The sequence below is a fragment of the Enterobacter sichuanensis genome (genome assembly GCF_009036245.1).
GTDB classification, from domain to species: Bacteria; Pseudomonadota; Gammaproteobacteria; order Enterobacterales; family Enterobacteriaceae; genus Enterobacter; species Enterobacter sichuanensis.
In genome coordinates, this window is the sequence record NZ_CP027986.1 from 628,680 (window position 1) to 744,022 (window position 115,343).

A 115,343-nucleotide genomic window follows, 5' to 3' on the forward strand; every position below is an offset into this window, starting at 1 on the left:
ATTTCTAAAACTCTGCTGGCTGTAACACTGGGTAGCGTTCTGGCTAGCGGCTCCGCGCTGGCGGAAAGCAGCACCATGGATAAAGCACAGTCCACGGCGGATACCGCAGGGCAAAAAATCGATAGCTCTATGAATAAAGTCGGCAATTTCATGGATGACAGCTCAATCACAGCAAAAGTGAAAGCCGCACTGGTGGATGACGAAGCCATCAAGAGCACCGATATTTCCGTTAAGACCGACAAGAAAGTGGTCACGCTGAGCGGCTTTGTCGAAAGCCAGGCTCAGGCGGAACAGGCGGTGAAAGTGGCTAAGGGCGTCGAAGGTGTCGCCTCCGTTAGCGATAAACTGCACGTTCGTGACAGCAAAAACGCGTCGGTGAAAGGTTATGCCGGTGATGCTGCCACCACCAGCGAAATCAAAGCTAAACTTTTAGCAGATGACATCGTGCCGTCCCGTAAGGTGAAAGTGGAAACCACCGATGGTGTGGTACAGCTTTCCGGTACGGTTGATTCTCAGGCGCAAATTGAACGCGCCGAGTCTATTGCGAAAGCCATTGATGGTGTGAAAAGCGTTAAAAACGATCTGAAAGCGAAGTAAATCTGGACCATTCGCCCGTCTGGCTAAATCCGGGGGGCGAAATAAGAACGACTCTGGAAAAACGCCGGTGAGCGACCTGAGCGCTCACGTTTAGCGGCCGACATTAACTATGGTAAAGGAGAAGCTTATGTTTCGTTGGGGCATTATATTTCTGGTTATCGCGTTAATTGCCGCCGCATTGGGCTTTGGTGGTCTGGCAGGTACTGCAGCATGGGCAGCTAAAATTGTCTTCGTTGTCGGTATTATTCTGTTCCTGGTCAGCCTGTTTACGGGACGTCGACGTCCGTAGCAAACGCAATATTCTGTCAACAAAGAAAAGCCAGTCTCTGCGACTGGCTTTTTCTTATTTGCGTTGCCGGCCGGGTGCGTTACTGTGGTGTTATAAAATAATCAAAACAGGAAAGCAGAGGTGGGGCAACGAATTCCCGTTACGCTCGGCAATATTGCGCCGCTGACGTTAAAGCCGTTTCGCGCAGGCCAACTCGCGCTCGTTTGCGAGGGAGGCGGACAGCGAGGTATTTTCACCGCTGGCGTGCTGGATGAATTTATGCGCGCGCAATTCAACCCGTTTGACCTGTACTTCGGCACGTCTGCCGGGGCGCAAAACCTCTCTGCTTATGTCTGTAACCAGCCTGGCTACGCGCGCAAGGTCATCATGCGCTACACCACGGCAAAAGAATTTTTTAATCCGCTGCGCTTTGTGCGCGGCGGTAACCTAATCGACCTCGACTGGCTGCTGGAGTCGACCTCCAGCCAGATGCCGCTGGCCATGGACACCGCCGCCCGCCTGTTTGATAGCGGTAAAGAATTCTGGATGTGCGCCAGCCGGGGGGATGACTATTCGCCGGGCTATTTTTCTCCTCAGAAGGAGAACTGGCTGGATATCATTCGTGCCTCCAGCGCCATTCCCGGTTTTTATCGTACCGGTGCGCTACTGGATGGCATTAGCTATCTGGACGGGGGCATCAGTGACGCGGTACCGGTGCAGGAAGCTGCCCGGCGCGGGGCGAAAACCATTGTGGTGATCCGTACCGTGCCATCGCAAATGTACTACACCCCGCAGTGGTTTAAGCGGATGGAGCGCTGGCTGGGTGACAGCAGTCTGCAGCCGCTGGTGAATATCGCGAAGCAGCATGAAACCACCTACGGCGCGATGCAGCGTTTCATTGAAAAACCGCCGGGTAAACTGCGTATTTTTGAAATTTATCCCCCTAAGCCGCTGCTGAGCATGGCGCTGGGCAGCCGCATTCCTGCGCTGCGCATGGATTACAAAACGGGTCGGCTATGCGGACGCTACTTCCTGGCGACGGTGGGAAAAATGTTGGCGGAGCAACCGCCGCTTCACCGGCATAAACGCATTATTACGCCGCCTGCGATAGTCGCCAACGACGCCCTGACGATGCCGCTGGTGGATATCCCGCAGGCGAATGACGCTTTATTAGATAACGAGGATCTGGCGTGACGCACCGCTTTGTTGATACCCACTGCCACTTCGATTTTCCGCCGTTTACAGGGGATGAAGCGCAAAGCATTGCGAAAGCCGCCGAGGCAGGCGTTCAGGCCATTATTGTGCCTTCAGTTGAAGCGGCTTATTTTTCCCGCGTGCTGGCGCTTTCCGCACAACACCCCGCGCTCTTTGCCGCGCTTGGCCTGCATCCGATCGTGATTGAGCGTCATCTCGACGAGCATATTGAGAGGCTCGATGAGGTACTGATGACCGCAGGAGACAAACTTGTCGCCATCGGTGAGATCGGCCTCGATCTTTACCGTGAGGATCCGCAGTTTGAGCGCCAGCAGACGATCCTCGACGCGCAGCTCAGACTGGCGAAGCGTCACGATCTGCCGGTGATCCTCCACTCACGACGCACGCACGATAAGCTGGCAATGCACCTGAAACGCATCGATCTGCCGCGAAAAGGTGTTGTACACGGTTTCTCCGGCAGCCTGCAGCAGGCGCAGCGTTTTATTGAACTGGGCTATAAAATCGGCGTGGGCGGCACCATCACCTATCCACGGGCCAGTAAAACCCGCGACGTAATGGCCCAGCTGCCCTTGTCGGCCCTGCTGCTGGAAACCGACGCACCGGATATGCCGCTGAACGGTTTTCAGGGGCAGCCGAATCGCCCGGAACAGGCGGCGCGCGTGTTTACCTCCCTTTGTGAACTGCGAAAAGAGCCTGAAGAGGTGATTGCCGATGCGCTGCTGGAGAATACGCGGTCAGTATTTGGCATCACGCTATAGTTACAGCGCCGGACGGATCACCGTTATCTTCTGTTTTTCCAGCGCCTGCGCCAGCGGTTCAACGTCCTCTGGCGTGGCGCTGCGCCAGGACGCCGCCTCACCGTAAACGCCCTGCCCATGAAACGCGTTAATGCGCACTGGCACATTTCCAAGCCCATGGATAAACGTCGTCAGCGGCTTGAGCTGTTCCAGATAGTCACACTGCTCCGGAATGACCAGCAGACGGAGTTCCGTCAAACGATGACGTTCTGCCAGCCAGCGAATGCTTTGCTTGATCAGCGGGTTATCGCGCCCGGTCAGGAAGCGGTGGCGTTCGTTTCCCCACGCCTTGAGATCCAGCATCGCGCCATCCAGTACCGGCAGCAGCTTTTGCCAGCCGGTTTCACTTAACAGACCGTTGCTGTCGACCAGGCAGGTGAGATGGCGCAGGGCAGGATCGGCTTTGATCGCGGTGAACAGCGTGACTAAAAAGGGTAATTGCGTTGTGGCTTCACCGCCGCTCACGGTGATGCCTTCAATAAATGGCGCTGATTTGCGGATCTGCGCGAGGATCTCCTCCACGCTCAGGCGGTATGCCATGGGCGTCGCCTGCTGCTGGCACAGGTGCAGACAGGTATCGCACTGCTGACAGTGACTCTCCTGCCACCAGACGCGTCCGGCCTGAATGCTAAGGGCTTCATGAGGGCAGTGGGGAACGCAGTCTCCACAGTCGTTGCAGCGGCCGATCGTCCACGGATTGTGGCAGGTTTTGCAGCGCAGGTTGCAGCCCTGCAGGAACAGGGCCAGCCGGCTGCCCGGCCCGTCCACGCAGGAAAAAGGAATGACCTGACTAACTAAAGCGCATCTGCTGTTCATGGCTTATCACGCGTGGCTGACGTTCCAGAATACGGGTATTGCGCGCGGCCTCTTCACCCAGCCACGTGGTATTGGTTCTCGAACCTGCTTCCCGGTATTTCTCCAGATCCGATAATCGCACCATATAGCCGGTCACGCGGACCAGATCGTTACCCGCGACGTTGGCCGTAAATTCCCGCATGCCCGCGTTGAACGCGCCGAGACAGAGCTGAGCCACCGCCTGGGGATTCCGTTTTACCGTCTCATCCAATGTCAGTATGTCGCTTATCCCGGCATGATAGTGCTGGTGATGAGGGGCCACGGCCAGCAGGTGGCTGATGGGATCCGGCTCGTCGCCGTAGGGCAGACGCGCGCCCGGCGTGGTACCCGAATCAGAGCTGATCCCCGACTGCGCATGCAGCATCGCGCGCTGCTTCCAGCCATGTTTCACCGGCGTATGTTCAACAAACGCCGCCAGCTGTTCACTGATGCGATAGCCCAGCGCGTTGGCCTGCTCATCTTTGCCGTAACGCCCTTCGATACCGGCTTTTTCACAGAGCGCATTGACCGCTTCCGCGAGGCCGTACAGGCCAAACATGGGCACAAACCGATCGGCATCAATCAGCCCCTCTTTCACCAGGAAGCTATTCTCAAAGAAGCCGGACTGTTGATACAGAAAATCGCAGCGGGCATCGATGATGGCGATCTGCTGCTGGCAGTAGTGGGGAAGCGTACGGGTGAAAAAATCGTCGAGGGAGGTGCTGTGTTCGGCAATGGCTTTGAGGTTGAGGCGCACCAGGGTACTGCCGCCGCCAGCCAGCGGCAGGGAGTTGTAGCAACTCACGACACCGTAACGGCCTTTTGTGAAAATTTTATCATTCACCGGGCCATTAGAAATATGCGGTTTGCTGCATCCGCAAATGTTTTTAGCGACCGCATGCAGCAGATCGTCAGGCGTGATCGCCGGGTCATAAATAAACGTCAGATTCGGTGCGACCTGCTTCAGCTCGGCATCAGCGCGTAAAATGGCGCGCGTGACGGGCGTATCTGCCGGGCCGATATTGGCGTGCATAAAGGCGTCGGGCAAGGTGCGGTCGAGGTAACGCCAGAAACGTTTTATTCGAATATCGATTTCGTCTTGTGTTAGAATTCTAACATACGGTTGCAGAAGTGCATCGAGATGGCCGAGATAGACCGGCATCGATGTGACGGACGGAACATGATGGTAGAGGATGGTTAACAGCGAGAGGGCGTCATCAAGATCTTTCGCCCCCTCAAGCTCCAGCCACTCTGAACCGTTAGCCAGAAATGTTGCGTAATCCGGCAGAATGTAACGGGGTTTGTAGGGCGCGTGGCCTTCGAACATGTCGCAGATAAACCCCTCGTCCAGCGCGGCTCGGGCAGCCTCTGGTAGTGCCGGATAAGGCAGATTATTTTCCGCTTCCAGCGCCAGAAAATGCCGTTTTTGTTCGGGGGTTAGCACCGGACTGGTCACAATGTGCTGGCAACGTTGTTGCAGGGCGTCGGGGCTGGCGTGGGACATGTTCGCTTCCTTGAATGTTCTGCGGATGATGAACGGATTGTAGGAAGCCGGCCCGTCAGGGCTTTTGATCTGACAGGGGGAATCGCTGTTTTAGTCGACGATTTCCGAACTAAAGTTTGAAGAAGATCTCATTACAGTAATGCAAATTTGCACGCAGTTTTCATTAACTGTGATGAATGTCGAAGTGTGGATGCGGGTAGATGTTAGAATACTCACAGACCCGCAAGGTAAAATTGATACGGCACTGCCGTTGGAGAATGTTATGACCGATTTAACTGCAAGCAGCCTGCGCGCGTTGAAACTGATGGACCTGACCACCCTGAACGATGACGACACCAATGAAAAAGTCATCGCCCTGTGCCATCAGGCGAAAACGCCCGTCGGTAACACTGCAGCCATCTGTATCTACCCGCGCTTTATCCCGATTGCCCGTAAGACGCTGAAAGAGCAGGGTACTCCGGACGTGCGCATTGCAACCGTGACTAACTTCCCGCACGGCAACGACGATATTGAGATTGCGCTGGCAGAGACCCGTGCGGCGATTGCTTACGGCGCAGACGAAGTGGACGTCGTGTTCCCGTACCGTGCGCTGATCGCCGGCAACGAGCAGGTGGGCTTTGACCTGGTGAAAGCCTGTAAAGAGGCCTGCGCGGCGGCAAACGTGCTGCTTAAGGTGATCATCGAAACCGGCGAGCTGAAAGAAGAGGCGTTGATCCGTAAAGCTTCTGAAATCTCCATCAAAGCCGGTGCCGATTTCATCAAAACCTCAACCGGTAAAGTGCCGGTAAACGCGACCCCGGAAAGCGCACGCATCATGATGGAAGTGATCCGTGATATGGGCGTGGAAAAAACCGTGGGCTTCAAACCGGCGGGCGGTGTGCGTACCGCTGAAGATGCACAGACATTCCTCGCCATTGCAGATGAACTGTTCGGGGCTGACTGGGCTGATTCCCGTCACTACCGCTTCGGCGCGTCAAGCCTGCTGGCCAGCCTGCTGAAAGCGCTGGGACACGGCGACGGCAAGAGCGCAAGCAGCTACTGAGTTTGAATTGCCGGGTGGGGCTACGCTTACCCGGCCTACCCGGATCGTGGTCGGGTAAACCGTACCCGCCACCCTTCACCCGATTCCTCATGGGGGTTACCGTGTTTCTCGCACAAGAAATTATTCGTAAAAAACGTGATGGTCATGCATTAAGCGACGAAGAGATTCGCTTCTTTATCAACGGCATTCGTGATAACACCATCTCTGAAGGGCAGATTGCGGCTCTGGCGATGACCATCTTCTTCCACGATATGTCGATGCCCGAGCGTGTCTCGCTGACCATGGCGATGCGAGATTCAGGAACCGTTCTGGACTGGAAGAGCCTCAATCTTAACGGTCCGATTGTCGACAAACACTCTACCGGCGGCGTCGGCGATGTGACGTCGCTGATGCTCGGCCCCATGGTAGCCGCCTGCGGCGGTTACATTCCGATGATCTCCGGACGCGGCCTGGGCCACACCGGCGGTACGCTCGACAAACTGGAAGCCATTCCGGGCTTCGATATCTTCCCGGATGACAATCGCTTCCGTGACATTATTAAAGACGTTGGTGTGGCGATTATCGGCCAGACCAGCTCACTTGCTCCGGCAGACAAACGTTTCTACGCCACCCGCGATATTACCGCGACCGTTGACTCCATCCCGCTGATCACCGCCTCTATCCTGGCGAAGAAACTGGCGGAAGGTCTGGATGCGCTGGTGATGGACGTGAAGGTGGGCAGCGGTGCGTTTATGCCAACCTATGAACTCTCTGAAGCGCTGGCCGAAGCGATCGTTGGCGTCTCCAACGGCGCAGGCGTGCGCACCACCGCGCTCCTGACGGACATGAACCAGGTGCTGGCCTCCAGCGCCGGTAACGCAGTTGAAGTGCGTGAAGCGGTGCAGTTCCTGACGGGTGAATACCGTAACCCGCGCCTGTTCGACGTCACCATGGCGCTGTGCGTGGAGATGCTGATCTCCGGCAAGCTCGCCAAAGACGACGCCGAAGCGCGCGCGAAGCTGCAGGCGGTGCTGGACAACGGCAAAGCGGCGGAGATCTTCGGCCGCATGGTTGCCGCGCAGAAAGGCCCGACAGACTTCGTCGAAAACTATGCGAAGTATCTGCCAACCGCGACGCTCAGCAAAGCGGTGTATGCCGACAGTGAAGGATTTGTCTCCGCCATGGACACCCGTGCGCTGGGTATGGCGGTGGTCTCGATGGGCGGCGGTCGCCGTCAGGCCTCAGACACCATTGATTACAGCGTTGGCTTTACCGATATGGCCCGCCTGGGCGACAGCGTTGACGGCCAACGTCCGCTGGCGGTGATCCACGCGAAAGACGAAGCCAGCTGGCAGGAAGCGGCGAAAGCGGTGAAAGCGGCCATTGTGCTCGATGACAAAGCGCCAGAAACCACACCGACGGTCTATCGCCGTATTACCGAATAGCGGTATACTGATCTGATCGATAATTTTTGAAGCACTACGTACGGAGAACAATTATGAAACGTGCATTTATTATGGTGCTGGACTCATTCGGCATCGGCGCAACCGAAGATGCAGAACGTTTTGGTGACGTGGGTTCCGATACCATGGGTCACATCGCGGAAGCCTGTGCAAAAGGCGAAGCGGACAACGGTCGTAAAGGCCCTCTGACTCTACCCAACCTGACCCGCCTCGGCCTGGTCAAAGCGCATGAAGGTTCTACCGGTAAAATTGCCGCCGGTATGGACGGCAACGCGGAAGTGGTGGGTGCCTACGCCTGGGCGCACGAACTCTCTTCCGGTAAAGACACCCCGTCAGGGCACTGGGAAATCGCCGGTGTGCCGGTGCTGTTCGACTGGGGTTATTTCTCCGATCACGAGAACAGCTTCCCGCAGGAACTGCTGGATAAGCTGGTGAAGCGTGCCAATCTGCCGGGCTACCTCGGTAACTGCCACTCTTCCGGTACCGTGATTCTGGACGAGCTGGGCGAAGAGCACATGAAGACCGGCAAGCCGATTTTCTACACCTCTGCTGACTCCGTGTTCCAGATTGCCTGCCACGAAGAAACGTTTGGCCTGGATAAACTCTACGAGCTGTGCGAAATCGCCCGTGAAGAGCTGACCGAAGGCGGCTACAACATTGGCCGCGTTATCGCGCGTCCGTTTATCGGCGACAAAGCGGGTAATTTCCAGCGTACCGGTAACCGTCACGACCTGGCCGTTGAGCCACCGGCGCCTACCGTGCTGCAGAAGCTGGTTGATGAAAAAGGCGGTCACGTGGTTTCCGTGGGTAAAATCGCGGATATTTACGCCAACTGCGGTATCACGAAGAAAGTGAAAGCGACCGGTCTGGATGCGCTGTTTGATGCCACTATCAAAGAGATGAAAGATGCGGGCGACAACACCATCGTCTTTACCAACTTCGTGGACTTCGACTCCTCCTGGGGTCACCGTCGCGACGTAGCGGGTTATGCAGCCGGTCTCGAGCTGTTTGACCGCCGTCTGCCGGAGCTGATGGAGCTGGTCGGAGAAGATGACATTCTGATCCTGACCGCGGACCACGGCTGTGACCCAACCTGGACCGGTACCGACCACACCCGTGAGCACATTCCGGTGCTGGTGTACGGTCCGAAAGTGAAACCCGGTTCGCTCGGTCACCGTGAAACCTTCGCGGACATCGGCCAGACTATCGCGAAATACTTTGGTACGTCTGACATGGAATATGGCAAGGCCATGTTCTGAATGATGTTGGGTGCGGCCTGATGCCCTCACCCCAACCTTCTCCCACAGGGAGAGGGAGAACAGAATGTAGGCCGGGTAAGGCGTAGCCGCCACCCGGCAAAAACAACAATGTAAAAGGAACTGAAGATGGCAACTCCTCACATTAATGCAGAAATGGGTGATTTCGCTGACGTCGTATTGATGCCGGGCGACCCGCTGCGCGCCAAGCACATTGCAGAAACTTTCCTCGAAGACGTGCGTGAAGTGAACAACGTTCGCGGCATGCTGGGCTTCACCGGGACCTACAAAGGCCGCAAAATCTCTGTAATGGGCCACGGTATGGGTATCCCGTCCTGCTCTATCTACACCAAAGAGCTGATCACCGACTTCGGCGTGAAGAAAATCATCCGCGTCGGCTCCTGCGGTGCGGTGCGTATGGACGTTAAGCTGCGTGACGTGGTAATTGGTATGGGTGCCTGCACCGATTCCAAAGTTAACCGTATGCGTTTTAAGGATCATGACTTCGCGGCGATTGCCGACTTCGGCATGGTGCGTAACGCGGTTGACGCGGCAAAAGCGCTGGGCGTGGACGCGCGCGTGGGTAACCTGTTCTCCGCTGATCTGTTCTATGCACCAGACGGCGGCGAGATGTTCGACGTGATGGAAAAATACGGCATCCTGGGCGTGGAAATGGAAGCTGCGGGCATCTACGGCGTCGCGGCTGAGTTCGGTGCGAAAGCGCTGACCATCTGCACCGTGTCTGACCACATCCGTACCCACGAGCAGACCACCGCTGCCGAGCGTCAGACCACCTTCAACGACATGATCAAAATCGCGCTGGAATCTGTTCTGCTGGGCGATAAAGAGTAAGCGCTGTTGTGCCGGGTGGCGGCTTCGCCTGACCCGGCCTACGGTTTTCCAGGCCCGCTAAGCGTAGCGCCAGCGGGCTTTTTTACTAGCGCACGGCCTGTGCAATCCACGCTGATAACTCCCGCAGCTCATTTTCCTGCTCCGGAAAATCCCCAATCAACGCGTCACATTCCTGCTGCAGCATATCCGCCCGGTACAAACAGCCCTGTAAACGTGCTGCGAGTGCTTCCAGCGGCGCCGGATTCAGACTGTCCGTAAACACCTGTGTGCGGGTGATATGCCCTTTCTCGACGTCAAAGTGTAGTTCCACGCCCCCCCAGGTAAAACGCTCGTCCAGCAGGTGAGAGAAGGCCGGTGCCTGGCCGAAGTTCCACTCCCAACTGCTCTGGCGGGCAAACGTTTCTGCAAAATTTGGCAGGTCCGGCGTCTTATCCGGCGAAATGACTTCAGCTTCCACGCGCTCGCCGTAATGCGCGAAGAACGCCTCGCGCACGGCCTCACAGATTTGCTCATGGGTAATGCCCGGCAGCAGCTCGACCAGGTTCGCCACGCGGCCGCGCACGGAGGTAATTCCCTTCGCCTGCAGCTTTTTCTTGTCGGGATTCAGGTAGTTCGCCAGCCGACTGAGATCGGCGTTAAGAAGAAGGGTGCCGTGGTGGAACCCGCGATCCATCGTTTCGCGATAGGCAGAGCCGGATACTTTGCGATCCCCGTCGGGCGTTTTGACCACCAGATCGTTACGTCCGGAAGCTTCCGCCGTCACGCCGAGCGCATTGAGCGCGTTGAGCACAATCGAGGTGGAGATGGTTTTGTCGTATTCCGGTTTACCCGCCATAAAGGTAAAGCAGGTATTGCCCAGATCGTGAAACACCGCGCCACCGCCGCTGCTGCGGCGCGCCAGACGAACATTGTCCTCTTCCATACGCCGCGTGTTGCACTCTTTCCACGGGTTTTGTGCGCGGCCAATAACCACCGTATCGGCGTTGCGCCAGAGAAACAGGACGCGCTGGGTAGCGGGCATCTGGCGGAAGATGCACTCTTCAACCGCGAGATTAAACCAGGGATCGTAAGAGTCAGAGATAAGCAGGCGTAACGTCGTCATGGCAGAGTTCCTTTTCCGAATCATCCGCCTACTTTATCACTATTCTTTCTTCTCGCTCTCTTCGTCTTCGGGAACGGATTTGCTGGCGGTCAGCAGGAACGGGGATTGCTGCCAGCGCGAGCGTTTGCCCCGAAGCAGGGTGCGTGCGAGAACCACGCCAATGGCGAGCGAAAGCAGCAGCATCAGGCGCAGAATGTTGGTGGTGTTATCAACCTGCTTGGCTTCGGTTGGCAGAGTATGCGTATCAAGGGTCAGGCGCAGATAGCCCAGCGGACCATTCTTTCCCTGAATGGGCTCGACAATCTGCTGGTTGAAATAGCCGCCGGCTTTTTTACCGTCCAGCGCCAGCCTGTCGCGTACGTCGACATGTTCGCCCGCGCGGGCAATCAGGTCGCCTTGCTCGTCATAGACACCGGCATCCAGGATGCGGCTGTTTTCCGTCAGCAGACGTAAAACCTGGCCTATACGTTTTTCGTCCGGCGTTTCGGTACGCATGGACGGCGCAATATTAAACGTTACCTGGCGTGCCAGCGTGCGGGCCAGCTCTTCAAACTGCGGATTGCGTTGCCGTTGATGATTCTGGCTGAACCACGACGCCCCTTGCATCAGCACCACTAACAGTGCGAGACAGGAGAGGACAATCACGGCGCGATGGAGCCGGAATTTCAGTTTTGCGCGAGCCATATTCCACCTGCTGAAAATTTACGGCTTAATGTTGCCAGAAGTGATGGTTACAGGGTAGCCTCATGCGTTATTTTCCCTCTGCAACCTTCCGGCGCGAACGAAATTACAGGAGCTTTAATGCCGAACATTACCTGGTGTGACCTGCCAACGGATGTCTCTTTATGGCCAGGATTGCCGCTCTCTTTAAGTGGCGATGAGGTGATGCCTCTGGATTACCACGCCGGTCGTAGCGGCTGGCTCCTCTACGGACGCGGTCTGGATAAGCAACGCCTGACCCAGTATCAAAGCAAGCTGGGCGCTGCGATGGTTATCGTCGCCGCCTGGTGCGTTGAAGACTACCAGGTCATTCGCCTGGCCGGCTCCCTGACGCAGCGCGCAACGCGTCTGGCGCATGACGCCGGGCTGGATGTCGCCCCGCTGGGCAAAATACCGCACCTGAAGACGCCGGGTCTGCTGGTGATGGACATGGACTCGACGGCGATCCAGATCGAATGTATCGACGAGATCGCCAAACTGGCGGGCAGCGGCGAGCTGGTAGCGGAAGTGACCGAGCGTGCGATGCGCGGTGAACTGGACTTCACCGCCAGCCTGCGACAGCGCGTGGCGACCCTGAAAGGGGCCGATGCCAACATCCTGCGCCAGGTGCGCGATGTGCTGCCGCTGATGCCAGGGCTGACGCAGCTGGTGCTGAAGCTGCAGTCCCTTGGCTGGAAAGTGGCGATTGCGTCCGGGGGCTTCACCTTCTTCGCAGATTATCTGCGGGAAAAACTGCATCTGGCCACCGTGGTGGCTAATGAGCTGGAGATCATGGACGGTAAACTGACCGGCCAGGTGATCGGCGATATTGTGGATGCTCAGTACAAAGCCAACACCCTGACCCGTCTGGCGGAAAAATATGAGATTCCGGTCGTGCAGACCGTCGCCATCGGGGACGGCGCAAACGACCTGCCGATGATCAAAGCGGCCGGACTTGGCATTGCCTACCATGCCAAGCCAAAAGTGAATGAAAAGACGGAAGTGACTATCCGTCATGCTGACCTGATGGGGGTATTCTGCATTCTCTCTGGCAGCCTTAATCAGAAATAACGAGGTAAAACGTGGCGAAAGCTCCAAAACGCGCATTTGTCTGTAATGAATGTGGTGCGGATTATCCGCGCTGGCAGGGGCAATGCAGCGCCTGTCATGCCTGGAACACCATCACCGAAGTGCGTGGTGTGGCGGCTTCGCCGAGCGTGGCGCGCAACGAACGCCTGAGCGGCTATGCGGGTAATGCCGGTGTGGCGAAGGTACAAAAGCTTTCGGACATCAGTCTTGAAGCGTTGCCGCGCTTCTCCACCGGCTTCAAAGAGTTTGACCGCGTGCTCGGCGGCGGCGTGGTGCCGGGCAGCGCCATTCTTATCGGCGGTAACCCTGGCGCGGGTAAATCGACCCTGCTGCTGCAAACGCTCTGCAAGCTCGCCGAGCAGATGAAAACCCTGTACGTCACGGGCGAAGAGTCGCTGCAGCAGGTGGCGATGCGCGCGCACCGTCTGGGTCTGCCCACCGGCAACCTGAACATGCTGTCAGAAACCAGCATCGAGCAGATCTGTATGATCGCCGAAGAAGAGCAGCCGAAGCTGATGGTGATCGACTCCATCCAGGTGATGCATATGGCGGACATTCAGTCCTCACCGGGCAGCGTGGCGCAGGTGCGTGAAACGGCGGCCTACCTGACGCGCTTTGCCAAAACGCGCGGCGTGGCAATTGTGATGGTCGGCCACGTCACGAAAGACGGCTCGCTGGCGGGGCCAAAAGTGCTCGAACACTGTATCGACTGCTCCGTAATGCTCGACGGCGACGCGGACTCCCGTTTCCGTACCCTGCGCAGCCACAAAAACCGCTTTGGGGCGGTGAACGAACTGGGGGTGTTTGCCATGACCGAACAGGGGCTGCGTGAAGTCAGCAACCCGTCGGCCATCTTCCTGAGTCGTGGCGATGAAATCACCTCCGGCAGTTCGGTGATGGTGCTGTGGGAAGGGACACGACCGCTGCTCGTCGAAATTCAGGCGCTGGTCGATCACTCGATGATGGGCAACCCGCGGCGCGTGGCGGTCGGTCTGGAACAGAACCGTCTGGCGATCCTGCTGGCGGTGCTGCACCGTCATGGCGGGCTGCAGATGGCGGATCAGGACGTTTTCGTTAACGTGGTCGGCGGCGTCAAAGTCACTGAGACCAGCGCGGACCTGGCGCTGCTGCTGGCGATGGTCTCCAGCCTGCGCGATCGACCGCTGCCGCAGGATCTGGTCGTCTTCGGCGAAGTGGGCCTGGCCGGGGAAATCCGTCCGGTGCCCAGCGGGCAGGAGCGTATCTCCGAGGCGGCAAAACACGGTTTCCGCCGGGCGATCGTTCCGGCCGCCAACGTGCCGAAAAAAATCCCGGAAGGGATGCAGGTATTTGGCGTGAAAAAACTCGCAGATGCGTTAAATGTCTTTGACGACTTATAATTACGTATTCGATTTTGCAGGAGGCACCGTAATTTATGTCATCATTTGACTACATCAAAACCGCAATCCGTCAGAAGGGCTGCACGCTGCAGCAGGTGGCGGACGCCAGCGGTATGACCAAAGGCTACCTTAGCCAGCTGCTGAACGCCAAAATCAAAAGCCCCAGCGCGCAGAAGCTGGAAGCGCTGCACCGCTTTCTGGGGCTTGAATTTCCGCGTATGCAAAAGAACATCGGCGTGGTGTTTGGCAAGTTTTACCCGCTGCATACCGGGCATATCTATCTGATCCAGCGCGCCTGTAGTCAGGTGGATGAACTGCATATCATCATGGGGTACGACGAAACCCGCGATCGCCAGCTGTTTGAGGACAGCGCCATGTCGCAGCAGCCGACCGTGCCGGACCGCCTTCGCTGGCTGCTTCAGACCTTCAAGTATCAGAAAAATATTCGCATTCATGCTTTCAATGAAGAGGGCATGGAGCCCTATCCGCACGGCTGGGATGTGTGGAGCAACGGCATCAAGGCGTTTATGGAAGAGAAGGGCATTGCCCCGAACTGGATCTACACCTCTGAAGCGTCCGACGCGCCGCAGTTCCGCGAGCATCTGGGCATTGAAACGGTGCTTATCGATCCGAAGCGCACCTTTATGAACATCAGCGGGGCGCAGATCCGCGAAAACCCGTTCCGCTACTGGGATTACATCCCGACTGAGGTGAAGCCGTTTTTCGTGCGTACGGTGGCGATCCTGGGCGGCGAGTCGAGCGGGAAATCAACGCTGGTCAATAAGCTGGCGAATATCTTCAACACCACCAGTGCCTGGGAGTACGGACGCGATTATGTCTTCTCCCATCTGGGTGGGGATGAGATGGCCCTGCAGTATTCCGACTACGATAAAATCGCGCTTGGGCATGCCCAGTACATTGATTTCGCGGTGAAATACGCCAACAAGGTGGCGTTTATCGATACCGATTTCGTGACCACGCAGGCGTTCTGTAAAAAGTACGAAGGGCGCGAACACCCGTTCGTGCAGGCGCTGATTGATGAATACCGCTTTGACCTGGTGATCCTGCTGGAAAACAACACCCCGTGGGTGGCTGATGGCATGCGTAGCCTTGGCAGCTCCGTGGACAGGCGTGAGTTCCAGACCATGCTGGTGGATATGCTCAGGGAGAACAACGTTGAGTTTGTGCATGTGGAAGAGTCGGATTACGACTCCCGTTTCCTGCGCTGCGTCGAGCTGGTGAGGGAGATGATGGGGGAGCAGGGATAAGCGTTAACCGCCCTCTCCCTGTGGGAGAGGGCCGGGGTGAGTGCATCAAACCACTCAGAACTCAACCACCACTTTCCCGCGCATATGCCCGTCCAGCACTTTACGGTGCGCCTCGGTAATGCTTTCCACGCTCAGCCCGTGCAGCGTTTCACTCAGCGAACTTTCCACCACGCCGGTATCCACGAGCTTCGCCACCTCATTTAAGATTTCACCCTGACGCGCCATATCAGCGGTCTGGTACATGCTGCGGGTGTACATAAATTCCCAGTGCAGGGCGGCGGATTTCGATTTCAGCTTGTCCTGGTTCAGCGGATGCGCGTTCTCAACGATGGAACAGATATGCCCCTGAGGCGCAATCAGGTCACTGACCGCATCCCAGTGTCCGTCGGTGTCGTTGAGGATGAAAATATAATCCACAAAGGTGAGTCCCTGTTTCGCCAGCTCGCCTTTCAGGTCGTGGTAGTTCACCACCACATCTGCACCGCGATCGCGACACCACCGGGCGGAATCGTCTCGTGAAGCCGTGGCTATGATCTTCACCTTGCTGTTGTGCTTCGCAAAGGGGATCGCCAGCGATCCCACCCCACCCGCACCGCCGATGATCAGCAGCGTTTTGTCTGCGCCAGCATCCTGAATGTTCAGCCGTTCAAACAGGCCTTCCCACGCGGTGAGTGCGGTCAACGGGAGAGCAGCGGCAGCCGCCCAGCCGAGGCTTGAGGGTTTGTGCCCGACAATGCGCGCGTCAATCAACTGATGGGTGGTGTTGCTGCCTGGACGGGTGATGTCCCCTGCGTACCACACTTCATCCCCCGGTTTGAATCCGGTGACGCCCGCCCCAACGGCTTTGACGATCCCGCTGGCATCCCATCCGAGCACGCGCGGCGCTTTCAGCCCGTTTTGGGTCAGGCTTGCATGCACCTTGGTGTCCACCGGGTTAATGGAGACGGCTTTCACCTCCACCAGCAGATCGTGCTCGCCGGGCTGCGGCATTGGCGAAGTGATTTCAATGAAAGTGGAAGGATTTTCTGGGTTAACGGCAATGGCTTTGACTGACATGGTGTGCTCCTCAATGGAATACGTTTTGTTGAGACTAGTCTATTAAGTGGCCATGCGCGTGATAAGATGGACAATCAAGAACTCAGTGTTCGTACAGGATGAACAATCATGTTTAAACAGCTGCAGGATATGGCGCTGTTTGCGCTGGTGGCTGAGATGGGCAGCTTCACTGCCGCAGCGCAGAAAGCCGGCCTGCCGAAATCCAGCGTGAGCCAGCGCATCAGCCAGCTTGAACAGCAGGTGGGGATCCGCCTGCTTAACCGCACCACGCGCCGGCTGAATCTGACGTTTGCGGGTGAACACTATCTTGTCCACTGCCGGGAGATGCTGGCGGCCAGCGAGCGGGCGGAGTACGCCATTCAGCGCCTGCGCGAAAACCCAAGCGGGCGGCTTCGCATCACCTGCCCGGCAGGGATTGGTGCGACATTACTGGCGCATTTGAACGCCGAATTTCAGCTCCGCTATCCTGACGTTTCGCTCGATGTTTCCATTTCTGACGACGTGCTGGACCTGGTCGAGTCAGGCTTTGACGTGGCACTGCGAACCGGTAAGCCGCAGGACTCCTCTCTGATAGGTCGGATGATCGGCCACTGCCCGCGCTATATGATGGCCTCACCGGCGTATCTGGCGCGTCGGGAGCCGCTGACGCTTCCTCGCCAGCTGGTGGAGCACCGCTGTATTACCCACAAAGCCTGGTCTGAGTGGCTGCTGCAAAGCGCAGGCGAAGATTACCGCTACCTGCCGGATAACGCGCACATGACCGATAATCTGGTATACGCCCGCGAATGTGCGATTGCCGGTGCGGGGATCACGCTGCTTCCGGCATTTTTGCTGGAAGATAAGGTCGAGAAAGGGGCACTGGTGCAGGTGCTGCCGGAATGGCGCGTCGAAGGAAACGACCTGTGGCTGGCCTACCCGAGCCGTAAGCTCAACTCGCCTGCGTTGATGAGCTATATCGAGTTTGCGATGCAGTTTGACGAGGTGAAGCGGTATTACGTGGGCGGGTGATTATGTGCGGACTGATGCCCTCACCCTGACCCTCTCCCACGGGGAGAGGGAGCAACCATAAAAAACGGCAACCGAAGTTGCCGTTTTGCTTTTATTTCGCAATACGCTTGTACTTAATACGCTTCGGCTCCAGCGCGTCTGCGCCCAGCGTGCGTTTCTTGTACTCTTCGTATTCGGTGAAGTTACCTTCGAAGAACTCCACTTTACCTTCATCCTGGTAGTCCAGAATGTGGGTTGCGATACGGTCAAGGAACCAGCGGTCGTGCGAGATAACCATCGCGCAGCCCGGGAACTCCAGCAGGGCGTTTTCCAGCGCGCGCAGGGTTTCGATGTCCAGGTCGTTGGTTGGTTCATCGAGCAGCAGTACGTTACCGCCCACCTGCAGCAGCTTCGCCAGGTGCAGACGACCGCGCTCACCGCCGGACAGCTCGCCTACGCGTTTGCCCTGGTCGGTGCCTTTGAAGTTAAAGCGGCCAACGTAGGCGCGGCTTGGCATCTCGGTGTTGCCGATACGCATGATATCCAGACCGCCGGAAACTTCTTCCCACACGGTTTTGCTGTTATCCATCGCGTCACGGAACTGGTCAACGGACGCCAGCTTCACGGTTTCACCCAGGGTGATAGAACCGCTGTCAGGCTGTTCCTGACCGGACATCATGCGGAACAGGGTCGATTTACCCGCGCCGTTCGGACCGATGATCCCAACGATAGCCCCTTTCGGTACGGAGAAAGAGAGATCGTCGATCAGCACACGGTCGCCGTAGGACTTACGCAGGTTGGTCACTTCAACCACTTTATCCCCCAGACGTGCTCCAGGTGGAATAAACAGTTCGTTGGTTTCGTTACGTTTCTGGTATTCGGTATTGTTAAGCTCTTCAAAGCGTGCCAGACGGGCTTTGCCCTTGGACTGACGGCCTTTCGTGCCCTGACGTACCCACTCCAGTTCTTTCTCGATAGACTTACGACGCGCCGCTTCCTGAGACGCTTCCTGCGCCAGACGCTGATCTTTCTGCTCCAGCCAGGAAGAGTAGTTGCCTTCCCATGGAATACCTTCACCGCGGTCCAGCTCCAGGATCCAGCCGGCAACGTTGTCGAGGAAGTAACGGTCGTGGGTAATCGCCACCACGGTGCCTTCGAAGTCGTGCAGGAAGCGTTCCAGCCACGCTACGGATTCTGCATCCAGGTGGTTAGTTGGTTCGTCGAGGAGCAGCATGTCTGGTTTTTCCAGCAGCAGGCGGCACAGCGCCACGCGGCGGCGTTCACCACCGGAGAGGTTTGCAATTTTCGCATCCCAGTCCGGCAGACGCAGAGCGTCAGCGGCGCGCTCCAGTTGCACGTTCAGGTTGTGGCCGTCGTGCGCCTGGATGATCTCTTCAAACTTGCCTTGCTGTGCGGCCAGTTTATCGAAGTCCGCATCCGGCTCGGCGTATTTGGCATACACTTCATCCAGGCCTTTCAGGGCGTTGACGACTTCAGCAACGGCTTCTTCGACGGACTCACGGACGGTGTGTTCCGGGTTCAGCTGAGGTTCCTGCGGCAGGTAACCAATTTTGATGCCAGGCTGCGGACGGGCTTCACCTTCGATGTCTGTATCGATGCCGGCCATGATGCGCAGCAGGGTGGACTTACCGGCACCGTTGAGACCCAGAACACCAATTTTTGCGCCCGGGAAGAAGCTCAGCGAGATATTTTTAAGAATATGACGTTTCGGCGGAACCACTTTGCCGACACGATGCATGGTATAAACGAATTGAGCCACGTTGGACTTCGCCTCTTTTATCGTAATGAGAATGGAATTCAGCCTCGAAGTGTAGCCTTTTTCCCGTCCTAATCCCAGCCAGGAACGTCGGGAGTGTTAAAACGCGCAAGAAAGGTAAAAAAGTGTCCATGACGTGGCGCGTTGCAGGATGCCTGGTTAGCATAAGTTGATTAGACTTTGACGTGGCAAGACGCTGCAATTGACGAAAAAACAATGAGGAAGAGCTTGTGGAAAAAGCCAAACGGGTGGTCTGGCGTCTGCTGGCTGCCAGCGTATGCGTAATGGCGGTAAGCCAGGCGGTGCATGCCGATTCACTGGATGAACAACGTAACCGCTACGCCCAGATTAAACAGGCGTGGGACAACAAGCAGATGGAAACCGTGCAGGCGCTGATGCCGACGCTGAAGGATTATCCGCTGTATCCGTATCTGGAGTATCGTCAGATCACGGACGATCTCATGAATCAACCGACCGTCACCGTGAATAATTTCATTCAGGCGAACCCGACCCTGCCGCCGGCGCGGACCCTGCAGTCTCGCTTTGTGAACGAACTGGCGCGCCGTGAAGACTGGCGTGGCCTGCTGGCGTTCAGTCCTGATAAGCCGAATACCACCGAAGCCCAGTGTAACTACTACTATGCGAAATGGGCCACCGGTCAGCAGGAGGAGGCCTGGGCTGGGGCGAAAGAGCTGTGGCTGACCGGAAAAAGCCAGCCAAACGCCTGCGATTCGCTGTTTGGCGCATGGCGCGCCTCCGGCAAGCAGGACCCGCTGGCCTACCTTGAGCGCATCCGTCTGGCGATGAAAGCCGGAAACACGCGTCTGGTGACCGCGCTGGCGGGGCAGATGCCGTCTGATTACCAGACGATCTCCTCGGCAGTTATTGCACTGGCAAACGATCCCAACAGCGTACTGACCTTTGCGCGCAGTACGGGGGCGACTGATTTTACCCGCCAGATGGCGGCGGTAGCCTTCTCCAGCGTAGCGCGTGACGATGTGGAAAACGCGCGGCTGATGATCCCGCAACTGGTGCAGGCGCAGCAGCTTAATGAAGACCAAACCCAGGAGTTGCGCGACATCGTTGCATGGCGACTGATGGGCACGGATGTGACCGACGAACAGGCGCGCTGGCGAGACGATGCGATTATGCGCTCAAACTCCACCTCGCTGGTGGAACGTCGTGTGCGAATGGCGCTGGGGACGGGCGATCGCCGGGGGCTGAATACCTGGCTGGCGCGTTTGCCTATGGAAGCGAAAGAGAAGGACGAATGGCGCTACTGGCAGGCCGATCTGCTAATGGAGCGCGGTCGTGATGATGAAGCCAAAGAGATCCTCCATGCGTTGATGCAGCAGCGCGGGTTCTACCCGATGGCGGCCGCACAGCGTCTGGGCGAGGAGTACACCTTCCGCATTGATAAAGCGCCCGCGAATGCTAACCCGGCGCTGACGCAGGGGCCGGAAATGGCGCGCGTGCGCGAGCTGATGTACTGGAACATGGACAATACCGCGCGCAGCGAGTGGGCGAATCTGGTGACCAGCCGCACCACCGACGAAAAAGCCCAGCTTGCCCGCTATGCCTTTGATAATCACTGGTGGGATCTGAGCGTGCAGGCGACGATCGCCGGTAAGCTGTGGGATCATCTCGAAGAGCGTTTCCCGCTGGCTTATAACGATCTTTTCGAACGCTACACCCGCGGTAAAGATATCCCGCAAAGTTACGCGATGGCGATTGCCCGTCAGGAGAGCGCGTGGAACCCGAAAGTCCGTTCCCCGGTAGGTGCCAGTGGCCTGATGCAGATCATGCCGGGTACGGCGACGCATACGGTGAAGATGTTTAATATTCCAGGGTACAGCAGCCCGTCACAGCTGCTGGATCCGGATACCAACATTAACATCGGTACCAGCTATCTCCAGTACGTGTATCAGCAGTTCGGCAATAACCGCATCTTCTCTTCGGCGGCCTATAACGCGGGGCCGGGTCGCGTGCGTACCTGGCTCGGCAACAGCGCCGGACGCATCGACGCCGTGGCGTTTGTCGAGAGTATTCCGTTTTCGGAAACCCGCGGATACGTGAAAAACGTGCTGGCGTATGATGCCTACTATCGCTACTTCATGGGGCAGAAAGATACCCTGATGAGCGATGCCGAGTGGCAGAGACGTTACTGATCGGCGTGGGTTGTGTTATGCTGTACTCGCTAATGAGTACAAGAGGCAGCATAACATGACCCCGCATTCCCCGTATTCCTCGGCAATGGCCGAACAACGTCACCAGGAGTGGCTTCGTTTTGTGGAGTTGCTTCGCCAGTCATACGATCAGGATCTGCATCTACCCCTGATGCAGCTGATGCTCACGCCGGACGAGCGCGAGGCGCTGGGCACGCGCGTGCGGATCATTGAAGAGTTGTTGCGCGGTGAGATGAGCCAGCGCGAGCTCAAAAATGAACTGGGCGCGGGCATCGCAACGATTACCCGCGGCTCGAACAGCCTGAAGTCGGCCCCGGTAGAGCTGCGCCAGTGGCTGGAAGCGGTGTTGTTGAAAAATGCTTAACGATAAATCGCGTTATGGAACGGGCTTAACGCCAGGATCACCGCCTGGTGGTAAACGCCTGAACGCGTCAGCGCGCCGGCGGTAAAGACGCCAATCGCCCCTTCTTTACGGCCAATTTCGTCAATGCCGGTGTACTGCGACATCACCGGCCCGAGCGCTTCACCCGCAAGCACTTTTTCCAGAATGATCGCCGGCAGCGGCAGGGTGGCCGAACGTGCTTCACCGCGCTGTTCACGGCTTTCAATCACCACCCAGCTAAAGGTTGCGCCTTCATCGATACCGGCTTCAATGGCGACCCAAAAGTCAGCGTCCGGTGCTGCCGCTCTGGCATTTGCCACGCGATTTCGTGCGCCAGCGCGCGTTTCCTCGCTGCCAAACGGCTGTTCAGGAACGCCACTCTCGACGCCGATGGCTTCAATATGGCAGGATCCTGCGCCGAAGATCTCTTCAAATGCCCTTAGAATTGCCTGAATTTTGGCAGGATTAGTGGTAGCAGAGACAACATGGTGCATAATTAAGCTCGATTCAAAAAAAACTCATCGCAGTATAACGGAAAAAAAGCATGTTACAGGTATACCTTGTTCGCCACGGTGAAACGCAGTGGAACGCCGAGCGACGTATTCAAGGCCAGTCAGACAGTCCTCTCACTGAGAAGGGTGTGCAGCAAGCGTGGCAGGTGGCAGAGCGTGCCAGAACGCTGGGCATTACCCACGTCATCACCAGCGACTTAGGTCGCACACAGCAGACGGCGCGCATCATCGCGGACGCCTGCGGCTGTGATGTTATGCTTGAGCCGCGTCTGCGCGAACTGGATATGGGCGTGCTGGAAAAGCGTCATATCGATACGCTGACTGAAACGGAAGAGGGCTGGCGTCGCACGCTGGTGAACGGTACCGAAGATGGCCGTATCCCTGAAGGTGAATCCATGCAGGAGCTCAGCGTACGTATGCATGCCGCACTGGCGGAATGCCTGAAGCTGCCGGCGGGAAGCCGTCCGCTGCTGGTGAGTCACGGGATTGCGTTGGGTTGCCTGGTGAGCACGATCCTCGGATTACCCGCTTATGCTGAGCGCCGTTTGCGTCTGCGTAACTGCTCCATTTCCCGGATTGATTATCAGGAAAGCGCGTGGCTGGCGTCAGGCTGGGTGGTGGAGATGGCAGGGGACATTTCACATCTTGATGCCCCTGCGCTCGATGAACTGCAGCGTTAACGACGTATTGGAATCAGGAATTCCATACGCAGATTGATTGGGCCTTCTTCCGGTTTAGCGTCCTGCGCCGGGTAGTAGCGCTCAATGTCCTGACCCTTACGGCGATTCAGATTCAGCATTGGCATGCAGGTCCCGTAAACGGTCAGGATGAACTCCTGAACACCCGTTCCCAGCCCTTCATAGGCGAACATCACGTACTCGCCACCTTCCAGCACCACAGGCTTTGAACCCTGAATATAGCCATTAGCCATGTCTGGCGTTAGCGCGGTGGTGTAGAACACCTCCTGCTCATCATCCTTTTCCTGGCTTGGGTGCGTTTCGTTGAGGCCATACAGAATCGGCGGGATCGCCGGCGCGTGGCTCAGGAAGTCGCGCCAGAACTGGACGCGCATCTGATGACGGAACTCAGAAATCTGCTCAAGGGAGCACGAGTAACTCTGCGTTGTCCCGATCAGATGGGTTTCAGGCAGCGTGACGATTTCGTATTTCGGCATCGCGAACTCGCCCAGACGCAGCGGCGGACGCATACCAAACGAGCTCCAGTCAGGCGAGCGACGATAAAGCGCTGGCGTCAACGAGAACTGTTTTTTAAAGGCGCGGGTGAAGGTCTGCTGCGAATCGAAACGATACTGCAGAGCAATATCCAGGATCGGGCGCGCGGTCAGGCGCAATGCCACAGCAGATTTTGACAGACGACGTGCGCGTATATAGGCCCCGATAGCATGACCGGTGACATCCTTGAACATCCTTTGCAGATGCCACTTGGAATAGCCTGCTTTAGCCGCCACATTGTCCAGTGACAAAGGCTGGTCGAGGTGACCTTCCAGCCAGGTGAGCAGGTCGCGAATAATTCCAGCCTGATCCATATACTATCCTCATCCTTAAAACAGCAGGTGCCTGATAACAGGTTAGCGGATAATAGCATTTTTTGATGTTTTAGCATTCAGTGTTTTTTTTGCGCATTCATGCTTTTTGGCGCACATTATGGGCAAATATATTCTAATCCTGTGATCTTGCTACATTTTTGTCTAAAGTGTTGAATAATCGCTCAGCGTAATTTTTAAGAATGGTAACAATATGAAATACAAGACTTTGATCTTCACCGCATTGATGCTGATGGTCGGGCGCGCCGCGCAGGCTGAACAGATTGGCTCCGTCGATACCGTGTTTAAAATGTTTGGCCCGGACCACAAAATTGTGGTGGAGGCGTTTGACGATCCGGACGTGAAAAACGTCACCTGCTATGTCAGCCGTGCGAAAACGGGCGGGATTAAGGGCGGCCTGGGGCTGGCGGAAGATACCTCCGACGCGGCGATTTCCTGTCAGCAGGTAGGTCCGGTTGAACTGAGCGATAAAATTAAAAACGGCAAAGCGCAGGGCGACGTGGTGTTCCAGAAACGGACCTCGCTGGTGTTTAAAAAGCTGCAGGTTGTGCGCTTCTACGATGCCAAACGCAATACGCTGGCTTACCTGGCCTATTCTGACAAAGTGGTGGAGGGATCACCGAAAAACGCCATCAGCGCGGTACCGATTATGCCGTGGCGGGAATAAAAAAAACGGCGCCAATGCGCCGTTTTTTCATGCGTTAACTGCGGGATTACTCCTGCAGGTCACCACAGAAACGATACCCTTCGCCGTGGATCGTGGCGATGATTTCCGGCGTATCAGGCGTAGATTCGAAATGTTTACGAATACGACGGATGGTCACGTCTACGGTACGGTCGTGCGGTTTCAGCTCACGGCCGGTCATTTTCTTCAGCAGTTCTGCACGGGACTGAATTTTGCCCGGGTTTTCGCAGAAGTGCAGCATCGCGCGGAATTCACTGCGCGGCAGTTTATACTGCTCACCGTTCGGGCTAATCAGCGAACGGCTATTGATATCAAGTTCCCAGCCGTTGAATTTGTAGCTATCAACGCTACGACGCTCTTCGCTGACCGTACCCAGATTCATGGTGCGGGACAGCAGGTTGCGTGCACGAATGGTTAACTCGCGAGGATTAAACGGTTTGGTGATGTAGTCATCCGCACCGATTTCCAGGCCAAGAATTTTATCAACTTCGTTGTCACGGCCCGTCAGGAACATCAACGCGACGTTCGCCTGCTCACGCAGTTCGCGCGCCAGAAGAAGACCGTTTTTGCCCGGCAGGTTAATGTCCATGATCACCAGGTTGATATCATTTTCAGAAAGGATCTGATGCATCTCTGCGCCATCGGTCGCTTCAAAGACATCGTAGCCTTCTGCTTCGAAAATGCTCTTCAACGTGTTGCGTGTTACCAACTCGTCTTCAACGATAAGAATGTGCGGGGTCTGCATGTTTGCTACCTAAATTGCCAACTAAATCGAAACAGGAAGTACAAAAGTCCCTGACCTGCCTGATGCATGTCGCAAATTAACATGATCGGCTTAACGTGACTAAAGTACGTAATTGCGTTCTTGATGCACTTTCCATCAACGTCAACAACATCATTAGCTTGGTCTTGGGTACTTTCCCTTTGGACCCGACAGTGTCAAAAACGGCTGTCATCCTAACCATTTTAACAGCAACATAACAGGCTAAGTGACACCAGACACCCAATAAAACTACGCTTCGTTGACATATATCAAGTTCAATTGTAGCACGTTAACAGTTTGATGAAATCATCGTAGCGGAATGCTAGCCTTTGTCACAATTTTTCAATAAACCAACTAGTTGCGGTCATTGATTTATAAACGAAGCGAATCCAATCAGAATAGGGTATTTATACCGCTATTATCATTATAAAACATAGGGATAATAGTGTTCTGTTAACATTCTAACTGATTGTTCAGACAAGGAATAGTTTAGCGTTTTTAATTTGTTATGAAACGCTATTTCGGTGATTTGTGTTGCAATTTTGTAAATTCGCGCTGCGTAATATGTTGAAGCGCATCACATTTCTACCCGCTAACCGATTAAAAAGAGAGCATAAATGCATCTGTCGATTGTACTGGTCGCCCCAGCCAGAGCAGAAAATATTGGTGCTGCCGCGCGCGCCATGAAGACCATGGGTTTTACCGATTTACGTATTGTGGACAGCACCGCCCATCTGGAGCCTGCGGCACGTTGGGTGGCACATGGTTCAGGCGATATTCTCGATAATATAACCACTTACGACACGCTTGCCGCGGCGTTGCACGACATCTCCTTTACCGTTGCCACCACGGCGCGCAGCCGGGCGAAGTTCCACTATTACGCTACGCCCGCGGAGTTGGTGCCGATGCTGAGTGAGAAAAGCCAGTGGCTGGAGAGAGCGGCACTGGTATTTGGTCGTGAGGATTCCGGATTAACAAACGAAGAGCTGGAACTCGCTGACGTGCTAACGGGGGCACCCATGGTGGCCGATTACCCCTCCCTGAATTTAGGGCAGGCGGTCATGGTCTACTGCTATCAATTAGCCTCCCTAATACAAATACCCCAGCCTCAGGCGGAAGGGGCAAATGAAAACCAGCTGGCTGCGCTGCGCATACGCGTTGAGCATCTGTTATCCCGGTTAGGGGTGGCGGACGATCGCAAAATGGCGGACTGGCTGCAGCAGCGTCTTGGGCGTCTTGAGCAGCGGGACACCGCAATGTTGCATCGTTTGCTGCACGATATTGAAAAAAAATTGGCCGAGTAAAATGCTGCCATAAGTTTTTACTATGGCGGATAAGTCTGTTGCAAAGGGTTGCATCTGGGGGAATCGGATGAAAATAAATCTGCCTGCAGCGGGACGTGAGAGTCTTCTGAAATGTGATCAAATTAAAAATCCATTGACTTAAGGGTCCCGATCCTTTAACCCTAAAAGAATACAGCACAGACAGATAATAATGACAGAGTACACAACATCCATGAAACGCATCAGCATCACCACCATTACCACAACCATCATCATTACCACAGGTAACGATGCGGGCTGACGCGTACAGGAAAAACAGAAAAAAGCCCGCACCTGAACAGTGCGGGCTTTTTTTTCGGCTAAAGGAAACGAGGTAGAACCATGCGAGTGTTGAAGTTCGGCGGTACATCAGTGGCAAATGCAGAACGTTTTCTGCGTGTTGCCGATATCCTGGAGAGCAACGCCAGGCAGGGGCAGGTTGCGACCGTGCTCTCTGCCCCGGCAAAAATCACGAACCATCTGGTGGCAATGATTGAAAAGACCATCGGTGGCCAGGATGCACTCCCGAACATCAGCGACGCCGAGCGTATCTTCGCTGAGCTGCTGCAGGGGCTGGCTGAGGCACAACCGGGCTTCCCGCTGGCACAGCTTAAGTCTTTTGTTGAGCAGGAATTCGCGCAAATTAAGCACGTGCTGCACGGTATTAGCCTGCTGGGTCAGTGCCCGGACAGCATCAACGCGGCGCTGATCTGCCGCGGTGAAAAGCTGTCGATTGCCATCATGGCCGGCCTGCTGGAAGCGCGAGGCCACAACGTGACCGTGATCGATCCGGTTGAAAAACTGCTGGCGGTGGGCCACTACCTCGAATCCACCGTTGATATTGCAGAATCAACCCGCCGTATCGCCGCCAGCAAAATTCCGTCTGACCATATGATCCTGATGGCCGGTTTCACCGCCGGGAACGAGAAGGGCGAGCTGGTGGTGCTGGGCCGTAACGGCTCCGACTACTCCGCCGCCGTACTGGCCGCCTGTTTACGCGCGGACTGTTGTGAAATCTGGACTGACGTCGACGGCGTGTACACCTGCGACCCGCGTCAGGTACCGGACGCCAGGTTGCTGAAGTCGATGTCGTACCAGGAGGCGATGGAGCTCTCCTACTTCGGCGCTAAAGTGCTTCACCCTCGTACCATCTCCCCGATTGCCCAGTTCCAGATCCCTTGCCTGATTAAAAACACCGGTAACCCGCAAGCGCCGGGTACGCTGATTGGCGCCAGCACCGATGAAGACGGTCTGCCGGTGAAAGGTATCTCTAACCTGAACAACATGGCGATGTTCAGCGTCTCCGGTCCGGGGATGAAAGGGATGGTCGGCATGGCCGCCCGCGTGTTTGCGGCCATGTCCCGCAACGGTATCTCTGTGGTGCTGATCACCCAGTCCTCTTCCGAATACAGCATCAGCTTCTGCGTGCCGCAGGCTGACTGCCTGCGCGCCCGCCGCGCGCTGGAGGAAGAGTTCTATCTGGAGCTGAAAGAAGAGCTGCTGGAGCCGCTCGCGATTCAGGAGCGTCTGGCGATCATCTCCGTGGTGGGCGACGGCATGCGCACCCTGCGCGGTATCTCTGCCAAATTCTTTGCCGCGCTGGCGCGGGCTAATATCAATATCGTGGCGATCGCCCAGGGCTCGTCAGAGCGCTCTATTTCCGTGGTGGTGGATAACGACGATGCCACCACCGGCGTTCGCGTGGTTCATCAGATGCTGTTCAACACCGATCAGGTCATCGAGCTGTTCCTGATCGGCGTCGGAGGCGTGGGCGGTGCACTGCTGGAGCAGGTGAAGCGTCAGCAGGCGTGGCTGAAGAAGAAGCATATCGATCTGCGCGTCTGCGGGATTGCCAACTCAAAAGCGCTGCTGACCAACGTTCACGGTCTGAATCTGGAAAACTGGCAGGCCGAGATGAAGGAGGCAAAAGAGCCGTTTAATTTGGGCCGCTTGATCCGTCTGGTAAAAGAGTATCACCTGCTTAACCCGGTGATTGTTGACTGTACGTCAAACCAGGCCGTTGCCGACCAGTACGCGGACTTCCTGCGTGAAGGTTTCCACGTGGTCACGCCGAACAAAAAGGCCAACACCTCGTCGATGGATTACTACCACCAGCTGCGTCTGGCGGCGAGCAAGTCGCGCCGCAAGTTCCTCTACGACACGAACGTCGGGGCAGGCCTGCCGGTGATTGAGAACCTGCAGAACCTGCTGAACGCGGGTGACGAACTGCAGCGATTCTCCGGCATTCTCTCCGGCTCGCTGTCGTTTATCTTCGGCAAACTGGACGAAGGCATGAGCCTGTCGGAAGCGACCCGCGCCGCGCGTGAGCTGGGCTACACCGAGCCGGATCCGCGCGAGGATCTTTCCGGTATGGACGTGGCGCGCAAGCTGCTGATCCTTGCGCGTGAAACGGGCCGCGAGCTTGAGCTTTCAGATATCGTGATTGAACCGGTACTGCCGGCAGAATTTGACAGCAGCGGTGATGTCGGCGCCTTTATGGCCAGGCTGTCGCAGCTTGACGACGTTTTTGCCGCCCGCGTTGCGAAAGCCCGTGATGAAGGTAAGGTATTGCGCTATGTTGGCAACATTGAAGAAGATGGCGTGTGCCGGGTAAAGATTGCCGAAGTTGACGGCAACGATCCGCTGTACAAAGTCAAAAACGGCGAAAACGCCCTCGCGTTTTACAGCCACTATTATCAGCCATTGCCGCTGGTGCTTCGCGGCTATGGCGCAGGGAACGATGTTACAGCGGCGGGTGTGTTTGCCGATCTGCTGCGTACCCTGTCATGGAAGTTAGGAGTTTAACATGGTCAAAGTTTATGCCCCGGCTTCCAGCGCCAATATGAGCGTCGGATTTGATGTGCTGGGTGCGGCGGTTACGCCGGTAGACGGTTCGCTGTTGGGCGACACGGTGACGGTTGAAGCGGCAGAAAGCTTCAGCCTGAATAACGTAGGGCGTTTTGCCAGCAAGCTGCCGTCGGAGCCACGCGAGAATATCGTCTATCAGTGCTGGGAGCGCTTCTGTCAGGAGATCGGTAAAAACGTGCCGGTCGCCATGACGCTGGAAAAAAGTATGCCGATTGGCTCCGGGCTGGGCTCCAGCGCCTGTTCCGTGGTGGCTGCCCTGGTGGCGATGAACGAGCACTGCGGTAAGCCCCTCAACAATAGCCGTCTGCTAGGGCTAATGGGCGAGCTGGAAGGCCGTATCTCCGGCAGCATTCACTACGACAACGTTGCACCGTGCTTCCTCGGCGGCATGCAGCTGATGATCGAAGAAAATGGCATCATTAGCCAGCAGGTGCCAGGGTTTGATGAGTGGCTGTGGGTGCTGGCCTATCCGGGCATCAAAGTGTCTACGGCCGAAGCGCGTGCGATCCTGCCCGCGCAGTATCGACGTCAGGATTGTATCGCCCACGGGCGTCATCTGGCGGGCTTTATCCACGCCTGCTACACCCGTCAGCCACAGCTGGCGGCGAAACTGATGAAAGACGTTATTGCCGAGCCGTATCGCACCAAGCTGCTGCCTGGCTTTAACGAGGCGCGACAGGCATCAATGGATATTGGCGCGCAGGCATGCGGCATCTCCGGCTCCGGCCCGACGCTGTTTGCCTTATGCGATAAGCCAGACACTGCGCAGCGCGTGGCGGACTGGCTCTCTAAACACTACCTGCAAAATCAGGAAGGCTTTGTTCATATTTGCCGTCTGGACACGGCTGGCGCACGAGTACTGGGATAATTAATGAAACTCTACAATCTTAAAGATCACAACGAGCAGGTCAGCTTCGCGCAGGCTGTAACGCAGGGACTGGGCAAAAATCAGGGGCTGTTCTTTCCACATGACCTGCCGGAATTTCAGCTGACCGAGATTGATGAACTGCTGAAGCTGGACTTTGTCACCCGCAGCACCAAAATTCTGTCGGCGTTTATCGGCGACGAAATTCCGCAGGAACTGCTGGAAGAACGCTTGCGTACGGCGTTCGCATTCCCGGCACCGGTTCAGCAGGTTGAGCCTGACGTCGGTTGTCTGGAGCTGTTCCACGGCCCAACCCTGGCGTTTAAAGACTTCGGCGGCCGCTTCATGGCGCAGATGCTGACCCACATCAGCGGCGACAAACCGGTAACCATCCTGACGGCAACTTCCGGCGATACCGGCGCGGCGGTCGCCCATGCCTTCTACGGCCTGAAAAACGTCCGCGTGGTGATCCTCTATCCGAAAGGCAAAATCAGTCCGCTGCAGGAAAAACTGTTCTGTACCCTCGGCGGCAACATTGAAACCGTGGCGATCGACGGTGACTTCGATGCCTGCCAGGCGCTGGTTAAGCAGGCCTTCGACGACGAAGAGCTGAAGGTGGCGCTGGGTCTGAACTCTGCCAACTCCATCAACATCAGCCGTCTGCTGGCGCAGATCTGCTACTACTTCGAAGCGGTGGCGCAACTGCCGCAGGAAGCCCGCAACCAGTTGGTGATCTCTGTGCCGAGCGGTAACTTCGGCGATCTGACGGCAGGTCTGCTGGCGAAATCACTGGGGCTGCCGGTGAAACGCTTTATCGCTGCCACCAATGCCAACGATACCGTGCCGCGCTTCCTGAAAGACGGTAAATGGGCACCAAACGCGACGCAGGCGACCCTCTCCAACGCGATGGATGTTTCCCAGCCGAACAACTGGCCGCGCGTGGAAGAGCTGTTCCGCCGTAAGATCTGGCGTCTGGGTGACCTGGGCTACGCGGCGGTGACGGATGACACGACTAAATCCACCATGCGTGAGTTAAAAGCGGTTGGATACACTTCTGAACCGCACGCGGCGATTGCTTACCGTGCGCTGCGCGACCAGCTGAATCCGGGTGAATATGGCCTGTTCCTGGGCACCGCGCATCCGGCTAAGTTCAAAGAGAGCGTGGAAGCGATCCTCGGCGAAACGCTGCCGCTGCCGAAAGAGCTGGCCGAGCGTGCTGACCTGCCGCTGCTGTCCCATGAGCTGCCGGCGGATTTTGCCGCGCTGCGTAAGCTGATGATGGCTCGCGCGTGATTTTTGTCGGGTGGCGGCTACGCCTTACCCGACCTACAACAGCTCATAACGTAGGCCGGGTAAGCGCAGCGCCACCCGGCTTTTTTGTGAAGAAATTAAGGAGAAAAATAGCAGGGAAAAAGCAGAAATTCCCAATAAATGCGGTCACTTAGCGTTTAGGATTGCAGAGAATAACATCCCCCGTTCCCCTCGCGTAATCTCCTTACATCGGCCCATGTCGGGCATAGAGAATAAGGAGTCACCGATGTCAAAACTGAAACCTGCGCTGATTGCGCTTTCACTGATGCTGGTCGCTCCCATGGCGGTACAGGCATCCGAAATTACTCTGGTTCCGGCGGTCAAACTGCAGATTGGCGATCGGGATAATAACGGCCACTACTGGGATGGCGGTCGCTGGCGCGATCATGACTGGTGGAAGGCGCATTATGACTGGCGCGATAACCACTGGCGTCCCCACGATGAACATCGCGAGCGTGACCACCATCATGACGATCGTCGCCATGACGATCATCGTCCGGGCCCGGACTGGAAACACCATTAATGCAAAACCCCGCCAGCAGGCGGGGTTCTGTTTTACTGCTCGTGGCGCTTAAACACCAGTTCACCTTTCCCTGACGACGCCTCGTCAAAGAAATAGCCTTCGCTGTTGAAGGCGGTTAACTGCTCCGGCTTCGTCAGGCGGTTCTGGATGATGTAACGGCTCATCAGGCCGCGCGCTTTCTTGGCGTAGAAGCTGATCACTTTGAACTTACCGTTCTTCTCGTCGAGGAATACCGGCTTGATGATTTCCGCATCCAGTTTTTTCGGTTTCACCGACTTGTAGTATTCATCCGACGCCAGGTTAATCACCACGTTATCGCCCTGAGCGCGCAGCGCCGCATTTAGCTTGTCGGTGATGATATCGCCCCAGAAATGGTACAGGTCTTTGCCTTTGGCATTTTCCAGGCGAATGCCCATCTCCAGACGGTACGGCTGCATCAAATCCAGCGGACGCAGTACGCCATACAGACCCGACAGCATGCGCAGATGCTGCTGGGCAAAATCGAAATCAGCTTCGCTAAAATCTTCCGCCTGCAGGCCGGTATAGACATCGCCTTTAAATGCCAGAATGGCCTGGCGGGCGTTAGCGGGGGTGAAATCCGGGTGCCACTCGTGAAAACGGGTTGCGTTAAGATCTGCCAGCTTATCGCTGATGCTCATCAGCGAGGCGATTTGCGGTGCGGAGAGCTTGCGCGCTTCGTGAATCAGCTGTTGGGAATAGTCCAGCAATTCAGGCTGGGTATAGCGCTCGGTGGCGAGCGGGCTCTGGTAGTCGAGCGTTTTTGCAGGTGAAATCAGAATCAGCATATCCAGTCCTTGCAGGAAATTTAGAGCGACTTTAGCAAAAAATCGCCCTGAATTGATCGATAGCTGTTATTGCCGCGGCAAATCATCCCACGTGCCGGGGGCAAGTTGCGCTTTGATATCCGGATAACGCGCGGGATCAAAGACCGGTGGCACACCCAGTTTACGCTGACGAAGGTAGTCTTTCGCAATCAGGGTCACTACGGGCGAGAGCAGCAGGATCGCCGTGAGGTTAGTGATCGCCATCAGCGCCATGATGATATCAGCCAGTTGCCAGACCAGCGGCATGCTGAGCAGGGAGCCTGCTACCACCATCAGTATGACGCCCAGGCGAAGCGTGCCGATGGCGGCGCGGGAGTCAAACTTCAGGAAAATAAGATTGTTTTCGGCGTAGAGGTAATTTACCACGATCGAACTGAAGGCAAACAGCAGCAGGATGAGCGAGACAAACCCCGCTCCCCAGCCGCCGGTGAGGTTCACGAGCGCCTGCTGGAGAAGCTGTATTCCGGCCGTTCCCGACGAATGTGAGACAGGGCCTGCCAGCAGCAAAATCATGGCGCTGGCGGAACAGATAATGATGGTATCGGTAAAGACGCCGATCATCTGCACAATGCCTTGTGCGGCCGGGTGCGGCGGCCACGAAGCCGCGGCTGCGGCTGCATTGGGTGTTGACCCCATACCGGCTTCATTGGAAAACATGCCGCGCTGAAAACCCGCCATCAGCGCCTGACTGAAGGTGTAGCCCAGCGCGCCGGATGCGACCTCACGCCAGCCAAAGGCGCTTTTGACGATGGTCATTATGACGCCCGGCACCTGATCGAGATGCAGTGCCGCGACGAGCAGGCTCGCGGCGATCCAGATCAGCGCGATGAGAGGAACCAGCCATTGCATCAGGCGGGCGATACCTTTAAGACCGGCAGAAAGGGTGAGCAGAACGACGAGGGCTAAAACGCTACCGGCGAGCCACTCCGGACACGCGAAGGCATAGCGCAGGGCATGGGCGACCGAGTTAGCCTGAACGGTGTTAAAGATAAGACCGTAAGCGAGCAGTAAAAAAAGCGAGAACAGGACGCCCATCCAGCGCATCCCTAAGCCACGCGCCATGTACCAGGCAGGGCCGCCGCGGAACTGACCGTTTTTATCTTTCTCTTTGTAGAGTTGTGCGAGCGCGCTTTCGGCAAAAGCGGTGGCCATACCGAGCAGCGCCGTCACCCACATCCAGAACACTGCGCCTGGCCCGCCGGCGCTGATGGCCAGCGCCACCCCCGCCAGATTTCCGCTACCGAGGCGTGCCGCAAGGCTGGTGCAGAGTGCCTGGAACGAGGTTAATCCACCCGGCTGGGGCGTGACGCTGTTTTTCAGACTTCTGCCAAACTTGCGGATATAGCGAAACTGGATAAACCCGCTGCGTAGTGTAAACCAAATACCTGCTCCCAGAAGCAGGTAAATCATTATCGAACCCCACAGGACTTCGTTAATAAAGAAAAAGAAATCAGGCATTAACGTCCCTCTTGTTGATGCCAAAGTGAATATGTAAGCGCTACCACTGATTGAGCATGCTGTTGCTTAGCAGGCTGTTAATATTCCGAGTTTATCATACTCTGCCTAAGCGCACTGTCTGCGGTTGCGCTACCCCTCTGTCGTGTTATCATCAGGGCAGACCGGTTACATCCCCCTAACAAGTAAACCTGTCATTTTTCCGCTGCAGGCATGCTGTCGGTAGCGTGAATTATCCAGGGCACGTTAAAAGAGAAACACTATCATGACGGATAAATTGACCTCCCTTCGTCAGTTCACCACTGTCGTAGCTGACACCGGAGATATCGCGGCAATGAAGCTGTACCAGCCGCAGGATGCCACAACTAACCCTTCTCTGATCCTTAACGCCGCACAGATCCCTGAGTATCGCAAACTGATTGACGACGCTGTGACCTGGGCGAAAGCACAGAGCAACGACCGCGCGCAGCAGGTTGTGGATGCCACTGACAAACTGGCCGTGAACATCGGTCTGGAAATTCTGAAGCTGGTGCCTGGCCGTATCTCTACCGAAGTGGATGCGCGTCTGTCCTACGACACCGAAGCGTCTATCGCGAAAGCAAAACGCCTGATCAAAATGTACAACGATGCGGGCATCAGCAACGACCGTATCCTGATCAAACTGGCTTCGACCTGGCAGGGCATCCGTGCGGCAGAGCAGCTGGAAAAAGACGGTATCAACTGTAACCTGACTCTGCTCTTCTCCTTCGCGCAGGCGCGTGCGTGTGCCGAAGCCGGTGTGTACCTGATTTCTCCGTTCGTGGGCCGTATTCTGGACTGGTACAAAGCCAACACCGATAAGAAAGAGTACGCGGCGTCTGAAGATCCAGGCGTGATTTCCGTGACTGAAATCTACGAATACTACAAGCAGCACGGCTATGAGACTGTCGTTATGGGCGCAAGCTTCCGTAACGTCGGCGAAATCATTGAGCTGGCTGGCTGTGACCGCCTGACCATCGCGCCTGCACTGCTGAAAGAGCTGGCTGAAAGCGAAGGTACCCTGGAGCGTAAACTGTCTTACACCGGTGAAGTGAAAGCACGTCCGGAGCGCATCACTGAGTCTGAGTTCCTGTGGCAGCACAACCAGGATCCAATGGCGGTAGACAAACTGGCGGACGGTATCCGTAAGTTTGCTATCGACCAGGAAAAACTGGAAAAAATGATCGGCGACCTGCTGTAATCATTCCGCGTGGCTGGGTTCCCGGCCACGCGACTTCTTACGTACTCTGTCTGAAATTCCCCTCTGCGTGTATCATTCCCTTTAATCAGTACTTTTGAATGGAATGAATATGAATACCTTACGCATCGGCCTGGTGTCGATTTCTGACCGCGCCTCCAGCGGTGTATATCAGGATAAAGGCATCCCTGCGCTTGAAGAGTGGCTTGGCAACGCGCTGACCACGCCGTTTGAAATCCAGACCCGCCTGATCCCTGACGAACAGCCAATCATTGAGCAGACGCTTTGTGAGCTGGTGGATGAGATGAGCTGCCACCTCGTGCTGACCACCGGAGGAACCGGTCCTGCGCGTCGCGATGTGACGCCGGACGCGACGCTGGCCATCGCCGATCGTGAAATGCCGGGCTTTGGCGAACAGATGCGGCAGATCAGTCTACACTTTGTCCCGACGGCCATTCTCTCCCGTCAGGTGGGCGTAATCCGCAAACAGGCGTTGATTCTGAACCTGCCTGGCCAGCCGAAGTCGATCAAAGAGACGCTGGAAGGGCTGAAATCGGACGACGGTAACGTCATCGTGCAGGGCATTTTCGCCAGTGTACCGTATTGTATACAGCTGCTTGACGGTCCTTATGTGGAAACCGATGAGAAAGTGGTAGCAGCATTTCGTCCTAAAAGCGCGCGTCGCGAAACAATCTCCTGAAAATAATGATTATGTGACATTAGCTGAAGCGGCGATGGCGTGGTAAAGGTTTTACGGTATAGTAATTTTTTCTTTACGTTTGCTGTAAAAATAAATCCACAACTATGCTAAAGGGTTCGCTATGTCACATAACACCCGACCTCTGAATCGACAGGACTATAAAACCCTTACGCTTGCGGCCTTAGGCGGCGCGCTGGAGTTTTACGATTTTATCATCTTCGTCTTCTTCGCCGCCGTGGTGGGAGAACTCTTCTTCCCGGCGGATATCCCCGAGTGGCTGCGTCAGGTACAAACCTTCGGCATTTTTGCCGCCGGGTATCTGGCGCGTCCGCTGGGCGGCATTATCATGGCTCACTTTGGCGATCTGGTTGGCCGTAAGAAGATGTTTACCCTCAGCATTCTGCTGATGGCGGTACCCACGCTGGCCATTGGTCTGTTGCCCACCTATGCCTCGATGGGCATACTCGCGCCATTGCTGCTGTTACTGATGCGCGTGCTGCAGGGGGCAGCCATTGGTGGTGAGGTTCCGGGAGCCTGGGTGTTTGTGGCGGAGCATGTTCCGGCGCGGCGGATAGGTATCGCCTGTGGAACCTTAACGGCGGGTCTGACCGTCGGGATCTTGCTGGGGTCGGTGGTCGCGACCATTGTAAACACCAGCATGACGCAGCAGGCCGTTCTCGACTGGGGCTGGCGTGTGCCGTTCCTGCTGGGTGGGGCGTTTGGTCTAGTGGCGATGTATCTGCGTCGCTGGCTGCAGGAAACGCCAATATTCCTCGAGATGCAGCAGCGTAAGGCGCTGGCGCAGGAGCTGCCGGTGAAAGCCGTCGTGGTACGCCATAAAAAAGCGGTGGTGGTGTCGATGCTGCTCACCTGGCTGCTTTCAGCAGGGATTGTGGTGGTGATATTAATGTCGCCGGTCTGGCTGCAGAAACAGTATGGTTTCGCGCCAGCCGTGACGTTACAGGCGAACAGTATCGCAACCATTATGCTCTGTTTTGGCTGTCTGGCCGCCGGGCTGGCGGCGGATCGTTTCGGTGCCAGCATCACCTTTATCGTCGGTAGCCTGTTACTGGCTGCCTCCAGCTGGGCGTTTTACCACCTTGCAGGCAGTCATCCTGAACAGCTGTTCCTGCTGTACGGCGTGGTCGGGCTGTGTGTGGGCGTTGTCGGCGCGGTGCCCTATGTGATGGTGCGTGCGTTCCCGCCAGAGGTTCGCTTCACCGGGATCTCATTCTCTTACAACGTGTCGTATGCCATTTTTGGCGGACTGACGCCGATTGCGGTTACCGTGCTGATGGGCGTGTCACCGATGGCGCCCGCCTGGTATGTGCTCGCACTTTCGGTGATGGGACTGATACTGGGGATGTGGCTTCGTCAGGCGTGGGGATGTCGTGCCCGCGAGGCGGGCACGACAGAAGGATCAGTGTTTTTCACCAATCGGTAGAACGGTGCGATCAAACTGTTCGTTCAGCACTTCACCCATTGCCAGGTAGATAGCGCTTGCGCCGCAAACCAGACCAATCCAGCCGGCAACGTGAACGATGCCTTCGTTATCCACCAGGTGGCCAATCGCCAGCAGGGCGAACAGCACGGTCAGGCTCAGGAAAACGAACTGCAGCATGCGGTTGCCTTTCAGAGTACCGAAGAACATGAACAGGGTAAAAACGCCCCACAGTCCCAGGTAGACGCCCAGGAAGTGGGCGTTTGCCGCCTCTGCCATACCCATTTTAGGCAGCAGCAGAATGGCGACCAGGGTCAGCCAGAACGAACCGTAAGAGGTGAAGGCGGTTAAGCCGAAGGTATTACCTTTCTTATATTCCAGCAGGCCCGCGAAGATTTGCGCGATACCGCCGTAAAAAATGCCCATCGCCAGGATGATGCCATCCATCGGGAACATCCCGATATTGTGCAGGTTCAGCAGAATAGTGGTCATGCCAAAACCCATCAGGCCCAGCGGAGCCGGATTAGCCAACTTAGTGTTGCCCATAAGTCCTCAAAAAAATCATCATTAAAATGGTGAAATGGTTAAACCCGCGTCAGTTCTCCCTGACGGGGCGCGGCATCATAATGGGCGCAATCGATGGCGTCTATGATCTCATCAGGGTGAAATTAAAATTTTTTTTATCATTCCCCCTTGATGGATGTCGCAGCGACCCCATCTTGTAGTCAACCGCAGTGTGTGGACCTGAAAAAAATCAAATCTGGGCAGTTGAAAAAGCACGATCTGCCCTTATTACAGGTACACAACCACATGTTGACTGAATTTTTAGTGGAGACGTTTAGATGGGTAAAATTATTGGTATCGACCTGGGTACGACCAACTCTTGTGTAGCGATTATGGATGGCACTACTGCACGTGTGCTGGAGAACGCCGAGGGCGATCGCACCACGCCTTCTATCATTGCTTATACCCAGGATGGTGAAACTCTGGTTGGTCAGCCGGCTAAACGTCAGGCAGTGACAAACCCGCAAAACACCCTGTTTGCGATTAAACGCCTGATCGGCCGCCGCTTCCAGGACGAAGAAGTTCAGCGTGACGTTTCTATCATGCCTTACAAAATCATCGCGGCAGACAATGGCGATGCGTGGCTTGATGTGAAAGGCACCAAAACTGCACCACCGCAGATTTCTGCTGAAGTGCTGAAAAAAATGAAGAAAACGGCTGAAGATTACCTGGGTGAGCCGGTAACCGAAGCTGTTATCACCGTACCTGCTTACTTCAACGATGCTCAGCGTCAGGCAACCAAAGATGCTGGCCGTATCGCAGGTCTGGAAGTCAAACGTATCATCAACGAACCTACCGCGGCTGCACTGGCTTACGGTCTGGATAAAGAAGTCGGCAACCGTACTATCGCGGTTTACGACCTGGGTGGTGGTACCTTCGATATCTCTATTATCGAAATCGACGACGTTGACGGCGAAAAAACCTTCGAAGTTCTGGCAACCAACGGTGATACTCACCTGGGTGGTGAAGACTTCGATACCCGTCTGATCAACTACCTCGTTGACGAGTTTAAGAAAGATCAGGGCATTGACCTGCGTAATGACCCGCTGGCTATGCAGCGCCTGAAAGAAGCCGCTGAGAAAGCGAAGATCGAACTGTCTTCCGCTCAGCAGACCGACGTGAACCTGCCGTACATCACTGCAGACGCGACCGGTCCTAAACACATGAACATCAAAGTGACCCGTGCGAAACTGGAAAGCCTGGTAGAAGACCTGGTGAACCGTTCTATCGAGCCGCTGAAAGTAGCGCTGCAGGACGCTGGCCTGTCCGTGTCTGACATCAACGACGTTATCCTCGTTGGCGGCCAGACCCGTATGCCAATGGTTCAGAAGAAAGTGGCGGAGTTCTTTGGTAAAGAGCCACGTAAAGACGTTAACCCGGACGAAGCGGTTGCTATCGGTGCTGCGGTTCAGGGTGGCGTACTGACCGGTGAAGTGAAAGATGTACTGCTGCTGGACGTTACCCCGCTGTCTCTGGGTATCGAAACCATGGGCGGTGTGATGACTGCGCTCATCAACAAAAACACCACTATCCCAACCAAGCACAGCCAGGTATTCTCTACCGCCGAAGACAACCAGTCTGCGGTAACCATCCATGTGCTGCAGGGTGAACGTAAGCGCGCATCTGATAACAAGTCTCTGGGTCAGTTCAACCTGGACGGTATCAACCCGGCGCCGCGCGGTATGCCTCAGATCGAAGTCACCTTCGACATCGATGCTGACGGTATTCTGCACGTGTCTGCGAAAGACAAAAACAGCGGTAAAGAGCAGAAGATCACCATCAAGGCCTCTTCCGGTCTGAACGAGGAAGAGATCCAGAAAATGGTTCGTGAAGCGGAAGCTAACGCGGAATCTGACCGTAAGTTCGAAGAGCTGGTTCAGACCCGTAACCAGGGCGACCATCTGCTGCACAGCACCCGTAAGCAGGTTGAAGAAGCAGGCGATAAACTGCCAGCGGAAGACAAAACGGCTATCGACGCTGCACTGAGTGCGCTGGAATCCTCACTGAAAGGTGAAGATAAAGCGGACATCGAAGCGAAGATGCAGGAACTGGCTCAGGCTTCTCAGAAGCTGATGGAAATCGCTCAGCAGCAGCACGCGCAACAGCAGGCAGGTGCTGACGCTTCGGCGAACAACGCGAAAGACGACGACGTTGTCGACGCTGAGTTCGAAGAAGTTAAAGATAAAAAATAATCGCCCTGATGCAGGGTAATTAATCGGCACGGGCGTAGGAGAATTCTCCACGCCCGTGCTCGCATGTTAAGGGGCTTAAAAAAACCAATGGCAAAGCAAGACTATTACGAGATTTTAGGCGTTCCGAAAACTGCGGAAGAGCGTGAAATCAAAAAGGCGTATAAGCGCCTGGCCATGAAATTCCACCCGGACCGTAACCAGGGTGACAAAGAGGCTGAAGCCAAATTTAAAGAGATCAAAGAAGCCTACGAAGTCCTGACCGATGCACAAAAACGTGCAGCCTATGACCAGTACGGTCACGCAGCCTTTGAACAGGGCGGCATGGGCGGCGGTGGATTCGGCGGTGGCGGCTTTGGCGGCGGCGCTGACTTCAGCGACATCTTTGGCGATGTGTTTGGCGACATCTTCGGTGGTGGTCGTGGACGTCAGCGCGCGGCGCGTGGCGCGGACCTGCGCTACAACATGGAGCTGACGCTGGAAGAGGCCGTTCGCGGTGTCACCAAAGAGATCCGTATTCCAACGCTGGAAGAGTGTGACGTGTGCCACGGCAGCGGCGCGAAAGCGGGCACTCAGCCGCAGACCTGTCCAACCTGTCACGGTTCTGGCCAGGTACAGATGCGTCAGGGGTTCTTCGCGGTGCAGCAGGCCTGTCCGCACTGCCATGGTCGCGGTACGCTGATCAAAGATCCCTGCACCAAATGCCATGGTCACGGTCGCGTTGAGAAAACCAAAACCCTGTCCGTTAAAATCCCGGCTGGGGTCGATACGGGCGACCGCATCCGTCTGGCTGGCGAAGGCGAAGCCGGCGAACACGGCGCACCGGCGGGCGATCTGTACGTTCAGGTGCAGGTCAAGCAGCACGCTATCTTCGAGCGCGAAGGCAATAACCTGTACTGTGAAGTGCCGATCAACTTCGCGATGGCAGCCCTCGGTGGCGAAATTGAAGTCCCGACGCTGGATGGCCGCGTGAACCTGAAAATTCCTGGCGAAACCCAGACCGGTAAGCTGTTCCGCATGCGCGGTAAAGGCGTTAAATCCGTTCGCGGGGGCGCACAGGGCGACCTGCTGTGCCGCGTCGTTGTGGAAACACCGGTTGGCCTGAACGATAAGCAGAAACAGCTGCTGAAAGAGTTGCAGGAGAGCTTTGGTGGCCCGACGGGTGAGAAAAACAGCCCACGCTCCAAAAGCTTCTTCGATGGCGTCAAAAAATTCTTCGATGATTTGACCCGCTAATCTGTTTGTCGCAGGTATTCGCAAAAGCCCGGAAGAGATTCCGGGCTTTTTTGTTTATCGGTATTGTTCGGTTAAACTGAATCAATACTCAATATTAATCTGTTTTTGCCGAGCTATAAGGCTTGGTATTATGGTTTTATCGAGGTATTGCTGTATAAGAGAGAATTATAGTGAAATTATTACACCGTTTTTTTAGTAGCGAAGCATCCGGGGGCGTGATCCTGATTTTGGCTGCCGCCGCCGCGATGGTGCTGGCAAACGTCGGATTTACCCGCGATCTGTATCATGCTTTTCTGGAAACGCCCGTCGAGCTGAAGGTTGGGGCGCTGGAAATCCACAAGAACATGCTGCTGTGGATCAACGATGCGCTCATGGCGGTGTTCTTCCTGCTTGTCGGGCTTGAGGTTAAGCGGGAGCTGGTACTGGGTTCGCTTGCCAGTCGCCAGCGAGCGGCGTTCCCGGTCATTGCCGCGCTCGGTGGGATGGTGGTTCCTGCGCTGCTCTTCCTCGCGTTTACCTGGCAGGATCCGGTTGCACGTCACGGCTGGGCGATCCCGGCGGCAACGGATATCGCCTTTGCACTCGGGGTGCTGGCCTTGCTGGGAAGCCGCGTTCCGGTTGCCCTGAAAATCTTCCTGATGGCGCTGGCGATCATCGACGACCTGGGCGCAATTGTGATTATCGCGCTGTTTTACACAAGCGATCTGTCGATCCTCTCTTTGAGCGTGGCTGCAGGGGCGATTGCGGTTCTGGCGCTGCTGAACATCCTGAATGTTCGTCGCATCGGTATCTATATCCTCGTGGGGATGGTGCTGTGGACTGCGGTGCTGAAATCGGGCGTGCATGCCACGCTGGCAGGAGTGATCGTCGGCTTCTTCGTGCCGCTTAAACCGCAGGAGGGCAAATCACCTGCGAAGCAGCTGGAGCATGTGCTGCACCCCTGGGTCGCCTTTATGATCCTGCCTCTGTTTGCATTTGCTAACGCGGGTGTTTCCCTTGGCGGCGTGACGCTGGACGGGCTGACCTCCGTGCTGCCGCTGGGTATCATCGCCGGGTTGTTTATCGGCAAGCCGCTGGGCATTAGCCTGTTCTGCTGGCTGGCGACGAAGCTTAAGCTGGCGTCATTGCCGCACGGCACCACGTTTACGCAGATCATGGCCGTCGGCGTGCTGTGCGGGATAGGCTTTACGATGTCGATCTTTATCTCGACGCTGGCGTTTGGTGCGCATGCACCTGAGCTTATCGTCTGGGCGAAACTCGGCATTCTCATCGGGTCATTACTGGCCGCGGTGATCGGTTACACCTTGTTGAAGGTGAAGTTGTCCGGGCAGGCCGTCCAGGCATAACGGAAAACCGGGAGGAGGGTGACCTTCTCCCGACAGGCACTCAGGGAGAGAAGACGCGATGTCTCATTTGAATTACAACCATCTTTACTACTTCTGGCATGTCTACAAACAGGGCTCGGTGGTCGGGGCGGCAGAGGCGCTTTACCTGACGCCGCAAACCATCACCGGGCAGATCAAGGCGCTGGAAGAACGTCTGCAGGGCAAGCTGTTCAAGCGTAAGGGACGCGGAATTGAACCCAGCGAGCTGGGTGAGCTGGTTTTCCGCTACGCGGATAAAATGTTCACCCTGAGCCAGGAAATGCTGGATATCGTCAACTACCGCAAAGAGTCGAACCTGCTCTTTGATGTTGGCGTGGCGGACGCGCTGTCAAAACGACTGGTGAGCGGCGTGCTGGATGCGGCTGTGGTCGAAGATGAGCAAATCCATCTGCGCTGTTTTGAATCCACCCACGAGATGCTGCTGGAACAGCTGAGCCAGCACAAGCTGGACATGATCATCTCGGATTGTCCGATCGACTCCACGCAGCAGGAAGGGCTGTTTTCGGTGAAGATTGGTGAATGCGGCGTAAGCTTCTGGTGTATTAACCCGCCGCCGGAAAAACCCTTCCCGGCCTGCCTGGAAGAGCGTCGCTTGCTGGTGCCAGGAAGACGTTCCATGCTGGGACGTAAGCTGCTGAACTGGTTTAATTCTCAGGGGCTGAATGTCGAAATCCTCGGTGAGTTCGACGATGCGGCGCTGATGAAAGCCTTTGGCGAAGCGCACAATGCGATCTTCGTTGCACCGACACTCTACGCGCACGATCTCTATTCAGATAGCAAGATTACGGAGATTGGTCGGGTCGATAACGTAATGGAAGAGTATCACGCGATTTTTGCCGAAAGGATGATTCAGCACCCGGCGGTGCAGCGTATCTGTAACCGCGACTACTCGGCGCTGTTTACGCCACCGGCAATCTGAAGGCATAAAAAAACCCGCGTTAAGCGGGTTCTTTAAACAAGCAACAACAAGCGGCAATTAAGCCAGTTTGTTGATCTGCGCGGTCAGGTTTGCTTTATGACGCGCTGCTTTGTTTTTGTGGATCAGACCTTTAGCAGCCTGACGATCCACGATTGGTTGCATTTCGTTAAATGCGTTCTGCGCTGCAGCTTTGTCGCCAGCTTCGATTGCTGCGTATACTTTCTTGATGAAAGTACGCATCATAGAGCGACGGCTTGCGTTGTGCTTACGAGCCTTTTCAGACTGAACGGCACGTTTCTTAGCTGATTTGATATTAGCCAAGTCCAACTCCCAAATATGATCTATGTGGACAATTCAAAGGCCGAGGAATATGCCCTCTTTGCCTTCTTTTGTCAATGGATTTGTGCAAATAAGCGCCGTTAATTAGCGACGCTACGTTACGTAGTGATGGCGCAGGATTCTACCAGCTTGTCTTCCCTGAATACAGCCTTTCGGCATAAAAATCGCAGTTCAGGAGCAGATTTTTTCGCTGTGAAAGGTCAGCCTGATGAAATCATTACGGCTTTCTGTTTTGCGCGAACAATCGCCGGTTAACCTTGACCGCTGTACAAGGTATACTTTGGCGATTTTCACTGTTTTGAGCCAGACATGAAGCTGATACGCGGCATACATAATCTCAGCAGAGCACCGCACGGGTGCGTGCTGACCATTGGTAATTTCGACGGCGTGCATCGTGGTCATCAGGCGCTGTTGCAGGGATTGCGTAAAGAAGGGGAGGCCCGTGGCCTGCCCGTAGTAGTGATGATTTTCGAACCACAGCCGCTGGAGCTGTTTGCGGGCGATAAATCTCCCGCCCGTCTCACTCGCCTGCGCGAAAAGTTGCGCTATCTGGCCGAGTCCGGCGTGGACTACGTTTTGTGCGTACGTTTCGATCGTCGCTTTGCCGCGCTGACAGCACAAAATTTCGTCAGCGACCTGCTGGTTGAACGTCTTGGCGTGCAGTTTCTGGCCGTGGGGGATGATTTCCGCTTTGGCGCTGGTCGTCAGGGCGATTTCTTGCTATTACAGAAGGCTGGTCTGGAGTACGGTTTTGACGTCACCAGTGCGATGACCTTCTGTGAAGGCGGCGTTCGCGTCAGCAGCACGGCGGTACGTCAGGCGCTGGCCGATGATGAACTGGGGACGGCAGAAACCCTGCTTGGGCATCCGTTCACTATTTCCGGTCGCGTCGTCCATGGCGATGCTCTCGGCCGCACCATTGGTTTCCCGACGGCGAATATACCGCTACGCCGTCAGGTTTCCCCGGTCAAAGGGGTCTATGCGGTGGAAGTGGCAGGACTGGGCGATAAGCCGTTTTACGGTGTCGCCAACATTGGCACGCGTCCGACCGTCGCCGGTGTGCGTCAACAGCTAGAAGTGCACCTGCTGGACGTTGTAATGGACCTTTATGGTCGCCATATAGATGTGATACTGCGTAAAAAAATACGCAACGAGCAGCGATTTGGTTCGCTGGATGAACTCAAAGCGCAAATTGCGCGAGATGAATTGACGGCCCGCGAGTTTTTTGGGCTTTAGAACCGGCTTAACTGCCTACGTGATAAATACGGAACCGAGAATCTGATGAGTGACTATAAATCAACCCTGAATTTGCCGGAAACAGGGTTCCCGATGCGCGGCGATCTCGCCAAGCGTGAACCGGGAATGCTGGCGCGTTGGACTGATGATGACCTGTACGGCATCATTCGTGCAGCCAAAAAAGGCAAAAAAACCTTCATTCTGCATGATGGCCCTCCCTATGCGAATGGCAGCATTCATATTGGTCACTCGGTTAACAAGATTCTGAAAGACATTATCGTGAAGTCGAAAGGCCTCGCGGGATATGACTCGCCATACGTTCCGGGCTGGGACTGCCACGGTCTGCCAATCGAACTGAAAGTGGAGCAGGAATTCGGTAAGCCAGGTGAGAAATTCACCGCCGCTGAGTTCCGTGCAAAATGCCGCGAATACGCCGCTACGCAGGTTGAAGGTCAGCGCACGGATTTCATCCGTCTGGGCGTGCTGGGCGACTGGTCGCACCCCTACCTGACCATGGACTTCAAAACCGAAGCCAACATCATCCGTGCGCTGGGCAAAATCATCGGTAATGGCCACCTGCACAAAGGCGCTAAGCCTGTACACTGGTGTGTGGATTGCCGTTCTGCGCTGGCAGAAGCGGAAGTGGAGTATTACGACAAAACCTCTCCGTCTATCGACGTGGCGTTCCACGCCGTTGATCAGGATGCGGTGAAAGCCAAATTTGGCGTCTCCTCCGTTAATGGCCCGATCTCACTGGTGATCTGGACCACTACCCCGTGGACCCTGCCAGCAAACCGTGCGATCTCCCTGTCCGGTGAGTTTGACTACGCGCTGGTGCAGGTTGACGGTCAGGCGGTTATCCTGGCAAAAGATCTGGTCGAGAGCGTGCTGAAACGCGCGAATATCACCGACTACACCGTGCTGGGCACCGTGAAAGGCGACGCGCTTGAGCTGATGCGTTTTAAACACCCGTTCCTGGACTTTGATGTGCCAGCGATCCTGGGCGACCACGTCACGCTGGAAGCCGGTACCGGTGCGGTCCATACCGCCGGTGGCCACGGTCCTGACGACTACAACATCAGCCTGAAATACGGTCTGGAAATCGCTAACCCGGTGGGCCCGGATGGTTCTTACCTGCCTGGCACTTACCCGGCGCTGGACGGTATCAACGTCTTTAAAGCTAACGACATTATCGTTGATATGCTGCGCACCAGCGGCGCGCTGCTGCACGTTGAGAAAATGCAGCACAGCTATCCGTGCTGCTGGCGTCACAAGACGCCGATCATCTTCCGTGCGACCCCACAATGGTTCATCAGCATGGATCAGAAAGGCCTGCGCGCGCAGTCTCTGAAAGAGATCAAAGGCGTGCAGTGGATCCCAGACTGGGGCCAGGCGCGTATCGAATCCATGGTTGCTAACCGCCCTGACTGGTGTATCTCCCGTCAGCGTACCTGGGGCGTGCCGATGTCGCTGTTCGTGCATAAAGAGACGCAGGAACTGCATCCGAACACCCTGGAACTGATGGAAGAAGTGGCGAAGCGCGTCGAAGTTGACGGCATTCAGGCATGGTGGGACCTCGACGCCCGCGACATCCTGGGCGCTGACGCCGACAACTACGAGAAAGTGCCGGATACCCTGGATGTATGGTTCGACTCCGGATCCACTCACTCTTCCGTGGTTGACGTGCGTCCTGAGTTTGCCGGTCACGCCGCCGATATGTATCTGGAAGGTTCTGACCAACACCGTGGCTGGTTCATGTCATCCCTGATGATCTCCACCGCCATGAAAGGAAAAGCGCCTTACCGTCAGGTACTCACCCACGGCTTCACCGTGGATGGTCAGGGCCGTAAGATGTCCAAATCTATCGGCAACACCGTGTCTCCGCAGGATGTGATGAACAAGCTGGGCGCAGACATTCTGCGTCTGTGGGTGGCTTCCACCGACTACACCGGCGAAATGGCGGTGTCTGACGAGATCCTGAAACGTGCCGCAGACAGCTATCGTCGTATCCGTAACACCGCGCGCTTCCTGCTGGCGAACCTGAACGGGTTTGATCCGGCTAAAGACATGGTGAAACCGGAAGAGATGGTGGTGCTGGACCGCTGGGCGGTAGGCTGCGCGAAAGCGGCGCAGGACGATATCCTGAAAGCCTATGAATCTTACGACTTCCATGAAGTGGTGCAGCGTCTGATGCGCTTCTGCTCCATCGAGATGGGTTCGTTCTACCTCGACATCATCAAAGACCGTCAGTACACCGCGAAAGCGGACAGCGTGGCGCGTCGTAGCTGCCAGACCGCGTTGTTCCACATCGCAGAAGCGCTGGTGCGCTGGATGGCGCCGATCATGTCCTTCACCGCGGATGAAATCTGGGGTTATCTGCCAGGCGACCGTGAGAAGTATGTCTTCACCGGCGAGTGGTACGAAGGTCTGTTCGACCTCTCCAGCACCGAAGCGATGAACGATGCCTTCTGGGACGATCTGCTGAAAGTGCGTGGTGAAGTGAACAAGGTGATTGAGCAGGCGCGTGCTGACAAGAAAGTCGGTGGCTCTCTGGAAGCGGCAGTGACCCTGTACGCCGAACCTGAGCTGGCGGCGAAACTGACGGCGCTGGGCGATGAATTGCGATTTGTCCTGTTGACCTCAGGCGCGCAAGTTGCGGATTATGCCGAAGCTACTGCTGATGCTCAGCAGAGCGAACTGCTCAAGGGACTGAAAGTCGCGCTGAGCAAAGCCGACGGTGAGAAATGCCCGCGTTGCTGGCATTACACTACCGATGTTGGCCAGGTGGCGGAACACGCAGACATCTGCGGACGCTGTGTAAGCAACGTCGCCGGTGACGGCGAAAAACGTAAGTTTGCCTGATGAGTAAAACTCTCTGTTCAACAGGACTGCGCTGGCTGTGGCTGGTTGTGGTGGTGCTGATTATTGATCTGGGCAGCAAATTCCTGATCCTCCAGAATTTTGCTCTGGGGGATACGGTTTCGCTGTTCCCGTCGCTTAACCTGCACTACGCACGTAACTATGGTGCGGCGTTTAGTTTCCTTGCTGACAGCGGTGGCTGGCAGCGCTGGTTCTTTGCAGGTATTGCAATCGGTATCTGTGTGGTGCTAACGCTGCTGATGTACCGTTCGAAAGCGACGCAAAAGCTGAACAACATCGCCTACGCGCTGATTATTGGCGGCGCGTTAGGTAACCTGTTTGACCGCCTGTGGCACGGCTTTGTGGTCGATATGATCGACTTCTACGTCGGCGACTGGCACTTCGCGACCTTTAACCTCGCCGACAGCGCAATTTGTATCGGTGCGGCGTTAATCGTGCTGGAAGGTTTCTTACCGAAACCGACCGCGAAAGAGCAGGCGTAACAAAACCAGCCGGGTGACGCGTAGCGATCCCGGCCTACCGAATATGCCGACACTTGTAGGCCGGGTAAGCGAAGCGCCACCCGGCACACAGGTGAGACAACATAAAGAGCAATGTGCATGTCTAAATCCGTACAGAGCAACAGCGCGGTTCTCGTTCACTTCACGCTGAAACTGGATGACGGCTCCACGGCTGAATCCACCCGCAATAATGGCAAACCGGCCCTGTTTCGTCTTGGCGATACCTCCCTGTCTGAAGGACTTGAACAGCAGCTTCTGGGCCTTAAAGAGGGGGAGAAAAAAGCCTTTTCGCTTGAGCCGGATGCGGCGTTTGGCGTGCCAAGCCCGGATCTGATCCAGTACTTCTCCCGTCGTGAGTTTATGGACGCGGGGGAACCTGAAATCGGGGCGATTATGCTCTTTACCGCTATGGACGGCAGCGAAATGCCTGGCGTGATCCGCGAAATCAACGGCGACTCTGTTACCGTTGATTTCAACCATCCGCTTGCCGGGCGCACTGTCCATTTTGATATTGAAGTGCTGGAGATTGATCCGGTACTGGAGGCCTGAAATGCAGATCCTGTTGGCTAACCCGCGCGGCTTCTGCGCCGGTGTAGACCGCGCTATCAGCATTGTTGAAAACGCGCTGGAGATTTACGGCGCGCCGATTTACGTGCGTCACGAAGTGGTGCACAACCGCTACGTGGTCGATAGTCTGCGCGAGCGCGGTGCTATATTTATCGAGCAGATCAGCGAAGTGCCGGACGGTGCCATCCTGATTTTCTCTGCGCATGGTGTCTCTCAGGCGGTACGTAACGAAGCGAAAAGCCGCGATTTGACGGTGTTTGACGCCACCTGTCCGTTGGTTACGAAAGTGCATATGGAAGTGGCACGTGCCAGCCGTCGTGGTGAAGAGTCGATTCTGATTGGCCATGCGGGTCACCCGGAAGTCGAAGGCACCATGGGCCAGTACAGTAACCCGGAAGGGGGCATGTATCTGGTTGAATCGCCAGAAGATGTGCTTACGCTGAACGTGAAAAATGAAGCCCGTCTGTCGTTCATGACCCAGACAACACTCTCTGTAGACGATACCTCTGACGTGATTGACGCCCTGCGCCAGCGTTTCCCGAAGATCGTCGGTCCGCGTAAGGATGACATCTGCTACGCGACCACGAACCGTCAGGAAGCGGTGCGTGCCCTGGCTGAACAGGCGGATGTGGTGCTGGTGGTCGGCTCGAAAAACTCCTCTAACTCCAACCGCCTGGCCGAACTGGCGCAACGGATGGGGAAAACGGCTTTCCTGATTGATGACGCGACGGATATTCAGGAAGCGTGGGTTAAAAACGCGACCTGTGTCGGCGTGACGGCCGGCGCATCTGCGCCGGATATTCTGGTACAGAACGTCATTGCCCGTCTGCAGGAGCTGGGCGGTGGCGAAGCGGTGCCGCTGGAAGGACGTGAAGAGAACATTGTTTTTGAAGTCCCGAAAGAACTGAGAATCGATGCCCGGGAAGTCGAATAATCCCTTTTCTGATGAAAGGCCAGCACCTCCTGTGCTGGCCTTTTTTTTACCCGTTACTTTATCGTGACGACAAAATCATGTCTTTTACTGATATTTAAGTCGGTTTCACGTTAAATTCTAATTATTGGTGTTTTCAGTTGGCAGTGCTCAGAAAGGCTGGTTAATCTGAAAACGGTTTACATCATTTTAACGTAAGAGAATAACTATGCATGATGCACAGATCCGTGTCGCCATTGCGGGCGCGGGTGGACGTATGGGTCGTCAGTTGATTCAGGCGGCACTTCAGATGGAGGGTGTCGCCCTTGGCGCAGCGCTGGAGCGTGACGGTTCATCGCTTCTGGGGACCGATGCTGGCGAGCTGGCGGGCGCGGGCAGGACGGGCGTCACCGTACAGAGCAGTCTGGATGCGGTAAAAGAGGACTTCGATGTCTTTATCGATTTTACCCGCCCGGAAGGGACGCTCACGCATCTGGCGTTTTGCCGTCAGCACGGCAAAGGGATGGTGATCGGCACCACCGGTTTTGACGATGCGGGTAAGCAGGCTATCCAGGATGCATCAAAAGAGATTGCGATTGTCTTCGCCGCAAACTTTAGCGTGGGCGTTAATGTCATGCTTAAGCTGCTGGAGAAGGCTGCGAAAGTCATGGGTGACTACACCGACATTGAGATCGTTGAAGCTCACCACCGCTACAAAGTGGATGCGCCATCAGGCACGGCGCTGGCGATGGGTGAAGCGATTGCCCATGCACTCGATAAAGATTTAAAAGACTGCGCGGTCTATACCCGCGAAGGTCACACCGGTGAACGCGTGCCTGGCACGATTGGCTTCGCCACGGTCCGTGCGGGTGACATCGTCGGCGAACACACCGCGATGTTCGCCGATATTGGCGAACGTGTAGAAATCACGCATAAAGCTTCCAGCCGAATGACGTTCGCCAATGGTGCCGTACGCTCCGCTTTGTGGCTAAAAAACAAAGAGAAGGGACTTTTTGATATGAGAGATGTCCTGGATCTCAATAATTTGTAAATGTTATTACCCATCGTGATGTGGTTATTGCAGTCGTAATTCATTGATTGCATAGGGCAATATTTTATTGCCCTTTTATTTTTGCCTGTACATTACGTTTTCTTCCTTAAGGCTCTAAAAATCTGTCTATTCTTCTGATTTTTCGTTACTAAAATGTAAATTTTGACCATTTGGTCCACTTTATCATGTTCCATCTCGCGGTTTTTTATTAAACCAGCCGCGCAAGCGTTTTCTGCAGTGATTTACCTGATCTTTTTGTCGCTTAAGCTGCATTCCGCCTTTCAGGCCTGCAAAAGAGTAAACAAAATATCCGTTTTAAGTTGACTTTTACCGACCAAATCTCCAGAATGCCGCCGTTTGCCAAAAATCCGCTGGCAACACATTTGCATTGATCCATGACATGGTTATGAATTAATATGCAAATAAAGTGAGTGAATATTCTCTGGAGGGTGTTTTGATTAAGTCAGCGCTATTGGTTCTGGAAGACGGAACCCAGTTTATCGGTCGGGCCATAGGGGCAACGGGTTCGGCGGTTGGGGAAGTCGTTTTCAATACTTCAATGACCGGTTATCAAGAAATCCTCACTGATCCTTCCTATTCTCGCCAAATCGTTACTCTTACTTATCCTCATATCGGCAATGTCGGCACCAATGCGGCTGACGAAGAGTCCTCTCAGGTACATGCGCAAGGTCTGGTCATTCGTGACCTGCCGCTGATTGCCAGCAACTTCCGCAACACTGAAGACCTCTCTTCTTACCTGAAGCGCCATAACATCGTGGCGATTGCCGATATTGATACCCGTAAGTTAACGCGTCTGCTGCGCGAGAAGGGTGCACAAAACGGCTGCATCATCGCAGGGGATAACCTGGATGCGGCTCTGGCGCTGGAAAAAGCGAAAGCCTTCCCGGGCCTGAACGGCATGGACCTGGCAAAAGAAGTGACCACAGCTGAAGCCTACAGCTGGACGCAGGGGAGCTGGACGCTCGAAGGCGACCTGCCGGAAGCGAAAAAAGAGAGCGAGCTGCCGTTCCACGTGGTGGCTTACGATTTCGGCGCCAAGCGCAACATCCTGCGCATGCTGGTTGACCGCGGCTGCCGCCTGACGGTGGTGCCGGCGAAAACGTCCGCTGAAGAGGTGCTGAAAATGAATCCGGACGGCATCTTCCTCTCTAACGGCCCTGGCGACCCGGCACCTTGTGACTACGCCATCAATGCCATCAAGTCCTTCCTGGAGACAGACATCCCGGTATTCGGTATCTGCCTCGGCCATCAGCTGCTGGCGCTGGCGAGCGGTGCGAACACCATCAAGATGAAGTTCGGTCACCACGGTGGTAACCACCCGGTGAAAGACATTGATAACAACACGGTGATGATTACCGCTCAGAACCACGGTTTCGCCGTCGATGAAGCGTCGATGCCGGCTAACCTGCGCGTGACTCATAAGTCACTGTTCGATGGCACCCTGCAGGGTATCCATCGCACCGATAAGCCAGCGTTCAGCTTCCAGGGCCACCCGGAAGCCAGTCCGGGCCCACACGATGCCGCGCCGCTGTTCGATCACTTCATCGAACTTATCGAGCAATACCGTAAGACCGCTAAATAATCAGGAGCCGAGAAGACAATGCCAAAACGTACAGACATAAAAAGCATCCTGATCCTTGGCGCTGGCCCGATCGTCATCGGCCAGGCCTGTGAATTCGACTACTCCGGTGCGCAGGCGTGTAAAGCCCTGCGAGAAGAGGGTTACCGCGTTATCCTGGTGAACTCGAACCCGGCCACCATCATGACCGACCCGGAAATGGCGGATGCAACCTACATCGAGCCGATTCACTGGGAAGTGGTACGTAAAATTATTGAAAAAGAGCGCCCGGATGCGGTGCTGCCAACCATGGGTGGCCAGACGGCGCTGAACTGTGCGCTGGAGCTGGAGCGTCAGGGCGTGCTGGCCGAGTTCGGTGTAACCATGATTGGCGCGACCGCCGACGCGATTGATAAAGCCGAAGATCGTCGCCGTTTCGACGTGGCGATGAAGAAAATCGGCCTCGACACCGCGCGTTCCGGTATTGCTCACAATATGGAAGAGGCGCTGGCCGTCGCGGCTGAAGTGGGTTATCCGTGCATCATCCGTCCATCCTTCACCATGGGTGGCACCGGCGGCGGTATCGCCTACAACCGCGAAGAGTTCGAAGAGATTTGCGAACGCGGTCTGGATCTCTCTCCAACCAAAGAGCTGCTGATTGATGAATCGCTGATTGGCTGGAAAGAGTACGAGATGGAAGTGGTGCGTGATAAAAACGACAACTGCATCATCGTCTGCTCCATCGAAAACTTCGATGCGATGGGGATCCACACCGGTGACTCCATCACCGTTGCGCCAGCCCAGACGCTGACCGATAAAGAGTATCAGATCATGCGTAACGCCTCGATGGCGGTACTGCGTGAAATCGGCGTGGAAACCGGCGGCTCAAACGTGCAGTTCTCGGTGAACCCGAAAACCGGCCGTCTGATCGTTATCGAAATGAACCCGCGCGTGTCCCGTTCTTCCGCGCTGGCCTCCAAAGCGACCGGCTTCCCGATTGCCAAAGTAGCAGCGAAGCTGGCGGTGGGGTATACCCTTGACGAGCTGATGAACGACATCACCGGTGGCCGCACGCCTGCGTCCTTCGAACCGTCCATCGACTACGTTGTAACCAAAATTCCTCGCTTCAACTTCGAGAAATTCGCCGGCGCGAACGACCGTCTGACCACTCAGATGAAATCTGTCGGTGAAGTGATGGCGATTGGCCGCACGCAGCAGGAGTCCCTGCAGAAAGCGCTGCGCGGCCTGGAAGTGGGTGCGACCGGTTTCGATCCGAAAGTGAGCCTGGACGACCCGGAAGCACTGACCAAAATCCGCCGCGAGCTGAAAGACGCGGGCGCTGAGCGTATCTGGTACATCGCCGATGCCTTCCGTGCAGGCCTCTCCGTCGACGGCGTATTCAACCTGACCAACATTGACCGCTGGTTCCTGGTGCAGATTGAAGAGCTGGTACGTCTCGAAGAGAAAGTAGCAGAGCTGGGTATTAACGGTCTGGATGCGGACTTCCTGCGCATGCTGAAGCGTAAAGGCTTCGCCGATGCGCGCCTGGCGAAACTGGCGGGCGTACGTGAAGCGGAAATCCGCAAGCTGCGTGATCAGTATGACCTGCATCCGGTCTACAAGCGAGTGGATACCTGTGCGGCGGAATTCTCGACCGACACCGCGTACATGTACTCCACCTATGAAGACGAGTGCGAAGCGAACCCGTCCGTTGACCGTGACAAGATTATGGTGCTGGGCGGTGGTCCAAACCGTATCGGCCAGGGCATCGAGTTCGACTACTGCTGCGTGCACGCTTCGCTGGCGCTGCGCGAAGACGGTTATGAGACCATCATGGTCAACTGTAACCCGGAAACGGTCTCTACCGACTATGACACTTCTGATCGCCTCTACTTCGAGCCCGTTACCCTGGAAGACGTGCTGGAAATCGTGCGTATCGAGAAGCCAAAAGGCGTTATCGTGCAGTACGGTGGCCAGACCCCACTGAAGCTGGCGCGTGCCCTGGAAGCCGCTGGCGTACCGGTTATCGGTACCAGCCCGGACGCGATTGACCGTGCGGAAGACCGCGAGCGTTTCCAGCAGGCGGTTGATCGTCTGAAGCTGAAGCAGCCGGCGAACGCCACCGTAACGGCCATTGAACAGGCTGTTGAGAAGGCGAAAGAGATTGGCTATCCGCTGGTGGTACGTCCTTCCTACGTACTGGGCGGCCGCGCGATGGAAATCGTCTATGACGAAGCAGACCTGCGTCGCTACTTCCAGACGGCGGTGAGCGTCTCCAACGATGCTCCCGTCCTGCTCGACCGCTTCCTCGACGATGCGGTAGAAGTGGACGTTGACGCCATCTGCGATGGCGAAATGGTGCTGATTGGCGGCATCATGGAGCACATCGAGCAGGCGGGCGTACACTCCGGTGACTCTGCCTGTTCTCTGCCAGCGTACACCCTGAGTCAGGAAATTCAGGACGTGATGCGCCAGCAGGTACAGAAGCTGGCCTTCGAACTGCAGGTTCGTGGTCTGATGAACGTTCAGTTTGCGGTGAAAGACAACGAAGTTTACCTGATTGAAGTGAACCCGCGTGCGGCGCGTACCGTCCCGTTTGTCTCCAAAGCCACGGGTATTCCGCTGGCGAAAGTGGCGGCACGCGTGATGGCGGGCCAGACGCTGGCTCAGCAGGGCGTAACCAAAGAGATCATTCCGCCGTACTACTCGGTGAAAGAAGTGGTTCTGCCATTCAACAAATTCCCGGGCGTTGACCCGCTGTTAGGGCCAGAGATGCGCTCTACCGGGGAAGTGATGGGCGTGGGCCGCACCTTTGCTGAAGCATTCGCGAAGGCGCAGCTGGGCAGTAACTCCACCATGAAGAAATCTGGCCGTGCGCTGCTCTCCGTTCGCGAAGGCGATAAAGAGCGCGTGGTTGACCTGGCTGCCAAGCTGCTTAAGCAGGGCTTCGAGCTGGATGCCACTCACGGTACGGCGATTGTGCTGGGTGAAGCCGGTATTAACCCGCGTCTGGTGAACAAGGTGCATGAAGGTCGTCCGCACATTCAGGATCGCATCAAGAATGGCGAATATACCTACATCATCAACACCACTGCGGGCCGCCAGGCGATTGAAGACTCCAAGCTGATTCGCCGCAGCGCGCTGCAGTATAAAGTGCACTACGACACCACCCTGAACGGCGGTTTCGCGACGGCCATGGCGCTGAATGCGGATGCCACCGAGAAGGTGATTTCGGTTCAGGAAATGCACGCGCAGATTAACAAGTAAGTTCATATGCCCGGCGGCGTAGCGTTGCCGGGCACTCTCCCTCTCTTCAGAACCTTCTGGTTTTCCATCCGCATTCAGTCAGTTAGCCTAAAATTGTTAGGTCGATAACGAAATTCAACTGAGAGCAGGGGAAAACACCATGCAAAATAAATTACTGATCGCGTCTCTTCTGTCTGCCACAACATTGTTCACCGTTGCGGGCTGTTCATCCAACCAGGCTGTAAAAACGACCGATGGCAAAACCATTGTCACCGACGGCAAACCGCAGGTGGATGACGATACCGGTCTGGTGTCGTATAAAAACGCCGAAACCGGTCAAACCGAGCAGATTAACCGTGACCAGGTGAAATCCATGGGCGAGCTGGATAACTAATAAAAAAAGCCGTGGCATCTGCCACGGCTTTTAGCCTTTCAGGAACGCTTACCAGCGGTGGTTCAACAGGATATGACCGCCATAGGCAGCAAAGCTGTTTTCACCCCATTCGCCGCTGGCCCGCAGAGAAACGGTGGTAGTCTCGTTCAAATTCCCGGTAACGCCCAGCTCTAGCTGGCCACGGTCTTCCGGCGTGTCGTTGCTGACAGTTTCACCGTTAAACGCCAGATCGTTTTGACCCACGCCTTTCAGCCAGTTCACGGCAACGTACGGCTGCCAGGCTTTGACATCCTTCTGCTGGAAGTAGCTTGATTTGACGCCCAGACGACCAAACAGACCGTCGTTGTCCAGGGTTGTCACCCGGACGCCGTCACGGTCGGTATGGTTTTCCTGATCAAGGTAGCTGTAAACGATCTGCGCCTGAGGTTCGATTTTCCAGGTGCGCTCATTTTCTGAATTAATCACCCACGCATGACCCACTTCGACAGAGGCAGCGAAACCTTCACTGTTGTAATCTTCGTCATTACGGTTGCTGGTCACTTTATTGTTGTACCAGCTATAGGCGGCCCAGGTATCAATGTAGCTGCCAAGGCGTAAGTTCTGATCTTCCTGCCAGGTGGCGTATAAACCTGCATTGAAGCCGTCGACTTTACCCTGCGCATCACGCACATTGTGTCTGGCCTCCGAGTGGGTTTTTGCCTGACCCGCACCAAACATGCCGCCCGCTCGCAGGATACCGTTATCCAGTGGCTTGCTCATGAAATCGCTGCCTATCTGAAGCACGGTAGTGGTGGTGTCATAATTGACTCTGTCGCCACCTGCGTCGTTTTCATGATAGCGGCCCTTAACGTACATCCAGGTATTGAGGTTATCTTCATTGCGGAAGGTGATTTGATCGCGATCGTCGCGCTTGTGGAGGAACATGCTTTGAGCAGCAAGGTAGTTGCCTAAATATGCGCCGACTTCCGGAGCCATGACTTCAGGGTTATTGTTGCTGCCATTACCGCCGTTGTCTCCGTTACCGCCATTGTCACCATTGTCACCATTGCCGCCGTTGTCACCGTTGTCGCCGTTGTCGCCGTTGTCTCCGTTACCGCCGTTGTCACCGTTGTCGCCGTTGTCACCATTGCCACCGTTATCTCCGTTATCTCCGTTATCTCCGTTATCGGGATCGTCAGCCGGATCGTCGGAGGGTGAAGCCTTCGATTCCAGATACCAGTTGCCATTACTGTGTTGATAAAGATTATATTCCCACGCGCCGGCAACGACGGGTTTAGCAAGCGTCAGTTGAGCTTCAGAGCTTCCACTCACGCTGACAATTTCCATGCCATTGACCGTTTGAGCGCCTAACCCACCCATATTGGAGACAGTAACGCCTGACTGCCCAAAGCTGCTGCCCGTAATCGTAAGATGATCGGTAGGTGCATCATCCGCGCCCAGCGTGCTGTTCAATACGATTTGGCTCCCCGCAGTGCCGGTATAATCTCCATTGATGGTAAAGTCATTGCCGACTGAATTATCCGCTGCGCTCAGTAAAAGCGTACCGCTGTTGGTCACGTTGCCGTTGATGGTATCCGCGCCCGAGTTGCGCAATGTCGGGTTGCCCTGAATGGCATTCCATGCAGCCAGCGTGCCGCCGCTAAGAATAGTGATGTTATCGTATACCGTCCCGGCCGTGGCAAACCTGGCTCCGCTCTGCACGGTCACCGTGGCATGACTGTTTTCAACGCCCAGGGTCGCACCGGACGCGACCAGCGTGGTGCCGCTATACAGGGTAGTATCACCGCTATAGCTGTTGTTACCGGTCAACGTCAGCGTATGCGAATCCCTTTTTTCAACACTCCCGCTGCCGGTCATGTTAGTGGTGAAGGTGAAATTATCGCCCTGGTTGAAGATAACCGAGCCGTTATTCGTGAGCCCTCCACTCAGGTTTGCGACGCTTTCGCCATTACCCAACTGCAGAACCGCATTTTCAGCGACCAGCGTGTTCCCCGCATTTGCGACGGTTCCGGCCAGGGTCAGAGTGCCGCTATTGACCTGCAGTGAATCACCCGTGCCGATAATGTCGACATCACCAGTGAGCGTCCAGTCTTCCCCGTCCATAGCAAGAGAAGCGAAACCATCACCTTCGTTTAGCCCAATAAAATTGCTGTCCTCGGCGCCGGTTCCCACCAGCCTTAGGATGTTCCCTTTTGAAAGGGTAGAAATGACATCACCTGACAGTGACGATCCTGTGTTAAGCGTCAGTGTATTATTTTTGTTGCTGGCGAACAGGATTGCAGTACTACCGCCGCCAATTGAACCTGTATTAATGATCTCAATTTTGGATGAGCCCATGACGTTAATACCATTCTGATAACCATCAATAATACCACTATTGATAATTTTCGAGTTTCCGTCACTTAGGGCAATTCCATCATTTTGAGTGCCTTTGATAGAACCCTCGTTATTAATGGGCGTGCCGATGTTCACCAGCATACCCGTCTTGCCTTCAATAAGGCCTGTTGCGCTGTTTGAAATATTTACTGCTGAGGACTCTTCATCAATATAAATACCATTTTCAAAACCAATGATACTTCCTTTGTTATTGAGTTCGCCCTGCATGGATTGAATGTTTACTGCGTTTGCGGTTGTTGAGGAAATAGTTGCCCCCTCCTCGTTGTTAATCACAACACGCTGTGCGTTAGTATTAATATCAAGTCCGTCCGCTTTTGCGGTGATTTTTCCTTTATTGGTGACAGAGGTAACGTCCATACCAGAAACAGTTACTGCGGCAACATTATCAAGAGAGGAAATCGTGACGTTTTTATTAATGATATATTCAGATTCTGAGGAAAAATCTTGCGGGACAGAAGTCGACTGATCAATGGTTGCTGCATGGTTTATTATTGGCGTAAAAACTAACAGGACGGGAAATAACTTTCCCAGCAATTGGGTTGTCCTGTTTAATATGTGGTGTTTGTCACTCATATTCACATCCATTTAAAATGAAAGTTGAAGAACAAAGAAGTATCTTCTCTTTTAAAGAGAGTTGTTATTCGGAAAGGGGTTAAATTATTATATTTTCAATGGGTTATGTATACATCTATTTATTAAAATGCGATTTTAATTATTCTTAATATTTCATATGTGCAAATGAAAAAGAGTCATTTATTGGTGAGATTAATAAGATTAACGATGTTCAGATAAGTGCTGGCATAATCACGAGCATGGGGCACCGTGAGTAGCAATACTTGCGTTTTGCATCTGCGATGCCAATCAACACTTTCAGCAGGCTGGTTAACTGTCTACACTCACACCTACAAGAGAGATAAGCCAGTCAACGCAGGCCCATTGATGATTCTGATAATTTACGCCCATCCTTATCCGCAACACTCGCATGCGAATAAGCGGATGCTTGAGCAGGTAAGGACGCTTGATAACGTAGAGATACGCTCCCTGTATCAACTCTATCCCGATTTTAATATCGATATCGCCGCCGAGCAGGAGGCACTTTCCCGTGCCGATCTGATCGTCTGGCAGCATCCCATGCAGTGGTATAGCACGCCCCCGCTTCTGAAACTGTGGATTGATAAAGTGTTCTCCCACGGCTGGGCGTATGGCCACAATGGCCATGCGCTAAAAGGGAAAAGCCTGATGTGGGCGGTCACCACCGGCGGCGGGGAAAGTCATTTTGATATTGGCACCTTCCCGGGGTTTGACGTTCTGGCGCAGCCGCTGCAGGCGACGGCGCTCTACTGTGGTCTGAACTGGCTCCCGCCATTTGCGATGCACTGTACGTTTGTCTGCGATGATGAAACGCTGCAGGCGCAGGCTCGTCATTATAAACAACGCTTACTTGAATGGCAGGAGAAGCATCATGGATAGCCATACGCTAATACAGGCGCTGATTTACCTCGGCGCGGCGGCGCTGATTGTGCCCGTCGCGGTACGCCTGGGGCTGGGTTCTGTTCTTGGCTACCTGATTGCGGGCTGCGTTATTGGTCCGTGGGGCTTTCGTCTGGTGACGGATGCCGAGGCGATTCTCCACTTCGCTGAGATTGGCGTCGTGCTGATGCTCTTTGTGATTGGCCTGGAACTCGATCCGCAGCGCCTGTGGAAACTTCGCGCTTCGGTATTTGGTGGTGGGGCTTTACAGATGGTGGCCTGCGGCCTGCTGCTGGGTGGGTTCTGTATCCTGCTGGGAATGGACTGGAAAGTGGCAGAGCTTATCGGCATGACGCTGGCGCTCTCCTCGACGGCGATTGCCATGCAGGCGATGAACGAGCGTAATTTGACGGTTTCGCAGATGGGGCGCAGTGCGTTCTCAGTGCTGCTGTTCCAGGACATTGCCGCTATTCCGCTGGTGGCGATGATCCCGTTGCTGGCGGCCAGTGGGTCCTCGACGACGCTGGGCGCTTTCGCGCTGTCCGCACTGAAAGTGGTGGGGGCACTGGCGCTGGTGGTTCTGCTTGGACGCTATGTCACCCGTCCGCTGCTGCGGTTTGTTGCCCGCTCCGGTTTGCGCGAAGTGTTCAGCGCCGTGGCGCTGTTCCTGGTGTTTGGCTTTGGTCTGCTGCTGGAAGAGGCCGGGCTGTCGATGGCGATGGGGGCGTTCCTCGCCGGCGTTCTGCTGGCGAGTTCTGAATATCGTCACGCGCTGGAAAGCGATATCGAGCCGTTCAAAGGGTTGCTGCTGGGGCTGTTTTTCATCGGCGTGGGGATGTCCGTTGACTTCGGCACGCTGGTGACGCACCCGCTGCGGATTGTCATCCTGCTTGTCGGCTTCCTGGTCATTAAAATGGCGATGCTGTGGCTAATTGCGCGTCCGCTGAAGGTGCCGAATAAGCAGCGCAGCTGGTTTGCGGTTCTGCTGGGGCAGGGGAGCGAATTTGCGTTCGTGGTCTTCGGCGCAGCGCAGATGGCAAATGTTCTCGATCCGGAGTGGGCGAAAGCCCTGACGCTGGCGGTCGCCCTGTCGATGGCGGCGACGCCCGTTCTGCTGGTTGTACTGACGCGCCTGGAAAAATCGGGCAGCGAACAGGAGCGCGAAGCTGATGAGATCGACGAGGAGCAGCCGCGCGTGATCATCGCCGGATTTGGTCGCTATGGGCAGATCGTGGGCCGTTTACTGCTGTCGAGCGGCGTGAAAATGGTCATCCTCGATCACGACCCCGACCATGTCGATACCCTGCGTAAGTTCGACATGAAAGTCTTTTACGGCGACGCAACGCGCGTCGATCTGCTGGAATCTGCTGGCGCGGCAAAAGCCGAGGTACTGATTAACGCCATTGACGATCCGGAAACCAGCATGCAGATGGTGGAACTGGTCAAAGAGCACTTCCCGGCGCTGACCATTATCTCCCGCGCCCGCGATGTAGATCACTATATCCGGCTGCGGCAGGCGGGGGTAGAAGCACCGGAGCGTGAAACATTTGAAGGTGCGCTGAAATCTGGCCGTATGGCGCTGGAAAATCTGGGGCTCGGCGCGTATGAAGCGCGCGAGCGTGCAGACTTGTTCCGCCGCTTTAATACCGGGATGGTGGAAGAGATGGCGGCAATGGCTGGCAGCTCGGCCACGGAGCGCGCGGCCGTGTTCAAACGCACCAGTGCGATGCTGACGGATATCATTAATGAGGACCGCAATCATCTGTCGCTGATCCAGCGTCATGGCTGGCAGGGCACGGAAGAGGGCAAGCATACCGGCGATCCGGCTGATGAGCCTGAGAGTAAACCTTCCGCGTGAAGTGGAGTTGCCAGCAATAATAAAAAATTTCTTTATCTTTACCCTGCCGCCAGTCGACGAAAGATTAAGCTTTCCGTATAGTGGCGGCAATTTTTTGCATCCGGGAAATTTTCAATGATCAGTCTGATTGCAGCGCTGGCGGTGGACCGCGTTATCGGTATGGAAAATGCCATGCCGTGGAACCTGCCTGCCGATCTTGCATGGTTTAAACGTACTACGTTAAACAAGCCGGTAGTGATGGGCCGCCTGACCTGGGAGTCGATTGGTCGTCCATTGCCGGGCCGGAAGAATATCGTTATCAGTAGCCAGCCAGGCACTGACGATCGCGTCGAATGGGTAAAATCTGTCGACGAGGCGATTGCTGCGTGTGGCAATGCCGAAGAGATCATGGTGATTGGCGGTGGGCGTGTATACGAGCAGTTCCTGCCAAAAGCGCAGAAGCTGTATCTGACCCACATTGATGCGGAAGTGGAAGGGGATACCCATTTCCCGGACTACGATCCGGACGAGTGGGAATCCGTATTCAGCGAATTCCACGACGCGGATGCTCAGAACTCCCACAGCTACTGCTTCGAGATTCTGGAACGTCGTTAAGTGATTTTTCCCTCTCCCGGCCGGGAGAGGGAATGACGTATCAGGAGGCAACGGCCTCGTCTTCCCCTAAGTCCAGCTGTCGGTTGGATGGCTGAACAAAGTAAGCTTTATCTTCCCAGCGCAGACAGGTTAACTCTCCACCCCAGCAGCATCCGGTATCCAGACCGTAGATCCCCTCCGGTGTCCCTTTTCCTTCAAGTGCCGCCCAGTGACCAAATACCACGCTGTACTCGCTTGTCACCGGCCCCGGAATGGCAAACCACGGCTTGAGCGGGGCTGGCGCGCTTTCCGGCGTCTCTTTGGAATACATGTCCAGCTGCCCGTTCGGGAAGCAGAAACGCATACGTGTGAAGGCGTTGGTGATAAAGCGCAGACGAGCCAGGCCGCTGAGATCCTCGCTCCAGTGGTTCGGCATATCGCCGTACATGGCATCAAGGAAGAAAGGATAGGAGTCGCTCGCCAGTACCGCCTCCACGTCACGCGCACAGGTTTTCGCCGTCTCCAGATCCCATTGTGGCGTGATCCCGGCATGCGCCATGACCAGCTTTTTCTCTTCGTCGATCTGCAGCAAGGGCTGACGGCGCAGCCAGTTAATCAGATCGTCGGCGTCCGGCGCATCCAGCAGCGGAGTGAGGCGATCTTTAGGCTTGTTGCGACTGATCCCGGCGAAGACCGCCAGCAGATGCAGATCGTGATTGCCCAGCACCATGCGTACATTATCGCCGAGTGATTTTACGAAGCGCAGAACCTCCAGTGAGCCAGGGCCACGCGCGACCAGATCGCCCGTCAGCCAGAGCGTGTCCTGCCCTGGCGTAAAGTCGACCTGTTTTAATAATGCGATCAGTTCATCGTAGCAACCGTGAACGTCGCCAATCAGATATGTAGACATTAGATTAATGAATGAGTGTTGTAACGGCGAGACGGAACACAGGAATGGCAACGCGGAATCCATTGCCATCGACGTCGACCATTTCATAATGGCCTTGCATGGTACCCATCGGCGTTTCAATCACTGCACCGCTGGTGTACTGATACTCTTCACCAGGGGCGATGTGGGGTTGTTCACCGACCACACCTTCTCCCTGAACTTCGATTTCGCGGCCATTGCCGTTGGTAATAAGCCAGTAGCGCCCACGCAGCTGCACAGGCACCCGCCCCAGGTTACGAATGGTCACAGTGTAAGCAAAGACAAAACGTTCTTCATCCGGCGAGGATTGCGATTCAACATAGACGCTTTGTACATGGACACATACGCGGGGCGAATCAATCATGGCTTAACTCTCCTTCGGCGGCGCATTTTCGCTGATGTAATTAGCCAGCTTGCAGTACTGCTCTACGGAAATGTTTTCCGCTCGCATTGCCGGGTCGATCCCCAGTTCCGCTAACACCTCAACGGTGAACGAATTGCTCAGACTGTTGCGGATCGTTTTCCGGCGCTGATTAAAGGCTTCTGTGGTGATGCGGCTCAGTACACGCAGATCTTTTACCGGGTACGGTTTCGTTTTATGCGGCACCAGGCGTACAACCGCAGAATCCACTTTCGGTGGTGGCGTAAAGGCGGATGGCGGAACTTCGAGAACCGGGATCACGTTGCAGTAATATTGCGCCATCACGCTTAAACGACCATACGCTTTACTGTTCGGGCCTGCAACCAGACGGTTAACAACCTCTTTTTGCAACATGAAGTGCATGTCGGCAATGGCATCAGTATAGCTAAACAGGTGGAACATCAGCGGGGTGGAAATGTTGTACGGCAGGTTGCCGAACACGCGCAGCGGCTGACCCATTTTCTCTGACAGCTCGCCAAAGTTCATGGTCATGGCATCCTGCTGATAAATGGTCAGCTTCGGCCCAAGGAACGGGTGCGTTTGCAGGCGTGCGGCCAGATCGCGGTCCAGTTCGATGACGGTCAGTGCGTCAAGGCGTTCGCCGACCGGCTCGGTCAGCGCGGCAAGGCCCGGGCCGATTTCGACCATCGCCTGACCTTTTTGCGGGTTAATAGCCGAGACAATGCTTTCGATCACGAACTGATCGTTAAGGAAGTTTTGCCCGAAACGTTTACGGGCTAAGTGGCCCTGATGGACTCGATTAGTCATTGAGTATTAACAATCATTTTGATGGCGAGATTAAGCGCCGTAATAAAACTGCCGACATCCGCTTTCCCCTGGCCTGCCAGATCCAGCGCAGTACCGTGGTCAACGGACGTTCGAATAAAGGGTAAACCGAGAGTGATATTCACCCCGCGGCCAAAGCCCTGGTATTTTAGCACGGGCAGGCCCTGATCGTGGTACATCGCGAGCACGGCGTCGGCATTATCAAGGTATTTCGGCTGGAAAAGGGTATCAGCAGGCAGCGGCCCGCTTAAGTGCATCCCTTTTGCGCGCATTTCTTCAAGGACCGGAATAATGGTGTCGATCTCTTCGGTACCCATATGCCCGCCTTCACCGGCGTGCGGATTCAGGCCGCAAACCAGAACGTGCGGCTGCTTGATGCCGAATTTGGTTTGCAGATCATGATGCAGGATCCCGATGATCTCCCGCAGCAGTTCCGGGGTAATGGCATCCGGAATGGCCTTGATGGGCAGATGGGTTGTGACAAGCGCAACACGCATCGCCTCCGTTGCCAGCATCATGACGACTTTCGGGCTGTGCGAGCGCTCTTCAAAAAACTCTGTATGCCCGGTAAAGGGAATACCCGCTTCGTTAATGACGCCTTTGTGGACCGGGCCGGTAATCAGGGCAGCAAATTCACCCTTCAGACAACCGTCGCAGGCGCGCGCAAGAGTTTCAACGACATAGTGACCGTTTTCCGTGCTGAGCTGGCCCGGAATAACAGGCGTACGCAGGGGAACAGGAAGAAGCGTGAGCGTACCGGCTTGCTGTGGTGCAGGCTGTTGACCTTCAACGTAGGGGATGAGCGTTAAAGGCAGACCGAGCAGCGTTGCCCGGTCTTGTAACAGTGTTGCATCAGCGCAGACGACCAGCTCCACCGGCCAGCTGCGCTGGGCAAGCTGAACGACGAGGTCAGGCCCAATCCCGGCGGGTTCGCCGGGCGTGATCACAACACGATGCTGTTTCATTAGTTGCTCAGAATTTTTACGTAAGCGCTGGCGCGTTGTTCCTGCATCCAGGTTGCCGCTTCTTCAGAGAACTTACGGTTAAACAGCATACGGTAGGCTCTGTCTTTCTGCGCCGCATCGGTTTTATCCACGTTACGGGTGTCCATCAGCTCGATGAGGTGCCAGCCAAATGAAGAGTGTACTGGCGCACTGATCTGGCCTTTGTTCAGCTTCATCAGGGCATCACGGAACGCAGGATCGTAAATATCTGCAGCCGCCCAACCCAGATCGCCACCCTGGTTAGCAGAGCCGGGATCCTGAGAAAACTCTTTTGCCGCATTTGCAAACGAGGTTTTACCGCTCTTAATGTCAGCAGCAATCTGCTCAAGCTTTGCACGAGCCTGATCGTCAGTCATGATCGGTGACGGTTTCAGAAGAATGTGGCGAGCATGCACTTCGGTGACGGAAATACTCTGGCTCTGTCCACGCAGATCGTTCACTTTCAGAATATGGAAGCCCACACCTGAACGGATTGGGCCGACGATATCACCTTTCTTCGCGGTGCTCAGTGCCTGGGCGAAGATGGAAGGCAGCTCCTGAATACGACCCCAGCCCATCTGGCCGCCTTTCAGCGCCTGCTGGTCAGCGGAGTAGGTAATGGCCAGCTTGCCGAAGTCACCGCCATTACGCGCCTGCTCTACAATGGAACGCGCCTGGCTTTCGGCTTCCGCAGCCTGGTCGGAGGTTGGATTCTCAGGAAGCGGGATCAGAATGTGGCTCAGGTTCAGCTCTGTACTGGCGTCATTCTGGTTGCCCACCTGTTTTGCCAGCGCGTCCACTTCCTGCGGCAGGATCGTGACGCGGCGACGCACTTCATTGTTACGCACTTCCGAAATCAGCATCTCTTTACGGATCTGGTTACGGTAGGTGGCATAGCTGATTCCGTCATAGGCCAGACGGCTGCGCATCTGGTCTAAAGACATATTGTTCTGCTTCGCGATGTTAGCGATGGCCTGATCGAGTTGCTCGTCAGTGACCTTCACGCCCATTTTCTGACCCATCTGCAAAACGATCTGATCCATGATCAGACGCTCCAGGATCTGGTGGCGCAATGTGGCGTCATCCGGCAGCTGCTGACCTGCTTCGCCGGAATTGAGCTTCACCGACTTCATCAGACCGTCAACGTCACTTTCGAGTACAACGCCGTTGTTAACCACAGCGGCGACTTTATCAACAACCTGGGGGGCCGCGAAGCTGGTATTCGCAACCATAGCGACACCGAGCAGCAGCGTTTTCCAGTTCTTCATACTTTTTCCATTTCAATTAACCGCAAAGCGGATTACGTTGCAAATCAAGCACATTACAAGGAACTGCGGTAAGGCAGAATGTTCGAGCGCAGCATCTGCTGCGTGCCCAGGCCATAGTTGGAACTCAGGCCGCGCAGTTCGACATTGAAGCCAATCACGTTATCGTATTTGCTCTGATTGTTGTCAGTATTCCAGCCGTTAAGCTTACGTTCGTAACCGACGCGCAGCGCGTAACAGCAGGAGTTATATTGCAAACCAACCATCTGGTCGGCAGGCTTACTGGTGTTGGTGTCAAAGTAGTAAGCGCCTACAATTGACCAACGGTCGGCGATAGGCCAGCTTGCTGCGCCACCGACCTGCGAAATACCGTCTTTATACTGTTCTCTGTTCGCATAGTCTGGCAATGTCGCCTGGATATATTCCGGGCTGGCATAACGGTACGTCAGCTGCACCATACGGTCTTCATCACGACGGTACTCAATTGCCGCACTGCTGGTCGCAATGTTGTCGAGACGCGTATCGTACTGCAGCCCACCGCGTAAGCCCCAGCGGTCCGTCATGCGCCAGTAAGTATCACCCGCCCAGACCAGGGAACCGGTCTTGTTGTCTTTCTCCCAGTTAATGTTGTCATCACCGGTGCGAGACTCGGTGAAATAGTAGATTTGACCAACGGAAACGTTAAAACGTTCAACGGCAGCGTCATCATATACGCGCGTTGTGACACCGGTCGTTAACTGGTTAGCGGAGGCAATTCGGTCAAGACCGCCGTAGGTACGGTCACGGAACAGGCCGCTGTAGTCAGACTGCAGGAAGGACGAGTCGTAGTTCTGGATTTTGCTCTGGTCGCGATACGGCACGTAGAGATACTGCATCCGCGGTTCCAGCGTTTGCGTATAGCCATCAGCCAGTAACCCCATATCACGTTCAAAGATCAGCTTACCGTCCATTTTAAATTGCGGAAGGGTACGGTTAACCGATTCCTGAAGATCGGTGTTGTTACTGGCGTTGTAATCATCCACATTTTTCTGCTGATAGTGTGTCGCCATCAGCTTGGCTTCTGTGTTCAGGCTTGCCCAGTCGTTAGACCACGGCAGGTTGATGGTCGGCTCCAGGTGAATACGCGTGGCTTCCGGCATATCCGAGTTGGTATTCACGAAATGGACCGCCTGCGCGTAAACGCGGGTGTCAAATGGCCCAACATCGTTCTGATACCAGTTCACATCCAGCTGCGGCTCTGCGCCGTAAGTGCTTCGCGTCTGGGTACTAAAGACCTGGAACTGTTTCGTTGAGACCGTGGCGTTAAAGTTTTGAATAGCATAGCCAACGCTGAATTTCTGCGTCGCATAACCATCGGTACTTGAACCGTATTTGGAGTCAAAGTCGTTGAAGTAGTAAGGATCGCTGACCTTGGTGTAGTCGACGTTAAAACGCCAGACCTGATCCATCACACCCGCATGGCGCCAGTAGTACAACCAACGGTGTTTGTCCCCTTCGGTCGGATGCTCATCCTGGAAGACTTTATCTGACGGCAGATAATCGAGCTCCATCAGGCCTGCACCCGCCTGGGTCAGGTAGCGGAACTCGTTCTCCCACATGACGTTGCCGCGCTTATGGATATAGTGCGGCGTGATGGTCGCGTCCATGTTGGGCGCGATGTTCCAGTAATACGGCAGGTAGAACTCAAAATAGTTCGAGGTGCTGTATTTGGCATTCGGGATCAGGAAGCCTGAGCGACGTTTGTCACCGACAGGAAGCTGCAGATAAGGGCTGTAGAAAACGGGCACCGGACCCAGCTTGAAGCGGGCATTCCAGATCTCTGCGACCTGCTCTTCACGGTCGTGGATAACCTCGCTTCCGACCACGCTCCAGGTATTAGAACCCGGCAGACAGGAGGTAAAGGAGCCATTTTCCAGGATCGTATAACGGTTTTCACCGCGCTGTTTCATCAGGTCTGCATTACCACGCCCCTGACGACCCACCATCTGGTAATCACCTTCCCAGACGTTAGTGTCTTTGGTGTTCAGGTTTGACCAGGCTTTCGGACCTTTCAGGATGACCTGATTGTCGTCATAGTGCACATTACCCAGCGCATCCACCGTTCGTACCGGCTCGGCCGCACCTTCCGGCTGCTTCTGGTGCAACTGCACTTCATCTGCCTGCAGGCGGCTGTTGCCCTGGTTAATATCCACATTGCCCGTAAACGTGGCATTGTCAGGATAGGTACCTTTCGAACTGTCGGCAGTAATGGTTACCGGCAAGCTATTTGTATCGCCCTTCACCAGTGGACGATTATAGCTTGGGACGCCAAGCATACATTGCGAGGCGAGATCGGCCGCCAGCCCCTGTTGACTGTACAGGGCGGAGCCAATCATTGTGGCCAGGAGGGTGGGGATACGTTTTTTCATACGTTGTATTTTATTGTTCCGTCATCAGTGGCTACGGCTTACAAACGCTCAGAGACTATCTTACTCATCTGCGCAGTACCAGCGTTAATCCTGCCTGTTTGCGTGCCAGAGTGTTAGGCTCGCTATCGAATGACGAGTATGATAAAGCAAATTATAGGCGATGTCCTTCAATTGACCGTGACTTGAACACTGTGATGATGACGTTGCGTCGGCAAGGAATATGACTATCCGGGGAGTATATGCAGTATTGGGGTAAAATAATCGGCGTTGCGTTCGCCATCATCATGGGTGCCGGGTTCTGGGGAATCGTGCTTGGGCTGATTATCGGGCATATGTTTGATAAAGCGCGCAGCCGCAAAATGGCCTGGTTTGCCAATCAGCGCGAGCGTCAGTCGCTCTTTTTCTCCACCACCTTTGAGGTCATGGGGCACTTAACCAAATCCAAAGGACGTGTGACAGAAGCCGATATTCAGATTGCCAGCGTCTTTATGGATCGCATGAATCTGCATGGTGACTCCCGTCTGGCAGCGCAAAATGCGTTTCGCATCGGCAAATCGGACAACTATCCGCTGCGTGAAAAAATGCGTCAGTTCCGCAGCATCTGCTTCGGTCGCTTTGATTTAATTCGGATGTTTCTGGAAATCCAGATCCAGGCGGCCTTCGCCGACGGTTCCCTGCACCCCAATGAACGCGACGTGCTGTACGTCATTGCGGAAGAGCTGGGTATCTCCCGTATGCAGTTCGACCAGTTCCTGCGCATGATGCAGGGCGGGGCACAGTTTGGCGGCGGTTATCACCAGCAGTCGTCTGGCGGCACCTGGCAGCAGGCGCAGCGTGGCCCGACGCTGGAAGATGCCTGCAACGTACTAGGCGTGAAGCCCACCGACGATGTGACCACCATTAAACGTGCCTATCGCAAGCTGATGAGTGAACATCACCCGGACAAACTGGTCGCGAAAGGCTTACCGCCGGAAATGATGGAGATGGCGAAGCAAAAAGCGCAGGAAATCCAGAAGGCCTACGAGCTCATTAAAGAGAAGAAAGGTTTCAAATAAAAAAAGCCCGACGATGTCGGGCTTTTTTTTAGAAATCCACCGGGGCTTTAAACGTCATCGCGTTACCGAAGGCCGGATGGGTGATGGTGAGCGTCTGCGCATGGAGCTGAAGACGCGGCGCTAACGCCAGCGCCTCAGGCGGGGCGTAAAACCGGTCGCCCAGAATCGGATGCCCCAGGGCGAGCATATGCACGCGCAGCTGATGTGAACGTCCGGTAATCGGCTTAAGCAGGACGCGCGCGGTGTTATCCGTTGCGTACTCCAGCACTTCATACTCGGTCTGCGCGGCCTTGCCGGTTTCATAGCACACCTTCTGCTTTGGCCGGTTCGGCCAGTCGCAAATCAGGGGTAAATCCACCAGCCCTTCCGCCTGCGCAGGATGGCCCCAGACGCGGGCGACATACTGTTTCTTCGGCTCACGCTCGCGGAACTGGCGTTTTAACTCGCGTTCCGCGGCTTTATTCAGCGCCACCACAATCACACCACTGGTGGCCATGTCCAGGCGATGGACGGACTCCGCCTGAGGATAATCACGCTGAATACGCGTCATCACGCTGTCTTTGTGCTCATCCAGACGCCCCGGCACGGACAACAGGCCGCTGGGCTTGTTGACCACCATAATATGCTCATCCTGATACAGAATGACCAGCCAGGGATCCTGCGGTGGATTGTACGGCTCCATCACCATCTTGCGCTCCGTTTACTGATGCGTCACAACGATAAGACGCAGGGCGTCCAGACGCCAGCTCGCCTGATTCAGGCTTTCCAGCACCTGCTGACGGTTGCTTTCAATCGCCGTCAGTTCGTCGTCACGGATGTTGGGGTTAACCGCTTTTAACGCTTCCAGACGTGACAGCTCCGCAGACAGTTTCTCGTCGGCTTCATTGCGCGCGGTATCAATCAGCGCTCGGGCCGATTTTTCAATCTGGGTTTCACCCAGTTGCAGAATGGCATGCACATCCTGCTGAACTGCGTTAACCAGTTTGCTGCCCGTATGGCGATTCACCGCGCTCAGCTGGCGGTTGAAGCTCTCAAATTCAACCTGTCCTGCCAGGTTAGTGCCGTTTTTGTCCAGCAGCAGACGGACAGGCGTTGGCGGCAGGAAGCGGTTGAGCTGCAGCTGTTTCGGCGCCTGCGCTTCCACAACATAAATCAGCTCCAGCAGCAGGGTGCCGACAGGCAGCGCCTTGTTTTTCAACAGGGAGATGGTGCTGCTGCCGGTATCGCCGGACAGGATCAGGTCCAGGCCGTTGCGGATCAGCGGGTGTTCCCAGGTGATGAACTGGGCGTCTTCACGGGAGAGCGCCACATCACGCTCGAAGGTGATGGTGCAGCCATCTTCCGGCAGGCCCGGGAAATCCGGAACCAGCATGTGATCGGACGGGGTCAGGACAATCAGATTCTCGCCGCGATCGTCCTGGTTAATGCCCACGATGTCGAACAGATTCATGGAGAAGCTGATCAGACTGGTGTCATCATCCTGCTCTTCAATGCTCTCGGCAAGCGCCTGCGCTTTTTCACCGCCGTTGGAGTGGATCTCCAGCAAACGGTCGCGGCCCTGTTCCAGCTGCGCTTTCAGCGCCTCGTGTTTCTCACGGCAGGTGGCGATCAGCTCATCGAACCCGTCCACGTTTTCCGGTGCGGCAAGATAGCCGATCAGATCGCCATGCACCTGATCGTAAATCGTGCGGCCCGTCGGGCAGGTATGTTCAAACGCATCCAGACCTTCGTGGAACCAGCGTACCAGCACGGACTGGGCGGTTTTTTCCAGATAAGGGACATGGATCTGGATATCATGCGCCTGGCCGATACGATCGAGACGGCCGATACGCTGTTCCAGCAGATCCGGGTTGAACGGCAGATCGAACATGACCAGGTTGCTGGCGAACTGGAAGTTACGGCCTTCAGAACCGATTTCAGAGCACAGCATCACCTGAGCGCCGCTGTCCTCTTCGGCAAACCACGCCGCGGCGCGGTCGCGTTCAACGATGGACATGCCTTCATGGAACACGGCGGCGCGGATACCTTCGCGTTCACGCAGGACCTGTTCCAGCTGTAGCGCAGTCGCCGCTTTGGCACAGATCACCAGCACTTTCTGGGAACGGTGGGCGGTCAGGTAGCCCATCAACCACTCCACGCGCGGATCGAAGTTCCACCAGGTGCCGGTATCACCTTCGAATTCCTGGTAGATTTGTTCCGGATAGAGCATGTCACGAGCACGCTCTTCCTGAGTTTTGCGTGCGCCCATGATGCCGGAGACTTTTATCGCCGTCTGATACTGTGTCGGCAGCGGCAGCTTTATGGTATGCAGTTCGCGTTTCGGGAACCCTTTCACACCGTTACGGGTGTTACGGAACAGCACGCGGCTGGTGCCGTGGCGGTCCATCAACATGTCGATCAGCTCTTTACGCGCGGATTCTGCGTTATCGCTTTCACTGTTGGCAGCCTGCAGCAGCGGCTCAATGTCCTGCTCGCCAATCAGATCGCTCAGGGTATTAAGTTCGTCATTAGAGAGGCGCTTGCCCGCCAGCAGCAGGGCGACGGCATCCGCGACCGGACGGTAGTTATTTTGTTCTTCGACGAACTGCGCAAAATCGTGGAAACGGTTAGGGTCGAGCAGACGCAGACGGGCGAAGTGGCTTTCCAGACCCAGCTGTTCCGGCGTTGCGGTCAGCAGCAGGACGCCAGGCACGCGCTCGGCAAGCTGCTCAATAGCCAAATATTCGCGGCTCGGTGCCTCTTCGCTCCAGACCAGATGGTGCGCTTCATCGACCACCATCAGATCCCATTCGGCATCACACAGGTGCTCAAGGCGCTGCTTGCTGCGGCGCACAAAGTCCAGGGAGCAGATCACCAGTTGTTCCGTTTCGAACGGGTTATCCGCGTCGTGCTGGGCTTCGGCATAGCGCTCGTCATCAAACAGGGAGAAGCGCAGGTTAAAGCGACGCAGCATTTCGACCAGCCACTGGTGCTGCAGGGTTTCAGGAACCACTATCAGCACGCGCTCGGCGGCGCCGGAAAGCAGCTGCTGATGCAGGATCATACCTGCTTCAATGGTCTTACCCAGGCCCACTTCATCTGCCAGCAGCACGCGCGGGGCGTGACGACGGCCCACGTCATGAGCGATGTTCAGCTGGTGGGGTATCAGGCTGGTACGCTGGCCACGCAGGCCGCTCCACGGCATACGGTACTGTTCACTCTGGAACTTACGTGCGCGATAGCGCAGCGAGAAGCGGTCCATTCGATCGATTTGCCCGGCAAACAGGCGATCCTGCGGTTTGCTGAAAACCAGTTTGCTGTCGAGCAGCACTTCACGCAGGACGACATTGGTCTCGTCGGTATCCAGGCGAGTGCCAATGTAGGCGAGCAGTCCATTCTCTTCTTTTACGTCTTCAATCTTGAGCTGCCAGCCGTCATGGCTGGTCACGGTGTCACCCGGATTAAACATTACGCGGGTCACAGGGGAGTCATTGCGAGCGTACAGGCGGTTTTCACCGGTGGCGGGGAAGAGGAGGGTAACCATACGCGCATCGACAGCAACGACGGTTCCCAATCCAAGTTCGCTTTCTGTATCGCTGATCCAGCGTTGACCAAGTGTAAAAGGCATAGTTGTTCGGCTCTAATCTTTAATTGCAGGCAATAGTTCGACCCCGTCAAAAAAGACGGTCATCGAAAAATGGGTCCGGGAATGGAAAGGGCGCTATGGTACTGGATGGCAGCCATTTCGTCACGCGTCAAAATAGGCCAAGTTGCCCTGTAACCAGTGTAGCAAAATCGTCGTCGATGAAGGGCAAAATTCCGTCTGCGACGGGCTGAAGCTGACGCGTCAGATAGTGATCGTAATCCAGAGGAGAGTGTTGATAATCCACGGGTTCCGGGCCGTTAATCGTCCAGACATATTTAATGGTTCCCCGGTTCTGATACTGCGGCGCACGACCCCGGCGCACGTTTTCTTCATCCGCCAGCCGCGCGGCGCGAACGTGGGGAGGGACGTTACGCTGGTACTCTGCGAGCGGGCGGCGCAGGCGCTTGCGATAGACCAGCTGTGCGTCAAGCTCACCCGCCATCAGGCTGGCTATCGTCTCGCGCACGTAATCCTGATAGGGCTCATTGCGAAACACCCGCAGATAGAGTGTTTGCTGGAACTGCTGCGCCAGGGGCGTCCAGTCGGTACGCACAGTCTCCAGCCCTTTAAAGACCATCCGCTGCGCGTCGCCTTCCTGAATCAGTCCGGCGTAGCGTTTCTTGCTGCCCTGCTCGGTCCCGCGAATCGTGGGCATTAAAAAGCGGGCGAAATGGGTTTCAAATTCCAGCTCCAGCGCGCTGGTTAGCCGCGCTTTTTGCAAATGCTCCTGCCACCAGCCGTTCACGAATTCGACCAGCGTTTTGCCGATGCGCGCGGCATCCTCTTCTGAATGCACGCCCTTAAGCCACACGAAGGTGGAGTCCGTGTCGCCATAGATGACGTCATAGCCCTGAGATTCAATCAGCGCTTTTGTCTGGCGCATAATCTCGTGCCCGCGCATGGTGATCGAGGAGGCCAGCCGTGGGTCGAAGAAGCGACAGGCGCTGGTGCCCAGTACCCCGTAAAAGGCATTCATGATGATTTTCAGCGCCTGTGAGAGTGGCTTGTTGCCGTGGCGCTTTGCCTCGTCGCGGCCGTGCCAGATATTTCCCACAATGTCAGGCAGGCAGTGTTTTTCCCGCGAGAAGCGGGCGCCGAGGAAGCCTTCTGTGCTGTGTTCATCATCCGGCTGGGCCATGCCCTCAATCAACCCGACGGGATCGATCAGAAAGGTGCGGATAATCGACGGATAGAGGCTTTTGTAATCGAGGACCAGTACGGAGTCATACAGTCCTGGCCTGGAATCCATAACGTAACCGCCAGGGCTGGCCTGCGGCGGCACCTCGCCGAGGTTAGGGGCGACATAGCCTGCCCGGTGCATCCGGGGGAAGTAGAGGTGGCTAAAGGCCGCCACGGAGCCGCCGTGCCTGTCAGCCGCAAGACCGTTCACCGTCGCACGCTCCAGCAAAAACGGCATAATCTCGGTTTTGTGGAAAATCTGCGTGACCAGCTCGCAATCTTTCAGGTTATAGGTGGCGAGCGCCGGTTTATCTTCGTTAAAGCGCCGGTCAATCTCATCCATTCTGTCCCAGGGGTTGTCGATGGATTTGCCCTCGCCAAGCAGCTCCTGTGCGACCGCTTCAAGGGAGAAGGAAGAGAAATTCCAGAAGGCGGATTTCAGCGCCTCAATGCCGTCGATAATCAGGCGGCCTGTCGCCTGGGCGAAGAAGACGCCGTTTTTAAAACCGTGTTCGCGCCACTCCAGCTCGCTGTTGCCGCGCCCGAGCATCAGCGGGATGCGATACCGCTCGGCGTGTTTTTGCAGTACGCGCAGGTCGAACTGCACCACGTTCCAGCCGATCAGGACGTCGGGATCGTAGTCGGCAAACCACTGGTTGAGCTTCTCCAGCAGCTGTGGCCGGCTGTTAACATACTCAAGCCGGAAATCCAGCGCGGAGGCATCACCGTTCGGCGGCCCAAGCATATAGACAACGCGATCGCCGCAGCCTTCAAGACCGATGCAGTACAGTTCACCGTGGCGGGTGGTTTCAATATCCAGCGACACCCATTTTAGCGGCGGGCGGTAGTGCGGGTTCGGCTTCAGGCGCGCGTTGCTAATTTTACCGTTTTGCAATGAGCCATCGACCCAGACGGGAGCGGTAATAAACCGCTCCATCAGAAAGCGTTCAGGTGGGCGGATATCGGCTTCGTAGAGCGTCACGCCCGCTTCACGAAGCAGTTTTTCATAGCGCATCAGCTGGCGATGTGCGCGGCAGTAGAGGCCGAAAACCGGCTGACGGTGGAAGTCTTTCAGTTCAAGCGGCGTCAAACGCCAGCCGTTTTCGCCGCGCAGCAGCTGCTTTACTTTCCCGACATGCGCTTCAGGAATAAACGCGACGGACTCCTGCGGGGGCAGCGTGACCTGCAGCGGGCCGTTGTCCGTTGCCAGCCAGAATTCAACTTCAGTGCCCTGAGGGGTATCCCGCCAGTGTCGGGTCAGTAAAAAGCCTTCTTGCGCCTGCGCCACGCCGTTATCCCATAAAACAAAACCAGGCCTGATTATAGCCTGGTTGAATGTTTTATGCTGGGGATATATACAGCTTACTGCCCGTAGTAGGCCTTTGCACCGTGCTTGCGCAGATAATGCTTATCCAGCAGGGTTTGCTGCATGTCCGGCAGCTGTGGCGCCAGCTGGCGACAGAAGATCCCCATATAGGCCACTTCTTCAAGCACAATCGCGTTATGCACCGCATCTTCCGCGTTTTTACCCCAGGCAAAGGGGCCATGGGAGTGTACCAGCACGCCGGGCATTTGCGCCGCGTCGATTCCCTGTTTCTCGAAGGTTTCAACAATCACGTTGCCGGTTTCCCACTCGTACTCGCCGTTAATTTCAGCGTCGGTCATCAGGCGCGTGCAGGGGATGGTGCCGTAAAAGTAGTCTGCGTGGGTGGTGCCGGTCGCCGGGATGGACTGGCCCGCCTGCGCCCAGATGGTGGCATGGCGCGAATGGGTATGCACAATACCGCCGATGGTCGGAAATGAACGATACAGCAACCGGTGGGTTGGCGTATCGGAGGAGGGCTTTTTGTTCCCTTCCACCACTTCACCCGTTTCGATGCTGACAACGACCATATCGTCTGCGGTCATCACCGTGTAATCCACTCCGGAAGGCTTGATCACGAAGACGCCTTTTTCGCGGTCAACGGCGCTCACGTTGCCCCAGGTGAGGGTGACGAGATTGTGTTTCGGCAGCGCCAGGTTAGCTTCAAGAACCTGACGTTTGAGATCGTCTAACATTGTTGTCTCCTGCCGGATGGCGCTTCGCTTATCCGGCCTACAGAACCGTAGGCCCGGTCAACGCAGCGCCACCGGGCATTCAGGGCTTAGCGTTTTGAACCGTAATAAACTTCGTTCCAGCGCAGCGCGTCTTTGAAAGCCGGCAGGCGGGTATCGTTATCAATCACGGTCAGTTCAATGTCGTGCAGCTCGGCGAACTGACGCATGTCGTTCAGATCCAGCGCGTGGCTGAAGACGGTATGGTGCGCGCCGCCGGCCAGGATCCACGCTTCTGACGCGGTTGGCAGATCCGGCTGTGCTTTCCACAGGGCGTTAGCGACCGGCAGTTTTGGCAGAGAATGGGGCGTTTCAACGGCATCAACGCAGTTCACCAGCAGGCGGAAACGATCCCCCAGATCGATCAGGCTGGCGTTGATGGCCGGGCCGGTACGGGTGTTGAAGATCAGACGTGCCGGATCGGCTTTACCGCCAATGCCGAGGTACTGCACGTCGAGGATCGGCTTCTCTTCCACCGCGATAGAAGGGCACACTTCAAGCATGTGTGAGCCGAGCACCAGATCGTTGCCGTTCTCGAAGTGGTAGGTGTAGTCCTCCATGAAGGAGGTGCCGCCCTGCAGACCGGTCGACATCACCTTCATGATGCGAAGCAGAGCGGCAGTTTTCCAGTCGCCTTCCCCGGCAAAGCCGTAGCCCTGCTGCATCAGACGTTGTACCGCCAGGCCGGGCAGCTGTTTCAGGCCATGAAGATCTTCAAATGTCGTGGTAAAGGCATGGAAACCGCCCTGTTCCAGGAAGCGCTTCATGCCCAGCTCAATGCGCGCCGCATCCAGCACGTTCTGGCGCTTGTCGCCGTTGATTTGTGCCGCAGGCGTCAGGCGGTAGCGGCTTTCGTACTCATCCACCAGCGCGCTGACGTCGCCGTCGCTGATTTCATTCACCACCTGTACCAGGTCGCCCACGGCCCAGGTGTTGACGGAGAAGCCAAACTTGATCTGCGCGGCCACTTTGTCGCCGTCGGTCACCGCCACTTCACGCATGTTGTCGCCAAAACGCACCACTTTCAGATGGCGGGTGTCCTGTTTAGAGACCGCCTGGCGCATCCAGGAGCCGATACGTTGTTGTGCATGGCTGTCCTGCCAGTGGCCGGTCACCACCGCGTGCTGCTGACGCATACGCGCGCCGATGAAGCCGAACTCGCGGCCGCCGTGCGCGGTCTGGTTCAGGTTCATGAAGTCCATGTCAATGCTGTCCCACGGCAAGGAGGCGTTGAACTGGGTATGGAACTGCAGCAGCGGTTTGTTAAGGATGGAGAGACCGTTGATCCACATTTTGGCCGGTGAGAAGGTGTGCAGCCACACCACCAGACCGGCGCATTTATCGTCGTAGTTCGCGTCGCGGCAGATATGGGTGATCTCATCCGGCGTCGTGCCCAGCGGTTTCAGCACCAGTTTGCAGGGCAGTTTGGCTTCCGCATTCAGCGCGTTAACAACGTGCTCCGCGTGTTTCGTTACCTGCTGCAGCGCCTGTGGTCCGTACAGATGCTGGCTGCCAATCACAAACCACACTTCATAGTTATTAAAAATGGTCATCATCGTGTCCTTAATGGGTCAGGGTTGCCGTAGTGTCCGCGGTGCTTTTGGCCGGGGCGGCGACAGGGAGATAGTGAAGTTCGGCGCTTTTTGCCCATTGCTGGTAGCGCTGATAAAGCTGTTCGAAGCGTTGTGCCTGCTGGGTACGCGGCTGGAGCGTATTTTCAACGGCGCTTGCCATGTGCTGCTGCGCAGTCGGGATATCGGCATGAACACCGGCGGCCACTGCGGCAAAAATTGCCGCGCCCAGCGCGCAGCATTGATCGGACGCGACAATCTGCAGCGGACGGTTCAGCACGTCGCAGCAGGCCTGCATGATGACCGGGTTTTTACGGGCAATGCCCCCCAGCGCCATCACGTTATTCACGTCGATGCCTTGCTCGGTGAAGCACTCCATAATCGCGCGGGCACCGAAGGCGGTGGCGGCAATCAGGCCACCAAACAGCGCCGGTGCGTCGGTCGCGAGGTTGAGATCGGTAATGACCCCTTTCAGGCGCTGGTTGGCAAACGGCGTGCGGCGACCGTTAAACCAGTCCAGCACTACCGGCAGGTGATCGAGAGACGGATTTTTTGCCCAGGCGTCCGTGAGCTGCGGCAGAAGCTGTTTTTTACTCTCGGCAATGTGCGCTTTCAGTTCCGGATGCGCGGCCGCCAGCTGATCCAGCGGCCAGCCCAGCACGCGACCAAACCAGGCGTAGATATCGCCAAACGCGGACTGACCGGCTTCGAGGCCGATGAAGTCCGGCACCACGCTGCCGTCAACCTGGCCGCAAATACCTTTCACCGCACGCTCGCCGACGGTGGCTTTATCCGCCGTCAGGATGTCGCAGGTGGAGGTGCCAATCACTTTCACCAGCGTATTAGGCTGCGCGCCGGCACCGACGGCGCCCATATGGCAGTCAAATGCGCCGCCGGAGATCGCCACGTTCTGCGGCAGGCCGAGACGCGTCGCCCACTCTTCGCAAAGCGTGCCGACGGGAATATCGGCGGTGAAGGTGTCGGTAAACAGCGGGTATTTCAGGTTTTTGTTGATGATCGGGTCGAGTTCGTCGAAGAACGCCGCCGGAGGCAGGCCGCCCCAGCTTTCGTGCCAGAGGGATTTATGTCCGGCGCTGCAGCGGCCGCGGCGGATATCCTGTGGCCGCGTGGTGCCAGAGAGCAGGGCGGGAACCCAGTCGCACAGTTCAATCCAGGAGACGGCTGCCTGGGCAACCGATGCGTCCGCGCGGGTAACGTGCAGGATCTTGGCCCAGAACCATTCGCTGGAGTAAATCCCGCCAATGTAGCGCGAGTAGTCTGTTTTACCTGGCTGATGGCACAGGCGGGTGATAGCTTCGGCCTCTTCCACGGCGGTATGGTCTTTCCACAACACGAACATGGCGTTCGGGTTGTCGGCAAACTCCGGGCGCAGCGCGAGTACGCGCCCTTCGGCATCCACAGGGGCGGGCGTGGAGCCAGTGCTGTCGACGCCAATCCCGACAATCTCTGCCCGCTGGGCCTCAGTCAGGTCAGCAAGGACGGTTTTGATTGCCGCTTCCATCGACTCAATGTAGTCACGCGGGTGGTGACGGAACTGGTTGTTTGGCGCATCGCAGTAGCGCCCCTCTTGCCAGCGCGGGTACCACTCAACGCTGGTTGCTATCTCCTGGCCGGACGTACAGTCCACTGCCAGTGCGCGAACCGAATCGCTGCCAAAATCGAGGCCAATCGCAATTGCCATGGTGTTGCTCCATCGAAAAAACAGGTATGGAAGAACATTAGAGACTGGGGGCGAAAATCGTCAGGCAGGATCCGCTAATCTTATGGACTAAATTGCTGTTACAACGGAAAGTGTGACGCCGTGCAAATATTCAATGTGGACATTTCTGCCGCACTTATAGACACTTTTGTTACTGCTTATCTGCCTGCTCTGGCGGAGAAATCAGGGGGAAAGGCTGAAACATGGCGGACGTAAAAGAGGCATAACGCTTTTGAGATCTTTTCGCAGACCATTTTTGACCTGCTTTTAATGATATGGACAATTGGTTTCCTTCAGGACCCTTGGGAGAACTGAATCTATGGCCGAAACGCAAAACGATCCCCTGCTGCCGGGATACTCGTTTAACGCGCACCTTGTGGCGGGGCTGACCCCTATCGAGGCTGAGGGATATCTCGATTTTTACATTGACCGACCGCTCGGGATGAAAGGTTATATTCTCAACCTGACCGTGCGAGGGGAGGGGGTTATCAAGAATGGTGACCAGCAGTTCATCTGCCGCCCCGGTGACATCCTGCTGTTCCCCCCGGGAGAGATCCACCATTACGGCCGTCACCCGGATGCCAAAGAGTGGTATCACCAGTGGGTCTACTTCCGTCCGCGCGCCTACTGGCAGGAGTGGCTTTCATGGCCAGCCATTTTTGCGCACACCGGTTATTACCGCCCGGATGAGGCGCATCTGGCGCAGTTTCGCGAGCTTTTTGCGCAGATTATTGAGGCGGGGCAGGCGGGAGGCCGTTATGCCGAACTGCTGGCGATTAACCTGCTTGAACAACTGCTGCTGCGACGGATGGAGGCGATTAACGCGTCGCTGAATCCGCCGCTGGATAACCGCGTGCGCGATGCCTGCCAGTACATCAGTGACCATCTGGCCGATAGCCAGTTTGATATCGCCAGCGTTGCCCAGCATGTCTGTCTCTCACCGTCGCGGCTGTCGCATCTGTTTCGTCAGCAGCTTGGCGTCAGCGTGCTGAGCTGGCGTGAGGATCAGCGGATAAGCCAGGCGAAGCTTCTGCTCAGCACCACCCGGATGCCGATCGCCACCGTGGGGCGCAACGTAGGCTTTGAAGATCAGCTCTATTTTTCTCGCGTGTTTAAAAAGTGTACCGGCGCCAGCCCGAGCGAATTCCGCGCGGGTTGTGAATGAACGGTAAAAAAAGATAAACAAACAGGTGAATGCTCAAAGCGACCTGTAAACTATTCAGACAATTGTTGCCTTGACGCGGTGCGGGGCGCTAAGCAGAATCGCTGATTCGTTTTCTGACCGGAATAGTTATGCAGGCATTGCTGGAACACTTTATCACCCAGTCCGTTATGTATTCGCTCATCGCCGTGGCGCTGGTGGCCTTTCTGGAATCGCTGGCGCTCGTGGGGTTAATCCTGCCCGGCACCGTGATGATGGCAGGGCTTGGCGCGCTGATTGGCAGCGGTGAGGTCAATTTCTGGCAGGCGTGGCTGGCCGGGATCGTCGGCTGTCTGCTGGGCGACTGGATCTCCTTCTGGCTGGGCTGGCGCTTTAAGAAGCCGCTGCACCGCTGGTCGTTCATGAAAAAGAACAAAGCCTTGCTGGATAAAACCGAGCATGCGCTGCACCAGCACAGCATGTTTACCATTCTCGTCGGCCGCTTTGTCGGTCCCACGCGTCCGCTGGTTCCCATGGTCGCCGGGATGCTGGATCTGCCGGTCGCAAAATTCGTAGTGCCGAATATTATCGGCTGCGTCTTCTGGCCTCCGTTCTACTTCCTGCCGGGGATCCTCGCGGGTGCGGCCATCGATATTCCTGACGGTATGCAAAGCGGTGAGTTTAAGTGGCTGCTGCTGGGTACAGCGCTGCTGCTGTGGCTGGCGGCATGGCTGTGCTGGCGCTTGTGGCGCAGTGCGAAAGCGAATATCGATCGCCTGACGCGCTACCTTCCCCGCGCTCGCCTGTTGTGGCTGGCACCGCTGACGCTGGGCGTGGCGGTGGTGGCGCTGGTGGCGTTGATTCGTCACCCGCTGATGCCGGTGTATGGTGAGATCCTGTTGAAAGTCGTGAGCCGTTGATGTTGTTTTCCCTCTCCCCGGACTGTACATGGGAGAGGGGCAGGGTGAGGGCATCAGGCCGCAGGAATGCCCAACAATGAAGACGCCCCCGCTTTACCACTCAGCAGCGCTTCTGTTGCTCCATCCCACAAAATGCGTCCCTCCGCGATCACTACCGATCGCGGGGCAATCCGTGCGGCATCCTCGATGCTGTGCGACACCATCAGCATCGTCAGCTGCTGGCGCTGACAGACGTCCTGCACCAGCGCCAGCATCTCCTGACGCAGGGCGGGATCGAGCGCAGAGAACGGCTCATCCAGCAGCAGTACCGGCTGTTCGCGCACCAGACACCGCGCCAGCGCCACGCGCTGACGCTGGCCACCAGAGAGCTCGCCCGGCAGTCTGTCGATAAACCCGATGATCCCCATTTGTGTAGCAATGATCTCCAGCTTTTGACGTTGGGCTGCGTTCAGCTTGAGTCCCGGATCCATCCCGAGGGCAATGTTCTGCCGCACCGTCAGATGGGTAAACAGGTTATTTTCCTGGAACAGCATGGAGACAGGACGTTGTGCGGGGGGCGTGTGGGTATGGTCCCGGTTTTCAATGACTATAGATCCGCTCGCCGGCTGCAGAAAACCCGCAATCAAATTAAGCAGCGTGCTTTTGCCCGCTCCGCTTGGTCCGAGCACGGCAATCATCTCTCCCTGGCGCACGGAGAGCGTGAAGCGCATCGGCAGATGCTGATAGAGCCAGGTTACATCAGTCAGTTTTAACATTACGCCCCGGTAGTTTTTCGATTACGGTAAATAAAGCAAAGCACAGCAGCAGCAGTAACAGCGCGGTAACCGCGCCGTCCTGGCTGCGGTAAGAGCCGATTTGCTGATATAGCCAGTAGGGCAGCGTACGGAAATTGTCATTGCCAAACAGCGCCACGACCCCAAAGTCACCAATGGAGAGCACGCAGGCAAACGCCAGCGCCTGCGCCAGCGGGCGTTTTAGCGCTCGTAATTCGACCACCTTCAGCCGTTGCCAGCCCTGCATCCCCAGCGACTGACAGAGCAAACTGTAGCGGTTGTTGACGTCGCGCATCGGGTTTTCCAGTACCTTGAGCGCGTAAGGGATGGCCATTAACGCATTGGTAAAGATCACAATGCCGTCAGCGCTGTCCGGCAGGCCGAGGGTGCTGTTGAACAGCAGGAAGAAGCCCGTCGCCAGCACGATGCCTGGCATGGCCAGAATCAGCATGCCTGTCAGCTCCAGCGCGTGTCCGGCCTTTCGGGCGTGCCGGGCATAGAGTTCACGGCTGCTCCACAGCAGCATCATGGTCAGCATGACGCACAGCAGCCCGGCCGCCAGCGCAATGCGAAGCGAGGTCCCGGTGGCCTGCCAGAGGACAGGCTGTTGCAGAACGGACAGAAGATTGAGGTTCAGACCATCAATGATAACGGCCAGCAGCGGCGGCAGCAGCAGCGCCAGCGCCAGCGCAATCAGGAGAAAATCGGAGATGCGGCTGTGCAGGCTGTCCTGCGGATCGCGCCAGCCCGCTATCTGATTACTGCCCGGGGGAATGGCTTTACTCAGGCGCTGGCTGAGCATGACCAGAGCCAGACAGCACGTCATCTGGACTATCGCCAGCAGCGCGGCGCGCCCGGGATCGTAGTCGTAACTCAGCGCCTGGTAAATCGCCAGCTCAATGGTGGTGGCCTGCGGCCCACCGCCGAGTGAAAGCACGGTAGCAAAGCTGGCAAAGCAGAGCATGAAGATCAATGCCGCTACGGGCGGGAGCTGGCGGCGCAGCCAAGGCCATTCGACAAAGCGGAAGAATGAGATGCCGCGCATACCAAGCTGGGCGGCAATCTGACGCTGTTCGCCGGGAATGTTCTCCAGCGCCTGCAAAAAGAGGCGTGTCGCCATCGGCATATTGAAAAACACGTGCGCCAGCAAAATGCCTTTCAGCCCGTAAGGCGAGAAGGTCCATTCAAGACCAAGCAGGCCGCACAGAGAGGCCAGCCAGCCCTGGCGGCCGTAAACGCTCAGAATGCCAAAAACGGCCACCAGCACGGGCAGGATCAGGGTCATGGCGCACAGGCGCAGCAGGGCCTGCCTGCCGGGGAAACGCCTGCGATAGAGCGCGCGCGCAAGAAAAATGGCCGGAATGACCGACAGCAGGGCAGACAGAAACGCCTGCCAGAATGAAAAACGGATGACGTGCCAGAGATAGCTGTCGTGCCAGAGCGCGAGCAGGTCGCTCTCTGGCGCGTTAAACCACAACGCAAGAAAGGCACCCAGACTGACCGCCACCATGACTATGGCGGCGAGCAGCCCGGGCAGTAACCAGCCGGGAATTAACGGCTGACGGCGCGTTGCCATTCACTTACCCATGCTGCACGCTGCGCGGCGACCTGCTGCGGCGTAAATTCCAGCGAGGTTTTTGGTTTGGTCAGCTGCTCGAACCCTGCTGGTAGCGCAACATTCGTGACGGGATACATCCAGTTTCCTGCCGGAATGGCGTTCTGGAAGGCGGGTGATACCATAAATTTCAGGAATTTTTCTGCCAGCTCCGGCTGTTTGCTGGCGGCGGTACGTGCGGCCACTTCCACCTGCAGATAATGCCCTTCAGCAAAATCAGCAGCGGCATAGTTATCTTTCTTCTCGGCGATAATGTGGTAAGCCGGAGAGGTGGTGTAGCTCAACACCAGGTCGCTTTCGCCTTTCAGGAACAGGCCATAGGCTTCGCTCCAGCCTTTGGTCACCGTCACGGTTTTGGCGGCCAGCTTCTGCCACGCCTGGGGCGCTTTGTCCCCGTAGACTTTTTGCATCCACAGCAGCAGGCCCAGACCCGGCGTACTGGTGCGTGGGTCTTCATAAATTACACGCCATTTCTGGTCGCTTTCCACCAGCTCTTTCAGGCTCTTCGGCGGGTTTTTCAGCTTGTTTTTGTCATAGACAAAAGCAAAGTAGCCGTAGTCGAACGGCACAAAGGTGTCGTTTTTCCAGCCGCCAGGCACGTTAACGGCTTCTGCCGCTACGCCGCTTTTGGCAAAGAGTTTGGTTTGCGAGGCGGCCTCCAGCAGGTTGTTATCGAGCCCGAGTACCACATCCGCTTTGCTGTTTTTTCCTTCCATACGCAGACGGTTGAGCAGTGAGACGCCGTCCTCCAGCGCCACGAACTTCAGTTCGCAGTTACAGTCCGCTTCAAAGGCTTTTTTGACGACCGGGCCTGGGCCCCAGTCGGCAGAGAAAGAGTCGTAGGTGTAGACCGTCAGAACGGGCTTAGCTAAAGCAGGCAGCGCAAACAGCGCCAGCAGGGGAAGAACTTTTTTTAACACTTTGCACCTCAGGGTTGAGTGGCAAAGGATTTTGAGCGACAGCCTCAAATCCCTTCGCCGGCGTTATCCGGATCAGGTTCGACGGGTATTATCTCAGCGCACATCAGTGATGCAGCACCCCGTTGAGAACGGCGGTATTGTAATGATTTGGTGAATATTACGAAAGCGTTATGGTTCCGGCGGGGCAAACCAGGCCGATTTGAAATCGAACCAGCCCAGGGTATTCATCCGCAGGCCTCGCATACTGCGTTGTCCCTGGATCATCAGCCAGTGGTGGATCAAGGGAACGATCGCCTGTTCAGCCAGCAGCTGCTGGCACCATACGGCAAGATTCATCTCGCCCGCACGCCACCGGGCGGCATCCTGTTGCCAGTCACGGTCGATGCAGTGCTGGATCAGCGGGACTTCATAAAGGTGCGAGAATAATGAAAAATCGAGCGGCAGGGTGAAGTTGGCGCTGTTCAGCCAGATATCACTGGTTATCTCCCCCTGGTGCCATTCGTGATAATCCACTTCCCTGATCTCCAGCTTAACCCCTTCCGCTGCCAGTAGTCTGGTCATGATCCTGGCGATAAAACGATGCTCCACATGTTCGCGGTAGTAGGTCAGTGAGATGGACTCCAGCCCAGCAGGTTTGTCGGCGTGCGCCGGGCGGGCATGGTGCCAGCGCGGTAGCAGGCCGTACGCCGGGAACCAGTAGGTCTGATACTGCTCTTCCGCATGGTAGATCAGGTTGGAAGGGGACAGTATATGGCTGATCCACTTACGGACGGCCGGGTTGGCCCCGCGGTGGGTGCGGCTGTCGAACAGCAGATAGTAGCATCCCTCCTCCAGGCGACTCTCCACGGCCTTTTCTCCCGTGGTGGGACCTTCCAGCGTCAGGCCGGCGCTCAGCTCTTCATTCAGATCCGGCAATACCCACACATTCACTTCGTCGATCAGCGCCCGATAGCCAAAGTAGTCATCAAACGCGCGGATTTTCAGCTGGTTGTTATTATTACGGGAGACGGCGTAGGGCCCGGTACCTATCGGCAGGCTGGCAAAATTGTTCATCGATTCCCACTCGCCGGGCAAAATCATTGACGGCACATAGCCCAGCAGCCAGGGGAGCCACTGGTCCTGCTGTGAAAGCTCAATATCCAGCGTCCATGCCGTTGGCGAGTGGACGCGCGAAATATGCGAGTAGAGCGGCAGCGTACGGGCGCGTTCCAGAGAGGTGATGACGTCGTGCATTTCCAGCTCGCGGCCATGATGAAAGTGGATGCCAGGGCGTAAAAAAAAGCGCCAGTGAAGCGGGGAAAGTTGCTGCCAGTGGTGAGCGATATCTGCTTCCAGTTCCCCATTTTCCTCATTTATCCGCGTCAGGCCGCTGAAGATTTGTCGGGCCATGTGGGTTTCTGAGCGGCGCAAGGCCGTGCCGGGCAACAGGTTTTTCATCGGGCGATAGTAGAGGACCCGCAGGATGTGACGGCCCTGGCGGAAACTGCGTCCGAGATGGGAAACCAGCATCTGGCGCACCGCGGCTTTATCGCCCACCAACTGCACCAGCTGGTCAATTCGGTCCTGCTCCAGCAGGTCTTCGGCGCGCTGCTGCTGCAACGCCAGCCCGGTATAGAGGAAGGTCAGGCGCGATCGTTTGCCACGTCCCGCCTCCGCTTCCCAGCTTAACCAGCCCTGCTGCTGCATGGTATTGAGCAGCGTGCGCATATGGCGGCGGGAGCAGCTCAGCAGGTCGGCCAGCTCGTTCAGCGTGGTCTCCTGCGATTGCCCCTCGCAGCACTGCCAGAGGCGGATAAATTGTTGTTGCAGTCGACCAGAAGGCATAAAAGAGGAACTCCTGACAAAAAATCAGCAATTTATTAATCCCTATATTAAGCCAATAATCCTTACCGATGAAGTGAGGAGGTAAATTATGAAGAGGTCTACCGCACGTCAGTTTTATCAGCACTATTTTTCAGCGACAAAAGGAACGTCCTGGCTGGCCCGCCAGTGTGCAGAGCAACGGCTGAAAATACTGGAAGACCTGATGCAGTGGGATGTTACGAAACCGACCTCTTCTCGCTAACTCGCCTCGATCATGTGTGACTGAGTATTGGTGCTTATCACCCGCCAGCAAAATGTTTTTGCTGGCTTTTTTCGTTTATTCTTTCACCCGGTTTTGATCCGCTTTCACAAGGACTTGCGCATGCTCTGGTTGATGACGATGGGGCGACGCCTGAATGGCGTCTATGCCGCTTTTATGCTGGTGGCCTTTATGATGGGCGTGGCGGGAGCGCTGCAGGCACCGACGCTGAGCCTGTTTCTCAGCCGCGAGGTGGGCGCGCAGCCGTTTTGGGTGGGGCTGTTTTATACCGTCAACGCCGTTGCCGGGATCCTGGTCAGTCTCGCGCTGGCGAAACGTTCGGACAGCCAGGGCGATCGTCGTAAGCTGATCCTCTTTTGCTGCGCCATGGCCGTGGGTAACGCGCTGCTCTTTGCTTTCAATCGGCACTACCTGACGCTCATTACCTGTGGCGTGCTGCTGGCCTCGCTGGCGAACACCGCCATGCCGCAGCTGTTCGCCCTGGCCCGGGAATATGCCGATAACTCGGCGCGGGAAGTGGTGATGTTCAGCTCAGTGATGCGTGCGCAGCTCTCGCTGGCGTGGGTCATTGGCCCGCCGCTGGCCTTTATGCTGGCACTGAACTATGGCTTTACCGCCATGTTCTCTATCGCCGCAGGGATTTTTGCCATCAGTCTGCTCCTGATCGCCTTTGCCCTGCCGTCCGTGGCACGCGTTGAACAGATGACGGATAAACCCATCACCGAGGTGAGCGGCTGGCAGGATAAAAACGTCCGGATGCTGTTTATTGCCTCCACGCTGATGTGGACCTGCAACACCATGTACATCATCGATATGCCGCTGTGGATCAGCAGCGATCTGGGCTTGCCGGACAAGCTCGCCGGGATCTTAATGGGGACCGCGGCCGGGCTGGAAATTCCGGCAATGATTCTGGCGGGTTACTACGTTAAGCGTTTCGGAAAGCGTCGGATGATGAGCGTGGCGGTGGCGGCTGGGGTGCTGTTTTACGCGGGGCTGATTCTTTTCCATTCGCGCGAAGCGTTACTGGCGCTGCAGTTGTTCAACGCTGTGTTTATTGGCATTGTCGCCGGTATTGGCATGCTCTGGTTCCAGGACTTAATGCCTGGCCGCGCGGGCTCGGCAACGACGCTTTTTACCAACAGTATTTCGACCGGGGTGATCCTGGCGGGCGTGATTCAGGGGGCGCTGGCGCAAAGTTACGGACATGCCTCGGTCTACTGGATGATTGCGGCGATTTCGGTGGTTACGCTTGGGCTGACCTGCCGGGTCAAAGACGTTTGATTCTGGAAGACGGCTTCACGAAATGGAACGACTTTCTGACAGGTACGAAGAAGGGGAATAGAGTGCGTGGCGGGTGCTTGAGGCTGTTTGCCTCAGGCTTTCGCAAGAGGCAAACAGTGGAGAGTCCCACATCAATAAACTGATGGGGAGACCAACTTCACAACCAACATTGCGAGGTTAGTCTCTTCATTGCCGAAAAGCAATAAGGAGGCTGGAATGCCAAAACGTACTCTGCTGTTAGGTTTGTTTCTGATCTGTACGACGCTGTTGATCTTTACCTGGATGGTGCGCGACTCGCTGTGTGAGTTGCACTTCAGACAGGAGAAAACGGAGCTGGCGGCAGTGTTGGCTTACGAAGCAAGACGTTAGCGGTATTGGCGGGGAGTGTTTCCCCGCCACTCCAGAGTGGTTGAGCCTCAACGCACCCTTTGTAATGGCCCGCTCGTTGCGGGCCATTGCCTTTAGCCCATAAACGCTGGCTGTTTTTTCTCGTAGGCTGAAATGGCATCTTCATGCTGCAGGGTCAGACCAATGCTGTCCAGACCGTTCAGCATGCAGTGACGACGGAAAGCATCGATGCTAAAGCGGTAGGTTTTATCGCCCGCTTTAACCACTTCTGCTTCCAGATCCACCTCAAACGACATCCCCGGATTCGCCTTAACCTGCGCGAACAGTTCATCGACCTGTTCGTCGCTCAGCGTGACCGGCAGCAGCTGGTTGTTAAAGCTGTTGCCGTAAAAGATGTCCGCGAAGCTCGGTGCGATAACCACTTTAAAACCGTAGTCGGTCAGTGCCCAGGGTGCATGCTCACGGGATGAGCCGCAGCCGAAGTTTTCCCGCGCCAGCAAAATGGAGGCCCCTTTGTATTCCGGGAAATTCAGAACAAACTCGGGATTTGGCACTTCGCCTTTGTCGTCCAGGAAACGCCAGTCATTAAACAGGTGGGCACCAAAACCGGTACGCGTCACTTTCTGCAGAAACTGTTTCGGAATGATCGCGTCAGTATCGACGTTAGCGGCGTCCAGGGGGACAACCCGGCCGGTATGTTGGGTAAATTTCTCTGCCATGATTGTCTCCTTATTTCAGGCTGCGAATATCGGCGAAATGGCCGGTGACTGCCGCAGCGGCGGCCATTGCCGGGCTGACCAGGTGGGTACGCCCACCGCGGCCCTGACGGCCTTCAAAGTTACGGTTGCTGGTGGAAGCGCAACGTTCGCCCGGATTCAGGCGGTCATTGTTCATCGCCAGACACATGGAGCAGCCAGGCAGGCGCCACTCGAAACCGGCCTCGATGAAGATCTTATCCAGACCTTCGGCTTCCGCCTGAGCTTTCACCGGACCGGAGCCTGGAACGACCAGCGCCTGCACGCCCGGCGCCACTTTGCGGCCTTTGGCAATCTCTGCAGCCGCCCGTAAATCTTCAATACGGGAGTTGGTGCAGGAACCGATAAACACCTTATCAATGGCCACGTCGGTTAACGGTACACCGGGCTTCAGGCCCATATAGGCCAGCGCTTTTTCCGCACTGGCACGCTCCACCGGATCGGTAAAGGACGCCGGGTCAGGAATCGTGTCGTTAACGGAAATCACCTGGCCCGGGTTGGTGCCCCAGGTCACCTGAGGTGCAATCTCTTCTGCCTGCAGCGTGACGACGGTATCAAAGGTTGCGCCGTCGTCGGTTTTCAGGGTTTTCCAGTACGCCACCGCGTCGTCAAAATCCTGACCTTTCGGCGCGTGCAGACGGCCCTTCACATAGTTAAAGGTTGTTTCATCTGGCGCGACCAGACCGGCTTTGGCACCCATCTCAATGGCCATGTTGCAGAGGGTCATACGCCCCTCCATGCTCAGCGCCTGGATGGCCTCGCCGCAGAATTCCACCACGTGGCCGGTACCGCCCGCGCTGCCGGTTTTACCGATGATCGCCAGCACGATATCTTTTGCGGTAATGCCCGGCGCGGCTTTACCCTTCACTTCAATCTTCATGGTTTTGGCGCGGCCCTGTTTCAGGGTCTGCGTTGCCAGCACGTGTTCAACTTCAGAGGTACCAATCCCGAACGCCAGGGCGCCAAACGCACCGTGGGTCGCGGTATGGGAGTCACCGCAGACGATGGTCATGCCCGGCAGGGTAATCCCCTGTTCAGGTCCCATCACGTGAACGATGCCCTGATAAGGGTGGTTCAGATCGTAAAGCTCAACGCCAAACTCGTTACAGTTCTTAATCAACTCCTGCATCTGGATACGTGCCATCTCACCCGAGGCATTAATGTCTTTGGTCTGGGTGGAAACGTTGTGATCCATCGTGGCGAAGGTTTTTCCCGGCTGACGTACCGGACGCTTGTGCGCACGCAGGCCGTCAAATGCCTGAGGAGAGGTCACCTCGTGTACCAAATGTCGGTCGATATACAGCAGCGGGGTTTCGTTTGGTGCCTCGTAAACAACGTGCGCATCAAACAATTTTTCATATAAGGTTTTGGCCATGATTACACCCCTTGCGCGACATAGCGGGCAATAATGTCGCCCATTTCATCAGTACTGACTGCCGCCGTGCCGCGTGCTAAATCACCGGTACGGACGCCTTCTTCTAACGCCCGGTTAATGGCGTTTTCAATTGCGGTTGCCGCATCGCCTGCATCCAGGCTGTAGCGCAGCAGCAGGGCCAGAGAGAGGATCTGCGCAATCGGGTTCGCGATGTTTTTGCCCGCGATATCCGGGGCGGAACCGCCCGCCGGCTCGTACAGGCCAAACCCTTCTTCGTTCAGGCTTGCGGATGGCAGCATGCCCATCGAGCCGGTGATCATTGCGCACTCGTCCGAAAGAATGTCCCCGAACAGGTTGGAGCACAGCAGGACATCAAACTGCGAAGGATCCTTGATCAACTGCATGGTCGCGTTGTCGATGTACATGTGAGACAGCTCAACGTCCGGGTACTGCTTAGCGACTTCACTGACGATCTCGCGCCATAAAATGGAAGACTGCAACACGTTCGCTTTATCAATAGAGGTTACTTTATGGCGGCGCTTGCGCGCAGACTCAAACGCGATATGAGCGATACGTTCAATTTCGAAACGGTGATACACCTCGGTATCGAACGCTTTTTCATGCTGGCCGCTGCCTTCACGTCCTTTGGGCTGACCGAAATAGATCCCGCCGGTCAGTTCACGCACGCACAGAATATCGAACCCATTGGCGGCGATGTCCGCGCGCAGCGGGCAGAACTCTTCCAGCCCCTGATACAGCTTCGCCGGACGCAGGTTGCTGAACAGCTTGAAATGCTTACGCAGCGGCAGCAGCGCACCGCGCTCGGGCTGCTCTGCGGGCGGCAGGTGTTCCCATTTGGGGCCACCGACGGAACCAAACAACACGGCATCGGCATTTTCGCAGCCTTCAACGGTGGCTTTCGGCAATGGCGTGCCGTGGTTATCAATCGCAATACCGCCCACATCGTAGTGGCTGGTGGTGATTTTCATCGCAAAACGCGCGCGAACGGCTTCCAGTACTTTCAGCGCCTGTGCCATCACTTCCGGGCCAATACCGTCACCCGGCAACACAGCAATATGGTAATTCTTCGACATTACACGGTTTCCTTGTTGTTCTCTTTATTCTGAGCTTTGCGTTGCAACTCTTTCTCGACTTCGGCGGCGCGCCAGATGTTGTTCAGGACATGCACCATCGCTTTGGCGGAAGATTCCACGATGTCGGTCGCCAGACCTACGCCGTGGAAGCGACGGCCGTTGTAATTGACGACGATATCCACCTGACCCAGCGCATCTTTACCGTGGCCTTTGGCCGTCAGGTCATATTTCACCAGCTCAACGTCATATTCGGTGACGCGATTAATCGCCTGGTAGATGGCATCGACAGGGCCGTTACCGTTAGCCGCTTCTGCTTTAATCTCATCCCCGCAGGCCAGTTTGATGGACGCCGTGGCGATGTCGCTGGAGCCGGACTGAACGCTGAAGTAATCCAGACGGAAGTGCTCCGGCTCTTCCTGCTGCTTGTTAATAAAGGCCAGCGCTTCCAGGTCATAGTCGAACACCTGACCTTTTTTGTCGGCCAGTTTCAGGAACGCGTCGTACAGCTGATCCATGTTGTAATCGCTGTCCTTATAGCCCATCTCTTCCATACGGTGTTTCACCGCCGCACGCCCGGAACGCGAGGTCAGGTTCAACTGCACCTGATTCAGACCGATAGATTCCGGGGTCATGATTTCGTAGTTTTCGCGGTTTTTCAGCACGCCATCCTGGTGAATACCGGAGGAGTGCGCGAAGGCGCCAGTACCGACAATGGCTTTGTTGGCCGGAATTGGCATGTTGCAAATCTGGCTGACGGTCTGGCTGGTGCGCCAGATTTCGTTGTGATTAATGCGAGTGTGCACGTTCATGATGTCTTTGCGCACTTTGATCGCCATGATCACTTCTTCCAACGAGCAGTTGCCTGCGCGCTCACCGATGCCGTTCATCGCCCCTTCAACCTGACGTGCGCCGGCATGTACCGCGGCGATGGCGTTACCGACGGCCAGGCCTAAATCGTCATGGGTATGAACGGAGATAATGGCTTTATCAATATTCGGTACGCGCTCATACAGACCGGTAATGATGCTGGAGAACTCAAATGGCATGGTGTAGCCGACGGTGTCCGGGATATTGATGGTTTTTGCGCCCGCGTTGATGGCCGCTTCCACAACGCGCGCCAGGTCTTCAATTGGCGTACGGCCTGCATCTTCACAGGAGAATTCAACGTCATCGGTATAGTTGCGTGCACGCTTAACCATATACACGGCACGTTCAATCACCTCATCCAGCGTGCTGCGCAATTTGGTCGCGATATGCATTGGCGAGGTCGCAATAAAGGTATGGATACGGAACGCTTCGGCGACTTTCAGCGACTCGGCTGCGACGTCGATGTCTTTCTCTACACAGCGTGCCAGGCCACAGACGCGGCTGTTTTTGATGGTGCGGGCGATGGTCTGTACGGATTCGAAATCACCCGGAGACGAGACAGGGAAACCGACCTCCATCACGTCGACACCCATACGTTCGAGAGCCAGCGCGATCTGCAGTTTCTCTTTAACACTCAGGCTTGCCTGTAATGCCTGTTCACCGTCACGTAAAGTGGTATCGAAAATAATGACTTGCTGGCTCATGGGTTAGGTCCTTGTCAGTCTTAGGGCGCCTTGCTACGAGCATAAAAAAACCCGCGCAATGGCGCGGGTTTTAGTCTTACTGGTGACGATTCAACGCTGAATTTCGCCCGCCAGTCTACCGCGCACAGTGGATGCGTTTAGTAGTAGTAGACCGGTGAAACGAATGGTGCGAATCATGAATCGTGCTCCGTTAAATTCAATATGCTTTTAGTGGTACTGGATACGCCCGTTCATGTCAACCCCTGAGGATAAAAACGGCGCTGACAGCCTAAATGTGCAGTCTGTTTGCTTTAGCTTATTGTGCTGGTTTTGTGTTTTTTGACCTGTTTAATTGTCTATTTTTGGACTTGAAAAAAGGTTGCAGAAATAAATAAAAATAATTTGTTTAAACCGGAAAGGTGCCGTTGTTAAGTGTGTTGTAGGCGTAAAGGGTTTTAATATCATTAAGTTATAAGTTCTATGAATCAATCCGGGCCCTTCGGTAAAAGAGTGTGAATAACAGCTTGTTAACGTAATGAGGTGCAGCGGCAATAACAGTTTAATAATACTTAAGTCATCATTAACTCTCGGGGAATTGTATATTTGTTTGGTTTATGGTTTCATCTCAATCCTAAAGTTAAACATATCATTTGCACCTTTTATTGTCGTTCTTTTAGTGTCTTTATATATTCCGAATTTTAAACAATTCTCTTTCGCTGGTCATATTTGCATGATAAATCATATTTTTCGAGATTATTACAATACGTTGGCAAAGGGAGTGTAGCGTGACAGTGGAGTCTGAAGTGCCAGAAAATAATATTAAACAAGCTCAAACTGCTGATGGGATTAAACCGCAGTTACGTACCGTGGACCTGAATCTGTTGACGGTGTTTGATGCTGTCATGCAGGAACAGAATATCACCCGCGCGGCACAAACGTTGGGGATGTCACAGCCTGCGGTCAGTAATGCCGTCGCCAGGCTCAAGGTTATGTTTAACGATGAACTGTTCGTCCGCTATGGCAGGGGGATTCAGCCCACGGCGCGTGCATTTCAGCTATTCGGCTCAATCCGCCAGGCGCTGCAGTTGGTACAAAATGAATTGCCGGGCTCGGGGTTTGAACCCTTAAGCAGCGAACGCGTTTTTCATCTTTGTGTCTGTAGCCCATTAGATAATTATTTAACGTCGATAATATATAATAAGGTGGAAGAGATCGCACCGAATATCAATTTGGTCTTTAAATCCTCTCTTAATCAAAACACCGAACATCAGCTACGTTATCAGGAGATCGAATTTGTCCTGGGATATGAAGAGTTCCGTCGGCCTGAATTTTCCTGCGTACCGCTGTTTAAAGATGAAATGGTGTTGGTCGCCAGTAAAAAACATCCGCGCCTGACTTCTCCGCTACGAGAAAGTGATGTTTATAACGAGCAGCACGCCGTTGTTGCTCTCGACAGGTACGCTTCTTTTAGCCTGCCGTGGTATGACACGGCGGATAAACAGGCGTGTGTAGCCTATCAGGGCATGGCGATGGTCAGCGTATTAAATGTGGTCTCCCAGACACACCTGGTGGCCATTGCGCCACGCTGGCTGGCAGAAGAGTTTTCTGAGCCCTTAAATCTGCAAATTTTGCCACTGCCGCTTAAGCTTAATAGCCGAACCTGCTATCTCTCCTGGCATGAAGCGGCGGGGCGGGATAAAGGACATCAGTGGATGGAAGAGTTGCTTGTTAGCATTTGTCGCCGGTAAACGCATCAGGATAAATCGCATCAGGTTATGTGGTTTATCCTGTGTTTATTAAGCGTAGTGATATTTTATTCTGTTGTGCTTTTTCTCGGGCGGCTGTCTGGTTCGCAAAAATAGATGATTTCCTGCATTGTCGCGCTTTTCAGCGATGATTCGTCATCCCATCCTCCATTCTCAGATGAATTAACCATATCTTCCGTTAACGGCTGCTTTTTCTGCTTCAGGCACCGATTGTCTCCCCGGGTTTGCTAATTGCCTGCCTCAAAACGAGCGGTTAAGGTAAAGAACACTCTGCAAAAATATAAGATTGGTTTATCCCAATCGTAAGACGGTGCGGAAATGATTTCGGCAGTCCGTCTGTAACACAATGCCTGGAGGCAAAGCATGGAGATGTTGTCTGGCGCGGAAATGGTCGTCCGGTCGCTGATCGACCAGGGCGTGAAGCAAGTGTTCGGCTACCCTGGCGGCGCGGTCCTTGATATTTATGATGCGCTGCATACGGTTGGGGGCATTGACCATGTTTTGGTACGTCACGAGCAGGCGGCGGTCCACATGGCTGACGGCCTGGCGCGTGCGACGGGTGAAGTGGGCGTGGTCTTAGTCACGTCCGGTCCCGGCGCAACAAACGCCATTACCGGCATTGCAACGGCGTATATGGACTCTATTCCGCTGGTGATCCTCTCCGGGCAGGTGGCAACCTCACTGATTGGCTACGATGCGTTTCAGGAGTGCGACATGGTCGGGATTTCGCGTCCCGTGGTGAAGCACAGCTTCCTGGTTAAGCAAACCGAAGACATTCCAGGCGTACTGAAAAAAGCCTTCTGGCTGGCGGCAAGCGGGCGTCCGGGTCCGGTCGTGGTCGATCTGCCTAAAGATATCCTGAACCCGGCCAACAAACTGCCTTACGTCTGGCCGGAATCGGTGAGCATGCGTTCCTACAACCCAACCACGCAAGGCCATAAAGGTCAAATTAAGCGCGCGTTGCAAACGCTTCTGGCAGCTAAAAAACCGGTTGTCTATGTTGGTGGCGGCGCGATCAATGCTGCCTGCGAGGTCCAGCTGCGTGAACTCATTGAAAAGCTTAACCTTCCTGTTGCATCGTCGCTGATGGGACTGGGGGCATTTCCCGCTACCCACCGTCAGGCACTGGGTATGCTGGGTATGCACGGCACCTATGAAGCCAACATGACGATGCACCATTCCGATGTGATCTTTGCCGTAGGCGTGCGCTTTGACGATCGCACGACCAACAATCTGGCGAAGTATTGTCCGAACGCGACCGTCCTGCACATTGATATCGATCCGACGTCAATCTCAAAAACGGTGTCGGCTGACGTGCCGATCGTCGGAGATGCCCGACAGGTCCTGGAGCAAATGCTGGAGCTACTGGGGCAGGAAAGTGCTACCCAGCCGCTGGATGAGATCCGCGACTGGTGGCAGCAGATTGAACAGTGGCGTGCGCGTCAGTGTCTGAAATATGATACGCACAGTGAAAACATTAAGCCGCAGGCGGTTATCGAAGCGGTGTGGCGGCTGACCAAAGGTGAAGCGTATGTGACCTCCGATGTAGGGCAACACCAGATGTTTGCCGCCCTGTATTATCCATTTGATAAACCGCGACACTGGATCAACTCGGGTGGTTTAGGAACGATGGGATTTGGTCTGCCCGCCGCGCTGGGCGTTAAGCTGGCGCTGCCGAATGAAACCGTCGTCTGCGTGACCGGAGATGGCAGTATCCAGATGAACATTCAGGAGCTGTCGACTGCGCTGCAATATGAACTGCCGGTTCTCGTGCTGAACCTGAATAACGGCTACCTCGGCATGGTGAAGCAGTGGCAAGATATGATCTATTCTGGCCGTCACTCACAGTCATACATGAAATCGCTACCGGATTTTGTTCGCCTCGCAGAAGCATACGGCCATGTTGGCATGCGTGTGACTGAGCCGGCTGAGCTGGAAACGAAGCTCGCAGAAGCGCTTGAACACGTTAAAAACAACCGCCTCGTCTTTATGGATGTCATTGTTGATGGCACCGAGCACGTTTATCCGATGCATATTCGTGGTGGGGGTATGGATGAAATGTGGTTAAGCAAAACGGAGAGAACCTGATATGCGCCGGATATTGTCTGTTTTACTGGAAAACGAGTCTGGCGCCCTGTCGCGCGTCATTGGGCTTTTTGCACAGCGCGGCTATAACATTGAAAGCCTGACTGTCGCCCCGACGGATGACCCAACGCTGTCGCGCATGACGATCCAGACCGTCGGCGACGCGAAAGTCCTTGAGCAAATTGAAAAACAGCTGCATAAACTGGTCGACGTACTGCGCGTGAGCGAGCTGGGGCAGGGGGCCTACGTTGAACGTGAGGTCATGCTGGTGAAAATTCAGGCCAGTGGCTACGGGCGTGAAGAAGTCAAACGCAATGCGGATATTTTCCGCGGACAGATTATCGACGTCACGCCTTCTCTTTATACGGTGCAGTTGGTGGGGACGAGCGACAAGCTGGATGCTTTCCTGGCATCCGTGCGGGATGTAGCCAAAATTGTTGAGGTGGCGAGATCGGGTGTAGTGGGTCTGTCACGCGGCGAGAAAATCATGCGTTAGTTGTCAAAAAGGTTCGCCTCTTTCTGCCCGGTCACCAAAGCCGGGCTTTTTTTTGCGTAATCAGCCGACAACGCAGATAAAAGCGGTTGCCGCGAAGGCTTTTCTGCGTTTAGATGTTAAAAGATTTAACCATAACCTTGACAGGGCCATGGACTCTTTTCTTTTTTTAAGGGGCAATTGTGAAACTGGATGAAATCGCCCGGCTAGCCGGCGTGTCACGAACAACGGCCAGCTATGTGATTAACGGTAAAGCAAAACAGTACCGTGTCAGCGATAAGACCGTTGAAAAAGTTATGGCGGTGGTTCGTGAACATAACTACCATCCGAATGCTGTCGCAGCCGGCCTGCGTGCCGGGCGCACTCGCTCTATTGGTCTGGTGATCCCGGACCTGGAAAACACCAGCTATACCCGTATCGCCAACTATCTTGAGCGTCAGGCGCGCCAGCGCGGCTATCAACTGCTGATTGCCTGCTCGGAAGATCAGCCCGACAACGAGATGCGCTGTATTGAGCATCTGCTCCAGCGTCAGGTCGATGCCATTATCGTGTCGACTTCCTTACCCCCGGAGCATCCATTCTACCAGCGCTGGGCGAACGACCCGTTCCCGATCGTCGCGCTGGATCGTGCCCTGGACCGCGAGCATTTCACGAGCGTCGTGGGTGCCGATCAGGATGATGCAGAAATGCTGGCCGCTGAGCTAAGAACGTTCCCGGCAGAAACCGTGCTTTATCTTGGCGCGCTGCCTGAGCTTTCTGTGAGTTTTTTGCGTGAGCAGGGTTTCAGAACCGCCTGGAAAGACGATCCGCGCGAGGTACATTACCTCTATGCCAACAGCTACGAACGTGAAGCCGCTGCGCAGTTGTTCGAGAAATGGCTGGAGACGCACCCGATGCCTCAGGCGTTGTTCACTACCTCTTTTGCACTTCTGCAAGGGGTAATGGATGTGACCTTACGGCGTGAAGGCAAGCTCCCCTCCGACCTGGCCATTGCCACTTTCGGCGATAACGAGCTGCTGGACTTTCTCCAGTGCCCGGTGCTGGCGGTAGCACAGCGTCATCGTGATGTGGCTGAACGCGTGCTGGAGATTGTGCTGGCGAGTCTGGATGAGCCCCGTAAACCGAAGCCAGGCCTGACGCGTATCAAACGTAATCTCTACCATCGCGGAATTTTAAGCCGTCATAAATGAAATGTCCGGGGCGGAGAAATCTGCCCTATTTTGTTGTGATAATTCGGGAAGATAATTCCCGGAGAGAAATTAGGATAATTCTTGAGGGATCATAATCTCCTATTTTTCTTAATTCATTCTGACGCTTAAATTGTCCTTTTAAGAACGACTGAGCCCTTTTAATCGGCTATTTTTGTATTACTTTGTTACAAACCCTCTTCGGTCGATGAATATTCAGACGTTTTTTCTCTTCCTTTGACAGCTGACCTGCTAACCGCCGCGTTTACCGTGTGTCCTGGTGAATCTGGCACTGTTATCCCCTGAGAATCTGTCATAAAATGCTGCCCGCGTCGCAAACTGACACTTTATATTTATCTGCGATGATATTGAGTGGGCTTTAACGCTAGTGTGCATATTCGGTTTTTTTCTTACAAATATTCATAACGTTAATTTTGCCTCGCCAGTTGTGCAGTTATTAACCAGGAGTGTTTATCTCTGTAAATAGAGGGCTTTCGGGTCCTTACAGGGAGAGTCCTGGCTTGACAAGCTTTTCCCTCGCTCCGTAAACTCCTTTAGGTGGGAATTTGTGGGTTAAAGTGGTGAGGAGGGGTGAGACTGGCATGTTCCGTGGAGCAACGTTAGTCAATCTCGACAGCAAAGGGCGTTTATCGGTACCAACCCGATACCGCGACCAGCTGATTGAGAACGCTGCGGGTCAAATGGTTTGCACCATTGACATTAACTCCCCCTGCCTGCTGCTTTACCCCCTGCCTGAATGGGAAATTATTGAGCAAAAGCTGTCGCGACTGTCGAGCATGAACCCGCAGGAACGCCGCGTGCAGCGGTTGTTATTGGGACATGCCAGTGAATGTCAGATGGATAACGCAGGGCGATTACTGATTGCGCCTGTATTACGGCAACATGCCGGTCTGACCAAAGAAGTGATGCTGGTCGGGCAGTTCAACAAATTTGAACTGTGGGATGAAACGACCTGGTATCAACAGGTCAAGGAAGATATCGACGCTGAGCAGTCTGATTCCGCGACATTATCGGAACGGCTGCAGGACTTGTCTCTATAAATATGATGGAAAATTATAAACATAAAACGGTGTTACTGGACGAGGCTGTTAACGGCCTGAATATTCGTCCGGATGGCATCTACATTGATGGCACTTTTGGTCGCGGTGGCCACTCGCGTTTGATCCTCTCCCAGCTGGGTGAGGAAGGACGTCTGCTGGCAATCGATCGCGATCCGCAGGCGATTGCCGTTGCACAGACCATCAATGATCCACGTTTTTCCATCGTGCATGGACCTTTCTCTGCGCTCGCGGAATACGTTGCCGAGCGCGGCCTGACGGGCAAGATCGACGGGATTCTTCTCGATCTTGGCGTCTCTTCACCTCAGCTTGATGATGCTGAACGCGGCTTCTCTTTTATGCGCGATGGTCCGTTGGACATGCGGATGGACCCGACGCGTGGTCAGTCTGCCGCCGAGTGGTTACAGACCGCTGACGAAGCGGATATTGCATGGGTCATCAAAACCTTTGGCGAAGAGCGTTTTGGCAAACGTATTGCGCGCGCCATTGTTGAGCGCAACCGCATTGAGCCAATGACTCGCACCAAAGAGCTGGCCGAAGTGATCGCGGCGGCGACGCCGGTGAAGGATAAACACAAACATCCCGCGACCCGTACCTTCCAGGCGGTTCGCATCTGGGTAAACAGTGAACTGGAGGAAATAGAGCTGGCGCTAAAAAGCTCGCTCGACGTGCTGGCCCCGGGTGGGCGGTTATCCATCATCAGCTTCCATTCGCTGGAAGACCGTATTGTGAAACGCTTTATGCGTGAACAAAGTCGCGGTCCACAGGTGCCAGCGGGGCTGCCGATGACGGAAGAACAACTCAGGAAGCTGGGTGGCCGTCAGTTGCGAGCATTAGGCAAGTTGATGCCGGGCGAAGAAGAGGTGGCAGAGAATCCACGTGCCCGTAGTTCAGTGCTGCGTGTTGCAGAGAGGACGAACGCATGATCGGCAGAGTGACAGAGACCCTCAGCAAAGTTAAGGATTCGTTAGGAAGCAACGAGCGCCATGCCTTGCCTGGCGTGATCGGCGACGATCTTTTGCGGTTCGGGAAACTGCCACTCTGCCTGTTCATTTGCATCATTGTTACGGCAGTTACGGTGGTGACTACCGCACACCATACACGTTTATTGACTGCGCAACGCGAGCAGTTGGTACTGGAACGCGATGCGCTGGATATTGAATGGCGAAATCTGATCCTTGAAGAAAACGCGCTCGGCGATCACAGCCGGGTTGAACGGATCGCAACGGAAAAGCTGCAACTGCAGCATGTTGATCCTTCCCAGGAAAATATCGTAGTACAAAAATAAGGGAAAACGCGACGCATGAGAGCAGCGGCAAAAACGCTAAAACCAAAACGTCAGGAAGAACAGGCCAACTTTATCAGTTGGCGTTTTGCGTTGCTTTGCGGCTGCATTTTACTGGCGCTGGGTTTCCTGCTGGGACGCGTGGCCTGGTTACAAATCGTCGCGCCTGACATGCTGGTACGCCAGGGGGACATGCGTTCCCTCCGTGTCCAGGAAGTCGCCACTTCCCGCGGGATGATCACCGACCGTTCTGGCCGTCCTCTGGCGGTGAGCGTGCCGGTGAAGGCGATCTGGGCCGATCCGAAAGAGCTGCACGACGCGGGGGGGATCACGCTCGACAATCGCTGGAAAGCGCTGTCTGATGCGCTGAAAATGCCGCTCGATCAGCTGGCTTCCCGCGTTAATGCCAACCCGAAAGGGCGTTTTATCTATCTGGCGCGTCAGGTTAACCCTGACATGGCAGACTACATCCGCAAACTCAAGTTGCCGGGTATTCATCTGCGTGAAGAGTCACGCCGTTACTACCCGTCCGGCGAAGTAACCGCTCACCTCATTGGCTTTACCAACGTCGACAGCCAGGGGATTGAGGGCGTTGAAAAAAGCTTCGATAAGTGGCTCACCGGCCAGCCTGGCGAGCGAATCGTGCGTAAAGACCGCTATGGGCGCGTTATCGAAGATATCTCGTCTACGGACAGCCAGGCGGCACACAACCTGGCCCTGAGTATTGACGAGCGCCTGCAGGCGCTGGTCTACCGCGAGCTGAACAACGCTGTGGCATTCAACAAGGCGGAGTCAGGCAGCGCCGTGCTGGTAGATGTCAGCACCGGTGAAGTACTGGCGATGGCCAACAGCCCATCCTACAACCCGAACAATTTTACCGGTACCGCCAAAGATGCGATGCGTAACCGGGCCATTACCGACGTGTTCGAACCCGGCTCCACGGTAAAACCGATGGTCGTGATGACGGCGCTGCAACGCGGTATCGTCAATGAAAACACGGTTCTGAACACGATCCCATACCGTATTAACGGCCACGAGATTAAAGACGTGGCGCGCTACAGCGAATTGACCCTGACCGGGGTGTTACAGAAGTCGAGTAACGTCGGTGTTTCAAAGCTGGCGTTAGCGATGCCGTCCTCAGCGTTAGTAGAGACTTACTCACGTTTTGGACTTGGAAAGGCGACCAATTTGGGGTTGGTCGGAGAACGCAGTGGCTTATATCCTCAAAAACAACGGTGGTCTGACATAGAGAGGGCCACCTTCTCTTTCGGCTACGGGCTAATGGTAACCCCGTTACAGTTAGCGCGAGTCTACGCAACGATTGGCAGCTACGGCGTCTATCGCCCGCTGTCGATTACCAAAGTTGATCCACCGGTTCCGGGCGAGCGTATCTTCCCGGAATCTATCGTTCGCACTGTCGTGCATATGATGGAAAGCGTAGCGCTGCCTGGCGGTGGTGGCGTGAAGGCGGCGATTAAAGGCTATCGCATCGCCATCAAAACCGGTACAGCGAAAAAAGTGGGGCCAGACGGCCGCTACATCAACAAATACATTGCCTATACCGCAGGCGTTGCGCCTGCAAGCAATCCGCGTTTTGCGCTGGTGGTCGTGATAAACGATCCACAGGCGGGTAAATACTACGGCGGCGCCGTCTCTGCGCCTGTGTTTGGCGCCATCATGGGCGGCGTATTGCGCACCATGAACGTTGAACCGGATGCGCTGGCGACGGGCGAAAAAAGTGAATTTGTAATTAATCAAGGCGAGGGTACAGGTGGCAGATCGTAATTTGCGCGACCTTCTCGCTCCGTGGGTGCCAAATGCACCGGAGCGAGCACTGCGAGAGATGGTACTGGACAGCCGCGTAGCGGCTTCTGGCGATCTTTTTGTGGCGGTGGTCGGTCATCAGGCGGACGGGCGTCGTTATATCCCGCAGGCGATTGCGCAAGGTGTTGCTGCCATTATTGCTGAGGCCAAAGATGAGGCTACTGACGGCGAGATCCGTGAAATGCACGGTGTGCCGGTTATCTATCTCAGCCAGTTAAACGAGCGTCTTTCCGCGCTGGCGGGGCGTTTCTATCATGAGCCCTCTGACCAGCTGCGTCTGGTGGGCGTGACCGGGACAAACGGAAAAACCACCACCACGCAATTGATGGCGCAGTGGGCCCAGTTACTGGGTGAGACCGGCGCAGTCATGGGCACCGTAGGTAACGGCCTGCTGGGCAAAGTCATCCCGACAGAAAATACCACCGGCTCCGCGGTTGACGTACAGCATGTCCTTGCCGGTCTGGCAGAGCAGGGGGCCACCTTTGCGGCGATGGAAGTCTCTTCGCACGGTCTGGTACAGCATCGCGTAGCGGCACTGAAGTTTGCCGCCTCGGTGTTCACAAACCTGAGCCGCGATCATCTTGATTATCATGGTGATATGGAGCATTACGAAGCTGCAAAATGGCTGCTTTACTCCACGCACCATTACGGACAAGCCATCATCAACGCCGACGACGACGTCGGTCGCCGCTGGCTGGCAGCGCTGCCGGACGCGGTTGCGGTGTCGATGGAAGATCATATTAATCCGAACTGCCATGGTCGCTGGCTGAAAGCGGTTGAGGTTCACTATCACGACAGCGGGGCGACGATCCGCTTTGCCTCCTCCTGGGGGGAAGGCGAAATTGAAAGCCGCCTGATGGGGGCGTTTAACGTCAGCAACCTGCTGCTGGCGCTGGCGACGCTGCTGGCGCTGGGTTATCCGATGGCTGAACTGCTTAAAACTGCCGCGCGTTTGCAACCGGTTTGTGGCCGTATGGAAGTGTTTAGTGCCCCTGGCAAGCCTACCGTCGTGGTGGATTATGCCCACACGCCGGATGCGCTGGAAAAAGCGCTGGAAGCGGCGCGTCTGCACTGCACGGGTAAACTCTGGTGCGTGTTTGGCTGCGGCGGCGATCGCGATAAAGGCAAACGCCCGCTAATGGGGGCTATTGCGGAACAGTTCGCGGATATTCCGGTTGTCACCGATGACAACCCGCGTACGGAAGAGCCGCGCGCCATCATCAATGACATTCTGGCGGGCATGCTGGACGCGGGTCGTGCTCGCGTCGTGGAAGGCCGAGCGGAAGCCGTGACGAACACCATCATGCAGGCTCAGGAGAACGATGTTGTCCTGCTGGCGGGTAAAGGTCATGAAGATTATCAGATTGTTGGCAACCGCCGTCTGGACTACTCGGACCGCGTAACGGCAGCACGTCTGCTGGGAGTCGTGGCATGATTAGCCTTTCATTAAGCCAGGCGGCTCAAATCCTGCAGGGCGACCTGTATGGTCAGGATCGCACCATTGATGCTGTGACGACGGACACCCGCAAAGTCACTGCCGGCTGTCTGTTTGTGGCCCTGAAAGGGGAGCGTTTTGATGCGCACGATTTTGCGGATAACGCCAAAGAAAATGGCGCCGGTGCGCTGCTGGTTAGCCGCAAGCTGGATAGCGATCTGCCACAGATTGTGGTGAAAGATACGCGTCTCGCGTTCGGTGAACTGGCTGCCTGGGTTCGTCAGCAGGTGCCGACGCGCGTCGTCGCCCTGACCGGGTCATCCGGCAAAACGTCCGTGAAAGAAATGACGGCGGCAATCCTGAGTCAGTGCGGCAATACGCTTTACACCGCGGGCAACCTCAATAATGACATCGGCGTGCCGATGACATTACTTCGCCTGACCAAAGAGCATGAATTTGCCGTGATCGAGTTAGGAGCTAACCACCAGGGGGAAATCGCCTGGACCGTGAGCCTGACTCGCCCGGAAGCCGCGCTGGTCAATAACCTGGCGGCTGCGCATCTGGAAGGCTTTGGTTCACTGGAAGGTGTGGCGAAAGCGAAAGGTGAGATCTACACCGGTCTGCCGGCAAACGGCATTGCCATTATGAATGCCGATAACAATGACTGGCTGAACTGGCAGAGCATCATTGGCTCGCGTAAAACCTGGCGCTTCTCGCCAAATGCGGCCAACAGTGATTTTACCGCGACCAATATTCATGTGACGTCGCAGGGTACGGAATTCACGCTCATGACCCCAACGGGGGGCGTGGATGTGCTGTTGCCGCTTCCGGGCCGCCATAACATTGCCAATGCCCTTGCGGCAGCGGCGTTGTCGACCGCGGTGGGTGCATCACATGAGGCGATTAAAAACGGGCTGGCAAACTTAAAAGCCGTCCCGGGACGCCTGTTCCCCGTCCAGCTTGCGGAAAACAAACTGCTGCTGGATGACTCCTACAACGCGAACGTTGGCTCCATGACGGCGGCGGTGCAGGTGTTGTCGGAGATGCCGGGCTACCGCATCATGGTGGTCGGTGATATGGCTGAGCTGGGCGACGAAAGCGAAGCCTGTCATACCCAGGTAGGGGAAGCGGCGAAAGCGGCAGGGCTGGACTGCGTCCTGAGCGCAGGAAAACTGAGCAAGGCGATTAGCCAGGCCAGCGGCGTTGGCGAACATTTTGCCGATAAAGCCGCGTTGATTGAGCGCCTTAAGGCATTAATTACAGAAAAACAAATTGTGACAGTGTTAGTGAAAGGTTCACGTAGTGCCGCCATGGAAGAGGTTGTGCACGCATTACAGGAGAACGGGACATGTTAGTTTGGCTGGCCGAACATTTGGTCAAATATTATTCAGGCTTTAACGTCTTTTCCTATCTGACGTTTCGCGCCATCGTCAGCCTGCTGACTGCGCTGTTCATCTCATTGTGGATGGGCCCGCGCATGATTGCCCGTCTGCAAAAACTCTCTTTCGGCCAGGTTGTGCGTAACGACGGTCCGGAATCGCACTTCAGCAAGCGCGGTACGCCGACCATGGGTGGGATCATGATCCTGACCGCCATTGTCGTTTCCGTGCTGTTGTGGGCGTACCCGTCCAACCCGTACGTCTGGTGTGTGCTGACGGTACTGGTGGGGTACGGGATCATCGGTTTTGTTGATGATTATCGTAAAGTCGTTCGCAAAGATACCAAGGGTCTGATCGCGCGCTGGAAATATTTCTGGATGTCGGTGATCGCGCTGGGCGTGGCCTTCGCGCTGTATCTGGCAGGCAAAGACACGCCAGCGACCGAGCTGGTCGTGCCGTTCTTTAAAGACGTGATGCCACAGTTGGGGCTGTTTTATATCCTGCTGGCCTACTTCGTGATTGTAGGTACCGGTAACGCGGTGAACCTGACCGACGGTCTGGATGGCCTGGCCATTATGCCAACCGTCTTTGTGGCCGCCGGTTTTGCACTGGTGGCGTGGGCGACCGGTAACATGAACTTTGCGAACTACCTGCACATCCCTTATCTGCGTCACGCGGGTGAGCTGGTGATCGTCTGCACGGCGATTGTCGGCGCAGGGCTGGGCTTCCTGTGGTTCAACACCTATCCGGCGCAGGTCTTTATGGGTGACGTTGGTTCACTGGCATTGGGCGGCGCGCTCGGCATTATTGCTGTGCTGCTGCGTCAGGAGTTCCTGCTGGTGATCATGGGTGGCGTGTTTGTGGTTGAGACCCTGTCGGTCATTTTGCAGGTTGGCTCCTTCAAGCTGCGCGGACAGCGCATCTTCCGTATGGCGCCTATTCACCATCACTATGAACTGAAAGGCTGGCCGGAGCCGCGCGTCATTGTGCGCTTCTGGATTATTTCGCTGATGCTGGTGCTGATTGGCCTGGCAACGCTGAAGGTACGTTAATCATGGCAGATTACCAGGGCAAAAAGGTCGTTATCATCGGGTTAGGCCTCACGGGCCTGTCCTGCGTGGACTTTTTCCTCGCGCGTGGCGTGACGCCGCGCGTGATGGATACGCGTGTCTCTCCGCCGGGTCTGGAAAAACTGCCGGAACAGGTTGAACGCCACCTTGGTGGTCTGAATGATGACTGGCTGCTGGCAGCCGATCTGATTGTCGCAAGCCCGGGTATGGCGCTGGCACATCCTTCACTGAGCGCTGCCGCGGATGCAGGCGTTGAGATTATCGGCGATATCGAGCTGTTCTGCCGCGAAGCGCAGGCACCGGTTATCGCGATTACTGGTTCTAACGGGAAAAGCACCGTCACCACCCTGGTGGGTGAGATGGCGAAAGCGGCGGGCATGAACGTCGGAGTCGGCGGTAATATCGGCCTGCCGGCGCTGATGCTGCTGGACAAAGGCTGTGAGCTGTATGTCCTCGAGCTTTCAAGCTTCCAGCTGGAAACCACCTCCAGCCTGCATGCTGCCGCTGCGACGATCCTCAACGTGACTGAAGATCATATGGACAGGTATCCATTTGGTCTGCAGCAGTACCGTGCCGCCAAGCTGCGCGTTTATGAGAATGCAAAGGTCTGCGTCGTTAACGCAGATGATGCGCTGACCATGCCGGTGCGCGGCGCGGACGAGCGCTGCATCAGTTTTGGCATCACTATGGGTGATTACCATCTGAACCGTCAGCTGGGCGAAACCTGGCTGCGTGTGAAAGGTGAGAAAGTGCTGAACGTGAAAGAGATGAAACTTTCTGGTCAGCATAACTATACCAATGCGCTGGCAGCGCTGGCGCTTGCGGACGCAGTCGGGCTGCCACGCTCCTCCAGCCTGAAAGCGTTGACGACGTTTTCCGGTCTGGCGCACCGTTTCCAGCTCGCGCTGGAGCATAACGGCGTGCGCTGGATTAACGACTCCAAAGCCACCAACGTGGGAAGCACCGAGGCCGCGCTGAACGGCCTGCACGTTGACGGTACTCTGCATTTACTGCTGGGCGGCGACGGCAAATCTGCTGATTTCTCCTCCCTGAAGCCGTATCTCTCAGGTGATAACATCCGCCTGTACTGTTTCGGCCGTGACGGCGGCGAGCTGGCTGAGCTGCGCCCTGAGATTGCCGAGCAGACCGAAACCATGGAACAGGCGATGCGGCTGATTGCCCCTCGCGTGAAGCCAGGCGATATGGTACTGCTCTCTCCGGCGTGTGCCAGCCTCGATCAATTCAAGAATTTCGAACAGCGTGGTGATGTCTTTACCCGTCTGGCGAAGGAGTTAGGCTGATGCGTTTATCTCTCCCTCGCCTGAAAATGCCGCGCCTGCCAGGATTTGGGATCCTGGTATGGCTGTTTGCGGCACTCAAAGGCTGGGTGATGGGCTCTCGTCAAAAAGATAATGACAGCCTGATCATGTACGATCGCACGCTGTTCTGGCTCACGCTGGGACTGGCGGCGGTCGGCTTTATCATGGTGACGTCTGCTTCCATGCCCGTCGGGCAGCGTCTGGCGAACGATCCTTTCCTGTTTGCCAAGCGTGATGGCCTGTACATCATCCTGGCGTTCTGCCTGGCGCTGGTCACCCTGCGTCTGCCGATGGAGTTCTGGCAGCGGCACAGTACGGCGATGCTGATCGCCTCGATTATTATGCTGCTGATTGTTCTGGTCGTCGGGAGCTCCGTTAACGGGGCATCCCGCTGGATTGCCTTTGGCCCGCTGCGTATTCAGCCTGCGGAATTTACCAAGCTTTCCCTGTTCTGCTACCTGGCGAACTACCTGGTGCGTAAAGTGGATGAAGTGCGTAACAACCTGCGCGGCTTCTTAAAACCGATGGGCGTGATTCTGGTGCTGGCGGTGTTACTGCTGGCGCAGCCTGACCTTGGTACGGTGGTCGTACTGTTTGTAACGACGCTGGCCATGCTGTTCCTGGCGGGCGCAAAACTGTGGCAGTTCATCGCTATCATCGGGATGGGGATATCAGCGGTTGTGCTGCTGATCCTCGCCGAGCCTTACCGTATTCGCCGTGTGACCTCGTTCTGGAACCCGTGGGAAGACCCGTTCGGCAGTGGTTACCAGCTGACGCAGTCGCTGATGGCCTTTGGCCGCGGTGAAGTCTGGGGACAGGGTCTGGGCAACTCGGTTCAAAAACTGGAGTATTTACCGGAAGCGCACACTGACTTCATCTTCTCCATTATTGCGGAAGAACTGGGTTATATCGGTGTGGTATTAGCGTTATTAATGGTATTCTTCGTCGCTTTCCGTGCCATGTCCATCGGCCGGAAAGCGCTGGAGATCGATCACCGCTTCTCAGGTTTCTTAGCCTGCTCAATTGGTATCTGGTTTAGTTTCCAGGCATTGGTTAACGTCGGGGCCGCAGCGGGCATGCTGCCGACCAAAGGTCTGACGTTGCCGTTGATCAGTTATGGTGGTTCCAGTCTGTTGATTATGTCGACGGCCATCATGCTGTTGTTGCGCATAGATTATGAAACGCGTCTGGAAAAAGCCCAGGCGTTTACACGAGGTTCACGATGAATCAACCGAAGCGGTTAATGGTGATGGCAGGCGGTACCGGCGGACACGTGTTCCCGGGGCTGGCGGTTGCGCACCATTTAATGGATCAGGGCTGGCAGGTACGCTGGCTGGGAACCGCAGACCGCATGGAAGCCGATCTGGTACCGAAGCACGGTATCGAGATCGACTTTATCCGTATTTCTGGCCTTCGAGGCAAAGGCCTCAAGGCAATGCTGCTGGCGCCGGTGCGTATTTTTAACGCCTGGCGTCAGGCGCGCACCATCATGAAGCGCTTTAAGCCTGATGTGGTGCTGGGTATGGGCGGCTATGTCTCGGGTCCTGGTGGGCTGGCCGCGTGGTCGTTAGGGATTCCCGTCGTGCTGCATGAGCAGAACGGTATTGCCGGCCTGACCAACAAGTGGCTGGCGAAAATCGCCACCAAAGTGATGCAGGCGTTTCCCGGTGCGTTTCCGAAAGCAGACGTGGTGGGTAACCCGGTGCGTGTCGACGTGCTGGCGCTGCCGCTGCCGGATGCTCGCCTGGCGGGTCGTGAAGGGCCGGTTCGGGTGCTGGTCGTCGGCGGTTCGCAGGGCGCGCGCATTTTAAACCAGACGATGCCGCTGGTTGCCGCAAAGCTGGGTGATGCCGTTACCATCTGGCACCAGAGTGGAAAAGGCGCTCAGCAGACCGTTGAGCAGGCTTATGCCGAGGCAGGGCAGCCGCAGCATAACGTCACCGAGTTTATCGATGACATGGCCGCCGCTTATGCCTGGGCCGATGTCGTCGTTTGTCGCTCAGGTGCGCTGACGGTGAGCGAGATTGCCGCCGCCGGGTTGCCGGCCCTGTTTGTGCCGTTCCAGCACAAAGACAGACAGCAGTACTGGAACGCATTGCCGCTCGAGAAGGCCGGCGCGGCGAAAATTTTTGAGCAGCAACAGTTTACCGCCGACGCGGTCGCCACCACCCTTGCGGGCTGGAACAGAGACGTATTACTGGAGATGGCAGAACGCGCGCGCGCGACCGCTATTCCTGATGCGACTGAACGGGTGGCAAAAGAAGTGAGTCTGGCATCCCAGGCTTAACCCTCGCAGCGCGTGAAGCGCGGCACGAATTTTTAGTAGTCGATGGCGTTTAGAGAATGAATACACAACAACTGGCAAAACTGCGTTCAATCGTGCCCGAGATGCGTCGCGTCCGGCACATTCACTTTGTTGGCATCGGTGGTGCTGGCATGGGCGGTATTGCCGAAGTGTTAGCTAACGAAGGCTATCAGATCAGCGGGTCTGACCTGGCGCCAAACCCTGTTACGCAGCAGCTGGCGTCACTTGGGGCGACTATCTATTTCAACCATCGCCCGGAAAACGTGCGCGATGCGAGCGTGGTGGTGGTATCGAGTGCCATCTCCTCTGACAACCCGGAAATCGTTGCCGCCCATGAAGCGCGCATTCCGGTGATCCGCCGCGCAGAAATGCTGGCGGAACTGATGCGTTTCCGTCACGGCATTGCGATTGCCGGGACCCACGGTAAAACCACGACCACGGCGATGGTTTCCAGTATTTATGCGGAAGCGGGTCTTGACCCGACGTTCGTCAACGGCGGTTTGGTAAAAGCCGCTGGCGTGCATGCGCGTCTGGGACACAGTCGTTATCTGATTGCGGAAGCGGATGAAAGCGATGCGTCGTTCCTGCACCTGCAGCCGATGGTGGCGATTGTCACGAACATCGAAGCTGACCATATGGATACCTACCAGGGTGACTTCGAGAACTTAAAGCAGACCTTTATCAACTTCCTGCATAACCTGCCGTTCTATGGACGTGCGGTAATGTGCGTAGACGATCCGGTCATTCGCGAGCTTCTGCCGCGCGTGGGTCGTCAAATCACCACTTACGGCTTCAGTGAAGACGCTGACGTCCGCGTGGAAGAGTACAAACAGATTGGCGCGCAGGGACACTTCACTCTGGCGCGTCAGGACAAAGAGCTGCTCCACGTGACGCTGAATGCGCCGGGGCGTCATAACGCTCTTAACGCCGCTGCGGCAGTGGCCGTTGCGACGGAAGAAGGCATTGATGACGACGCAATCCTGCGTGCGCTGGAAAGCTTCCAGGGGACCGGGCGTCGTTTCGACTTCCTCGGTGAATTCCCGCTGGATGCCGTAAACGGTAAAACCGGCACTGCGATGCTGGTGGACGACTACGGTCACCATCCGACCGAAGTCGACGCCACCATTAAAGCCGCACGTGCAGGCTGGCCTGACAAAAATCTGGTGATGATCTTCCAGCCGCACCGTTTCACGCGTACGCGCGATCTGTACGACGATTTCGCCAGCGTCCTGTCACAGGTGGATACGCTGCTGATGCTGGACGTATATTCCGCGGGCGAAACACCGATTCCGGGCGCGGACAGCCGTTCCCTGTGTCGCACGATTCGCGGACGCGGTAAAGTTGACCCTATTCTGGTTTCTGACCCGGCACAGGTGGCGGAAATTCTGGCACCGGTCCTCACCGGTAACGATTTGATTCTGATTCAGGGCGCGGGAAATATCGGTAAAATCGCCCGTACCTTAGCGGAAATCAAACTGAAGCCGCAAAACCAGGAGGATGAGCATCATGGCTGATAAGATTGCTGTCCTGTCTGGTGGTACCTCCGCAGAGCGTGAGGTTTCCCTGAATTCCGGCGCTGCGGTGCTGGCGGGCCTGCGTGAGGGCGGCGTTAATGCCCACCTGGTTGATCCAAGAGAGGTCGACGTAACGCAATTAAAAGCGCTGGGCTTCGATAAAGTCTTTATCGCGTTACATGGCCGGGGGGGTGAAGACGGTACCCTGCAGGGATTGCTGGAATTAATCGGCATGCCGTACACCGGTAGTGGCGTGATGGCATCCGCCATCTCTATGGATAAACTGCGCAGTAAGTTACTGTGGCAGGGCGCGGGATTACCGGTTGCGCCGTGGGTGGCACTGACGCGTCGCGAATTTGAATTGGGCCTTCTGGATAGCGTTAATACACGCATTGCGGAACTGGGCTTACCGGTTATTGTAAAGCCGAGCCGGGAAGGGTCGAGCGTGGGGATGTCTAAAGTCGACAAAGCTGACGATTTAGCCTCCGCTTTAGCGCTGGCATTTCAACATGATGAAGAAGTTCTGATTGAAAAATGGCTTAGCGGGCCGGAATTTACCGTCGCAATGCTTGGTGAAGAAATTTTACCGTCAATCCGTATCCAACCGGCCGGAACCTTCTATGATTATGAGGCAAAGTATCTCTCTGATGAGACGCAATATTTCTGCCCTTGTGGTCTGGATGCTGAGCGTGAAGCCGAATTACAGTCCCTGGTGCTTAAAGCCTGGCATATTCTGGGTTGTCGCGGCTGGGGACGCATCGACGTGATGCAGGACCGTGATGGACAATTTTATCTGCTGGAAGCGAATACGTCCCCGGGAATGACCAGCCACAGCCTTGTGCCGATGGCCGCTCGTCAGGCGGGGATGAGCTTCTCGCAGTTAGTCGTACGCATTCTGGACCAGGCGGGCTGATATGTCTCAGGCTGCATTGAACACGCGCAACCGCGATGACGAAGAAGAATACGCCTCTTCACGCCGGAGTAATGGAACGCGTCTTGCAGGCATTATTTTCCTGCTCGGGGTGCTGTGCACCGTGTTTATCAGCGGCTGGATGGTACTGGGCTGGATGGAAGATGCGCAGCGGTTGCCACTTTCTAAGCTGGTGGTCACCGGTGAGCGCCACTACACGCGTAACGATGATATTCGCCAGTCAATTCTGGCGCTGGGGTCTCCCGGCACCTTTATGACTCAGGACGTTAATATTATCCAGAGCCAGATTGAACGTCTGCCATGGATAAAACAGGCGAGTGTAAGAAAGCAATGGCCTGATGAATTGAAGATTCATCTGGTTGAATATGTGCCCATTGCGCGTTGGAATGATCAGCACATGGTTGACGTAGACGGAAACTCCTTCAGCGTCCCGGCCGATCGTGTCAACAAGCAAAATTTACCGATGTTGTATGGCCCTGAAGGTAGCGAAAACGAAGTGTTACAGGGTTTTCGTGAAATGGGTCAGGTGCTGGCGAAGGACAGGTTTACGTTAAAAGATGCTGCGATGACGGCGCGCCGCTCCTGGCAGTTGACGTTAACGAACGGCATTAAGCTCAACCTGGGTCGCGGGGACACAATGAAGCGTCTGGCGCGTTTTGTAGAACTTTACCCGGTTTTACAGCAGC

At 55.7% G+C, this 115,343-nt stretch carries 100 protein-coding genes, 1 riboswitch and 1 other annotated feature (2 of these 102 cut by a window edge); of the genes, 65 read left to right on the top strand and 35 right to left on the bottom strand.

Annotated features, from left to right (window positions below; genetic code table 11):
* The 4 genes from osmY to C1N69_RS03035 form a co-directional block, all read left to right on the top strand.
* Positions 1-597, top strand: the 3' portion of a protein-coding gene (osmY, locus tag C1N69_RS03020; RefSeq protein ID WP_047957708.1) for a molecular chaperone OsmY. It extends 21 nt beyond the left edge of the window; 597 of the gene's 618 nt are visible here — the last part of the coding sequence; its start codon lies beyond the left edge, outside the window; it ends in the stop codon at positions 595-597.
* A gap of 127 nt (positions 598-724) precedes the next feature.
* Entirely contained in the window at positions 725-886 is a 162-nt protein-coding gene (locus C1N69_RS03025) for a DUF1328 domain-containing protein (protein WP_003856556.1), read from the top strand.
* Positions 887-1,006: 120 nt separating this feature from the next.
* Positions 1,007-2,059: a patatin-like phospholipase family protein gene (locus tag C1N69_RS03030; protein WP_045284842.1), complete on the top strand. Its 1,053-nt coding sequence runs from the start codon at positions 1,007-1,009 to the stop codon at positions 2,057-2,059.
* Positions 2,056-2,838 carry a TatD family hydrolase gene (locus C1N69_RS03035; protein ID WP_155030672.1) on the top strand — a complete coding sequence of 261 codons (783 nt, stop codon included), beginning with the start codon at positions 2,056-2,058 and terminating at the stop codon, positions 2,836-2,838. Before C1N69_RS03030 ends, C1N69_RS03035 begins: the two co-directional genes overlap by 4 nt.
* On the opposite strand, the gene C1N69_RS03040 is transcribed toward C1N69_RS03035, so the two are convergent.
* Together C1N69_RS03040 and C1N69_RS03045 are read right to left on the bottom strand one after the other, a co-directional pair.
* The gene (locus C1N69_RS03040; RefSeq protein ID WP_155030673.1) at positions 2,839-3,693 is read right to left on the bottom strand and encodes a YjjW family glycine radical enzyme activase; all 855 of its coding nucleotides are present in this window, start codon (positions 3,691-3,693) and stop codon (positions 2,839-2,841) included.
* Positions 3,668-5,215 (bottom strand): YjjI family glycine radical enzyme, encoded by a 1,548-nt coding sequence (locus tag C1N69_RS03045; RefSeq protein WP_155030674.1) that lies wholly within the window; start codon positions 5,213-5,215, stop codon positions 3,668-3,670. The genes C1N69_RS03040 and C1N69_RS03045 overlap by 26 nt, the downstream gene beginning before the upstream one ends.
* Before the next feature lie 262 nt (positions 5,216-5,477).
* On the opposite strand from C1N69_RS03045, the gene deoC reads away from it, so the two are divergent.
* From deoC to deoD, 4 genes are all read left to right on the top strand, one after another.
* Entirely contained in the window at positions 5,478-6,257 is a 780-nt protein-coding gene (gene deoC, locus C1N69_RS03050) for a deoxyribose-phosphate aldolase (RefSeq protein WP_032672469.1), read from the top strand.
* 101 nt (positions 6,258-6,358) lie between these two features.
* Positions 6,359-7,681 carry a thymidine phosphorylase gene (deoA, locus tag C1N69_RS03055; RefSeq protein WP_045284838.1) on the top strand — a complete coding sequence of 441 codons (1,323 nt, stop codon included), beginning with the start codon at positions 6,359-6,361 and terminating at the stop codon, positions 7,679-7,681.
* A 53-nt stretch (positions 7,682-7,734) separates the two neighbouring features.
* The gene (deoB, locus tag C1N69_RS03060) at positions 7,735-8,958 is read left to right on the top strand and encodes a phosphopentomutase (protein ID WP_025757495.1); all 1,224 of its coding nucleotides are present in this window, start codon (positions 7,735-7,737) and stop codon (positions 8,956-8,958) included.
* Between the two features lie 126 nt (positions 8,959-9,084).
* Positions 9,085-9,807 carry a purine-nucleoside phosphorylase gene (deoD, locus tag C1N69_RS03065; RefSeq protein ID WP_013095492.1) on the top strand — a complete coding sequence of 241 codons (723 nt, stop codon included), beginning with the start codon at positions 9,085-9,087 and terminating at the stop codon, positions 9,805-9,807.
* An 85-nt stretch (positions 9,808-9,892) separates the two neighbouring features.
* Here deoD and lplA read toward each other — a convergent pair whose 3' ends face one another.
* Both lplA and C1N69_RS03075 read right to left on the bottom strand, forming a co-directional pair.
* The gene (gene lplA / locus C1N69_RS03070; protein WP_095441742.1) at positions 9,893-10,909 is read right to left on the bottom strand and encodes a lipoate--protein ligase; all 1,017 of its coding nucleotides are present in this window, start codon (positions 10,907-10,909) and stop codon (positions 9,893-9,895) included.
* 39 nt (positions 10,910-10,948) lie between these two features.
* Positions 10,949-11,593, bottom strand: coding sequence for a YtjB family periplasmic protein (locus C1N69_RS03075; protein ID WP_025757499.1), 645 nt, complete (start codon positions 11,591-11,593; stop codon positions 10,949-10,951).
* Positions 11,594-11,710: 117 nt separating this feature from the next.
* Here C1N69_RS03075 and serB point away from each other — a divergent pair, with 117 nt between their 5' ends.
* The 3 genes from serB to nadR are packed head-to-tail and all read left to right on the top strand — an operon-like array spanning position 11,711 to position 15,344.
* Complete coding sequence (serB, locus tag C1N69_RS03080; protein ID WP_155030675.1) at positions 11,711-12,679, top strand: phosphoserine phosphatase; 969 nt, start codon at positions 11,711-11,713, stop codon at positions 12,677-12,679.
* An 11-nt stretch (positions 12,680-12,690) separates the two neighbouring features.
* Positions 12,691-14,076 (top strand): DNA repair protein RadA, encoded by a 1,386-nt coding sequence (radA, locus tag C1N69_RS03085; protein WP_045284834.1) that lies wholly within the window; start codon positions 12,691-12,693, stop codon positions 14,074-14,076.
* 35 nt (positions 14,077-14,111) lie between these two features.
* Positions 14,112-15,344: a multifunctional transcriptional regulator/nicotinamide-nucleotide adenylyltransferase/ribosylnicotinamide kinase NadR gene (gene nadR / locus C1N69_RS03090; protein ID WP_025757503.1), complete on the top strand. Its 1,233-nt coding sequence runs from the start codon at positions 14,112-14,114 to the stop codon at positions 15,342-15,344.
* 54 nt (positions 15,345-15,398) lie between these two features.
* On the opposite strand, the gene C1N69_RS03095 is transcribed toward nadR, so the two are convergent.
* Positions 15,399-16,400 (bottom strand): zinc-binding alcohol dehydrogenase family protein, encoded by a 1,002-nt coding sequence (locus C1N69_RS03095; protein WP_155030676.1) that lies wholly within the window; start codon positions 16,398-16,400, stop codon positions 15,399-15,401.
* Between the two features lie 108 nt (positions 16,401-16,508).
* On the opposite strand from C1N69_RS03095, the gene C1N69_RS03100 reads away from it, so the two are divergent.
* Positions 16,509-17,408, top strand: a complete 900-nt coding sequence (locus C1N69_RS03100) for a LysR family transcriptional regulator (protein ID WP_155030677.1) — start codon at positions 16,509-16,511, stop codon at positions 17,406-17,408.
* Positions 17,409-17,499: 91 nt separating this feature from the next.
* On the opposite strand, the gene ettA is transcribed toward C1N69_RS03100, so the two are convergent.
* A complete protein-coding gene (gene ettA, locus C1N69_RS03105; RefSeq protein ID WP_025758053.1) occupies positions 17,500-19,167 on the bottom strand; it encodes an energy-dependent translational throttle protein EttA in 1,668 nt (555 codons plus the stop codon).
* 227 nt (positions 19,168-19,394) lie between these two features.
* Here ettA and sltY point away from each other — a divergent pair, with 227 nt between their 5' ends.
* Together sltY and trpR are read left to right on the top strand one after the other, a co-directional pair.
* Positions 19,395-21,332, top strand: a complete 1,938-nt coding sequence (sltY, locus tag C1N69_RS03110; protein WP_155030678.1) for a murein transglycosylase — start codon at positions 19,395-19,397, stop codon at positions 21,330-21,332.
* A 55-nt stretch (positions 21,333-21,387) separates the two neighbouring features.
* The gene (gene trpR / locus C1N69_RS03115) at positions 21,388-21,714 is read left to right on the top strand and encodes a trp operon repressor (protein ID WP_025758051.1); all 327 of its coding nucleotides are present in this window, start codon (positions 21,388-21,390) and stop codon (positions 21,712-21,714) included.
* On the opposite strand, the gene yjjX is transcribed toward trpR, so the two are convergent.
* Positions 21,711-22,226, bottom strand: coding sequence for an inosine/xanthosine triphosphatase (gene yjjX, locus C1N69_RS03120; protein WP_155030679.1), 516 nt, complete (start codon positions 22,224-22,226; stop codon positions 21,711-21,713). The two genes, trpR and yjjX, sit on opposite strands and share 4 nt — an antisense overlap.
* A gap of 50 nt (positions 22,227-22,276) precedes the next feature.
* Here yjjX and gpmB point away from each other — a divergent pair, with 50 nt between their 5' ends.
* A complete protein-coding gene (gpmB, locus tag C1N69_RS03125; protein WP_008502057.1) occupies positions 22,277-22,924 on the top strand; it encodes a 2,3-diphosphoglycerate-dependent phosphoglycerate mutase GpmB in 648 nt (215 codons plus the stop codon).
* Here gpmB and robA read toward each other — a convergent pair.
* Positions 22,921-23,790, bottom strand: coding sequence for an MDR efflux pump AcrAB transcriptional activator RobA (gene robA / locus C1N69_RS03130; RefSeq protein ID WP_025758049.1), 870 nt, complete (start codon positions 23,788-23,790; stop codon positions 22,921-22,923). The genes gpmB and robA overlap by 4 nt on opposite strands.
* Positions 23,791-24,001: 211 nt before the next feature.
* Here robA and creA point away from each other — a divergent pair, with 211 nt between their 5' ends.
* Complete coding sequence (gene creA, locus C1N69_RS03135) at positions 24,002-24,475, top strand: protein CreA (RefSeq protein WP_045284830.1); 474 nt, start codon at positions 24,002-24,004, stop codon at positions 24,473-24,475.
* A 46-nt stretch (positions 24,476-24,521) separates the two neighbouring features.
* On the opposite strand, the gene arcA is transcribed toward creA, so the two are convergent.
* Positions 24,522-25,238, bottom strand: a complete 717-nt coding sequence (arcA, locus tag C1N69_RS03140; protein WP_003856501.1) for a two-component system response regulator ArcA — start codon at positions 25,236-25,238, stop codon at positions 24,522-24,524.
* A 95-nt stretch (positions 25,239-25,333) separates the two neighbouring features.
* Between arcA and yjjY the strand changes: the two genes are divergently transcribed.
* From yjjY to C1N69_RS03175, 7 genes are all read left to right on the top strand, one after another.
* On the top strand, positions 25,334-25,474 hold the full coding sequence (yjjY, locus tag C1N69_RS03145) for a YjjY family protein (RefSeq protein ID WP_085928893.1): 141 nt from the start codon (positions 25,334-25,336) through the stop codon (positions 25,472-25,474).
* 399 nt (positions 25,475-25,873) lie between these two features.
* Complete coding sequence (locus C1N69_RS03150) at positions 25,874-26,560, top strand: tRNA/rRNA methyltransferase (protein WP_155030680.1); 687 nt, start codon at positions 25,874-25,876, stop codon at positions 26,558-26,560.
* A gap of 211 nt (positions 26,561-26,771) precedes the next feature.
* Entirely contained in the window at positions 26,772-26,840 is a 69-nt protein-coding gene (thrL, locus tag C1N69_RS03155) for a thr operon leader peptide (protein WP_015572623.1), read from the top strand.
* Positions 26,779-26,896, top strand: a sequence feature (Thr leader region). Its footprint overlaps the gene before it by 62 nt.
* A 24-nt stretch (positions 26,897-26,920) precedes the next feature.
* Positions 26,921-29,383, top strand: a complete 2,463-nt coding sequence (gene thrA, locus C1N69_RS03160) for a bifunctional aspartate kinase/homoserine dehydrogenase I (protein WP_155030681.1) — start codon at positions 26,921-26,923, stop codon at positions 29,381-29,383.
* A 1-nt stretch (position 29,384) separates the two neighbouring features.
* Entirely contained in the window at positions 29,385-30,314 is a 930-nt protein-coding gene (thrB, locus tag C1N69_RS03165; RefSeq protein ID WP_047957721.1) for a homoserine kinase, read from the top strand.
* A 3-nt stretch (positions 30,315-30,317) separates the two neighbouring features.
* Positions 30,318-31,604, top strand: a complete 1,287-nt coding sequence (thrC, locus tag C1N69_RS03170; protein ID WP_155030682.1) for a threonine synthase — start codon at positions 30,318-30,320, stop codon at positions 31,602-31,604.
* Positions 31,605-31,848: 244 nt separating this feature from the next.
* A complete protein-coding gene (locus tag C1N69_RS03175; protein ID WP_047957722.1) occupies positions 31,849-32,145 on the top strand; it encodes a DUF2502 domain-containing protein in 297 nt (98 codons plus the stop codon).
* A 32-nt stretch (positions 32,146-32,177) separates the two neighbouring features.
* Here C1N69_RS03175 and yaaA read toward each other — a convergent pair whose 3' ends face one another.
* Both yaaA and C1N69_RS03185 read right to left on the bottom strand, forming a co-directional pair.
* Positions 32,178-32,951 carry a peroxide stress protein YaaA gene (gene yaaA / locus C1N69_RS03180; protein ID WP_025758042.1) on the bottom strand — a complete coding sequence of 258 codons (774 nt, stop codon included), beginning with the start codon at positions 32,949-32,951 and terminating at the stop codon, positions 32,178-32,180.
* Between the two features lie 66 nt (positions 32,952-33,017).
* Positions 33,018-34,448: an alanine/glycine:cation symporter family protein gene (locus C1N69_RS03185; protein ID WP_047957723.1), complete on the bottom strand. Its 1,431-nt coding sequence runs from the start codon at positions 34,446-34,448 to the stop codon at positions 33,018-33,020.
* Positions 34,449-34,710: 262 nt separating this feature from the next.
* On the opposite strand from C1N69_RS03185, the gene tal reads away from it, so the two are divergent.
* The 3 genes from tal to C1N69_RS03200 all read left to right on the top strand — a co-directional run bounded on the left by tal (position 34,711) and on the right by C1N69_RS03200 (position 37,805).
* Positions 34,711-35,664: a transaldolase gene (gene tal / locus C1N69_RS03190; RefSeq protein WP_025758040.1), complete on the top strand. Its 954-nt coding sequence runs from the start codon at positions 34,711-34,713 to the stop codon at positions 35,662-35,664.
* A 109-nt stretch (positions 35,665-35,773) separates the two neighbouring features.
* Positions 35,774-36,361: a molybdopterin adenylyltransferase gene (gene mog / locus C1N69_RS03195; protein WP_025758039.1), complete on the top strand. Its 588-nt coding sequence runs from the start codon at positions 35,774-35,776 to the stop codon at positions 36,359-36,361.
* A gap of 121 nt (positions 36,362-36,482) precedes the next feature.
* Positions 36,483-37,805: an MFS transporter gene (locus C1N69_RS03200; RefSeq protein WP_104556410.1), complete on the top strand. Its 1,323-nt coding sequence runs from the start codon at positions 36,483-36,485 to the stop codon at positions 37,803-37,805.
* On the opposite strand, the gene satP is transcribed toward C1N69_RS03200, so the two are convergent.
* On the bottom strand, positions 37,782-38,348 hold the full coding sequence (gene satP, locus C1N69_RS03205) for an acetate uptake transporter (RefSeq protein ID WP_025758037.1): 567 nt from the start codon (positions 38,346-38,348) through the stop codon (positions 37,782-37,784). The genes C1N69_RS03200 and satP overlap by 24 nt on opposite strands.
* Before the next feature lie 296 nt (positions 38,349-38,644).
* Between satP and dnaK the strand changes: the two genes are divergently transcribed.
* From dnaK to nhaR, 4 genes are all read left to right on the top strand, one after another.
* Entirely contained in the window at positions 38,645-40,558 is a 1,914-nt protein-coding gene (gene dnaK / locus C1N69_RS03210) for a molecular chaperone DnaK (protein WP_045284820.1), read from the top strand.
* A gap of 87 nt (positions 40,559-40,645) precedes the next feature.
* Positions 40,646-41,791 carry a molecular chaperone DnaJ gene (dnaJ, locus tag C1N69_RS03215; RefSeq protein ID WP_014830600.1) on the top strand — a complete coding sequence of 382 codons (1,146 nt, stop codon included), beginning with the start codon at positions 40,646-40,648 and terminating at the stop codon, positions 41,789-41,791.
* 170 nt (positions 41,792-41,961) lie between these two features.
* Positions 41,962-43,137, top strand: a complete 1,176-nt coding sequence (nhaA, locus tag C1N69_RS03220; RefSeq protein ID WP_047957725.1) for a Na+/H+ antiporter NhaA — start codon at positions 41,962-41,964, stop codon at positions 43,135-43,137.
* A gap of 58 nt (positions 43,138-43,195) precedes the next feature.
* Positions 43,196-44,095, top strand: a complete 900-nt coding sequence (gene nhaR, locus C1N69_RS03225) for a transcriptional activator NhaR (RefSeq protein WP_045284818.1) — start codon at positions 43,196-43,198, stop codon at positions 44,093-44,095.
* A gap of 57 nt (positions 44,096-44,152) precedes the next feature.
* Here nhaR and rpsT read toward each other — a convergent pair whose 3' ends face one another.
* Entirely contained in the window at positions 44,153-44,416 is a 264-nt protein-coding gene (gene rpsT / locus C1N69_RS03230; RefSeq protein WP_003856458.1) for a 30S ribosomal protein S20, read from the bottom strand.
* 327 nt (positions 44,417-44,743) lie between these two features.
* Between rpsT and ribF the strand changes: the two genes are divergently transcribed.
* The 9 genes from ribF (at position 44,744) to C1N69_RS03285 (ending at position 56,797) form a co-directional block, all read left to right on the top strand.
* Positions 44,744-45,670 (top strand): bifunctional riboflavin kinase/FAD synthetase, encoded by a 927-nt coding sequence (gene ribF, locus C1N69_RS03245; protein WP_025758033.1) that lies wholly within the window; start codon positions 44,744-44,746, stop codon positions 45,668-45,670.
* A gap of 45 nt (positions 45,671-45,715) precedes the next feature.
* A complete protein-coding gene (gene ileS / locus C1N69_RS03250; RefSeq protein WP_155030683.1) occupies positions 45,716-48,532 on the top strand; it encodes an isoleucine--tRNA ligase in 2,817 nt (938 codons plus the stop codon).
* The gene (gene lspA, locus C1N69_RS03255) at positions 48,532-49,032 is read left to right on the top strand and encodes a signal peptidase II (RefSeq protein WP_025758031.1); all 501 of its coding nucleotides are present in this window, start codon (positions 48,532-48,534) and stop codon (positions 49,030-49,032) included. The genes ileS and lspA overlap by 1 nt, the downstream gene beginning before the upstream one ends.
* A gap of 117 nt (positions 49,033-49,149) precedes the next feature.
* Entirely contained in the window at positions 49,150-49,599 is a 450-nt protein-coding gene (fkpB, locus tag C1N69_RS03260; RefSeq protein WP_047957727.1) for an FKBP-type peptidyl-prolyl cis-trans isomerase, read from the top strand.
* A 1-nt stretch (position 49,600) separates the two neighbouring features.
* Positions 49,601-50,551, top strand: a complete 951-nt coding sequence (gene ispH, locus C1N69_RS03265) for a 4-hydroxy-3-methylbut-2-enyl diphosphate reductase (protein WP_025758030.1) — start codon at positions 49,601-49,603, stop codon at positions 50,549-50,551.
* Positions 50,552-50,756: 205 nt separating this feature from the next.
* The gene (gene dapB, locus C1N69_RS03270; RefSeq protein ID WP_094917895.1) at positions 50,757-51,578 is read left to right on the top strand and encodes a 4-hydroxy-tetrahydrodipicolinate reductase; all 822 of its coding nucleotides are present in this window, start codon (positions 50,757-50,759) and stop codon (positions 51,576-51,578) included.
* Between the two features lie 454 nt (positions 51,579-52,032).
* Positions 52,033-53,181, top strand: a complete 1,149-nt coding sequence (carA, locus tag C1N69_RS03275; protein ID WP_025758028.1) for a glutamine-hydrolyzing carbamoyl-phosphate synthase small subunit — start codon at positions 52,033-52,035, stop codon at positions 53,179-53,181.
* An 18-nt stretch (positions 53,182-53,199) separates the two neighbouring features.
* A complete protein-coding gene (gene carB / locus C1N69_RS03280) occupies positions 53,200-56,424 on the top strand; it encodes a carbamoyl-phosphate synthase large subunit (protein ID WP_025758027.1) in 3,225 nt (1,074 codons plus the stop codon).
* A 139-nt stretch (positions 56,425-56,563) separates the two neighbouring features.
* Positions 56,564-56,797 (top strand): YgdI/YgdR family lipoprotein, encoded by a 234-nt coding sequence (locus C1N69_RS03285; RefSeq protein ID WP_025758026.1) that lies wholly within the window; start codon positions 56,564-56,566, stop codon positions 56,795-56,797.
* 48 nt (positions 56,798-56,845) lie between these two features.
* On the opposite strand, the gene C1N69_RS03290 is transcribed toward C1N69_RS03285, so the two are convergent.
* The gene (locus C1N69_RS03290) at positions 56,846-59,767 is read right to left on the bottom strand and encodes an autotransporter family protein (protein ID WP_155030684.1); all 2,922 of its coding nucleotides are present in this window, start codon (positions 59,765-59,767) and stop codon (positions 56,846-56,848) included.
* Between the two features lie 366 nt (positions 59,768-60,133).
* On the opposite strand from C1N69_RS03290, the gene kefF reads away from it, so the two are divergent.
* The 3 genes from kefF (at position 60,134) to folA (ending at position 63,116) form a co-directional block, all read left to right on the top strand.
* Positions 60,134-60,664, top strand: coding sequence for a glutathione-regulated potassium-efflux system oxidoreductase KefF (kefF, locus tag C1N69_RS03295; protein ID WP_155030685.1), 531 nt, complete (start codon positions 60,134-60,136; stop codon positions 60,662-60,664).
* Positions 60,657-62,522 (top strand): glutathione-regulated potassium-efflux system protein KefC, encoded by a 1,866-nt coding sequence (kefC, locus tag C1N69_RS03300; protein ID WP_155030686.1) that lies wholly within the window; start codon positions 60,657-60,659, stop codon positions 62,520-62,522. Before kefF ends, kefC begins: the two co-directional genes overlap by 8 nt.
* Before the next feature lie 114 nt (positions 62,523-62,636).
* A complete protein-coding gene (gene folA / locus C1N69_RS03305) occupies positions 62,637-63,116 on the top strand; it encodes a type 3 dihydrofolate reductase (RefSeq protein ID WP_008502023.1) in 480 nt (159 codons plus the stop codon).
* A gap of 40 nt (positions 63,117-63,156) precedes the next feature.
* Here the strand turns inward: folA and apaH are convergent, their stop codons facing one another.
* From apaH to lptD, 6 genes are read right to left on the bottom strand one after another with little or no spacing between them, the layout of a single operon-like run.
* Positions 63,157-64,005 (bottom strand): bis(5'-nucleosyl)-tetraphosphatase (symmetrical) ApaH, encoded by an 849-nt coding sequence (gene apaH / locus C1N69_RS03310; RefSeq protein ID WP_155030687.1) that lies wholly within the window; start codon positions 64,003-64,005, stop codon positions 63,157-63,159.
* A 4-nt stretch (positions 64,006-64,009) separates the two neighbouring features.
* Positions 64,010-64,387 carry a Co2+/Mg2+ efflux protein ApaG gene (gene apaG, locus C1N69_RS03315; protein ID WP_025758021.1) on the bottom strand — a complete coding sequence of 126 codons (378 nt, stop codon included), beginning with the start codon at positions 64,385-64,387 and terminating at the stop codon, positions 64,010-64,012.
* 3 nt (positions 64,388-64,390) lie between these two features.
* A complete protein-coding gene (gene rsmA / locus C1N69_RS03320) occupies positions 64,391-65,212 on the bottom strand; it encodes a 16S rRNA (adenine(1518)-N(6)/adenine(1519)-N(6))-dimethyltransferase RsmA (RefSeq protein WP_025758020.1) in 822 nt (273 codons plus the stop codon).
* A complete protein-coding gene (pdxA, locus tag C1N69_RS03325; protein ID WP_047957732.1) occupies positions 65,209-66,195 on the bottom strand; it encodes a 4-hydroxythreonine-4-phosphate dehydrogenase PdxA in 987 nt (328 codons plus the stop codon). Before pdxA ends, rsmA begins: the two co-directional genes overlap by 4 nt.
* Positions 66,195-67,481, bottom strand: coding sequence for a peptidylprolyl isomerase SurA (surA, locus tag C1N69_RS03330; RefSeq protein ID WP_047957733.1), 1,287 nt, complete (start codon positions 67,479-67,481; stop codon positions 66,195-66,197). The genes pdxA and surA overlap by 1 nt, the downstream gene beginning before the upstream one ends.
* A gap of 53 nt (positions 67,482-67,534) precedes the next feature.
* On the bottom strand, positions 67,535-69,886 hold the full coding sequence (gene lptD / locus C1N69_RS03335; protein ID WP_155030688.1) for an LPS assembly protein LptD: 2,352 nt from the start codon (positions 69,884-69,886) through the stop codon (positions 67,535-67,537).
* A 239-nt stretch (positions 69,887-70,125) separates the two neighbouring features.
* On the opposite strand from lptD, the gene djlA reads away from it, so the two are divergent.
* A complete protein-coding gene (gene djlA / locus C1N69_RS03340; RefSeq protein ID WP_025758016.1) occupies positions 70,126-70,941 on the top strand; it encodes a co-chaperone DjlA in 816 nt (271 codons plus the stop codon).
* 28 nt (positions 70,942-70,969) lie between these two features.
* Here the strand turns inward: djlA and rluA are convergent, their stop codons facing one another.
* The 6 genes from rluA to araB all read right to left on the bottom strand — a co-directional run bounded on the left by rluA (position 70,970) and on the right by araB (position 81,112).
* A complete protein-coding gene (rluA, locus tag C1N69_RS03345) occupies positions 70,970-71,629 on the bottom strand; it encodes a bifunctional tRNA pseudouridine(32) synthase/23S rRNA pseudouridine(746) synthase RluA (protein ID WP_047957735.1) in 660 nt (219 codons plus the stop codon).
* Positions 71,630-71,641: 12 nt separating this feature from the next.
* Positions 71,642-74,548: an RNA polymerase-associated protein RapA gene (gene rapA / locus C1N69_RS03350; RefSeq protein WP_047957736.1), complete on the bottom strand. Its 2,907-nt coding sequence runs from the start codon at positions 74,546-74,548 to the stop codon at positions 71,642-71,644.
* Positions 74,549-74,675: 127 nt separating this feature from the next.
* Positions 74,676-77,033 (bottom strand): DNA polymerase II, encoded by a 2,358-nt coding sequence (polB, locus tag C1N69_RS03355; protein ID WP_155030689.1) that lies wholly within the window; start codon positions 77,031-77,033, stop codon positions 74,676-74,678.
* A gap of 74 nt (positions 77,034-77,107) precedes the next feature.
* On the bottom strand, positions 77,108-77,803 hold the full coding sequence (gene araD, locus C1N69_RS03360) for an L-ribulose-5-phosphate 4-epimerase (protein ID WP_025758012.1): 696 nt from the start codon (positions 77,801-77,803) through the stop codon (positions 77,108-77,110).
* An 86-nt stretch (positions 77,804-77,889) separates the two neighbouring features.
* A complete protein-coding gene (gene araA, locus C1N69_RS03365) occupies positions 77,890-79,392 on the bottom strand; it encodes an L-arabinose isomerase (RefSeq protein WP_025758011.1) in 1,503 nt (500 codons plus the stop codon).
* Between the two features lie 10 nt (positions 79,393-79,402).
* Positions 79,403-81,112 carry a ribulokinase gene (araB, locus tag C1N69_RS03370; protein ID WP_128338866.1) on the bottom strand — a complete coding sequence of 570 codons (1,710 nt, stop codon included), beginning with the start codon at positions 81,110-81,112 and terminating at the stop codon, positions 79,403-79,405.
* A gap of 337 nt (positions 81,113-81,449) precedes the next feature.
* Here araB and araC point away from each other — a divergent pair, with 337 nt between their 5' ends.
* Together araC and C1N69_RS03380 are read left to right on the top strand one after the other, a co-directional pair.
* Complete coding sequence (araC, locus tag C1N69_RS03375; protein WP_047957739.1) at positions 81,450-82,295, top strand: arabinose operon transcriptional regulator AraC; 846 nt, start codon at positions 81,450-81,452, stop codon at positions 82,293-82,295.
* Positions 82,296-82,423: 128 nt separating this feature from the next.
* Positions 82,424-83,191: a DedA family protein gene (locus tag C1N69_RS03380; protein ID WP_025758008.1), complete on the top strand. Its 768-nt coding sequence runs from the start codon at positions 82,424-82,426 to the stop codon at positions 83,189-83,191.
* 53 nt (positions 83,192-83,244) lie between these two features.
* Here the strand turns inward: C1N69_RS03380 and thiQ are convergent, their stop codons facing one another.
* The 4 genes from thiQ to sgrR form a co-directional block, all read right to left on the bottom strand.
* Positions 83,245-83,946 (bottom strand): thiamine ABC transporter ATP-binding protein ThiQ, encoded by a 702-nt coding sequence (gene thiQ / locus C1N69_RS03385; protein ID WP_047957741.1) that lies wholly within the window; start codon positions 83,944-83,946, stop codon positions 83,245-83,247.
* Positions 83,930-85,540: a thiamine/thiamine pyrophosphate ABC transporter permease ThiP gene (thiP, locus tag C1N69_RS03390; RefSeq protein WP_155030690.1), complete on the bottom strand. Its 1,611-nt coding sequence runs from the start codon at positions 85,538-85,540 to the stop codon at positions 83,930-83,932. Before thiP ends, thiQ begins: the two co-directional genes overlap by 17 nt.
* Positions 85,516-86,499 (bottom strand): thiamine ABC transporter substrate binding subunit, encoded by a 984-nt coding sequence (gene thiB, locus C1N69_RS03395; protein ID WP_047957743.1) that lies wholly within the window; start codon positions 86,497-86,499, stop codon positions 85,516-85,518. The genes thiP and thiB overlap by 25 nt, the downstream gene beginning before the upstream one ends.
* A 31-nt stretch (positions 86,500-86,530) precedes the next feature.
* Positions 86,531-86,631: riboswitch (TPP riboswitch) on the bottom strand.
* Positions 86,632-86,667: 36 nt separating this feature from the next.
* Entirely contained in the window at positions 86,668-88,323 is a 1,656-nt protein-coding gene (gene sgrR, locus C1N69_RS03400; RefSeq protein WP_047957744.1) for an HTH-type transcriptional regulator SgrR, read from the bottom strand.
* An 88-nt stretch (positions 88,324-88,411) separates the two neighbouring features.
* On the opposite strand from sgrR, the gene sgrT reads away from it, so the two are divergent.
* The 3 genes from sgrT to C1N69_RS03415 all read left to right on the top strand — a co-directional run bounded on the left by sgrT (position 88,412) and on the right by C1N69_RS03415 (position 90,232).
* Positions 88,412-88,564, top strand: coding sequence for a glucose uptake inhibitor SgrT (sgrT, locus tag C1N69_RS03405; protein WP_032672519.1), 153 nt, complete (start codon positions 88,412-88,414; stop codon positions 88,562-88,564).
* 120 nt (positions 88,565-88,684) lie between these two features.
* Positions 88,685-89,863, top strand: coding sequence for a sugar efflux transporter (locus tag C1N69_RS03410; protein ID WP_059385864.1), 1,179 nt, complete (start codon positions 88,685-88,687; stop codon positions 89,861-89,863).
* Between the two features lie 216 nt (positions 89,864-90,079).
* Complete coding sequence (locus C1N69_RS03415) at positions 90,080-90,232, top strand: Hok/Gef family protein (RefSeq protein WP_047957746.1); 153 nt, start codon at positions 90,080-90,082, stop codon at positions 90,230-90,232.
* Between the two features lie 92 nt (positions 90,233-90,324).
* Here the strand turns inward: C1N69_RS03415 and leuD are convergent, their stop codons facing one another.
* The 5 genes from leuD to leuL form a co-directional block, all read right to left on the bottom strand.
* Positions 90,325-90,930, bottom strand: coding sequence for a 3-isopropylmalate dehydratase small subunit (leuD, locus tag C1N69_RS03420; RefSeq protein ID WP_025758004.1), 606 nt, complete (start codon positions 90,928-90,930; stop codon positions 90,325-90,327).
* A 10-nt stretch (positions 90,931-90,940) separates the two neighbouring features.
* A complete protein-coding gene (gene leuC, locus C1N69_RS03425) occupies positions 90,941-92,341 on the bottom strand; it encodes a 3-isopropylmalate dehydratase large subunit (RefSeq protein ID WP_047957747.1) in 1,401 nt (466 codons plus the stop codon).
* Positions 92,342-92,343: 2 nt separating this feature from the next.
* A complete protein-coding gene (gene leuB / locus C1N69_RS03430; RefSeq protein WP_025758003.1) occupies positions 92,344-93,435 on the bottom strand; it encodes a 3-isopropylmalate dehydrogenase in 1,092 nt (363 codons plus the stop codon).
* Positions 93,435-95,006: a 2-isopropylmalate synthase gene (leuA, locus tag C1N69_RS03435; protein ID WP_025758002.1), complete on the bottom strand. Its 1,572-nt coding sequence runs from the start codon at positions 95,004-95,006 to the stop codon at positions 93,435-93,437. Before leuA ends, leuB begins: the two co-directional genes overlap by 1 nt.
* Positions 95,007-95,096: 90 nt before the next feature.
* Entirely contained in the window at positions 95,097-95,183 is an 87-nt protein-coding gene (gene leuL / locus C1N69_RS23125; RefSeq protein WP_071530973.1) for a leu operon leader peptide, read from the bottom strand.
* A gap of 605 nt (positions 95,184-95,788) precedes the next feature.
* On the opposite strand from leuL, the gene leuO reads away from it, so the two are divergent.
* The 17 genes from leuO to ftsQ all read left to right on the top strand — a co-directional run.
* Positions 95,789-96,733, top strand: coding sequence for a transcriptional regulator LeuO (gene leuO, locus C1N69_RS03445; RefSeq protein ID WP_094918010.1), 945 nt, complete (start codon positions 95,789-95,791; stop codon positions 96,731-96,733).
* A 381-nt stretch (positions 96,734-97,114) separates the two neighbouring features.
* The gene (ilvI, locus tag C1N69_RS03450) at positions 97,115-98,839 is read left to right on the top strand and encodes an acetolactate synthase 3 large subunit (protein WP_025756746.1); all 1,725 of its coding nucleotides are present in this window, start codon (positions 97,115-97,117) and stop codon (positions 98,837-98,839) included.
* 1 nt (position 98,840) lies between these two features.
* Positions 98,841-99,332 carry an acetolactate synthase small subunit gene (gene ilvN, locus C1N69_RS03455; protein ID WP_014882536.1) on the top strand — a complete coding sequence of 164 codons (492 nt, stop codon included), beginning with the start codon at positions 98,841-98,843 and terminating at the stop codon, positions 99,330-99,332.
* A gap of 179 nt (positions 99,333-99,511) precedes the next feature.
* On the top strand, positions 99,512-100,519 hold the full coding sequence (gene cra, locus C1N69_RS03460; protein WP_014168621.1) for a catabolite repressor/activator: 1,008 nt from the start codon (positions 99,512-99,514) through the stop codon (positions 100,517-100,519).
* 599 nt (positions 100,520-101,118) lie between these two features.
* Positions 101,119-101,577, top strand: coding sequence for a division/cell wall cluster transcriptional repressor MraZ (gene mraZ, locus C1N69_RS03465; RefSeq protein ID WP_021240528.1), 459 nt, complete (start codon positions 101,119-101,121; stop codon positions 101,575-101,577).
* 2 nt (positions 101,578-101,579) lie between these two features.
* Positions 101,580-102,521 (top strand): 16S rRNA (cytosine(1402)-N(4))-methyltransferase RsmH, encoded by a 942-nt coding sequence (gene rsmH, locus C1N69_RS03470; protein WP_023310390.1) that lies wholly within the window; start codon positions 101,580-101,582, stop codon positions 102,519-102,521.
* Positions 102,518-102,883 carry a cell division protein FtsL gene (gene ftsL / locus C1N69_RS03475; RefSeq protein ID WP_025756747.1) on the top strand — a complete coding sequence of 122 codons (366 nt, stop codon included), beginning with the start codon at positions 102,518-102,520 and terminating at the stop codon, positions 102,881-102,883. Before rsmH ends, ftsL begins: the two co-directional genes overlap by 4 nt.
* 15 nt (positions 102,884-102,898) lie before the next feature.
* Positions 102,899-104,665, top strand: coding sequence for a peptidoglycan glycosyltransferase FtsI (locus C1N69_RS03480; protein ID WP_047957749.1), 1,767 nt, complete (start codon positions 102,899-102,901; stop codon positions 104,663-104,665).
* Positions 104,652-106,139, top strand: coding sequence for a UDP-N-acetylmuramoyl-L-alanyl-D-glutamate--2,6-diaminopimelate ligase (gene murE / locus C1N69_RS03485; RefSeq protein WP_025756749.1), 1,488 nt, complete (start codon positions 104,652-104,654; stop codon positions 106,137-106,139). The genes C1N69_RS03480 and murE overlap by 14 nt, the downstream gene beginning before the upstream one ends.
* Positions 106,136-107,494, top strand: a complete 1,359-nt coding sequence (gene murF / locus C1N69_RS03490) for a UDP-N-acetylmuramoyl-tripeptide--D-alanyl-D-alanine ligase (protein ID WP_155030691.1) — start codon at positions 106,136-106,138, stop codon at positions 107,492-107,494. The genes murE and murF overlap by 4 nt, the downstream gene beginning before the upstream one ends.
* Positions 107,488-108,570 carry a phospho-N-acetylmuramoyl-pentapeptide-transferase gene (mraY, locus tag C1N69_RS03495; RefSeq protein ID WP_008501985.1) on the top strand — a complete coding sequence of 361 codons (1,083 nt, stop codon included), beginning with the start codon at positions 107,488-107,490 and terminating at the stop codon, positions 108,568-108,570. The genes murF and mraY overlap by 7 nt, the downstream gene beginning before the upstream one ends.
* Before the next feature lie 2 nt (positions 108,571-108,572).
* On the top strand, positions 108,573-109,889 hold the full coding sequence (gene murD, locus C1N69_RS03500; RefSeq protein WP_045284795.1) for a UDP-N-acetylmuramoyl-L-alanine--D-glutamate ligase: 1,317 nt from the start codon (positions 108,573-108,575) through the stop codon (positions 109,887-109,889).
* Complete coding sequence (gene ftsW / locus C1N69_RS03505; RefSeq protein ID WP_025756752.1) at positions 109,889-111,133, top strand: cell division protein FtsW; 1,245 nt, start codon at positions 109,889-109,891, stop codon at positions 111,131-111,133. The genes murD and ftsW overlap by 1 nt, the downstream gene beginning before the upstream one ends.
* Complete coding sequence (murG, locus tag C1N69_RS03510; protein WP_155030692.1) at positions 111,130-112,194, top strand: undecaprenyldiphospho-muramoylpentapeptide beta-N-acetylglucosaminyltransferase; 1,065 nt, start codon at positions 111,130-111,132, stop codon at positions 112,192-112,194. The genes ftsW and murG overlap by 4 nt, the downstream gene beginning before the upstream one ends.
* A gap of 56 nt (positions 112,195-112,250) precedes the next feature.
* The gene (gene murC, locus C1N69_RS03515; RefSeq protein WP_025756754.1) at positions 112,251-113,726 is read left to right on the top strand and encodes a UDP-N-acetylmuramate--L-alanine ligase; all 1,476 of its coding nucleotides are present in this window, start codon (positions 112,251-112,253) and stop codon (positions 113,724-113,726) included.
* Positions 113,719-114,639 carry a D-alanine--D-alanine ligase gene (locus tag C1N69_RS03520; RefSeq protein ID WP_155030693.1) on the top strand — a complete coding sequence of 307 codons (921 nt, stop codon included), beginning with the start codon at positions 113,719-113,721 and terminating at the stop codon, positions 114,637-114,639. Before murC ends, C1N69_RS03520 begins: the two co-directional genes overlap by 8 nt.
* Before the next feature lies 1 nt (position 114,640).
* Positions 114,641-115,343: the 5' portion of a cell division protein FtsQ gene (gene ftsQ, locus C1N69_RS03525; protein WP_025756756.1), read on the top strand. It continues 140 nt past the right edge of the window; the window shows 703 of its 843 coding nt (coding positions 1-703); it begins with the start codon at positions 114,641-114,643; the stop codon falls past the right edge of the window.

Coding starts and splice junctions, on each gene's coding strand:
- C1N69_RS03025 (WP_003856556.1), top strand. CDS start 725: ATGTTTCGTTGGGGCATTATATTTCTGGTTATCGCGTTAATTGCCGCC.
- C1N69_RS03040 (WP_155030673.1), bottom strand. CDS start 3,693: ATGAACAGCAGATGCGCTTTAGTTAGTCAGGTCATTCCTTTTTCCTGC.
- C1N69_RS03045 (WP_155030674.1), bottom strand. CDS start 5,215: ATGTCCCACGCCAGCCCCGACGCCCTGCAACAACGTTGCCAGCACATT.
- deoC (WP_032672469.1), top strand. CDS start 5,478: ATGACCGATTTAACTGCAAGCAGCCTGCGCGCGTTGAAACTGATGGAC.
- deoB (WP_025757495.1), top strand. CDS start 7,735: ATGAAACGTGCATTTATTATGGTGCTGGACTCATTCGGCATCGGCGCA.
- deoD (WP_013095492.1), top strand. CDS start 9,085: ATGGCAACTCCTCACATTAATGCAGAAATGGGTGATTTCGCTGACGTC.
- lplA (WP_095441742.1), bottom strand. CDS start 10,909: ATGACGACGTTACGCCTGCTTATCTCTGACTCTTACGATCCCTGGTTT.
- C1N69_RS03075 (WP_025757499.1), bottom strand. CDS start 11,593: ATGGCTCGCGCAAAACTGAAATTCCGGCTCCATCGCGCCGTGATTGTC.
- serB (WP_155030675.1), top strand. CDS start 11,711: ATGCCGAACATTACCTGGTGTGACCTGCCAACGGATGTCTCTTTATGG.
- nadR (WP_025757503.1), top strand. CDS start 14,112: ATGTCATCATTTGACTACATCAAAACCGCAATCCGTCAGAAGGGCTGC.
- C1N69_RS03095 (WP_155030676.1), bottom strand. CDS start 16,400: ATGTCAGTCAAAGCCATTGCCGTTAACCCAGAAAATCCTTCCACTTTC.
- C1N69_RS03100 (WP_155030677.1), top strand. CDS start 16,509: ATGTTTAAACAGCTGCAGGATATGGCGCTGTTTGCGCTGGTGGCTGAG.
- trpR (WP_025758051.1), top strand. CDS start 21,388: ATGACCCCGCATTCCCCGTATTCCTCGGCAATGGCCGAACAACGTCAC.
- yjjX (WP_155030679.1), bottom strand. CDS start 22,226: ATGCACCATGTTGTCTCTGCTACCACTAATCCTGCCAAAATTCAGGCA.
- gpmB (WP_008502057.1), top strand. CDS start 22,277: ATGTTACAGGTATACCTTGTTCGCCACGGTGAAACGCAGTGGAACGCC.
- robA (WP_025758049.1), bottom strand. CDS start 23,790: ATGGATCAGGCTGGAATTATTCGCGACCTGCTCACCTGGCTGGAAGGT.
- creA (WP_045284830.1), top strand. CDS start 24,002: ATGAAATACAAGACTTTGATCTTCACCGCATTGATGCTGATGGTCGGG.
- arcA (WP_003856501.1), bottom strand. CDS start 25,238: ATGCAGACCCCGCACATTCTTATCGTTGAAGACGAGTTGGTAACACGC.
- C1N69_RS03150 (WP_155030680.1), top strand. CDS start 25,874: ATGCATCTGTCGATTGTACTGGTCGCCCCAGCCAGAGCAGAAAATATT.
- thrA (WP_155030681.1), top strand. CDS start 26,921: ATGCGAGTGTTGAAGTTCGGCGGTACATCAGTGGCAAATGCAGAACGT.
- thrB (WP_047957721.1), top strand. CDS start 29,385: ATGGTCAAAGTTTATGCCCCGGCTTCCAGCGCCAATATGAGCGTCGGA.
- thrC (WP_155030682.1), top strand. CDS start 30,318: ATGAAACTCTACAATCTTAAAGATCACAACGAGCAGGTCAGCTTCGCG.
- C1N69_RS03175 (WP_047957722.1), top strand. CDS start 31,849: ATGTCAAAACTGAAACCTGCGCTGATTGCGCTTTCACTGATGCTGGTC.
- yaaA (WP_025758042.1), bottom strand. CDS start 32,951: ATGCTGATTCTGATTTCACCTGCAAAAACGCTCGACTACCAGAGCCCG.
- C1N69_RS03185 (WP_047957723.1), bottom strand. CDS start 34,448: ATGCCTGATTTCTTTTTCTTTATTAACGAAGTCCTGTGGGGTTCGATA.
- tal (WP_025758040.1), top strand. CDS start 34,711: ATGACGGATAAATTGACCTCCCTTCGTCAGTTCACCACTGTCGTAGCT.
- mog (WP_025758039.1), top strand. CDS start 35,774: ATGAATACCTTACGCATCGGCCTGGTGTCGATTTCTGACCGCGCCTCC.
- C1N69_RS03200 (WP_104556410.1), top strand. CDS start 36,483: ATGTCACATAACACCCGACCTCTGAATCGACAGGACTATAAAACCCTT.
- satP (WP_025758037.1), bottom strand. CDS start 38,348: ATGGGCAACACTAAGTTGGCTAATCCGGCTCCGCTGGGCCTGATGGGT.
- dnaK (WP_045284820.1), top strand. CDS start 38,645: ATGGGTAAAATTATTGGTATCGACCTGGGTACGACCAACTCTTGTGTA.
- dnaJ (WP_014830600.1), top strand. CDS start 40,646: ATGGCAAAGCAAGACTATTACGAGATTTTAGGCGTTCCGAAAACTGCG.
- nhaR (WP_045284818.1), top strand. CDS start 43,196: ATGTCTCATTTGAATTACAACCATCTTTACTACTTCTGGCATGTCTAC.
- ribF (WP_025758033.1), top strand. CDS start 44,744: ATGAAGCTGATACGCGGCATACATAATCTCAGCAGAGCACCGCACGGG.
- ileS (WP_155030683.1), top strand. CDS start 45,716: ATGAGTGACTATAAATCAACCCTGAATTTGCCGGAAACAGGGTTCCCG.
- lspA (WP_025758031.1), top strand. CDS start 48,532: ATGAGTAAAACTCTCTGTTCAACAGGACTGCGCTGGCTGTGGCTGGTT.
- fkpB (WP_047957727.1), top strand. CDS start 49,150: ATGTCTAAATCCGTACAGAGCAACAGCGCGGTTCTCGTTCACTTCACG.
- ispH (WP_025758030.1), top strand. CDS start 49,601: ATGCAGATCCTGTTGGCTAACCCGCGCGGCTTCTGCGCCGGTGTAGAC.
- dapB (WP_094917895.1), top strand. CDS start 50,757: ATGCATGATGCACAGATCCGTGTCGCCATTGCGGGCGCGGGTGGACGT.
- carB (WP_025758027.1), top strand. CDS start 53,200: ATGCCAAAACGTACAGACATAAAAAGCATCCTGATCCTTGGCGCTGGC.
- C1N69_RS03285 (WP_025758026.1), top strand. CDS start 56,564: ATGCAAAATAAATTACTGATCGCGTCTCTTCTGTCTGCCACAACATTG.
- C1N69_RS03290 (WP_155030684.1), bottom strand. CDS start 59,767: ATGAGTGACAAACACCACATATTAAACAGGACAACCCAATTGCTGGGA.
- kefF (WP_155030685.1), top strand. CDS start 60,134: ATGATTCTGATAATTTACGCCCATCCTTATCCGCAACACTCGCATGCG.
- kefC (WP_155030686.1), top strand. CDS start 60,657: ATGGATAGCCATACGCTAATACAGGCGCTGATTTACCTCGGCGCGGCG.
- folA (WP_008502023.1), top strand. CDS start 62,637: ATGATCAGTCTGATTGCAGCGCTGGCGGTGGACCGCGTTATCGGTATG.
- apaH (WP_155030687.1), bottom strand. CDS start 64,005: ATGTCTACATATCTGATTGGCGACGTTCACGGTTGCTACGATGAACTG.
- apaG (WP_025758021.1), bottom strand. CDS start 64,387: ATGATTGATTCGCCCCGCGTATGTGTCCATGTACAAAGCGTCTATGTT.
- rsmA (WP_025758020.1), bottom strand. CDS start 65,212: ATGACTAATCGAGTCCATCAGGGCCACTTAGCCCGTAAACGTTTCGGG.
- pdxA (WP_047957732.1), bottom strand. CDS start 66,195: ATGAAACAGCATCGTGTTGTGATCACGCCCGGCGAACCCGCCGGGATT.
- surA (WP_047957733.1), bottom strand. CDS start 67,481: ATGAAGAACTGGAAAACGCTGCTGCTCGGTGTCGCTATGGTTGCGAAT.
- lptD (WP_155030688.1), bottom strand. CDS start 69,886: ATGAAAAAACGTATCCCCACCCTCCTGGCCACAATGATTGGCTCCGCC.
- djlA (WP_025758016.1), top strand. CDS start 70,126: ATGCAGTATTGGGGTAAAATAATCGGCGTTGCGTTCGCCATCATCATG.
- rluA (WP_047957735.1), bottom strand. CDS start 71,629: ATGGTGATGGAGCCGTACAATCCACCGCAGGATCCCTGGCTGGTCATT.
- rapA (WP_047957736.1), bottom strand. CDS start 74,548: ATGCCTTTTACACTTGGTCAACGCTGGATCAGCGATACAGAAAGCGAA.
- araD (WP_025758012.1), bottom strand. CDS start 77,803: ATGTTAGACGATCTCAAACGTCAGGTTCTTGAAGCTAACCTGGCGCTG.
- araA (WP_025758011.1), bottom strand. CDS start 79,392: ATGACCATTTTTAATAACTATGAAGTGTGGTTTGTGATTGGCAGCCAG.
- araB (WP_128338866.1), bottom strand. CDS start 81,112: ATGGCAATTGCGATTGGCCTCGATTTTGGCAGCGATTCGGTTCGCGCA.
- araC (WP_047957739.1), top strand. CDS start 81,450: ATGGCCGAAACGCAAAACGATCCCCTGCTGCCGGGATACTCGTTTAAC.
- C1N69_RS03380 (WP_025758008.1), top strand. CDS start 82,424: ATGCAGGCATTGCTGGAACACTTTATCACCCAGTCCGTTATGTATTCG.
- thiQ (WP_047957741.1), bottom strand. CDS start 83,946: ATGTTAAAACTGACTGATGTAACCTGGCTCTATCAGCATCTGCCGATG.
- thiP (WP_155030690.1), bottom strand. CDS start 85,540: ATGGCAACGCGCCGTCAGCCGTTAATTCCCGGCTGGTTACTGCCCGGG.
- sgrR (WP_047957744.1), bottom strand. CDS start 88,323: ATGCCTTCTGGTCGACTGCAACAACAATTTATCCGCCTCTGGCAGTGC.
- sgrT (WP_032672519.1), top strand. CDS start 88,412: ATGAAGAGGTCTACCGCACGTCAGTTTTATCAGCACTATTTTTCAGCG.
- C1N69_RS03410 (WP_059385864.1), top strand. CDS start 88,685: ATGCTCTGGTTGATGACGATGGGGCGACGCCTGAATGGCGTCTATGCC.
- C1N69_RS03415 (WP_047957746.1), top strand. CDS start 90,080: ATGCCAAAACGTACTCTGCTGTTAGGTTTGTTTCTGATCTGTACGACG.
- leuD (WP_025758004.1), bottom strand. CDS start 90,930: ATGGCAGAGAAATTTACCCAACATACCGGCCGGGTTGTCCCCCTGGAC.
- leuC (WP_047957747.1), bottom strand. CDS start 92,341: ATGGCCAAAACCTTATATGAAAAATTGTTTGATGCGCACGTTGTTTAC.
- leuB (WP_025758003.1), bottom strand. CDS start 93,435: ATGTCGAAGAATTACCATATTGCTGTGTTGCCGGGTGACGGTATTGGC.
- leuA (WP_025758002.1), bottom strand. CDS start 95,006: ATGAGCCAGCAAGTCATTATTTTCGATACCACTTTACGTGACGGTGAA.
- leuL (WP_071530973.1), bottom strand. CDS start 95,183: ATGATTCGCACCATTCGTTTCACCGGTCTACTACTACTAAACGCATCC.
- ilvI (WP_025756746.1), top strand. CDS start 97,115: ATGGAGATGTTGTCTGGCGCGGAAATGGTCGTCCGGTCGCTGATCGAC.
- ilvN (WP_014882536.1), top strand. CDS start 98,841: ATGCGCCGGATATTGTCTGTTTTACTGGAAAACGAGTCTGGCGCCCTG.
- mraZ (WP_021240528.1), top strand. CDS start 101,119: ATGTTCCGTGGAGCAACGTTAGTCAATCTCGACAGCAAAGGGCGTTTA.
- rsmH (WP_023310390.1), top strand. CDS start 101,580: ATGATGGAAAATTATAAACATAAAACGGTGTTACTGGACGAGGCTGTT.
- ftsL (WP_025756747.1), top strand. CDS start 102,518: ATGATCGGCAGAGTGACAGAGACCCTCAGCAAAGTTAAGGATTCGTTA.
- C1N69_RS03480 (WP_047957749.1), top strand. CDS start 102,899: ATGAGAGCAGCGGCAAAAACGCTAAAACCAAAACGTCAGGAAGAACAG.
- murF (WP_155030691.1), top strand. CDS start 106,136: ATGATTAGCCTTTCATTAAGCCAGGCGGCTCAAATCCTGCAGGGCGAC.
- mraY (WP_008501985.1), top strand. CDS start 107,488: ATGTTAGTTTGGCTGGCCGAACATTTGGTCAAATATTATTCAGGCTTT.
- murD (WP_045284795.1), top strand. CDS start 108,573: ATGGCAGATTACCAGGGCAAAAAGGTCGTTATCATCGGGTTAGGCCTC.
- ftsW (WP_025756752.1), top strand. CDS start 109,889: ATGCGTTTATCTCTCCCTCGCCTGAAAATGCCGCGCCTGCCAGGATTT.
- murG (WP_155030692.1), top strand. CDS start 111,130: ATGAATCAACCGAAGCGGTTAATGGTGATGGCAGGCGGTACCGGCGGA.
- murC (WP_025756754.1), top strand. CDS start 112,251: ATGAATACACAACAACTGGCAAAACTGCGTTCAATCGTGCCCGAGATG.
- C1N69_RS03520 (WP_155030693.1), top strand. CDS start 113,719: ATGGCTGATAAGATTGCTGTCCTGTCTGGTGGTACCTCCGCAGAGCGT.